The 115,343-nt window shown below is 37.0% G+C and carries 109 protein-coding genes, 2 pseudogenes and 1 other annotated feature (1 of these 112 only partly in view); of the genes and pseudogenes, 87 read left to right on the forward strand and 24 right to left on the reverse strand.

The features are described 5' to 3' along the window. Positions 1-175 precede the first annotated feature (175 nt). A complete protein-coding gene (locus CZ487_RS12475; protein ID WP_077210804.1) occupies positions 176-1,411 on the reverse strand; it encodes an IS110 family RNA-guided transposase in 1,236 nt (411 codons plus the stop codon). A gap of 613 nt (positions 1,412-2,024) precedes the next feature. Between CZ487_RS12475 and CZ487_RS12480 the strand changes: the two genes are divergently transcribed. The 15 genes from CZ487_RS12480 to CZ487_RS12550 all read left to right on the forward strand — a co-directional run bounded on the left by CZ487_RS12480 (position 2,025) and on the right by CZ487_RS12550 (position 15,140). Next, entirely contained in the window at positions 2,025-2,942 is a 918-nt protein-coding gene (locus CZ487_RS12480; protein WP_077212467.1) for a VOC family protein, read from the forward strand. 377 nt (positions 2,943-3,319) lie between these two features. Beyond that, positions 3,320-3,826: an SRPBCC family protein gene (locus tag CZ487_RS12485; protein ID WP_077212468.1), complete on the forward strand. Its 507-nt coding sequence runs from the start codon at positions 3,320-3,322 to the stop codon at positions 3,824-3,826. Positions 3,827-4,067: 241 nt separating this feature from the next. Next, positions 4,068-6,332: an excinuclease ABC subunit UvrA gene (locus tag CZ487_RS12490; RefSeq protein WP_077212469.1), complete on the forward strand. Its 2,265-nt coding sequence runs from the start codon at positions 4,068-4,070 to the stop codon at positions 6,330-6,332. 38 nt (positions 6,333-6,370) lie between these two features. Next, positions 6,371-6,964, forward strand: coding sequence for a YdeI/OmpD-associated family protein (locus CZ487_RS12495; RefSeq protein ID WP_077212470.1), 594 nt, complete (start codon positions 6,371-6,373; stop codon positions 6,962-6,964). A gap of 124 nt (positions 6,965-7,088) precedes the next feature. After that, the gene (locus CZ487_RS12500; protein ID WP_077212471.1) at positions 7,089-7,301 is read left to right on the forward strand and encodes a hypothetical protein; all 213 of its coding nucleotides are present in this window, start codon (positions 7,089-7,091) and stop codon (positions 7,299-7,301) included. A 396-nt stretch (positions 7,302-7,697) separates the two neighbouring features. After that, a complete protein-coding gene (locus CZ487_RS12505) occupies positions 7,698-8,015 on the forward strand; it encodes a PadR family transcriptional regulator (RefSeq protein ID WP_077212472.1) in 318 nt (105 codons plus the stop codon). Next, on the forward strand, positions 8,002-8,571 hold the full coding sequence (locus CZ487_RS12510; protein WP_077212473.1) for a DUF2812 domain-containing protein: 570 nt from the start codon (positions 8,002-8,004) through the stop codon (positions 8,569-8,571). Before CZ487_RS12505 ends, CZ487_RS12510 begins: the two co-directional genes overlap by 14 nt. 171 nt (positions 8,572-8,742) lie before the next feature. Further along, positions 8,743-9,459 (forward strand): sulfite exporter TauE/SafE family protein, encoded by a 717-nt coding sequence (locus CZ487_RS12515; protein WP_077212474.1) that lies wholly within the window; start codon positions 8,743-8,745, stop codon positions 9,457-9,459. A gap of 169 nt (positions 9,460-9,628) precedes the next feature. Then, on the forward strand, positions 9,629-10,291 hold the full coding sequence (locus tag CZ487_RS12520) for a phosphatase PAP2 family protein (protein ID WP_077212475.1): 663 nt from the start codon (positions 9,629-9,631) through the stop codon (positions 10,289-10,291). 227 nt (positions 10,292-10,518) lie between these two features. Further along, positions 10,519-10,770: a hypothetical protein gene (locus CZ487_RS12525; protein WP_077212476.1), complete on the forward strand. Its 252-nt coding sequence runs from the start codon at positions 10,519-10,521 to the stop codon at positions 10,768-10,770. Positions 10,771-10,954: 184 nt separating this feature from the next. Continuing rightward, positions 10,955-11,197, forward strand: coding sequence for a hypothetical protein (locus tag CZ487_RS12530; protein WP_237562875.1), 243 nt, complete (start codon positions 10,955-10,957; stop codon positions 11,195-11,197). Between the two features lie 480 nt (positions 11,198-11,677). Continuing rightward, positions 11,678-12,559 (forward strand): DNA/RNA non-specific endonuclease, encoded by an 882-nt coding sequence (locus CZ487_RS12535; protein ID WP_077212478.1) that lies wholly within the window; start codon positions 11,678-11,680, stop codon positions 12,557-12,559. A gap of 614 nt (positions 12,560-13,173) precedes the next feature. Continuing rightward, positions 13,174-13,620: an OsmC family protein gene (locus CZ487_RS12540; protein WP_077212479.1), complete on the forward strand. Its 447-nt coding sequence runs from the start codon at positions 13,174-13,176 to the stop codon at positions 13,618-13,620. 571 nt (positions 13,621-14,191) lie between these two features. Then, on the forward strand, positions 14,192-14,764 hold the full coding sequence (locus CZ487_RS12545; RefSeq protein ID WP_077212480.1) for a DUF6155 family protein: 573 nt from the start codon (positions 14,192-14,194) through the stop codon (positions 14,762-14,764). An 85-nt stretch (positions 14,765-14,849) separates the two neighbouring features. Next, positions 14,850-15,140 (forward strand): RNA polymerase alpha subunit C-terminal domain-containing protein, encoded by a 291-nt coding sequence (locus CZ487_RS12550; RefSeq protein WP_077212481.1) that lies wholly within the window; start codon positions 14,850-14,852, stop codon positions 15,138-15,140. A 78-nt stretch (positions 15,141-15,218) separates the two neighbouring features. On the opposite strand, the gene CZ487_RS12555 is transcribed toward CZ487_RS12550, so the two are convergent. Continuing rightward, the gene (locus CZ487_RS12555) at positions 15,219-15,782 is read right to left on the reverse strand and encodes a CBO0543 family protein (RefSeq protein WP_077212482.1); all 564 of its coding nucleotides are present in this window, start codon (positions 15,780-15,782) and stop codon (positions 15,219-15,221) included. A gap of 271 nt (positions 15,783-16,053) precedes the next feature. Here CZ487_RS12555 and CZ487_RS12560 point away from each other — a divergent pair, with 271 nt between their 5' ends. Continuing rightward, positions 16,054-16,521, forward strand: coding sequence for a peptide ABC transporter substrate-binding protein (locus CZ487_RS12560; RefSeq protein WP_077212483.1), 468 nt, complete (start codon positions 16,054-16,056; stop codon positions 16,519-16,521). Between the two features lie 137 nt (positions 16,522-16,658). Continuing rightward, the gene (locus CZ487_RS12565) at positions 16,659-17,006 is read left to right on the forward strand and encodes a hypothetical protein (RefSeq protein WP_077212484.1); all 348 of its coding nucleotides are present in this window, start codon (positions 16,659-16,661) and stop codon (positions 17,004-17,006) included. Between the two features lie 253 nt (positions 17,007-17,259). Here the strand turns inward: CZ487_RS12565 and pdxR are convergent, their stop codons facing one another. After that, positions 17,260-18,738 (reverse strand): MocR-like pyridoxine biosynthesis transcription factor PdxR, encoded by a 1,479-nt coding sequence (gene pdxR, locus CZ487_RS12570; RefSeq protein WP_077212485.1) that lies wholly within the window; start codon positions 18,736-18,738, stop codon positions 17,260-17,262. Between the two features lie 110 nt (positions 18,739-18,848). Here pdxR and CZ487_RS12575 point away from each other — a divergent pair, with 110 nt between their 5' ends. From CZ487_RS12575 to CZ487_RS12595, 5 genes are all read left to right on the forward strand, one after another. After that, the gene (locus CZ487_RS12575; protein WP_077212486.1) at positions 18,849-19,628 is read left to right on the forward strand and encodes a PhzF family phenazine biosynthesis protein; all 780 of its coding nucleotides are present in this window, start codon (positions 18,849-18,851) and stop codon (positions 19,626-19,628) included. A gap of 150 nt (positions 19,629-19,778) precedes the next feature. Further along, positions 19,779-20,414: a LysE family translocator gene (locus tag CZ487_RS12580; protein WP_077212487.1), complete on the forward strand. Its 636-nt coding sequence runs from the start codon at positions 19,779-19,781 to the stop codon at positions 20,412-20,414. A gap of 395 nt (positions 20,415-20,809) precedes the next feature. After that, positions 20,810-21,808: a zinc-dependent alcohol dehydrogenase family protein gene (locus tag CZ487_RS12585; protein ID WP_077212488.1), complete on the forward strand. Its 999-nt coding sequence runs from the start codon at positions 20,810-20,812 to the stop codon at positions 21,806-21,808. 239 nt (positions 21,809-22,047) lie between these two features. After that, complete coding sequence (locus CZ487_RS12590; RefSeq protein WP_077212489.1) at positions 22,048-22,605, forward strand: DUF5412 family protein; 558 nt, start codon at positions 22,048-22,050, stop codon at positions 22,603-22,605. Positions 22,606-22,724: 119 nt separating this feature from the next. Next, positions 22,725-23,180 carry an SRPBCC family protein gene (locus CZ487_RS12595; protein ID WP_077212490.1) on the forward strand — a complete coding sequence of 152 codons (456 nt, stop codon included), beginning with the start codon at positions 22,725-22,727 and terminating at the stop codon, positions 23,178-23,180. A 299-nt stretch (positions 23,181-23,479) separates the two neighbouring features. On the opposite strand, the gene CZ487_RS28015 is transcribed toward CZ487_RS12595, so the two are convergent. Beyond that, positions 23,480-23,725 carry a hypothetical protein gene (locus tag CZ487_RS28015; protein ID WP_419865749.1) on the reverse strand — a complete coding sequence of 82 codons (246 nt, stop codon included), beginning with the start codon at positions 23,723-23,725 and terminating at the stop codon, positions 23,480-23,482. Between the two features lie 349 nt (positions 23,726-24,074). Here CZ487_RS28015 and CZ487_RS12605 point away from each other — a divergent pair, with 349 nt between their 5' ends. Next, positions 24,075-25,052, forward strand: a complete 978-nt coding sequence (locus CZ487_RS12605; protein WP_077212492.1) for a 2-hydroxyacid dehydrogenase — start codon at positions 24,075-24,077, stop codon at positions 25,050-25,052. Between the two features lie 143 nt (positions 25,053-25,195). Here the strand turns inward: CZ487_RS12605 and CZ487_RS12610 are convergent, their stop codons facing one another. Both CZ487_RS12610 and CZ487_RS12615 read right to left on the reverse strand, forming a co-directional pair. Beyond that, entirely contained in the window at positions 25,196-26,728 is a 1,533-nt protein-coding gene (locus CZ487_RS12610) for a glycine betaine uptake BCCT transporter (protein ID WP_077212493.1), read from the reverse strand. 49 nt (positions 26,729-26,777) lie between these two features. Next, positions 26,778-27,446 (reverse strand): hypothetical protein, encoded by a 669-nt coding sequence (locus CZ487_RS12615; RefSeq protein WP_077212494.1) that lies wholly within the window; start codon positions 27,444-27,446, stop codon positions 26,778-26,780. A 551-nt stretch (positions 27,447-27,997) separates the two neighbouring features. On the opposite strand from CZ487_RS12615, the gene CZ487_RS28020 reads away from it, so the two are divergent. From CZ487_RS28020 to CZ487_RS12630, 3 genes are all read left to right on the forward strand, one after another. Beyond that, positions 27,998-28,228, forward strand: coding sequence for a hypothetical protein (locus CZ487_RS28020; RefSeq protein WP_419865750.1), 231 nt, complete (start codon positions 27,998-28,000; stop codon positions 28,226-28,228). Then, positions 28,116-28,355 (forward strand): hypothetical protein, encoded by a 240-nt coding sequence (locus CZ487_RS27515; protein WP_419865751.1) that lies wholly within the window; start codon positions 28,116-28,118, stop codon positions 28,353-28,355. The genes CZ487_RS28020 and CZ487_RS27515 overlap by 113 nt, the downstream gene beginning before the upstream one ends. Positions 28,356-28,573: 218 nt before the next feature. After that, on the forward strand, positions 28,574-28,918 hold the full coding sequence (locus CZ487_RS12630) for an MmcQ/YjbR family DNA-binding protein (protein WP_077212495.1): 345 nt from the start codon (positions 28,574-28,576) through the stop codon (positions 28,916-28,918). Between the two features lie 299 nt (positions 28,919-29,217). On the opposite strand, the gene CZ487_RS12635 is transcribed toward CZ487_RS12630, so the two are convergent. Both CZ487_RS12635 and CZ487_RS12640 read right to left on the reverse strand, forming a co-directional pair. Continuing rightward, positions 29,218-30,060: an aldo/keto reductase gene (locus CZ487_RS12635; protein ID WP_077212496.1), complete on the reverse strand. Its 843-nt coding sequence runs from the start codon at positions 30,058-30,060 to the stop codon at positions 29,218-29,220. 92 nt (positions 30,061-30,152) lie between these two features. After that, on the reverse strand, positions 30,153-31,361 hold the full coding sequence (locus CZ487_RS12640; protein ID WP_077212497.1) for an MFS transporter: 1,209 nt from the start codon (positions 31,359-31,361) through the stop codon (positions 30,153-30,155). A 214-nt stretch (positions 31,362-31,575) separates the two neighbouring features. Between CZ487_RS12640 and CZ487_RS12645 the strand changes: the two genes are divergently transcribed. Both CZ487_RS12645 and CZ487_RS12650 read left to right on the forward strand, forming a co-directional pair. Continuing rightward, a complete protein-coding gene (locus CZ487_RS12645; RefSeq protein ID WP_077212498.1) occupies positions 31,576-31,965 on the forward strand; it encodes a winged helix-turn-helix transcriptional regulator in 390 nt (129 codons plus the stop codon). 37 nt (positions 31,966-32,002) lie between these two features. After that, the gene (locus CZ487_RS12650) at positions 32,003-32,323 is read left to right on the forward strand and encodes a DUF3221 domain-containing protein (protein WP_077212499.1); all 321 of its coding nucleotides are present in this window, start codon (positions 32,003-32,005) and stop codon (positions 32,321-32,323) included. On the opposite strand, the gene CZ487_RS12655 is transcribed toward CZ487_RS12650, so the two are convergent. Together CZ487_RS12655 and CZ487_RS12660 are read right to left on the reverse strand one after the other, a co-directional pair. Next, positions 32,252-33,103: a hypothetical protein gene (locus tag CZ487_RS12655; RefSeq protein ID WP_237562876.1), complete on the reverse strand. Its 852-nt coding sequence runs from the start codon at positions 33,101-33,103 to the stop codon at positions 32,252-32,254. The two genes, CZ487_RS12650 and CZ487_RS12655, sit on opposite strands and share 72 nt — an antisense overlap. Positions 33,104-33,284: 181 nt before the next feature. Then, positions 33,285-33,884 (reverse strand): MSMEG_1061 family FMN-dependent PPOX-type flavoprotein, encoded by a 600-nt coding sequence (locus tag CZ487_RS12660; protein ID WP_077212501.1) that lies wholly within the window; start codon positions 33,882-33,884, stop codon positions 33,285-33,287. A gap of 214 nt (positions 33,885-34,098) precedes the next feature. Here CZ487_RS12660 and CZ487_RS27160 point away from each other — a divergent pair, with 214 nt between their 5' ends. From CZ487_RS27160 to CZ487_RS12705, 6 genes and pseudogenes are all read left to right on the forward strand, one after another. Then, the gene (locus CZ487_RS27160) at positions 34,099-34,341 is read left to right on the forward strand and encodes a hypothetical protein (RefSeq protein WP_077212502.1); all 243 of its coding nucleotides are present in this window, start codon (positions 34,099-34,101) and stop codon (positions 34,339-34,341) included. Between the two features lie 67 nt (positions 34,342-34,408). Beyond that, positions 34,409-35,623, forward strand: a complete 1,215-nt coding sequence (locus tag CZ487_RS12670) for an MFS transporter (protein WP_077212503.1) — start codon at positions 34,409-34,411, stop codon at positions 35,621-35,623. A 276-nt stretch (positions 35,624-35,899) separates the two neighbouring features. Continuing rightward, the gene (locus CZ487_RS12680; RefSeq protein ID WP_077212505.1) at positions 35,900-36,784 is read left to right on the forward strand and encodes a PhzF family phenazine biosynthesis protein; all 885 of its coding nucleotides are present in this window, start codon (positions 35,900-35,902) and stop codon (positions 36,782-36,784) included. A 191-nt stretch (positions 36,785-36,975) separates the two neighbouring features. Beyond that, positions 36,976-37,848 carry an AraC family transcriptional regulator gene (locus CZ487_RS12685; RefSeq protein WP_077212506.1) on the forward strand — a complete coding sequence of 291 codons (873 nt, stop codon included), beginning with the start codon at positions 36,976-36,978 and terminating at the stop codon, positions 37,846-37,848. 1,108 nt (positions 37,849-38,956) lie between these two features. Continuing rightward, positions 38,957-39,256 (forward strand): annotated as a pseudogene (locus CZ487_RS12700) (GyrI-like domain-containing protein); the annotation flags it as partial. Beyond that, a complete protein-coding gene (locus tag CZ487_RS12705; RefSeq protein ID WP_077212508.1) occupies positions 39,253-39,873 on the forward strand; it encodes an NAD(P)-dependent oxidoreductase in 621 nt (206 codons plus the stop codon). The pseudogene CZ487_RS12700 and the gene CZ487_RS12705, both read left to right, overlap by 4 nt. Before the next feature lie 182 nt (positions 39,874-40,055). Here the strand turns inward: CZ487_RS12705 and CZ487_RS12710 are convergent, their stop codons facing one another. Beyond that, on the reverse strand, positions 40,056-41,291 hold the full coding sequence (locus tag CZ487_RS12710; RefSeq protein ID WP_077212509.1) for an MFS transporter: 1,236 nt from the start codon (positions 41,289-41,291) through the stop codon (positions 40,056-40,058). 297 nt (positions 41,292-41,588) lie between these two features. Here CZ487_RS12710 and CZ487_RS12715 point away from each other — a divergent pair, with 297 nt between their 5' ends. Beyond that, positions 41,589-42,128, forward strand: coding sequence for a DinB family protein (locus tag CZ487_RS12715; RefSeq protein ID WP_077212510.1), 540 nt, complete (start codon positions 41,589-41,591; stop codon positions 42,126-42,128). A 412-nt stretch (positions 42,129-42,540) separates the two neighbouring features. Here CZ487_RS12715 and CZ487_RS12720 read toward each other — a convergent pair whose 3' ends face one another. Both CZ487_RS12720 and CZ487_RS12725 read right to left on the reverse strand, forming a co-directional pair. Next, positions 42,541-42,981: a cell wall hydrolase gene (locus CZ487_RS12720; RefSeq protein ID WP_077212511.1), complete on the reverse strand. Its 441-nt coding sequence runs from the start codon at positions 42,979-42,981 to the stop codon at positions 42,541-42,543. A gap of 501 nt (positions 42,982-43,482) precedes the next feature. After that, positions 43,483-44,142 (reverse strand): transglycosylase domain-containing protein, encoded by a 660-nt coding sequence (locus CZ487_RS12725; protein ID WP_077212512.1) that lies wholly within the window; start codon positions 44,140-44,142, stop codon positions 43,483-43,485. 793 nt (positions 44,143-44,935) lie between these two features. Here CZ487_RS12725 and CZ487_RS12735 point away from each other — a divergent pair. The 9 genes from CZ487_RS12735 to CZ487_RS12775 all read left to right on the forward strand — a co-directional run bounded on the left by CZ487_RS12735 (position 44,936) and on the right by CZ487_RS12775 (position 54,152). Next, a complete protein-coding gene (locus CZ487_RS12735; protein ID WP_077212514.1) occupies positions 44,936-45,538 on the forward strand; it encodes a nucleotidyltransferase family protein in 603 nt (200 codons plus the stop codon). A 20-nt stretch (positions 45,539-45,558) separates the two neighbouring features. Next, complete coding sequence (locus CZ487_RS12740) at positions 45,559-47,721, forward strand: xanthine dehydrogenase family protein molybdopterin-binding subunit (protein ID WP_077212515.1); 2,163 nt, start codon at positions 45,559-45,561, stop codon at positions 47,719-47,721. Next, a complete protein-coding gene (locus CZ487_RS12745; RefSeq protein WP_077212516.1) occupies positions 47,714-48,181 on the forward strand; it encodes a (2Fe-2S)-binding protein in 468 nt (155 codons plus the stop codon). Before CZ487_RS12740 ends, CZ487_RS12745 begins: the two co-directional genes overlap by 8 nt. Then, complete coding sequence (locus tag CZ487_RS12750; RefSeq protein ID WP_077212517.1) at positions 48,175-49,059, forward strand: FAD binding domain-containing protein; 885 nt, start codon at positions 48,175-48,177, stop codon at positions 49,057-49,059. The genes CZ487_RS12745 and CZ487_RS12750 overlap by 7 nt, the downstream gene beginning before the upstream one ends. A gap of 44 nt (positions 49,060-49,103) precedes the next feature. Next, a complete protein-coding gene (locus CZ487_RS12755) occupies positions 49,104-49,910 on the forward strand; it encodes an XdhC family protein (protein WP_237562877.1) in 807 nt (268 codons plus the stop codon). Between the two features lies 1 nt (position 49,911). Further along, complete coding sequence (locus tag CZ487_RS12760; RefSeq protein WP_077212519.1) at positions 49,912-50,244, forward strand: XdhC family protein; 333 nt, start codon at positions 49,912-49,914, stop codon at positions 50,242-50,244. Between the two features lie 35 nt (positions 50,245-50,279). Continuing rightward, positions 50,280-50,750 carry a nucleoside deaminase gene (locus tag CZ487_RS12765; RefSeq protein WP_077215301.1) on the forward strand — a complete coding sequence of 157 codons (471 nt, stop codon included), beginning with the start codon at positions 50,280-50,282 and terminating at the stop codon, positions 50,748-50,750. Positions 50,751-51,363: 613 nt separating this feature from the next. Then, the gene (locus CZ487_RS12770; protein ID WP_077212520.1) at positions 51,364-52,638 is read left to right on the forward strand and encodes an ABC transporter substrate-binding protein; all 1,275 of its coding nucleotides are present in this window, start codon (positions 51,364-51,366) and stop codon (positions 52,636-52,638) included. A 209-nt stretch (positions 52,639-52,847) separates the two neighbouring features. Further along, positions 52,848-54,152 carry a GHKL domain-containing protein gene (locus CZ487_RS12775; RefSeq protein ID WP_077212521.1) on the forward strand — a complete coding sequence of 435 codons (1,305 nt, stop codon included), beginning with the start codon at positions 52,848-52,850 and terminating at the stop codon, positions 54,150-54,152. 125 nt (positions 54,153-54,277) lie between these two features. On the opposite strand, the gene CZ487_RS12780 is transcribed toward CZ487_RS12775, so the two are convergent. The 5 genes from CZ487_RS12780 to CZ487_RS12800 form a co-directional block, all read right to left on the reverse strand. Then, positions 54,278-55,075, reverse strand: coding sequence for a glycosyltransferase family 2 protein (locus CZ487_RS12780; protein WP_077212522.1), 798 nt, complete (start codon positions 55,073-55,075; stop codon positions 54,278-54,280). Between the two features lie 112 nt (positions 55,076-55,187). Continuing rightward, entirely contained in the window at positions 55,188-56,558 is a 1,371-nt protein-coding gene (locus CZ487_RS12785) for a UDP-N-acetylmuramoyl-tripeptide--D-alanyl-D-alanine ligase (RefSeq protein ID WP_077212523.1), read from the reverse strand. 138 nt (positions 56,559-56,696) lie between these two features. Further along, positions 56,697-57,671, reverse strand: a complete 975-nt coding sequence (locus CZ487_RS12790; protein WP_077212524.1) for a hypothetical protein — start codon at positions 57,669-57,671, stop codon at positions 56,697-56,699. A 221-nt stretch (positions 57,672-57,892) separates the two neighbouring features. Beyond that, complete coding sequence (locus tag CZ487_RS12795) at positions 57,893-58,981, reverse strand: YheC/YheD family protein (protein WP_077212525.1); 1,089 nt, start codon at positions 58,979-58,981, stop codon at positions 57,893-57,895. Between the two features lie 372 nt (positions 58,982-59,353). Further along, positions 59,354-60,139, reverse strand: coding sequence for a metal-dependent hydrolase (locus CZ487_RS12800; protein ID WP_077212526.1), 786 nt, complete (start codon positions 60,137-60,139; stop codon positions 59,354-59,356). A 327-nt stretch (positions 60,140-60,466) separates the two neighbouring features. Here CZ487_RS12800 and CZ487_RS12805 point away from each other — a divergent pair, with 327 nt between their 5' ends. The 6 genes and pseudogenes from CZ487_RS12805 to tyrS all read left to right on the forward strand — a co-directional run bounded on the left by CZ487_RS12805 (position 60,467) and on the right by tyrS (position 65,905). Then, positions 60,467-61,060, forward strand: a complete 594-nt coding sequence (locus CZ487_RS12805; RefSeq protein WP_077212527.1) for a YdcF family protein — start codon at positions 60,467-60,469, stop codon at positions 61,058-61,060. Between the two features lie 153 nt (positions 61,061-61,213). Beyond that, positions 61,214-62,272 carry an NHL repeat-containing protein gene (locus tag CZ487_RS12810; protein ID WP_077212528.1) on the forward strand — a complete coding sequence of 353 codons (1,059 nt, stop codon included), beginning with the start codon at positions 61,214-61,216 and terminating at the stop codon, positions 62,270-62,272. Between the two features lie 276 nt (positions 62,273-62,548). After that, positions 62,549-62,683: pseudogene (locus CZ487_RS27520) on the forward strand (MBL fold metallo-hydrolase); the annotation flags it as partial. 155 nt (positions 62,684-62,838) lie between these two features. Beyond that, a complete protein-coding gene (locus CZ487_RS12820; RefSeq protein ID WP_077212529.1) occupies positions 62,839-63,291 on the forward strand; it encodes a DUF6843 domain-containing protein in 453 nt (150 codons plus the stop codon). A 170-nt stretch (positions 63,292-63,461) separates the two neighbouring features. After that, positions 63,462-63,938, forward strand: coding sequence for a hypothetical protein (locus CZ487_RS12825; protein ID WP_077212530.1), 477 nt, complete (start codon positions 63,462-63,464; stop codon positions 63,936-63,938). 411 nt (positions 63,939-64,349) lie between these two features. After that, positions 64,350-64,605: a binding site (T-box leader), on the forward strand. Between the two features lie 85 nt (positions 64,606-64,690). Beyond that, complete coding sequence (tyrS, locus tag CZ487_RS12830) at positions 64,691-65,905, forward strand: tyrosine--tRNA ligase (RefSeq protein ID WP_077212531.1); 1,215 nt, start codon at positions 64,691-64,693, stop codon at positions 65,903-65,905. 89 nt (positions 65,906-65,994) lie between these two features. On the opposite strand, the gene CZ487_RS12835 is transcribed toward tyrS, so the two are convergent. Then, a complete protein-coding gene (locus CZ487_RS12835) occupies positions 65,995-67,035 on the reverse strand; it encodes a glycoside hydrolase domain-containing protein (protein WP_077212532.1) in 1,041 nt (346 codons plus the stop codon). A gap of 349 nt (positions 67,036-67,384) precedes the next feature. On the opposite strand from CZ487_RS12835, the gene CZ487_RS26630 reads away from it, so the two are divergent. The 6 genes from CZ487_RS26630 to CZ487_RS12860 all read left to right on the forward strand — a co-directional run bounded on the left by CZ487_RS26630 (position 67,385) and on the right by CZ487_RS12860 (position 74,130). Beyond that, the gene (locus CZ487_RS26630) at positions 67,385-67,543 is read left to right on the forward strand and encodes a hypothetical protein (protein ID WP_154676033.1); all 159 of its coding nucleotides are present in this window, start codon (positions 67,385-67,387) and stop codon (positions 67,541-67,543) included. 396 nt (positions 67,544-67,939) lie between these two features. Next, positions 67,940-69,478, forward strand: a complete 1,539-nt coding sequence (locus tag CZ487_RS12840) for a spore germination protein (protein WP_084783251.1) — start codon at positions 67,940-67,942, stop codon at positions 69,476-69,478. 15 nt (positions 69,479-69,493) lie between these two features. Beyond that, positions 69,494-70,582 (forward strand): GerAB/ArcD/ProY family transporter, encoded by a 1,089-nt coding sequence (locus CZ487_RS12845; RefSeq protein ID WP_077212533.1) that lies wholly within the window; start codon positions 69,494-69,496, stop codon positions 70,580-70,582. Beyond that, positions 70,579-71,841 (forward strand): Ger(x)C family spore germination protein, encoded by a 1,263-nt coding sequence (locus CZ487_RS12850; RefSeq protein ID WP_077212534.1) that lies wholly within the window; start codon positions 70,579-70,581, stop codon positions 71,839-71,841. The genes CZ487_RS12845 and CZ487_RS12850 overlap by 4 nt, the downstream gene beginning before the upstream one ends. A gap of 497 nt (positions 71,842-72,338) precedes the next feature. Continuing rightward, positions 72,339-73,604, forward strand: a complete 1,266-nt coding sequence (locus CZ487_RS12855) for a LysM peptidoglycan-binding domain-containing protein (protein WP_077212535.1) — start codon at positions 72,339-72,341, stop codon at positions 73,602-73,604. Positions 73,605-73,698: 94 nt separating this feature from the next. Beyond that, on the forward strand, positions 73,699-74,130 hold the full coding sequence (locus tag CZ487_RS12860) for a GNAT family N-acetyltransferase (RefSeq protein ID WP_077212536.1): 432 nt from the start codon (positions 73,699-73,701) through the stop codon (positions 74,128-74,130). Positions 74,131-74,298: 168 nt separating this feature from the next. Here the strand turns inward: CZ487_RS12860 and CZ487_RS12865 are convergent, their stop codons facing one another. Further along, positions 74,299-74,457: a sporulation histidine kinase inhibitor Sda gene (locus tag CZ487_RS12865; protein ID WP_084783252.1), complete on the reverse strand. Its 159-nt coding sequence runs from the start codon at positions 74,455-74,457 to the stop codon at positions 74,299-74,301. A 341-nt stretch (positions 74,458-74,798) separates the two neighbouring features. Here CZ487_RS12865 and nagZ point away from each other — a divergent pair, with 341 nt between their 5' ends. The 3 genes from nagZ to CZ487_RS12880 all read left to right on the forward strand — a co-directional run bounded on the left by nagZ (position 74,799) and on the right by CZ487_RS12880 (position 78,433). Continuing rightward, on the forward strand, positions 74,799-76,058 hold the full coding sequence (gene nagZ, locus CZ487_RS12870; RefSeq protein ID WP_077212537.1) for a beta-N-acetylhexosaminidase: 1,260 nt from the start codon (positions 74,799-74,801) through the stop codon (positions 76,056-76,058). 220 nt (positions 76,059-76,278) lie between these two features. Next, positions 76,279-76,848 (forward strand): RNA polymerase sigma factor, encoded by a 570-nt coding sequence (locus CZ487_RS12875; RefSeq protein WP_077212538.1) that lies wholly within the window; start codon positions 76,279-76,281, stop codon positions 76,846-76,848. Beyond that, on the forward strand, positions 76,826-78,433 hold the full coding sequence (locus CZ487_RS12880; protein WP_077212539.1) for a DUF4179 domain-containing protein: 1,608 nt from the start codon (positions 76,826-76,828) through the stop codon (positions 78,431-78,433). Before CZ487_RS12875 ends, CZ487_RS12880 begins: the two co-directional genes overlap by 23 nt. A 239-nt stretch (positions 78,434-78,672) precedes the next feature. Here CZ487_RS12880 and CZ487_RS12885 read toward each other — a convergent pair whose 3' ends face one another. Further along, positions 78,673-79,626: a DMT family transporter gene (locus CZ487_RS12885; protein WP_077212540.1), complete on the reverse strand. Its 954-nt coding sequence runs from the start codon at positions 79,624-79,626 to the stop codon at positions 78,673-78,675. A gap of 105 nt (positions 79,627-79,731) precedes the next feature. Between CZ487_RS12885 and CZ487_RS12890 the strand changes: the two genes are divergently transcribed. Further along, a complete protein-coding gene (locus tag CZ487_RS12890; protein WP_077212541.1) occupies positions 79,732-80,622 on the forward strand; it encodes an AraC family transcriptional regulator in 891 nt (296 codons plus the stop codon). 286 nt (positions 80,623-80,908) lie between these two features. After that, the gene (locus tag CZ487_RS12895; RefSeq protein WP_077212542.1) at positions 80,909-81,334 is read left to right on the forward strand and encodes a DUF5392 family protein; all 426 of its coding nucleotides are present in this window, start codon (positions 80,909-80,911) and stop codon (positions 81,332-81,334) included. A gap of 856 nt (positions 81,335-82,190) precedes the next feature. Here CZ487_RS12895 and CZ487_RS12900 read toward each other — a convergent pair. After that, positions 82,191-82,832 (reverse strand): PepSY domain-containing protein, encoded by a 642-nt coding sequence (locus CZ487_RS12900; protein ID WP_077212543.1) that lies wholly within the window; start codon positions 82,830-82,832, stop codon positions 82,191-82,193. A 292-nt stretch (positions 82,833-83,124) separates the two neighbouring features. On the opposite strand from CZ487_RS12900, the gene CZ487_RS12905 reads away from it, so the two are divergent. From CZ487_RS12905 to CZ487_RS12930, 6 genes are all read left to right on the forward strand, one after another. Continuing rightward, a complete protein-coding gene (locus CZ487_RS12905) occupies positions 83,125-84,051 on the forward strand; it encodes a TRM11 family SAM-dependent methyltransferase (RefSeq protein WP_084783401.1) in 927 nt (308 codons plus the stop codon). Positions 84,052-84,195: 144 nt separating this feature from the next. Then, on the forward strand, positions 84,196-84,987 hold the full coding sequence (locus tag CZ487_RS12910) for a hypothetical protein (protein WP_237562878.1): 792 nt from the start codon (positions 84,196-84,198) through the stop codon (positions 84,985-84,987). Positions 84,988-85,000: 13 nt separating this feature from the next. Then, positions 85,001-85,387, forward strand: coding sequence for a hypothetical protein (locus tag CZ487_RS12915; RefSeq protein ID WP_077212546.1), 387 nt, complete (start codon positions 85,001-85,003; stop codon positions 85,385-85,387). Between the two features lie 467 nt (positions 85,388-85,854). Beyond that, a complete protein-coding gene (gene hcp / locus CZ487_RS12920; protein WP_202617882.1) occupies positions 85,855-87,507 on the forward strand; it encodes a hydroxylamine reductase in 1,653 nt (550 codons plus the stop codon). Between the two features lie 153 nt (positions 87,508-87,660). Then, a complete protein-coding gene (locus CZ487_RS12925; protein WP_077212548.1) occupies positions 87,661-88,368 on the forward strand; it encodes a M48 family metallopeptidase in 708 nt (235 codons plus the stop codon). 408 nt (positions 88,369-88,776) lie between these two features. Next, complete coding sequence (locus CZ487_RS12930) at positions 88,777-90,009, forward strand: TerD family protein (RefSeq protein ID WP_077212549.1); 1,233 nt, start codon at positions 88,777-88,779, stop codon at positions 90,007-90,009. A gap of 213 nt (positions 90,010-90,222) precedes the next feature. On the opposite strand, the gene CZ487_RS12935 is transcribed toward CZ487_RS12930, so the two are convergent. Then, complete coding sequence (locus tag CZ487_RS12935; RefSeq protein ID WP_077212550.1) at positions 90,223-91,230, reverse strand: zinc-binding dehydrogenase; 1,008 nt, start codon at positions 91,228-91,230, stop codon at positions 90,223-90,225. A gap of 193 nt (positions 91,231-91,423) precedes the next feature. Between CZ487_RS12935 and CZ487_RS12940 the strand changes: the two genes are divergently transcribed. The 6 genes from CZ487_RS12940 (at position 91,424) to CZ487_RS12965 (ending at position 95,431) form a co-directional block, all read left to right on the forward strand. Further along, positions 91,424-92,044, forward strand: a complete 621-nt coding sequence (locus CZ487_RS12940) for a hypothetical protein (protein ID WP_077212551.1) — start codon at positions 91,424-91,426, stop codon at positions 92,042-92,044. A 537-nt stretch (positions 92,045-92,581) separates the two neighbouring features. Next, positions 92,582-92,728: an FbpB family small basic protein gene (locus CZ487_RS12945; RefSeq protein WP_139339636.1), complete on the forward strand. Its 147-nt coding sequence runs from the start codon at positions 92,582-92,584 to the stop codon at positions 92,726-92,728. 16 nt (positions 92,729-92,744) lie between these two features. Then, positions 92,745-93,134, forward strand: a complete 390-nt coding sequence (locus CZ487_RS12950) for a sporulation protein (RefSeq protein WP_077212553.1) — start codon at positions 92,745-92,747, stop codon at positions 93,132-93,134. Positions 93,135-93,184: 50 nt separating this feature from the next. Next, positions 93,185-93,955 (forward strand): TerC family protein, encoded by a 771-nt coding sequence (locus CZ487_RS12955; protein WP_077212554.1) that lies wholly within the window; start codon positions 93,185-93,187, stop codon positions 93,953-93,955. Positions 93,956-94,112: 157 nt separating this feature from the next. Continuing rightward, the gene (locus CZ487_RS12960) at positions 94,113-94,490 is read left to right on the forward strand and encodes a cupredoxin domain-containing protein (protein ID WP_077212555.1); all 378 of its coding nucleotides are present in this window, start codon (positions 94,113-94,115) and stop codon (positions 94,488-94,490) included. A 188-nt stretch (positions 94,491-94,678) separates the two neighbouring features. After that, positions 94,679-95,431, forward strand: a complete 753-nt coding sequence (locus tag CZ487_RS12965; RefSeq protein WP_077212556.1) for an SDR family NAD(P)-dependent oxidoreductase — start codon at positions 94,679-94,681, stop codon at positions 95,429-95,431. A gap of 95 nt (positions 95,432-95,526) precedes the next feature. On the opposite strand, the gene CZ487_RS12970 is transcribed toward CZ487_RS12965, so the two are convergent. Beyond that, positions 95,527-96,150: a nitroreductase family protein gene (locus tag CZ487_RS12970; protein ID WP_237562879.1), complete on the reverse strand. Its 624-nt coding sequence runs from the start codon at positions 96,148-96,150 to the stop codon at positions 95,527-95,529. A 213-nt stretch (positions 96,151-96,363) separates the two neighbouring features. On the opposite strand from CZ487_RS12970, the gene CZ487_RS12975 reads away from it, so the two are divergent. From CZ487_RS12975 to CZ487_RS13045, 14 genes are all read left to right on the forward strand, one after another. Further along, positions 96,364-96,981, forward strand: coding sequence for a DsbA family oxidoreductase (locus CZ487_RS12975; RefSeq protein WP_084783254.1), 618 nt, complete (start codon positions 96,364-96,366; stop codon positions 96,979-96,981). 421 nt (positions 96,982-97,402) lie between these two features. After that, entirely contained in the window at positions 97,403-97,840 is a 438-nt protein-coding gene (locus CZ487_RS12980; protein ID WP_077212557.1) for a hypothetical protein, read from the forward strand. Positions 97,841-98,460: 620 nt separating this feature from the next. Then, on the forward strand, positions 98,461-99,819 hold the full coding sequence (gene bioA / locus CZ487_RS12985; RefSeq protein ID WP_077212558.1) for an adenosylmethionine--8-amino-7-oxononanoate transaminase: 1,359 nt from the start codon (positions 98,461-98,463) through the stop codon (positions 99,817-99,819). Positions 99,820-99,838: 19 nt separating this feature from the next. Next, positions 99,839-100,981: an 8-amino-7-oxononanoate synthase gene (bioF, locus tag CZ487_RS12990; RefSeq protein WP_419865752.1), complete on the forward strand. Its 1,143-nt coding sequence runs from the start codon at positions 99,839-99,841 to the stop codon at positions 100,979-100,981. Continuing rightward, positions 100,978-101,679, forward strand: a complete 702-nt coding sequence (gene bioD / locus CZ487_RS12995) for a dethiobiotin synthase (RefSeq protein ID WP_077212560.1) — start codon at positions 100,978-100,980, stop codon at positions 101,677-101,679. The genes bioF and bioD overlap by 4 nt, the downstream gene beginning before the upstream one ends. Next, complete coding sequence (bioB, locus tag CZ487_RS13000; protein WP_077212561.1) at positions 101,676-102,674, forward strand: biotin synthase BioB; 999 nt, start codon at positions 101,676-101,678, stop codon at positions 102,672-102,674. Before bioD ends, bioB begins: the two co-directional genes overlap by 4 nt. Before the next feature lie 331 nt (positions 102,675-103,005). Next, positions 103,006-103,806, forward strand: a complete 801-nt coding sequence (locus CZ487_RS13005) for an SDR family NAD(P)-dependent oxidoreductase (RefSeq protein WP_077212562.1) — start codon at positions 103,006-103,008, stop codon at positions 103,804-103,806. Positions 103,807-103,818: 12 nt separating this feature from the next. Then, positions 103,819-104,820: a zinc-dependent alcohol dehydrogenase gene (locus CZ487_RS13010; protein ID WP_077212563.1), complete on the forward strand. Its 1,002-nt coding sequence runs from the start codon at positions 103,819-103,821 to the stop codon at positions 104,818-104,820. Between the two features lie 52 nt (positions 104,821-104,872). Next, a complete protein-coding gene (locus tag CZ487_RS13015) occupies positions 104,873-106,612 on the forward strand; it encodes a thiamine pyrophosphate-binding protein (protein ID WP_077212564.1) in 1,740 nt (579 codons plus the stop codon). Between the two features lie 1,987 nt (positions 106,613-108,599). Next, positions 108,600-108,980 (forward strand): VOC family protein, encoded by a 381-nt coding sequence (locus CZ487_RS13025; protein ID WP_077212566.1) that lies wholly within the window; start codon positions 108,600-108,602, stop codon positions 108,978-108,980. A 262-nt stretch (positions 108,981-109,242) separates the two neighbouring features. After that, a complete protein-coding gene (locus tag CZ487_RS13030; protein ID WP_077212567.1) occupies positions 109,243-111,021 on the forward strand; it encodes an ABC transporter ATP-binding protein in 1,779 nt (592 codons plus the stop codon). A 203-nt stretch (positions 111,022-111,224) separates the two neighbouring features. Beyond that, the gene (locus CZ487_RS13035; RefSeq protein ID WP_077212568.1) at positions 111,225-112,703 is read left to right on the forward strand and encodes a PAS domain-containing sensor histidine kinase; all 1,479 of its coding nucleotides are present in this window, start codon (positions 111,225-111,227) and stop codon (positions 112,701-112,703) included. Positions 112,704-112,963: 260 nt separating this feature from the next. Next, positions 112,964-114,451 (forward strand): PAS domain-containing sensor histidine kinase, encoded by a 1,488-nt coding sequence (locus CZ487_RS13040; protein WP_077212569.1) that lies wholly within the window; start codon positions 112,964-112,966, stop codon positions 114,449-114,451. Positions 114,452-114,502: 51 nt separating this feature from the next. Continuing rightward, a protein-coding gene (locus CZ487_RS13045) for a PAS domain S-box protein (protein WP_077212570.1) crosses the window boundary here: on the forward strand, positions 114,503-115,343 show its 5' portion. Its footprint extends 602 nt past the window's final position; 841 of the gene's 1,443 nt are visible here — the first part of the coding sequence; the start codon lies at positions 114,503-114,505; the stop codon falls past the right edge of the window.

Raw genomic sequence — 115,343 nt, forward strand, 5'->3', positions numbered from 1 at the left:
AAGCCCAGTGGTAATATGTCAAGCACTAAAATTCAATGAATTGGAAATTAATATTGTCTTTCATTGAAAAGTGTTTAAAAAAGAGTATACCTAATAAACCTCACACTATTTTCAATTTTTTACCAATACTTTCAAGTGTGAAGCTGGGTGTTTGAAAGGGTGTGAATGAGAAGTTTTAATCTCTCCTTTCGGGTGGTGTGTACAACTGATTGGTGCGTAGTAGCGAAAACACCAATCGTACCAGTTTTCTTGCGGTTAAGACGAGAGCGCGTTTGTGTTTATGTTTTGGAACTTCATCGTACTTCTTTGTGTAAAAAGCTTTATATTCAGAGTCGTACTTTCGGATCTTATCGGCAGCTTGAATAAGGTAGTAACGCAGGTATTTATTACCTGTCCTCATTCTAGCCGTTTCCTGGGATTCGAATTCGCCTGATTGGTTCTGGTTCCATACCAAACCTGCATATTTCGCTAAGGCATGATGATCTTTAAATCGCTTTATATCGCTAATTTCAGCTATCAACCCTGCCGCATAAACGTCTCCAATTCCTTTTACAGACGTTAGGGTTTGCGGTATGCCTTTCATTAACTTGGCAATTTCTTTATCCAGACGCTTTACCTGTGACTCGATATGTTGAATGGTACTTAAAGTAACAGACATCGAAATATTTACGGGGTCCTGCATAGCCTTATTCAGCCGGTAAGATGATCTAGCCAACTTTTGAAGGTATTTTGCGATTTCCTCTGGCTTTTCAAATCGGTTTTTTCCTTTATCTTGCAGGAACTCGACGAGTTCCTCGAGGCTCATTTCAGCGATCGTTTCGGGCTCTAGTTCCTCCATGACAGCCATACTCGTAGCTCCGAATTTATCTGAAAATGGATTATCCTGTCTCAGTCCACTGAACTTTAAAAAGAGCTGGTTAAGGAAATACGTTTTATTTCGGGCAATCTCCCGCATAAAATGAAACCTTGTTCGCGTTAAGCGCTGAAGAGCTTCATATTGTATGGCATCTTTCATTTGGGCTGGCAGTCGGCCAAAGCGCAAGTGGTCAGCGATGACCCAGGCATCTATGCGATCGTTTTTTACAAGAGAATCATACCCTTTTTTGAAACGAGCGACTTTTCTCGCATTTAGTACGTAGATAGAGGCTTGAAACTTAGGTTCATAGCCTTTCATTTGGTCTTGTAGATAATGGGCAAGGTGCCAACTGTAAAGATCAGTGGCTTCCATCCCAATCTTCAATTGGTTGGCCTGACTTTTTTCCGCAGTTTCTAGCATTCGTTTGATCAGGGTTTCGGCCCCGGTTTGATCATTAGAAACAGAAAAGTCGGCGAGTGTGGACCCGTCCTCCTTCATGAAATGGACATGATGGGACTTCAAGCTTACATCTACACCAACAAGCATTTGTGACATACCAATCACCTCCAGTATGTAAGTTAATCAAGAACGTTCAGACCTGGGTGCCCACGGGAATCATCGATGTCTTCCTCGTCATCAGCACTCAAAGAAAAGAAGTCCATCATGAGCGCTACACTCACTTCTTTTACGGCGGCGCAACCAGTGGTTAGACCTTCAATAATGAACCATGGGTAGCAGGCTTATGAAGCAGTACACCAAAGTGTCCGCAAGGGGGAGAAGCAATATCCTGATACGATCCTGTCGGTTCCATTGTCCCATGAGCAGGTCTATGAACGCTATAAAAAAATGACGGAGTAAAACGCTGGAGCTTCCTCCATTCTCCGCCATTTCTCGATATTCAGTTAAAGGCATTTCAAAGAAGCAGTAGGGAAACTATCCCCCTGCGAAATAAGAACAACACATTAATCTATTATTGATAGTTTGAACTTTACCTCGGCTTCCCCATCAGGTGGGTGAAACAAGGGTAAAACTAAAATATTTAAGATGGGGAAGCCGAAAGGCTAACCTTGATAACCTATAGGAATCTAGAGTGAATTTTAGAGGATCCGGATCAACTGGAAATTCTTCTAGAAAGAGCTCTTACTAGTACTATACGAGGGGGATAACCATGACAAAGTCAAATCAAAAAATCGTTCCACATTTGTGGTATGACAAAGAGGCGAATGAAGCTGCAGCGTTTTATGCTTCCTTATTTCCAGATTCAACAATTATGAGTAATACGGAGCTTAAAGAAACACCATCAGGAGACGCGAATTTAGTTACTTTTGAATTATGGCAGCAGAAATTTATGGCAATCAATGCTGGACCTTATTTTAAATTCAATCCATCAGTATCTTTCATGATAAATTTTGACCCATCTCGAGTAGAAGATGCGAGTGAAAAAATAAATGATGTTTGGAGGAAATTGTCTGAAGGAGGCACAGTGTTAATGCCGCTTTATACATATCCATTCAGTGAGAGGTATGGTTGGATTCAAGATAAGTATGGTTTATCGTGGCAGTTGATCCTTACCAATCCAGAAGGAGAAGAGCGACCTGAAATAATGCCGTCACTGATGTTTGTCGGTGATAAATGTGGAAAGGCAGAAGAGGCGATAAATTTTTATTTATCTGTATTTAAAAATGCAAAGCAGGGCCATCTTGCCCGCTATCCTAAAGGATTAGAACCTGACAAAGAAGGAACAATCATGTTTTCTGATTTTTACATAGAGAATCAATGGTTTACTGCAATGGACAGTGCGCAAGATCATCATTTTAATTTTAACGAGGCAATCTCATTCATGGTATATTGCGACACACAAGAAGAAATTGATTATTACTGGGATAAGTTGTCGGCAGTTCCTGAGTCTGAGCAATGCGGATGGCTAAAAGATAAGTATGGGGTGTCTTGGCAGATTGTACCAAGAGAAATGGAAGAGATGATGACGAACAGTACAGCAGAACAGATTGCGCTTGTTAATGAGGCAACCCTTAAAATGAAGAAACTTGATCTTGGCATGTTACAGAAAGCATACAAAGGAACTTAAAAAGGTATTCAGTTTAATATTCTAAAGGATAATCCTTAAAAAGTATCAAATTTTTATTTATCTTTTATCAGATTAATATGTGAAGTAATGGAATTAAAGTAAAAGATGCTTGATTCTAATAAGATTTAAGCAATGAACTTTAACAAAGGGGCGTATTTCTAAAGTAGAAATTGCGCTCTTTCTTTATGACACGGTTAAAACCAGTTAATTATGCCAGTACAAGTAAATGCGCAAAATGGAAAGTAGCTTTCCTTGTAAGTTTATTACTTTGTGATATTTTTCTATATTGGATATACTGATTTCTGAAAAGACCACTTTCGTTTTATTAGAAACGTTGTTTCAAGTAATGAAAAGAATCGTTGAAAAGGATGGTTCACATGACAAAAACATCAATAACAACCCTTATTATGAAACGCATATTTGAAGTTTCAGCAGAAAAAGTGTTTGACGCATGGGCTAATGAAGAAATGATTAAAAAATGGATGTTCACCATGGAGCATACAAATAAAGTGGCAAAGAGTGATCCTCGTGTCGGCGGAACATGGGAAATTGTGGATCATCGAGATGGGAAAGATTACCGAGCTATTGGAGAATACAAAGTGGTAGAGCCACCAACGAAACTCGTTTTTACATTCCAAATGCCGCAATTTAATGATAGTGATTTAGCAGATGTTATTACTGTGGAGATTCATCCGCTAGAATCAAGCTGTGAAATGACCTTCACACAAGAAATTAATGTGATCCATGAAGAAGGCTGGTCCATAGTAGATATTGAAAAAGCACATGAAGATTGGAAAAAAGAGACCGAACAAGGATGGTATTATATGTTTTTAGGTTTGAAGGAATTGGTGGAAACAGGAAAAATTACATATCCATCATTTTAATATAAGTCAATGGTAGGCTTACTAAAATGGGTAAACCCTTTCTTATGTAAAGAATGTCCAAGAACGGGAGTATTCTTGCTCAAGGGTAAATGATGTAAACCATTCTGGAAAGATTCCTAAAGCCCAGAAAAGAAAGTTGAGAATGTAGGAAAAGGATGCAAGACTAGTACATAAGAGCCTGATTGGCAATGAAAACTCAGGACACTTTTTATTCAATAAAACCAGAAAGGAGGACCCAAAAATGGCAGACGGGAAGGACGAGATTATTTTAAGAGGCCTAAAAGAAAACAACTTAAAAAATATTGATTTAAACTTACCGAAGGGAAAAATCATTGTATTTACGGGGCTTTCAGGGTCTGGGAAGAGCTCAGTTGTTTTTGATACTTTGGCAACAGAAAGTAGAAGGCAGATGACGTTGAATTATCCACTTTATGTCCGAAATCATATGCCGAGGTATGAAAGACCTCAAGCGGATCTTATGCAAAACTTAAGCCCGGTGGTCGTAGTGGAACAAAGGCAGATCGGTGGTAATTCTCGATCGACCGTTGGCACCTATATGGATATCCATCCATTGATTAGGCTTTTGTTTTCAAGAATCGGGAAGCCGTCGATTGGTTCAGCGACTGATTTTTCGAATCAAAGTTCCTTTGGCAGATGTCCAACCTGCAGTGGATTTGGGGAGGTCATCGCGCCCGACCTTAACAAACTAGTTGATTTCAACCTGTCACTGCGGGAATATGCGGTGAAATTCAAGCCTTTATCCCCGTCTGGCTGGCAAGGAAGATGGATGATGGAAGGCGGATTATTCGATCCGGACCTGCCTATAGAAGACTACCCCGAAGATAAACTCCACTTGTTATTGTATGGTCCCCCGGAAGGTGAAAAAGTCTATGCACCGTTTCATACAAAAAATGGGCCGCAACCCCATGAGTGGGATGGCTTATTACCGAGATTTACCCGCCTTTATATCAATCGAGATGTCTCAAAGCTAAAAGAAGTATCCCAAGATGACGTCTTAGCCGTCACAACCCATTCTCTATGTCCAACCTGTCAAGGCTCCGGTCTCAACCCAAAGATATTGGAATGTAAGATAGATGGCCACAATATTGCAGACTATGATGCAATGGAGCTTACAGAACTACTGGAACAACTAACAAACATGAAAGAACCAATGGGAACATCGATTGCCAGTCAAGCCATCCCGCTTATCCAGCAACTTGTGCAAATGGGATTAGGTTATTTGAGCCTTTCTAGAAAGATGGGCACCCTTTCCGGCGGTGAAGCACAGCGGGTAAAAATCGCTCGCCATTTAGGAAGCAGCTTAAACAATTTGACCTACATTTTTGACGAACCTAGTGCTGGTCTTCATCCAGAAGAAGTGGATCTGTTAATAGCGATGCTAAAAAGTATTAAAGCCGCGCATAATACGGTCATTGTGATCGAACATGATTTATCCGTCATCAAAGCAGGTGACGAAATCATTGAGATGGGACCGGGAGCTGGTACCAGCGGGGGAGAAGTAGTTTTTCAAGGAAAAGTAGATGGGCTGACAAACTCACTCGCCGCAACATCATTACATCATCAGTTCATCATCAACAAGAATCCGAGGAAAACAAAAGAATATTTTACGATAAATGAAGCGAGTCATAATAACTTGAAGAATATCAGCGTTACTATTCCCAAAAATGTCCTCGTTACAGTATGTGGTGTGTCGGGTTCAGGGAAAAGCTCGTTAATGACGGAAGCATTCCCTGAAAGTGTTCCAGAATGCATCATGGTCGGACAAGGCAGTATCGGGATTTCGAGCCGTTCGACACTTGCGACCTATATGGGGATTATGGATGATATTCGTTCCATTTTTTCGAAAGAAACAGGCCAGCCAATCGGTTTGTTCAGCTTTAATTCCTTAGGGGCCTGTCCTGTCTGCAATGGGAAAGGCGTCACCACGCCAGACGTCGCCTTTGCAGATCCTGTGACGATTACCTGTGAAGCATGTGAAGGAACGAGATATTCAGATGAAGCGCTAGTCTATCAATATCAGGGAAAAAATATAATAGAAGTTTTAAAATTAACCATTGATGAGGCTTTGGACTATTTTAAGCTGCCGAAGATATTAAAAAGAGTGCAGACGCTAGAAGACGCAGGATTAGGGTATCTATCGTTAGGACAGACGACAAGCTCGCTAAGTGGAGGAGAAGTCCAGCGTCTTAAGCTTGCCAGCCATCTGCAAAAAGAAGGTCAAATATACATACTTGACGAGCCATCCTTAGGACTACATCTAAAAGATAATGGAAAGCTATTAGAAGTCTTTCAAAAGCTAGTCAACAAAGGGAATTCGGTGATTCTCATCGAACATAATTTAGATTTTATCGCAGCGAGCGACTGGGTTATTGAATTGGGACCAGGAGGAGGAAAACACGGCGGGAACATCATCTTTGAAGGCACACCAGAGGAGATGTTACAGGCAGAGACATTGACGGCGAAATGGTTACGGGATGGGATTTGAAATGTGAATGATGTCAGTTGGAGAGAGGATGTGCATTGATGACAAATATGATACATGATCCAAAAGTGGATGAATTGATCAATAACGAGAAATCGTGGAAGGAAGAATTTGAGAGGTTGAGAAGAATCGCTCTTGAGTGTGGACTGAACGAAAGCTTGAAATGGAGATTGCCTTGTTACACGGACCAGAAAAAGAACATCGTGATCATTCAAGGATTCAAAGAATACTGTGCGCTTATGTTCTTCAAGGGTGCGTTGTTACAAGATCCTAACGGGGTTCTCGTGAGACCTGGTGAGAATTCACAATCACAGCGTCAGATTCGGTTTACCAATGTTCAAGAAATAGTTAAGATGGAAGCCATTTTGAAATCTTATATTCATAAAGCGGTTGAGGTTGAAAAAGCCGGCTTGGAAGTTCAGTTTAAAGAGACGGAAGAATACCCCATTCCTGAAGAATTGCAAGCGGAATTCGAAGAGAATCCAGCTTTGAAGACTGCTTTCGAAGCATTAACACCAGGACGACAAAGAGCCTATATTCTCTATTTTTCAAAAGCCAAACAATCCAAAACGCGAGAGTCAAGGATTGAAAAATATACGCAGAGTATTCTGGATGGAAAGGGTTTAAATGATTAAGCATTTGATTGTTCGTAGATCAGATGCTTTTTTTTAGGGGAATAACAGTGGTTTATATTTTTTGGCTATGTAGGTTAATAGCGAATATAACCGTTCTGCAGATATTAGAGGAATAATTGTAAAAGTGGATGAAGATAAAGCTCGACTGTTAATTAAAGGAAGTGGTTTTGGGCTGAATGATGTGGGCGAGGGAATTATTCAGTTAGATACAAAGTATTATTCATCTGCAAACTTCGAAGAAGAACAAAAAGTTGAAATATGGGTTGATAGTCAGGTGCAAATGTCAGAAGAGCATAACCTCCCGATTATTAGTGATGTTGCTAAAATTAAATTTTGATCCTAAAAAGAAGAATAATTTATGGTTGTGAAAAAACTAATATACATTTTAAGAATTATAAATAGAGGAAACCTTATTTTTAAAGGTTTCCTTTAATTATATAGAAATATCAACATTAAAATATAACAGAGCCTATTTTTTAAATAAATTTGATTGAGTTTCAATAAGACAGTCTTCCGTAATCGGGCCATTTACTTGAATAAGACTATATATATCATAAGTCGCTTTCCTTTACGTAAGGGAAAGCGACTTTTTAGATTGAGTTTTAACTTGTTATCAAGCTTTTTACTTTAAGTTCCTTTGACTGATTTGAAAATGTTGTTGACTATTCAGTTGAACTGTATTATCTTTTTATTAAGTTGAACTATATAGTCAAACTGAATAGAGGTTGAGAATATGAAACATAAATTATTGCCGTTGTCTGAAACCATGCATTATATTTTATTAGCTTTACGTGAGCCACTCCACGGCTATGCCGTAATGCAGAAAATTGAAAAAATAAGTAATGGTACTGTTATTTTAGCAGCTGGTACATTATACGGTGCGATTGAAAACTTGAATAAGCATGGTTGGATTGAACCTGTTGGAGAGTCAGGCCGGAGAAAAGTTTATATGATAACTGCGGAAGGAAACGCCATTTTGAAAATGGAACAAAAAAGATTATTGCATATTTTATCCCTGTATGAAGGAAGTGAATTGAATGAAGAAATTTAAGATGTTTTTTGATATTGAAAAAGAGGAGCAATGGCTGAATGAGCAATTACAAAAAGGCTATCGCTGTACAAATATTAGTGGATTAGGAATATACACTTTCGAAAAAACCGATAAGAAATATGTGATGCGACTAGATTATCAAGATTATTTATCAAAGAAAAAACTCAATGATTACAAAGGGATATATGAAGACTTCGGTTGGAATTATATCAAAGGCTTCTGGCTTGGTGGAATTCAATATTGGCAAAAAGAAGATGACGATCAAAATGAAATTTTCTCGGATCGCCAATCTAGGAGTAATTATTATAAAAGATTGATGGGTTATTCATCTGGTTTAGCTATAGTATTCTTGCTTTTCTCTTATATGATTTACAAAGATTCAGGTTTATATTTAGCTGAAGGTCTTTGGAGTATGAAAGGTGCATTATTTTGGAAAGCATTTTTATTTGAAACTCCATTTGCCCTTTTGAGGTTGCTTCCCACCCTTATGGCTCTTTTCTATGGTATCAGTTACTATAAAGCTTATCGTAAGTATTCAATGTTAAAAGAAAAATAATGCGAGGTTAATTACGAACTTTTTTTGATTCAAAGAAGTAATCGAGGATAATGTATCTACCACAGTCGGGCGCACTTCTTGAAGAGGTATTGTGCCTTTTTTAGTAATAGGACCATTTTGTTAAACTATATACACACTAAATTTTGCATATAAAGCTGGTGAGTTTTTTTGATGGAAGATTGGATCATACTTGTTTTAATTATATTAATAGCATCATTGCTACAAACAAGTACCGGTTATGGTTTCTCCATTATCGGTACCCCATTTTTATTGTTAATTTATCCTGCTCACACAGCAATTCAAGTTAATATTATACTTTCTATATGTTTGTCTGCTTTTATGATTTTTAAAATAAGAAAGGAAGTAGAAAAATCATTATTAATTAGATTGATTAAAGGCAGTATTGCGGGACTGTTTTTTGGTATTTTTATTTATCTCTTTTTAGATATTCATTTATTAAAAATGACTGTTGGTGCGCTTATTCTTATTTTAACGATACTTCTTATTTTAAAATTGACAATAAACCAAACGAGTAATAGGGATTTTCTAACTGGAGGAATATCCGGTTTATTAACTACAAGTATTGGTGTACCAGGTCCCCCTTTATTATTATATTTTTCTGGAGCGAGAATAGACAAAACAACCCTCCGTAGTACAACATTGGCTTATTATCTTTTTGTTTATTTTGCTAGTTTGGTTATGCAAATTTCGTTTGGAGGAACGAATAAAGAAACATGGATTTCCTCTCTTCTAGCTATACCGCCTTTATTTGCAGGGATTATACTAGGACAATTGTTTTTTAAGTGGATTAGTCAAAAAACGTTTCGAATTATCACATATGTAATTTTGATATTTACGGGGGTATATTTACTGGTAACCAGCCTTTAAGACTAAAAAAAGGATATTAAGCAAACGGGCGCATTTGCGGAAAGGATAAAAAAATAATCGATCTTCAGAATCGGACGCTTTCCTGAAATCAGGGAAGCGTCTTTTTTAATGAAAAAAGCTGGATTTTGGAAATATTAAAAGAGAAGATACGCAAGGTGGTGGATAATAATTGAATACTAAATACAACTATTTATTTATTTTAAGTCTCTTCAGTTTGGCCTTATTTGTTTTATTAGCTAAAACATATAATTCCGGTTTCGTGGAATACATGGATATTCAAGCGATAAATAGTATCCAAAGGCTTGAGCAAGCAAACATAACGATCGTAATGAAATTTTTTAGTTATATAGGCGATACAATACGAGTAATATTTATTTCCATCATTATGTTATTAATTCTATACAAAGTCTTCCATCAACGAGTAGAATTAATTCTCTTTATTATTGTGTTAATTGGTTCCACCACGTTTAACGTGCTGCTAAAAAATTTTTTCCAAAGAGAACGTCCTAATATTCTTAGGATGATTATAGAGGATGGGTACAGTTTTCCTAGCGGGCACACTATGGCAGCACTATCTTTGTATGGAATCATTAGTTTTTTGATGTGGAGGCATATTCCTAAACAAAGCGGTCGTATCCTTTTAATTTGCTTAAGTGCACTTTTTATTCTTGCCATCGGGATAAGTCGGATTTATTTAGGTGCTCACTATCCAAGTGATGTAGTAGGTGCTTATTTAATAAGTGGATTTTGGCTAATGTTTACAATTTGGGGATTTATAAATGTTAAAGAAAGAATCTTTAGAAAGGAAAGAGTTACTTTGAAAAGGGTCTAAAAGTGGGTTAACTTTAATGATGAAAGCGTGTGTTAAAATAAAGTAATCATTAAAATAAAAAGGGATGAGGGGTATGGGAGAATGCATTTTGGAAACCAAAGCATAAAATTAATTAGTCCTGCGGATTGTGAGAATGCGCCCAAGAAAAAGTTTCTTAAGGAATTCATAATGGCATTTGCTACAAATGATTTTCTTTTTGTATCTGAATATACTAGTGAGGATAATTATTGGAATGGAATGAAGTAAATGACATTTCGATTCAAGGTCATGTAGAAGCAAAAAAGATATTAGCAACTACTTCAAGAATATCTCAAATAGAAATACTAAATATCATTACACATGGTAAAACGGCATCAGTTAATGGTACTGTGAAATTTGAAGACGATAATATTTACTCTTTTTGTAACATGTACACTTTTGTAAGTGCAGGAAAAAACACAGTAAAAGAAATAACTTCATATGTAATCAAAATGGATTAGTGCTTTTTGTACTATCGGGTTGCAAGAGTTGAATGGAGCATTAACTAAACAGTTGCTCTTTCTTTAGTTTGTTTAGAAATAATACTGGTAAAATACCTTCCTGAGCTGACCACTTAGCTCAGCATATATTATTAGATTCGTTTCACTTTTTTCAGTTATAATGGTATTTTGAATTCGAGGTGGTATGATGACAAAATATTATATTGCAGTCACTTATGAAGTTTGTGAACACAATAATATTTATGAAGATATGAATGAATATCGTGTAGATTCTTCTGCTGATATTTATAAGCAAATAAAGGAATTTGCAAAAACGGATGTTGCTCCGTTAGTAAAGGTTTATGAATCAGATACAAGTGATTTTGAGGAGTTAAGACTGTACAAAGAATATCAATTTAAAGAATATGAGTGTGGTTGTAATCAATAATCCTTGTGGACGGGGGCTTTAGTCAGACAAGGAGTTGTTACGGCAGCATCTTTTATTGCAGAAACGACGCAGTTTAATTGAAGAAGATGATGTTGTAAAATAATTTTATTTTAAACACTATTATTCCGCTTTTTTCCAAACCCTTTACCAAAATACGCATATACACGCTAGGCACAATGATTTTAGCTTTTGGAAAGAAGCATTTTGCTAGATTGGTAAAAGCAGATGGAACAGTATCACTTGTAAAAGTATGGTTAACAACTGAAAGATGGGACACTCTCTTTTCTGACGAAATCGTTTCTGTACATATATTCTTCTCCTTAATATCGGTTATAGATAGTATTAACACTTTTATTTATACATAGATTTGAAGTCACGCTTTTTCTACAAACAGGCCATAGTGTGGAACAACACCTTTTAATCAAATGTCATTTAGGTTAATATATAGTGAGTTTGAAATTATTATAGGAGGGTCCTAAAATGAAAAAGCAAATGAACTATTTAATCTTACTTTTAATGACCATCCTTATGGTGGGTTGTACTAACGTAGAAGATGAGTCCATTATAGATGAAGAAACGATTAATACGGTTGTTGATGAACCAGTAGTAGAGGAAACACCAACCCGGTCAAATAATGAACTGTTCTCAGGATACAAACTTATTGAAGTTGATGGTGGTGATTTGTCTGGATATCGTGAACCTAACGTCGTCGTTGACATTGGTTATGGGGATCGTGAATATTGGGCATTTACGAATGAATATGGGCAGCTAGTACGTATCATTGCTGACGAAATCATTTTACAAGATGACGAAAACGAGCCTGTATTATCGTCTGGCAGATATTACTCTGATGAGGCAAAGGTTCCTGGTGTCGAAAGTGATGTTTTAGATGAAGGACATATCATTGCTGATTCTCTCGGAGGGGTATCGAATGCTTATAATATTACCCCGCAAGATAGTACGCTCAACCGACATGGTGACCAAGCTTATATAGAAGACGCGATCCGCAAGGCAGGCGGAGCTGCTAATTTTGAAGCAATTATCACATATCCCAACACGGAAACGCAGATTCCTTCAAGTTATCAGTATACTTATACTTTAATGGGTAAGGAGATTGTTGATACATTTGAAAATGTGAACCCTGATGAAGTAAACGAATCACTTGGTTTAACAGGCAGTGAGCCTTCCAATTCAACTAGTTCAAACACAAACGGTGATATTTCTAGTGTAGATACAAACGGTAATGGACAAGTTACGATTAAAGAAGCAAAAGAAGCAGGTTTCAGTATGCCAATAACAAGTGATCATTGGTTATACCCCTATATGCACGATGCTGATAAGGACGGTATGGTAGGTGAGTAAGGCCCTGGAAATTTGAGGATAGTGAGAGATGAAGATCGCTGCGGCGGTCTTTTTTCTTGTTGTATTAAAGGACCAGGTTGGTTAAATATTAAACGCCCAGAATTAGCTTCAAGGCATTTAGTGAAATTTAAATATTAACGTTATGAATTGATGTATCTGTTTCATTATCATTTTATATAAGCATAACAGAGTTCCTTACTTTATTACCGTTGATTTTGCTCATGGTTGATTATTGGAAGTACATGGAGGGAGATTGACAGGTGGATTTACTCGTCCCAATGCAATACAATTAGGATAAAAAAGGGGTGTGTCCTGAAGATCGTATACGATTGAGGGAGGAAAAAAGGATAACGAATAGGAAGCACAGGGAGATTAATAGCATCGTTGGCTATCTCAACTTCAGGGTGCAAGAATTTAGGAAATACATTCAAGGTTGGTTTTTTAAAGTATAGTAGCTTCTAAATATTTTTCCTCTTCTAATTATTATTTCTATATCTTAATCTACTTATTCCTCTATTTACCTTTTGACTATAAGCGAAAGAGAGGGGTATTTGAAGCATAGGATACGACCCTATGCTTCCTGAAGAACGATACAAATGTAAGGAGGAATGGAAATGGCAGAACATCATTTTCATTTAAAGACCCATTGGCCTGGGCTACGGAATGACGTAGGGAAAATTGAAGCAGAACATTTAGTGACAAAAATATCGATACCAAAAGAAATGGACGGTCCCGGTATTGGTACAAATCCTGACGAAATGCTCCTTGGGGCAGCATCGACATGTTACATTATTACATTAGCTGCGATGTTGGAACGTAGTCAGATAGAGAAAGATGGATTAACGATGGAATCAGAAGCAATTGTTGATGTGACAAATGGGATCTTTACATATAAAAAAATAATCCATCGACCAGAAATAGTATTGAAACAAAATGCTACCGACCGAGACAAAAAGATAGCACAAAAGCTTGCAGAAAAAGCGGAAAAATCTTGTATGATTAGCCGTGCAATTCAAGGCAATGTGGATATTCAATTAGAAGTAACGATTAAAACTGCTTAAGTGTACAATCAAATGAAAAGAAATAGGGTTAGTCTCCGACGAATGAAAATGTTAATAGAGCAGGGACTGACCCTAAATCCCATTATTTATAGGCTGGTCGCTTTTCGCCGTTCAGTCTATTTGTATCAATGGAGTTTGTTCTTTTAAGACTGTGAAGAGGTACAATTAAACTAACGATGCTCCTTTAACCTAAAAAGGAATTGTCGATGCGGCAGCTTCTATGTGTTATATGGTAAAAGAGTTTAATAGGATATTTAAATTTTTATTTTGGCAATCATTCCGAATGAGTGTAGGTGGTATATCGACTATTTATTCTTTGATATTGAATAAAAAAAAAATCTAATTCCTGACTAGCCTGTATGGTCTGATCATGATTGAATCCCAATGCCAAACCTAAGGCACTAAGTTTCAAACAGATGACGAGACCTGACCACCAGGATGATAAGGAATTAACGTATTAGTCAGGTGAGGAACTGACCTCGAATCTCTCCTCATTTATGATTGTCTATCTTGTTTTATCAGCTAGTCTATAAATATTGAACTAAATTAAGAAAGAACTGGGGTGTGAAGCATGGTACAGGTTAAGAACTCTGAAGGAGTTATTAAAATAAACGAACTAAAAAAAGAGTTAAGGGAAATGGATCAGAAACAATTGATTCAATTGATCGTAGATTTATATAAGGCGAATAAAGATGTAAAACAGTTTTTATCGACTAAATTTATTGGAGAAGAAGCGGTCGAAGTGCTGTTTGAACAAACGAAACAAAGAATAAAAAATGAATTTTTTCCTGATAGAGGAAATGGAAAACTTCGATTAGCAGAAGCGAAAAAAGCAATTACTGATTTTAAAAAGCTTGCGGATGATCGCATGAGAATCGTGGATTTAATGCTGTTTTATGTAGAAATGGGGACGGACTTCACTGACTCCTATGGGGCTATTGATGAGAAGTTTTATAACAGCATGGTATCCATGTTTGAGAAAGTAGTATCCGAGTGTGAGGACGATGAAACCTTATATAAAGTTTTTAAAGAGCGACTATACAACGTGGTCGAAGGGGGCGGTGGCATCGGTTGGGGATTTGGAGATGAGATAGCAGATTTATATTATCAACTTTATTATAGTTTTGAAGATGAGGAAGAATAGTCAGGATATCGATTCGGTCTGGGTTTGAGCCCTTTCAACAACGCGAAGGGTTCATCGGGGGGTGCCTGACACTAGGAGGGTAATATTGAAAGCAGAAAAAAGTTTAAGAGTTTGTGATAAAGGGCATAGGTATTACAAAAGTAGTGACTGTCTAAGTTGCCCTGCTTGTGATAAAGAGAATAAACCTGAAAGTGGCTTCCTATCTAAACTAAGTTCACCTGCCAGAAAAGCCTTAGTTCACGAAGGGATTGATACTTTGCAAAAACTCTCTAAATACACAGAAAAAGAAATTCTAAAAATCCATAGTATTGGACCAGCTTCCTTACCAATTATGAGAACTTCATTAGAAGAAGAGGGTTTATCATTTAAAGAATAATATTGTGTTTTCTTATAAATTCCAACAAAGATTGTGAAATTGACAAAAACTGTGCTATAAGGAAAGTAAGCAAGAATATTACTTACTTTCTTTAGGTTTTTTTATTTCTTCGAAAGATGTTCGCGTTGTTAACCAGTGAGCGATCAGGTAAATCATTATGTAAATTGGAACTGAGTAAAAATACCTCCATTTTATTGGGTTGTAAATGTCAGTGAAAACGATCAGAGGCTCTCCTATAAGAGCGGTTAAAAACCCAAAAGCAATGGCTTTTTTTATAAGTGAGTAATTTGGTTTAAATTGGATTAGGCTCATTATTACAACAGGCATTAAAGCAAGGTCGTAGGGTAAATATGCAGGTATAAAAGGAATTACTTCATATCGATATGACCACAAGCCAATTTGTACTCCTATTGAATCAAGGATAAGCGAAATAGCAATAACAAAAAATCCAGCAGTTAGTAACCTATATCTACTTTTTTTATTATGATATTTAATCCAAAATAGCCAAGCGAGAATTGAGATTATAACACCAAACCACCAGCGCCAAGAAAATAAAACTTCTTGATGCCATAGGTTTACTATTTGTTCAATTATATCTGTATGTTTTTTTGATAACTTGTCTATTGTTTCAATTGTGTTCATATCAATCACCGGTCTCTAGTTCATTAGTTAATGTAAATAGGATATGTAAAAAATGAAAAAATACACTTTTGGATAGAGTTTATTGCTAACGGGGCGTTTCTTAATCTTCTTCCCCAGTAATTCCATGTAAAAGCTTTTTAAGTTAAAGGATACGTTAATCCAAGAAGGATTAACGCTTTTTTTTTGAACTTGCTTAACTAAAGGCGCAGGTTAACGTAAAATGAAATGGATTTTTATGGTAAGTAGAGAGAAAAGCATAAAGAGGGACCTAATGAAAATGAGGAAAATTACCTTTCTGGTTATTATTTTATTTTTAACTGCCTGTGGTAATGGGGTTAACTCTAAAGACCATTTAGGAGAAGATTATAGGACTGCATTAGATTCAATCATGAATAGAAGCAGGGCATTACACAATGATATGAAGTTTATATCTATTGATATGAGCAATTTTAATGAATTGGATGAAGAAGATAAAGAAGAAATCATGAGTTTTTTCAAAGAAAAATATAAAGTTGATGTTATGGATGATGGTATCGAACAACTAAAGGAAATAGGTTTATATAATCGTAAAACGAATACTCTGGATGGAGTGCTTCTTGAAATTGAAAAAGTTGATTATAAATTTAACGATTCTATTTATTTAGAGGGTTCCAAATTTCATTCAGGATTAGGTGTTACTGTTCACTTTAAGGATGGGGATTGGAAGGTCAAAGAAACTAAATTACTTTGGATTAGTTAATCATATTGTGCAAGCGGGTGCAATAGCAGTACAGAACTGTCGCTTCTTCAACTATTGGAGCAAGATAGTTTAAGAATTAAACAGAAATATAAGTCTATACCGACAAGTGATATTTTAGGGGTGATTAAAAGTTTAATATGAGAAAAGCACTTACCACTTTATATTTATTTTTGTTTATTTTGATTATAGGATGTTCAAATAATAATGAATTTGAAGAACTTAACGCAAAAGAATTTAATACTGTAGTAGTTTCATTAAATGGGTCGCAAATTTATAAATCTAATAACAATGATGTAATAGAGGGTATTGTTAATGAAATAAACATAAACAGAAAAGAGTTTGCAACTGAAATGTCTTTTTCAAATGAACCAGAAGGAAAGATTAAATTCACTGGAGAGAATGAGGTCAAAGTATCTTTCTTTGAAGATACAGGTAGAAGTATTTATGGAAATTACTATATACATACAGAGTTTAAATTTGATTAACTTGTTGTACTAAAGGGTGCAAGAGCTAAAGAAAGGGACCGCTGCGGCGATCCTTTTTTTCTTGTTGTACTAATGAAGCAGGTTAGTGCAAGAATGGGGAGAGTTTAATTATACCTTGATAGTCGGGTGATCGGGGAGCAACTTATAATGTTGATATATAACGGTAAGAATTCTAATTATAAAAAACCCGATTTTACTTCAGGAATGAAGAATAATCGGGCTAAAATTTCACTATTCAGGTGAAAATCTTATATCAAAAATATGGTGTAGCGTCACTCATTTTTTTAGATGAAATTTCGGCATGAAGTATATTACATAAAGTTGTAATTCCTTGGGTTAATAGTTCCTCGTTCATATAAGAGTAACAGATTCGTAAATGATGATTTTCTTGCTCTACAGGGGAACATGCTGAACCTGGTAAGAATGTTAGTTGTTGTTTTTTCGCTTCTACTAGAAGGTGATTACTATCCATCCAAGATGGAAGACTGAGCCATAGATTTAATCCCCCCTCTGGGATCACCCACGATATTCCTTCAGGCGAATGGTGTGAAAGTAACTCAAGAACCAAATCGCGTCGAATCCTTAGAGCAGTTCTCAATTTTTTTAAATGATCCATCATTCTTTTGGAATTGATAAAGCGTATAATTGATTTTTGTGTAAGTAAAGGACTTCCTAAGTCAGTATTTGCTTTAGCAGCCAATAGACGGTTAAATATGGAGCCGGAAGCAACTAATATTCCAATCCTACAACCTGGAGCTAGTGTCTTGCTCAAACCTTTCAAATAAATCACATGACCGTTATGATCCATTTTTTTAATGGAAGCAGGTGGTTTCTTATTAAAGTAAATCTCATTACATGGGTCATCCTCAATAATAAGACACTGAATGCTTTGTGCTATATCGAGAAGCTGTCTACGACGTTTTGAAGTCATAACAGCACCAGTTGGATTATGAAAAGTAGGAATCGTATAAATAATTTTGGGTTTATGTTTGTCACATAAATTTTGGAGTATGTCTATTCGCATTCCATCCTTATCAACAGGTACGGAGAGTATTGTAGCTCCTCTCCCTCGAAAGACATCAATCGCCCCTGGATAAGTAGGAGTTTCCATCACTACCACATCTCCTGGTCCCACAAATGTACGAGCAATAAGATCAATACCTTGTTGTGAACCACTCGTAACTAATATGTTCTCAGGTGTAGTAGGGACTCCAAATCCTTTTAAATACTCATATATTGCCCTTCTAAGTTCTACATCCCCTTGAATTTCTCCATATTGAGATAAGATTCTTGGATTATCAGAAAGCATTTTATGAATCTCTTGCTCTAAAAATCGATTAGGAAGTAATCCGGGATCAATCATCGAGGAAGAAAGGTGAATTTTCTCAGGTACCATATGAAACCGGGCAAACTGAGACCTTGGTAAATAATCTTGAACAGACAGTTGCCAATTGTAAGAAAGTGATTCTTCTTTTCTTTCCTCTTCGGCTTTTATTTTCTCTTTTACAAACGTTCCTTTTCCTTGGATAGAAGTGATAAAACCCTCTTGTTCCAATTGCTGGTATGCCCTTACTGCTGTAACCAAACTTACTCCTAGCTGTTTCGATAGTTCACGTACTGATGGTAATTGTATCCCTTCTTGTAAAAGTCCTGAACGAATCCGATCAACAATTGATTGGTATATTTGCTTGGACAGTGGAACTTCACCATTTCGATGAATTTCGATTTGCATGGTTTAACTCCTTTAAGTGTTATATTACTGCATTGAGTGTTATATAGAGTTAGATATAAAATGCTAATATATCAATAATTACAGTATAACATATGGAGGGAATAAAAATTATGAAGTATTTTGTAGTCGATGCCTTTGCAGAAAGAGTTTTTGAAGGTAATCCAGCAGGGGTATGTATTATGGATGATTGGATTTCCGAAGAAACAATGCAAAAAATAGCTATTGAAAATAATTTATCTGAAACGGCATTTGCTGTAAAAGATGGGGAGGGATATCGTTTAAGGTGGTTTACACCAGGGGGAGAGATCGACCTTTGCGGGCATGCCACTTTAGCAACGGCTTTTGTAATTTCAAACTATTATGAAAACAATGCGGATAGAATCAAGTTTCAGACAATGAGCGGAGAGCTTGTAGTGGAAAGAAAAGATGAATTCTACGAATTGGACTTCCCTAGCAGAAATCCTGAAGAATTTTCACTAACAAAGGAAATGGTTGAGGCACTTGGAGTGAAACCTATTGAAACTTATTTAGGCAGAGATTTAATGTTTATCTTAGAAAATGAAGAAGCTGTTCAGAATGCATCTCCTGATTTTTCGAAAATGAAAAAATTACCTGATGGTTTAGGGGTGTTAATTACAGCCAAAAGTGAAGAGTATGATTTTGTTTCAAGATGTTTTTTCCCAAAGCTGAATGTAAATGAAGATCCTGTGTGTGGTTCTGCACATTGTAGTTTCATCCCTTTTTGGGCAGAACGTCTAGGTAAAGATGAAATGGTTGCAAGACAGCTTTCCAAGCGCGGTGGAAAATTATATTGCAAATTAGTTGGGGACAGAGTAACAATCGGCGGAACAGCAGTGTTATATTCCATTGCAGATTTAAATATCCGGTAATAGCCATGGGAATTTAAAATATATCGAAAAGAAAAGCAGCAAGGTAGAATGGGAGCTTTAAAAGCGGCTTTTTTGTCGCTTTTCCCCACACCATTCCAATGCCGATAAGTATTAAATATATTATAACACTAGGTCAAAGGTGGAGTTCATGTGCCAAATTATTATTTATTTGTTGTTGTATCCATAATTTTGATTGTTACGCCTGGTCCCGACTTTGCTTTAATTACAAAAAATACTATCCTGCATGAAAAAAGAGGAGGACATGCCACTACTTATGGAGTCATCACAGGACATATTTTACATGCAACAGCTTCGGTCCTCGGTATATCAGCCGTTATCGCTAAATCCATCGTGCTTTTTGAGATAGTAAAATATGCGGGAGCTGTTTATCTTCTATATATTGGGATTAAAGCATTACTTTCTAAACAAAAAAATGACTCGGAGAACCAAGATTATACCAATACTGTGGCGCAATATCAGAATTCGAAAAAAAAATCATGCTTTATTCAAGGATTGTTATCTACTACGTTTAATCCTAAAGCTATTATTTTCTATATTACTTTTCTTCCTCAAGTTATTGAACCGCATAATAATGTTTTATTGCAATCCTTTGTTTTTTCTGGAATTTTTATTCTGATTGCATTGTTTTGGCTTCTACTATGTGTCTCTATTCTTAACCACATTCGTTCATGGTTTCGAAAGCCTTCTGTGCAACTTATCTTAGAAAGATTAACGGGAATTACATTGATTTCTTTGGGAATAAAGCTGGCTTTTGAAAAGAGATAATTTAGAACTATCCTAACTACCTATTAAAAGGTGTTTTTTTTCACACCTTTAATATACAGTGCCAAAAACCTTCTGTTAATTGAGGTCTCTATCCGTTTGGATATATGTATCAGCATAAATGAAGATTAACTGTGATCTTAGTACGAATCATAAAAAATGATTAGTGCTTGGTATGGAGAAATATTGTGAAATATTTCACTTAAAGTAACGGGTGCAATAGTGAAAGAACATTAAGATTATCTTGAAATCGAGTCTTCTGTTAAAGGGCGCTTATCTATAATTAGGATCAGCGCTTATTTTCATATAAACCATTCAATTAATAATTAAAGCTGAAGGTCGATAATTTGAAGGTGATATAATTAAATAAATTACTTTGATTAAGGATAAGGAGACTAATGGTTTTGGATGCAAAAAGTATTAAATTCTACGAATTCGGTAGTCCTAAAGATGTGTTAAAAGTTGAATATAAAGCTATTGCACCACCAAAAGAAAATGAAGTTCTTGTACGTATGTTAGCTCGCCCAATAAATCCCTCAGACTTAATACCGATTAGAGGATCTTATGCTCACAGAATTTCTTTACCTAATATTCCGGGTTATGAAGGAGTAGGTATCGTAGAAGAAATAGGTCCTTTGGTTTCTAAAAATCTTATTGGTAAACGTGTATTACCTTTACGCGGGGAGGGTACGTGGCAAGATTACGTTAAAACATCAGAAGAATATGCCGTTTGCATACCTGATACTGTTGATGATTTTACAGCAGCACAGATGTATATAAATCCAATTACAGCATGGGTGGTTTGTACGGAAGTATTAAAATTAAACCCGAATGATGTTTTATTGGTTAACGCTTGCGGTTCTGCTATTGGGCATATTTTTGCTCAATTATCTAAGATTTTAGGTTTCCGATTGATTGCAGTGACAAGAAATAATAAATATACAGAAGATTTAGTTCATCTCGGCTCTTCTTATGTACTAGATACTTCTAAATTTCCACTCCACGAAACAGTTATGGAATTAACAAATGGAAAGGGTGCAGATGCTGCAATTGATTCCGTTGGGGGTTCATCTGGAAATGACTTGGCTTTTTGTGTTCACCCTAATGGAAACTTTTTAACTATTGGTCTTTTATCAGGGGTACAAGTAAACTGGGCCGATATTGTAAATAAAGCCAGAGTGAATGCAAGTATATTTCATTTGCGGAATTGGAATAAAAATGTTTCGGCAGATAAATGGCAAGAAACTTTTAGTGATTTAATAAGGCTAGTAGCTGATAAAAAATTACGTTTGATGATGGTAGATTCTCAGTATGACTTAGCGGATGTAAAAAAGGCTATTGATGTTATTGAATCTTCTAAAATAACTAAAGGGAAAGTTTTTCTAACAAGCTATTGAGTTCTTCTTCAAGTAATTCAGCAATCGGGTGCATTTCAAAAATAAGAAATGTGCTTTTTCTTCATGCAAAGGCCCACTTAATGGAATAAGCTTTCCAGGCAATACTTGATATTTATATTAATTTCGTATGAGATTGTGAAGTAATGCACTTAAAATATAGGAGCAGTAGAGTTGAATGAGATTATTGCAATATTTATCAGTTTTTGAGATGTTGTTATTGAACATCGAATGGGGGGATTATGATTTTAATTTTATTTGGACTGTTAATATCTTTTATTACCGTTATATTATGTTTGATTTTATGTGTAAGAATAATAATTTCTTTAATTAAAAAGAAACCTTTTCCTAAAAAATTACTGATTGCAACGTTGTCTGGGGTTATTCTGGTATCTTCAATCTATTTATATGAAACGTACTTTTTTACATTTAGTGATATTGATAGAGAATCTACTCAAAAAGGACCTGGACCTATAACATCACCTGCTGGAGAATATACGGCTAATGCATATTATGAACTATATGGCGGTGCAGCAGGTGGTGTTAATGTGAGGGTTGAAATTACAAACAACAATGAGAAAAATAAAGTGCAAACTGTTTATCATAGTGATGCAAAAAGTAATATCTCAATGGAATGGCTGGATGAGGAAACACTGTACATTCTAAATAATTCCGCAGATTATCCAAATTCAAATAGAAGCATCGAATTAGAAATCGGTAAAGAAATTTATCACGAAAATGGTTTGGCTTGTAAAAGTTTGTTAATGAAAGACGAATATGAGACATGCTACCAAAACTAATAAATTTTATTGCACTATAGGGGTTCGAGTGTTCAATAAGAGCATTCGCTTCTTGTGCTAATGAAGCAGAAGAGCAGAATGAGGTACATGAAAAAACGTTCTTGCAAAGGAGAATACAAATGCCTATTATCAAGCACAAGCAATTTATACAAGCATCTGTGATCGTATGCTTTGACCTTGCGAGAAACGTAGATATACATACTAAAACTACTGCTAAAACTAAGGAAAAAGCTGTGGGTGGGGTTACACAGGGGTTATTAGAAAAGGGCGATACTATTACTTGGGAAGCTACTCACTTTGGTATTAAACAAAGACTTACAGCAAAAGTAACACATATGGTAAAGCCTACGGTGTTTGTTGATATTATGGTAAAAGGAGCCTTTAGTTCTTTCACTCACACACATCAATTTGTAGAAGAACAAGGTGGAACTCTAATGATTGATACATTTGAGTATAAGGCACCGTTTGGTCCAGTTGGTATGATTGCTGACAAATTGTTTTTGGAAAAGTATATGACAGATTTTATAATTTCTCGTGCAAGAGAACTAAAAAAAATTGCAGAAAATGCAAAATAGATTCTTTGACTATTGGGTTGCAATAGTGAAAAAACATTACTTTTAAAATTATCTTGAAAGTGAGTCTTCTATTAAAGGGCGCTCTACTGCAACAAGGAAAGCGCCATTTTTTGCATACTAGGGCCATATTGTTGAGTAACTGATATGTCGTAGTAGACTTTAAATTACGCAATAAAATACTACTGCTTAAGACGAGTTTTTGAAGGTTTTCACTCAAACAAACAGCGAAGAATAGTTAAAAGTTATTTAAACCCATCCTACTTATAAAAGAATGGTTTTAAATAATGTTTAATAATTTCCTAATAATCAATCCTACTATTATTCCAGGAATAACAAACAAGATTGGGAGCCAAACTGGCCCAATTAACACCCCAAAAAGCGTTAATTTTTGGGATAAGATCAATCCTGTGGTAACAAAGTGTTGATTTGAGAACTTCGGAATCCAAAGTTGACGATTCTGAAAGGTTTTCTTCAGATAAAATGTGAGCCATAAACACCACGACTTTACTAGCTATTTGAGATCCTCTCGCCATATAATTCCGCACCTCTTGTACACCAGCAGTTTGTCCAAAACCTAGCAACAACGCTTTACCAATAGCATTTCCTGGAACATGAAACAGTGCTTTTTTTATTATAGGATCATTTAATGGAGTAAGAATTCCTTTTCAGTTTTTCTATTGTAGGAGCCAGTTTAGTTTGAGGTCATATATCCTAAATGTCAGATGTACAAATAAAAAATGCGTACCGTTTAAAATTACATGGTAAATTATTAATAGGAGTATTCCTGTTAGAAGGATTTTTTTAGACTTGAATAAAAAGAGCCATCGTGCATCGTGGCCTAATGCTCCCTGTGTAACAAGGAAGAATCCATAATCGAAGAGAGAGGAAACAACTATGAAACCAAAGGTAATTGTTTATAAAAAAGTGGACAAAAAGGTTTTGGATTATATTCAAAATACTTGTGAAGTTGTTTATTTTGAGAAACTAGATTCGCAGACTTATCCTATATTTCTTAAAGAACTGAAGGATGCTCAAGGTATATTGGGATCAGGCTTAAAAGTAGACAAAGAATTGCTAAATCAAGCCCCTCACTTAAAAATAGTGTGTAACACGTCTGTTGGTTACGACAATCTTAACATATCAGAATTGACTAAACAGGGAATCATGGCGACAAATACCCCAGATGTATTGAACGAGACAGTAGCCGATTCCATTTTTGGATTACTTCTGTCAACAGCCAGAAGGATGCCAGAATTAGATTGTTGGGTTAAGACAGGACAGTGGGAATCCAATCTCGAAGAAAAGTGGTTTGGGGTGGATGTCCATCATAAAAAATTAGGGATTATCGGTATGGGAGGAATCGGGACTGCTATTGCAAAAAGAGCTCATTTAGGCTTTGACATGGAGATTGTGTACCATAACCGGTCCCGGAACGAAGACGCAGAACAAAAGTATGGAGCTACGTACTGTTCCATGGAAGATTTGCTAAAACAGTCCGATTTTGTATGCCTAATGACACCACTGACACCAAAGACTGAAAAAATAATGGGAAAAAGAGAATTCGAACTTATGAAAGATACAGCGATTTTTATTAATGGTTCAAGGGGGAAAACCGTGGATGAGGACGCTTTAATTCACGCACTTCAAATGGGTGAAATTCTTGCGGCAGGACTTGATGTCTTTGTTCAAGAACCAATTAAGTTGGATAATCCATTGCTTTCTATGAAGAATGTTGTTACTTTGCCGCATATCGGCTCCGCTACCTATGAAACTCGTTTGAAAATGGCGACTCTAGCAGCAACTAATCTTGTTGCCGGATTACAGGGAGAAATTCCGGCTACCTTAATAAATAGGGAGGTAAAATCAAAGTAGATATTAACCAAGGTATTATTTAATAATAGAAGCATTCCTGTAATGAAAATATTTGAGGTTTGAACAAAAAAAAGCCCCCTAGAGCCTGCACCTTATGCTGGGCACACAGGAAAAACCGTCTGATGGAATCTCCACCAGACGGTTTAACGGTTTACTGTCCTTGCGTTTTCCCGTTCTATTCGTTTTCTTGTGTTTACCTCTTTCTTAAAGGATTTAATCAACGAGAACATCATAAAGATTAGGATGAACGCAAAAGGGAAGGCGGCGATAATTGATGCTGTTTGCAGGGCGGTCAATCCACCGGACCAAAGCAAAATCAATGCCGCTGCAGATACAATAATTCCCCATACAATTTTCGTGATGTTTGGAGGATTTAAACTTCCGTTTGTCGTTTGCATACCTAGAACAAAGGTGGCCGAGTCTGCCGAAGTAATAAAAAAGGTACTTATAAGTATAATCGCTAATATAGACGTAAAAGTGCTCAATGGAAATTGCGCCAATACAGCAAATAACGATACTTCGATACCTAGGGTGTTGATCAAGTGCCCGAGGTTTACATCCATGACCCGTTCTAAGTAGATGCCCGAGCCGCCAAAAATGGAAAACCATAATGCACAGAAAATGGTTGGAACAACTAAAACACCAATCATAAACTCACGTATTGTACGCCCCCTTGAAACACGGGCAATAAAAGTCCCTACAAATGGAGCCCAGGCAATCCACCAAGCCCAGTAAAAAAGTGTCCAGCCTTGCATCCATGTGCTGTGCTGCTGGTCAAATGGCGAGATGTTCAAACTCATCTCTGGAAGTCTTTGGATATAGCTTCCGAGGGTAGTTGTGAAATAATTAAGCAAGAAACCTGTGTTGCCAGCAAATAATAAAAATAGCATCAAAATCATTGCAACGATTACATTCGAATTACTTAGCCATTTTATTCCACGACCTAACCCGGATATAGATGACAGGATAAATAATACCGTAACAATAGCAATAATAATAAATTGAATATTAATGCTTATTGGAATGTCAGGAAATATAAAATGTAAACCGCCATTAATTTGGGCTGCACCAAGCCCTAATGACGTAGCGACACCAAATATCGTTGCAAAAACGGCAATAACGTCAATGAGCTTGCCTATCCACCCTTTGACCCTATCTCCTAATAGTGGATAAAATGTGGCACTAATTAATCCAGGTGCCCCTTTTCTAAATTTAAAATAAGCTAGGGCGAGGGCAATCACGGCATATATTCCCCAAGGATGAAGTCCCCAATGGAAGAAGGAATACCGCATGGCATTGTTTGCTGCCTGCGCTGTACCGGGATCTCCATAAGGCGGATTCATATAATCCTGTAGCGGTTCGGCTACACCATAGAAAACAATGCCAATACCCATGCCAGCGCTGAATAACATGGCAAACCAACTGATGAGACCATATTCGGGCTTTTCATCGTCCTTACCAAGTTTAATTTTGCCATATTTAGAGAAGATTAAGTAGATCGCGAAAATCAAGATGACACTTGCTACTATAAGATAAAACCAGCCAAAATTCCTTTGCAGAAATTTTTGGATATTGCCTGTTACACTTGCAAGGTTATCGGGAGCGAAGGCACCCCAAAGAATAAATAAAACGGCAATAATAACAGAAATCGTAAAAACAATCGTTACTTTTTTCATCAAATCCACCTTTCAAGCTCTTGCTGTTCATGACATGCCTCCTCCATGATCAGTCCACTAGAAGACTATATTGAAACTCCCAGATGTCACTATCGTTTAATTCATTCAAGGAGACTTCTAAATTGTTTCCCAAAAAGATCGTTTCGCCGTTAATGGCAACTACCATCGCCTCAATGGAATGATTGCCATCTCGCTTTTTATACACATCACCAATATTCGGCATTTCACCTTGGATACCATTTGCAGAACGATCAGAACCGTTGTCTGTTAAATCACCCTCTGCCATAGTTTTATCAAAATAATCAATAGGGTTACTGTCAGGATCACGGCCCGGGACCATCAATAAATATTCGATATGTTTGACCCCATTAGACTTAGTTGTGATCACACCTTTGGATTCAACAGACGATACAATTTCAATTTCGTTTAATGTATAGTGATCCATGTAATCGGGACTTGGATTCGTAATTAAAATATGGTCGCCTTCTTCAGCTTTCTTATCCTTGTGAAGTGTATAAGCCTTATGGTTGAAAATAAAGCTGTCTAGATGATTGGGTTTATATCTCTCAACTTTTGAGGCATTGGTTAAATGCTGTGATAAATCTTTCAACTTAATAAGATGGACGGACTGTTTGTATATAGGCTTCACAGAATACACCTTGTGCAACTCATTGTTAAAATAGACAAATTGTCCTTTTCTTACTTGATACAGTTTCATGTATAACTCTCCTTTCAAATGGATCAACTTTTATAAAGCTAAGTAAATTCATTAAATAATACCTGACCAAGGTTTAACTTTCCCCTAGAGTGATGTGAATATTAGCAGCTATAAAAAGTTTTCAGTATAGGATTTAAAACGTTTAAAATCGCCACTGTTCACCTATTCCTGATAGGGAACGTCAAAACGGTAAATGCAATGAATTTTAGTCCAACATTATCTCTCTTTACAGAAGAAGACAGAAAGAAAATCTATGATAAATTAAAACCAGATATGTATTAGAGAAGTGTATAAGTAAATTAGAACCCCACTCTTTCATGTGTGGGAGTATCAGGCCCATCCTTCTAAATATAATAATTTCAAATAATACTCATTAAAAAAGACATAAAAACCTCCCCTTTGTTAAATAGCATTCCAATTGTTGATCTCTATGTGGAGCTTAGGATCATAATAATCTAGTATATTGAAAACCCCATTATGGCAGGAAGCGGTCGCGCAGCAGAATTTGGAATTTTGTTCATAAAATCATAGAAATAGCACATAATGTTTACATTAAAAATTTATTATCATATATAGAGCCACATGTTTGGCGACTTTATTTCCATGATCAAATTATCCTTTCAAGAGATTCAATTGAAGATCATGAAGCTATTTTACAAGCATTTGAGAATGGAGACAAAGAGACTGCATTTACCGCAAACCTTAATTGCAGGAACTATCAACTTTGCATTAGGTGTATTTGCAATTATAGGATGGTTCTTCTTCGCTTGGGGTGTAAATGAATTTCTATTTTTTGGAGGATTAGTTTTAGGTATCGGTTTATTAGTTGTAGGTGAAGCCGTTTTGATTACAACCTTAATTTTGAAACGAAAGAAATGGATACAAATTTACAATGATACCTTGAATTAAAAGAACAGTGATACTTTACGAACGGGTGCTTGAGTGAAAGCAGGAGTTCCGGCAATGTAATGGGGAGGATTTGTAAAGATCATCGTCACCAATAGGCAAAATTGTTAATATAGATTTAGAATCTTTTTATGTGTAGAATAAACATTTTGTACCACCTAAAGTTGCAACTGGTTAATTTGATATGGTTTGCATACATCCGGTGTTGTAGGAGTGAAAATATGAAAACCAGAGAGGAAGCAATTAATTATTGTCTGAAATTGGAAAACACTTATGAAGACTATCCGTTTAGTGATAAGAATTGGACATTAATGCGACATAAAGAAAACAAGAAGGTCTTTGCCTGGATTTTCAAAAGAGATGATTATATTTGGATGAACCTTAAGTGTGAAAGCGACTGGTTGGATTTCTATCGTCAGAATTACCCTTCAATAGTTCCTGCCTTTCATCTTAATAAGGATCATTGGAATTCCCTTATTCTTGACTGTACTATTCCAGAGGAAATTATATACGACTTGATTAGACGAAGCTATAACTTAACCAAGCCAAAAACTAAAGTGAGTTAATCATCAACTTATATTGTTAAACGAAACAAGAAAAACCAACTATTTTAATTAAAGAAAGATTGTGAAAAAATTCATTTAAACTATAGGGGGTATTGGTCCAAGAAGGATTGAGGCCCTTTGAATTTCCTTATTTAAGGATAGTGGCAGGGTTTGTTTAATAAGGACTGTGTTTTTTAGTAAGTATAGCAATTCTTTTATGAGGTAAAAGAAATGGTAGAAGGAGATAGACAGACTCCTACTGGTAAAAATTAAGATGCTCTCACAAAGGAGGGCATCTTAATTTTATCTTAAACTTGGGATTAAAAATCAAAGTTGTCAGGGTCTGGTCCTACCCGATGATTTTGATTCAGACTATTAATACGCTCCATATCTGCTTCAGATAGGTTGAAGTCAAAAACACTTGAGTTTTCCATAATTCGATGTTCTTTAGTTGATTTTGGAATCGTGATAACTCCATTTTGTAAATCCCAACGTAATATTATTTGCGGTACTGTTTTGTTGTGTTTTTTAGCCATTTCTATTAAGATGGATTGATTTAATAGCTGCCCTTGCATTAAAGGTGACCAGGCTTCTAGTTGAATTCCATTATTTTTACAAAAAGTATGAACTTCTTTTTGTGTTAATCTTGGGTGGTATTCCACTTGATTGACCATTGGTTTTACTTTTGCATCTTTCATTAATTCCTCAAGATGATGGACTTGGAAATTACTAACCCCAATAGCTTTTATTTTGCCTTCTTTATAAAGGCTTTCTAGTGCTCTCCATGCCTCTTTGTATTTATTTTCCACAGGCCAATGAATAAGGTATAAATCTAAATAATCGAGGCCAAGTTTATTTAAGCTTGTTTCATAAGCTGCAATCGTAGATTCATAACCTAAATCGGAATTCCACACCTTAGAAGTGATAAAGAGTTCTTCTCTTGAGATACCGGCCTCTTTTACTCCTTCCTGAATCGCTTGTCCAACACTAGCTTCATTTCCATAAATGGCGGCTGTATCAATGCTGCGATAGCCATGTTTAATGGCATATTTGAGTGTCTTTACCAGTTCGGGACCTTCTTCTACCTTAAAAACTCCAATACCCATCCAAGGCATTTTGACACCATTATGCAATGTTGTTGTACTTTGTAAACTTTTATTCATCTATATTTCCTCCAATTTTAATTTTAAGAGTGAGAAATTAATATAAAAAAATTCTTCCACATCACCTCCTTATTTGCTTGAAAGAGAGCTTTTTAAATGACAAGTTCTTTTGTTTCTTGTCGCAGTTCTTTGCTTTCAAGTGATTGACTCCACCCTGTTAGAAGGACGGCTGCCAGAACCATGAGGGATCCGATCCATGTTGTATGGATGAGTCCAATTGAATCGGTAATAAGTCCGCCTAAGAAAGAACCGAGTGCAATTCCAGCGTTGAAAGCAGCGATATTAATGGCCGAAGCTACATCTACCGCAGCAGGGACATAACGCTCTGCTAATATGACTACATATACTTGTAATCCTGGCACGTTCATAAAAGCCATAAGTCCCATAAAGAAAATGGTCATTAAGCCAACTATTTTAAATGGAGCAGTAAAATACAAGATAAATAGGATAATTGCTTGGACAATAAACATATAAAATAATGCTTTAATCGGGTTTTGATTCGCAAGCTTTCCACCAACCATGTTTCCAATCGCAATGGCGATACCATATATAAGTAAAATCACTGCAACGATTCCTTCTTTAAACCCAGTGATATTCTGTAACAATGGGGATAAGTAAGTAAAGACAACGAATGTTCCACCATAACCCAATGCAGTAATGGTAAAGATAAGCAGTAAGCGACCATTTGTGATTAATTTGAACTGATCTTTAAGTGTAGTTGGATTTCCTTTTCGTAGATCTGATGGAACCAAGATGCTATTGGCAAATAGTGCAAGGATACCTACAGCTACAATAACGATAAAAGCAATTCTCCAGCCAAATTGGTTACCGATGAATGTTCCGAATGGTACCCCTGTTACAGTTGCTACTGTCAGCCCTGTAAACATAATTGATATCGCACTAGCTCTTCGACTTTCTGGCACTAGATCAGCCGCAATCGTAGAGCCGATAGACATGAAAATACCATGTGAAAAGGCGGAAATCACACGCGCTATAAGTAAAACGCCGATACTTGAAGCTGCTGCAGCGATACTATTTCCTATAATAAAAATCACCATAATCCAAAGCAGTAAAGATTTTCGTGACATCCTAGAAGTAATAGAAGTTAGGATAGGGGCTCCAAATGTTACTCCTAAAGCATATAAAGAAACGGTTAAACCGGCTGTTGTTACAGATATATTTAAATCCTTAGCAATTAATGGCAAGAGCCCAACACTGATGAATTCTGTGGTGCCTATGGCAAATGCACTTATTGCTAGTGCAAGTAATGCGAAAGTACTTCGCTTTTTATCTAGAGACATTCTTTTTTCCTCCTAAAATGATGGTGTTGTTGTTGGGTTATTAAGATCATTTAAAGTAAACGATAGAAACAATAATGAATACTGTTATATTCAACCCGCAAATGCTATTATGGGATAAAAGGATATTGAAGAGAAGTACGCACTTTAAAGTTATATAGATACTTAAAAGTTATATAGGTACTTTTTGGTGCCTATGTATTGGGAGGAACTTACAATGCAGCTTAAAAAATACAATATATCGGTAGAAGCCACTTTAGAGGTAATTGGGGGAAAGTGGAAATGCGTGATTTTATGTCATTTAACACATGGAAAGAAACGCACCAGTGAATTGAAACGCCTCATGCCAAACATTACGCAAAAAATGTTAACTCAACAATTACGTGAGCTAGAAGAAGATGGAGTCATTAATCGAATTGTTTATAATCAAGTTCCACCAAAAGTGGAGTATGAGTTTAGTGAGTATGGTTGGAGTTTGAAGGGGATATTGGATTCACTTTGTGCTTGGGGAGAAAAACATATTACCAAAGTTTATGGGAATAAATTTGATGTACTAGAAGAGAACGTACTAAATGAACACTTAACGGGTAGCGATAGTAAGTTATAATAACATTTTTTTCTGGATAAGTGAGGGAGTGTTTTTCTTGAGAAGGCTATCAGTAGCTTTAATGCTTATCGTCGGAATTTTATCAGGATGTGGGAACCCATTAAACAATATAACTTTCGAAGGGCATATTATTGAAAAACGAAATCAAAATGGATTCCAAATACTTGTTATGAAAAATATCCCAAAAGAGGATATAGAAAAAAAGTCAAGAGAAGAACTTATCAACCAAGCAAAAGATGACTTCTCTGCCACTTACTTTTTTGTCAAAGAGGGGAAATATAAAGAGTTAGAAGTGGGTCAAAAAGTTGTTGTCACAAAGGTCAGCCATCTCACTCGTACAGAAGCCTATGTCAAATAACTCTTCAAAGTAGAGCTCTTCAAACATCTTGTTCAAAATCCCATAGAAATAGGCAATCGGTTTACGGATGGAACTTGATTTTAGCTTGCTGATTAGTTGTTTAAAAGCATGAATCGAGATTGAGAGCACTTCTTCCTTATCCTGTTCATAATTATGGTGATAGGCAGCAATGCTTGTCATTCTCCAGTATTCTTCAATGATTTTAGCTTCTGGAAAGAAGCATTTTACTAGATTGGTAAAAGCAGATGGAACAGTATCACTTGTAAAAGTATGGTCTAGAACAGAAGATTGAGAATCCTTTTGTTCTGCAGGAATCGTTTCTGTACGTTTATTATTCTCTTTAATATTAGTTTTAGAAAGATTAATAGTTTTATTATGGTGGTTCAATTTATCCTCTTCAGGTGGTTCATTTTGAAGAAAGCGGTTGAACACATAAAGGTTGCTGGATTGTGAACCATTTTTTCTTTCTGTTTCGTGTACCGTTAAGATGCCGAACGCAATGGCTTTTTGGACCATTCTTTTAAAAGTAGAACGAGAGATGCCGTTGCCTTCATACTCCTCATGAATGGCTTTTAACAATGTGCCAATCTTGGCATTCGATACCCCAGGAATTTTCGCAGCAAAACGAACCAGCCGCTTTAAGCCGACTAGCTCTCCCTTCGTAAATTCATATTTATGTACCGCTAACCACATTTCCATATGGTTGTTGAACTCCTTCAGAGACTCAAACTGGGAAAAAGATTGAAACTGATCCATACTGCCTGATTTAATATTCATCATTCTGCACTCCCTTCATTCTCTATATAGGGAGAATGAGGGGAAAAGGACAGGGGGGCTTCAAAAAAAATTTTTAAAGGCCCATTCAGTTATTGTTAGATATCAACTTTATCTATTAAGAGCACATAACAGCAGTAGAATTGAATAAACTGGTCGAAACAGTTACATTTTAACCTAACAACCATTACGGTTTCTTTAGCTCTACACCGTTTATCTCTAAATGTGCTTTGAATATTTCAAGACCTGAAGGAATTGCTTCATTGTCTGGCCATGAATCAGAGTTCCAAATTTTTGATTTTTTCAGAGCTCGAGAACAATGGATAAAACATTGTTCTACATCAACACCAATTCCAAGTAAGGGAGGTTTTTTATTATGATTTATTGTATCCAAGATTTCTCTATTTCTAATAATTGTAGCTTTACCATTTATCCGTAGTACCTCATCTAGGCCTGGGATGATAAAAACTAGTCCTACATGGGGATTTGATAAGATATTGATTAATGAATCAACCCTTTTGTTACCTGGGCGATCAGGTATCACCAGCTGGGATTGGTTTAAGATTTTAATATCACTTGGTAGATCACCTTTTGGTGAAACATCACATTTTCCGTCAGCATTTGATGTAGACAGGAAAAATAGAGGTGACATTGAAATAAATCTTATACAGTACTCATCCATTATTGTAATTTCCTTTTTTATTACATGGTCATGGGGCATCCCGACTATTTCCCTAAGTTCTTCTTCGGTAGTAACTGCTTCACTAGTAAAATCTAATTTCTCCATTTGCAATTTCCTTTCTATAACAAACTGAAAAATTTATAACACTATTATGCAAATTATAATCATTAAATTGAGATTAATAATTTTTATCAATTATAAGTAGTTTAACTTATTACTATGGTGATTCCAATGTTTATTCTAATATTAGTGAGAATGATGGTATTGATCATTCTCACTAGATTGAATCCCTAGTAGTGGTTTTCTGAAAGTTGCTGCGTTGTCACCAATTTCATGTTTAAACATTTTATTAGTTGGTACATTCCGAATTCCAGCAAACGATTTAATTCAGTATACTTACGGATGTACGGCACTAATTGAAACATTTGCATTAGAACGTGCTAACGAAGCATATGATAAAATGATGGCTGTATCGACTAGATTTTTACATATCTACGAATCTAACGGGTACATGAATAGAAAGAAGAATAAGGTTGCTATGGCGGACCTTTTTAATAAGTAATATTATTATTTTTTATATTCGGGTATAGTTAGTTATAATAATATGTTATATCGAAAAGGGGGTTATGATGATTCGAGGGTCTTGGAAAGCGTTAGCATGGATTGGAATAGCTGAATTATGCGCCTTAAGCTTGTGGTTTAGTGCTTCGGTTATAGCTCCCGAACTCGTTCAAGTATGGAATCTTGGCTCCAACTCGGAAGCTTGGTTGTCTGCTTCTGTCCCCATTGGTTTTGTGATAGGTGCATTCGTTAGTTCCTATTTCGGGATAGCAGATCGTTTTAATCCTCGAAAAGTTCTTGCACTTTCAGCGTTTCTAGGGGCACTATTGAATTTCACACTTGTACTAGTAGATCATGCTTTTTTCGGTATCGCCCTTAGGATATTCACTGGTGTATCACTCGCGGGTGTATACCCGACCGCTGTAAAAATTTTATCTCAATGGTTTCCAAAAAATCGCGGGCTGGCTATTGGTATTTTAATAGCCGCATTAACTCTAGGGTCCTCTTTGCCGCATTTTATTGTGATGTTCTTTTCTTCTTTAAATTGGCAATTAGTGATTATTTGTAGTTCAATATTGGCACTACTGGCAGCTATCATTGTCAATTGGATATTAGAGGATTCTCCAGTAACAACTAAAAAAGTACCTTTCTCTTTTAAACTAATTAAAAAAGTAGTTTCGAATAAACCAGTTATGCTTGCGAACTATGGTTACTTTGGACATATGTGGGAATTGTATGCGATGTGGACGTGGATACCAATCTTTTTGACCGCTAGTTTTACAAGCTATTCTCCAGGGGTTTCTCCTTGGTTCATTGCATTATCCTCTTTTATTACCATCGGAATTGCTGGGGGAATTGGTTGTGTAGTAGGTGGATTAGTCTCAGATAAAATTGGAAGAGCTAACTTAACGATTATTTCTATGTTGATCAGTGCTATTTGTTGTATCTTGATTGGATTTACTTTTGGTCAATCTATTTGGTTAACGCTAATCCTTTCTATTATTTGGGGAATGTCTGTCATATCTGATTCTGCCCAGTTCTCTGCCGCGGTTTCAGAAGTTGCAGATGTTGAGTATGTAGGAACGGCCCTTACTTTTCAGATGTGCATTGGTTTTCTAATCACGATCTTTTCTATCAATCTAATACCCATTATTCAGAGTGTTGTTGGTTGGGAATGGGTATTTGCCTGTTTAGCAATTGGACCGGTTCTTGGTATCGCATCTATGGTCCAATATAAACGGCATGAAAAGAATAATGTCAAAGTACTATATTCAAAGAGTTGAGTTAGGTGAGGTATATCCTGGCCTTGAGGATAAAGCACAATTGTTTATCTCGGAATTTAAGTCTTCCACAATCGGGTGCATTCAGGGAATAAAGAATGCGCTTTTTACTTTTAATGGCCAAATGATTGAGAAGGTTAACCAGGACAATTGGATATTTATATAAATCTGGTATTGTAAAGGTTTGTAAAGTTTAATAAAAGTATATTTATTCCTTTAAATAAAAATGAAATAATTGGTCTATCGTTTAAAATAAGAAAACAATGGAGGAAGTGCCTTATGGAGAAAATTCATTATTCTATTGTCGATGTGTTTTCAGAAGGAAAATATACAGGGAATCCAATTGCAGTTTTTAAAAATGCCGGGAAAATTTCTGATCGTGAAATGCAAAAAATAGCTAAAGAAATAAATTATTCGGAAACAACTTTTATCTTGTCTGATTCAAAAAATGATGGTGGTTATGATGTCCGAATTTTTACACCTCTTGAAGAAGTTCCTTTTGCTGGTCATCCGACTTTAGGAACAGCATATATCATTCAAAACGAAGTATTAAAAGGATCATCAGAAAACCTTATTTTAAATTTCAAGGGGGGAAAGATACCCGTTTCATTTAATCATCAAGAAGAAGTTTTATGGATGAAACAAAATGAACCGACTTTCGGTAAAATTTTAGATTTTAATGAGGTTGCTGATGTTTTAAACATTGATAAAGAATACATCGATGATCGATTTCCTATTCAAGAAGTTTCAACTGGACTTGCAGTAATTATTGTACCTTTAAATTCCTTAGAGGCAGTTAAAAAGGTAACAATAAATAAAGAAAAATACTTTGAATTAATACAACATACGGAAGCAAAAGCAATAATGGTTTTTTGTCCGGAAGTATACCATTCGGAAAATGATTTAAATGTTCGAGACTTTGCAGATTATTATGGTATTCCTGAAGATGCAGCCACTGGCAGTGCTAATGGATGTTTAGCTTCTTATCTAGTTAAATACAAATATTTTAAAAAGAATAAAATTAACATTCGGGTAGAGCAAGGATATGAAATTCAAAGACCTTCTTTATTATTTTTAAAGGCAGATGAAGATAATAACGGGAAAATCAACGTTTATGTAGGAGGTAAAGTAGTAAAAATTGCTCAAGGGGAATGGCTTCTTTAGAATTTTCGCTCGTTTTGCCTTAGGGCCATATTGTTAAGGAAGCTACAAGAACAGGAATAGATTATTTGTGAATTATTTTTTTAAAATGAAACGGTGGCAGATACATAGTATGAACCCGACAAAATGGTGCATGGAATGTCGGACTGACACATTCAACTCCTGTTATTCTATTGATGAAAGGAGGTCATTTAATGGATTCGCTAAAAAGTATGAATGAATCAATGAGGTATATTGAGGATAACCTCACTAACGATATAGATTTCAAAGTGGTGGCAAGAATCGCTCAATGTTCAGAATATCATTTTAAAAGAATGTTTTCTTTTCTTGCAGGTGTAACATTATCAGAATACATTCGCCGTAGACGATTAAGCTTGGCGGCATTTGAACTTACAAATCGTAATTTAAGGATAATTGATATTGCGGTAAAATATGGATACAATTCACCAGACTCTTTTTCTAGGGCTTTTCAACATTTTCATGGTGTAACCCCATCAGAAGCAAGGAATAACGGACAGCAATTAAAAGCCTTTCCACCAATGACCTTCCAATTATCAATTAAGGGAGGAAATGAAATGAATTACACAATACAACAAAAAGAGGGATTTAGCATAGTTGGTATTATGAAAAGAGTTCCGATTATTTTTGAAGGGGAAAACCCAGAAATTTCAGCGATGTGGAAATCCTTGAATATGGAAAAAATAGAGCAATTAAAAAAACTCTCAAATGTTGCACCGGCAGGGATTATTCAAGCATCAACAAACTTTTCTGAAGGACGTATGGAAGAAAAAGGAGAGCTTGATCAGTATATAGGAGTGGCAACCACACAAAAGTGCCCTGAAAACTTTTCAGAATTAGAAGTTCCTGCCTTAACTTGGGCGATATTTGAATCAACCGGACCTTTCCCTGGTACACTACAGGAAACTTGGGGCAGGATTTATTCTGAGTGGTTTCTATCTTCCCATTACCAAGTAGCAGAAGGACCAGAAATCTTATCGATTAAAACTCAAGATTTAACTTCACCATCTGTGACAAGTGAAATTTGGATTCCGGTTTTAAAAAAGTAATAAAATTTTAGATACCTTATTCTGGTGCCTTTCCCCCACTGCATTAACGCTTTATCACAGTGGGGCGCAGGCACTATTTTACAGATTCCGCTGCTGGGATTAGGAGGGTCCGATCTATCGTTTAGGAGTACGGGTTAAGAACCCGTAGATAAATAGAGGGAAAAATTCCGCTTAATCAGTAAAATGGATTGAGCATAGGCACTAATAGATGGAGAATTTCCCTTTATTGATTCTAAAAAAGTGAAAATAGGCTATTTTTCTTTGGATAAGTGGAAAATCTCCCTTTATATCCCACGAAACGAGCGTCATTCTGATTTTTACGGGAAATTCTCCACTTATTTTACTTTCGTTTGTTACCCATTTAAAAGGAATTGCGATGAGGACCATTGCTTTGGATTTAATTCCTTCTATTATCCTAAAAAAGCCAAACAATCCAAAACGCTAGAGGCAAGGATTGAGTAGCCAGGAGAGAATATAATCTCCTTGCTCTAATTTTTAAGCAATTTTATTACTTTTACTTTATAATAAAGGAATGCTTAAAAGGAAATACAAGAGGTGGAAATGGATATGAAGATAACAGACGAAGCTCGTGATGAGTTTAAGAAAATGTTCAAAGAAAAGAATGCCAAAAACATTCGTATCTTTTTTGATGGTTTTGGCTGAGGACAGCCGAGGATTGGACTGGCTCTGGATGAGCCAGAAGCTGACGATATTATCGTTACTATAAATGATATAAAAGTAGCAATTGACCCTATTATTGAACCGAACACAGAAGATCTTATCCTTGATCGCAGTGGAAATGGTCATGGGATTTCAATGATCGGTAACACAGGAAGATGCTGTTAATAAAGACGTTAAGGGTGTTTAATTAAATAACAAGACTGTCGATCCATCTTTCAAATAGATGGATTTTTTTGTATTGAATTTGTATAAAGGCCTACAAGGAAATGATATGCTGTTATTGAATTAACGAACTGTCTATTTGAAGAAACATTCGGGTAGAGAAGGATATGAAACTGAAAGATCTTCTTTATTATTCTTAAAAGCAGATGATGATAATTTTATGTCGGAGGTAAAGTAGTAAAAGTTTGCTAAAGATGAATGGCTCAATATTGAGCCGCTAGGGATTATTCAAGCATCAACAAACTTTTCTGAAGGATGTATGGAAGAAAAAGGAGATCTTGATCAATATATAGGAGTGGCAACCACACAAAAGTGCCCTGAAAACTTTTCAGAATTAGAAGTTCCTACCTTAACTTGGGCGATATTTGAATCAACCGGACCTTTCCCTAGTACACTACATGAAACTTGGGGCAGGATTTATTCTGAATGGTTTCCATCTGAAAGACGAAATAATAGCATTAGTATTGTAATATTTGTATTCGTAAAGAGGAGGATATATTTTTGAATATTTTAATTTTAGGTGCAACTGGACGAGTTGGAAGTCAAATAGTAACTTATGCCCTTCATGATAGACATCATGTTACTGTATTAGTTCGCACTCCAGAGAAGATTCAAATAGATAATGAAAATTTAACCATTATTCAAGGGAATGTTTTAAGTAAAAATGATATAGTACGTGCAATGCATGGGATTGATGTAGTTATTAGTGCACTAAATACTGATGGTACAACCACTCTATCAGAAAGTATGCCGCTTATTTTCAAAGCAATGGAAGACGAAGGTATACAACGAATTATTACGATAGGAACTGCAGGGATCTTACAAAGTAGAACTAGTCCAACCGTACTCCGTTATCAGTCAAGTGAATCAAAACGTAAATCAACCCGTGCAGCAGAAGAACATCATAAAGTTTACGATATACTGAAACAATCAACACTCGATTGGACGATTGTATGTCCTACATATTTGCCAGATGGAGAAAGAGAAGGTCACTATCGAATTGAACGTAATTTTTTGCCAGAAGGTGGTATGAAAATATCAGTTCCTGATACAGCAGAATTTACTTATCGTCAGATAGAAAGTAAAGATTATATTCAATCACGTGTAGGTATCGCCTACTAATTTTGGCAAATAGATGATTTCAGGATGAAGTCTTTTTGTAGAACTATCTGGGCGCAGCTAAATAGAATAACGAAGAGCCGATCCATCTTTCATATAGGTGGATTTTTTTATTTTTTCATAGAAAATGACCGTTTAAAAACGGCCACTTCTTGCTAAATTAAACTGTGGATCACAGATCGAATCTATCTACGAATCCCTTGTGGATGACGATGGTCAATCATTTTTAATATTGGAGCAATTAATAGGATTGATCCTATAAGGAAGGCTCCGACAATATAAAAAGACATTTCAAGCCCTGCTTTCTCTACACATATCCCAAATAGAAGTGGTACAAAAACGGCCGCAAAACGATTGGACATCTCTCTCAGTCCAACAGCCAGCCCCTGAACTTCTGAGGAAACCGATTTCGAAAGAAGCGAGATTAATACAGGCAAAGTCATACCAAGAAAAAAACCTGAGATGACAACAAGAATAAATAAAGGCCAAAAGCCTTCAAAAAGAGGTGTAATGACTAACGGCATTAAATATAAAAATGCTATAACAAATAATAAATTTTTTTCATTAACAAATCGTGTAGCTATTTTTATAAAAAGAGGGGAGAATGAGCCAACCAATGAAAATAAAGAATAAAGAATCGTGATTTCCATAACAGATAAGGAAATATCCTCTAGATAAACAAGGTAAAATGATCCTCTCATACTAAATCCAGCTAACCTCAAAAACGTACCAAATACAACCATCAAAACGACGGGAATGGCTAAAAGGTGCAGTAATTTTTTAAACGTTCCTCCTTTCGATATGTCTCCTATATTTTCTGTTTGATCATCTTTATTACCTTTGGATTGTTCCTGCAAAAATAAGGAAGAAATGTATAAACAGAGCGCCCAAAAACAGATCAGTAAAAATCCTCCCCAAGGACCATATAATTCCCAACAATATCCTGTCAACAATGGCCCTGCAAAAGTTCCTATATTTACGGAGAAGCTAAAAATACCAACCGTGTTCGTATCATCGTAATCTTTTCTGATTTTGGCAATATGTGTTTGAGCAGCAATCCATATCATCGTCTGAACTTGGCCAACAATCAACTGAAGAACAATGATAACCCCAATAATTGGAATAAGGGGGTGTAAAAAGGTAAAAAGGATCATTAATAAAGCACAAATGCAAATAATCTTTCTTGACCCTACAAGATCGACCATTGAACCTGATTTGATTGCAAGGAGCAATGGTAGAATGGAGAAAGCACTGACTGCAAGTCCGATCATAAAAGGGGAAGCCCCTAGTGATAAAGCGTATAACGGAATAAGCAGAACCATCATTGTTTGCAGGCTTAAGCTGAAGAAACCAATGGAATAGATAGCAAGCTTTATAGTTTTTTCGGGTTTTGCTTGAATGATTTGCTGTGCTGTTTTCATGTTTTCCCTCCATTTATTTTCCGATAAATAAACTAGTAATCTATATTTACTTTTACAATATCATACATTCCGTTCGAAAAAAGACTAATTAGTAAGAATATTTTAAAAAATAGAGTAAATTGCTGATACATGGATCCTACAATCCCTCATTCCTATTTCGCTATTCATCTGCATACATATTTATCGTACGCCCTTAAATGATCAGATTAAAGATGAAGAAAACATAATTAGATGCTCTTTGCTGAAAAGATATCCGAACAAAAGTAATACTTAAAAACTATGAAAAGGAGTAATTGTATGCATTTTAATATGAAAGAAGCGATAGAGGTGCTTGAACGTACACCGCAAACGCTGGAGGTTTTTTTAACCGGCTTATCGGAAGGGTGGATGCACTGTAATGAAGGGGAGGGAACCTGGAGTGCTCTTGAAGTGGTGGAGCACCTCATTGAGGGAGAGAAAAATAATTGGATACCAAGGTTAGAATTTATTATTCAGGAAGGCTGCAATAAACCATTTCCGTCATTTGACCGATTTTCACACTTAAACGATAGCACTCAAAGATCAATTAACCAAGCGTTGCATGAATTTAAAGCAATAAGAGCACAAAATATAAGTAAACTTAAGTCTCATATCGAATCTGATATTCATCTGGAGATACAGGGCTTCCACCCTGCATTTGGGATAGTTAAGATAAGAGAGCTGATTTCCACGTGGGTAGTTCATGATCTAACACACATTGCTCAAATTGTAAGGGTAATGGCTGAGAGATACAGGGACGACGTGGGTCCTTGGATAGAATATTTAGGTATTTTGAAAAAGCAGGAGAGTAAGGATTAGGTGTTACAGGCAGCTAGATGATAAAAAGATGCTGATACCCGCATCTGGGATCAATCTTTTCGTTTAGGAGTTCAGGGTAAAAACCCGTTGTTATATATAGAGGGAAAAATTCCGCTTAATCAGTAAAATGGATTGAGCATAGGCACTAATAGATGGAGAATTTCCCTTTATTGATTCTAAAAAAGTGAAAATAGGCTATTTTTCTTTGGATAAGCGGAAAATCTGCCCTTATATCCAGCGAAACGAGCGTCATTATGATTTTAACCGGAAAATCTCCGCTTATTTTATTAACGTTAAGATTCTTGTGCCAGTCAACCGCTAGTGCATTAGCACATTGGGGGACAGGCACTATCTCTTATATCGAACTCAAACCAGCCAAACAACTGCATCATTAAAACTTTGGGGGTATTTGTTAATATCTATAAGCACTTTCGCATGTATTAGCCTGTGGTTCATAATAACAATGTTGTTTATATTGTCCTGCAAATGGTTGACCGTACCAAGTAGGAGGACATGGGGCATAAGGATTAAAGTACCAAAGGGAATACTTAGAGGGGTGTTGTCTCCAAAATTTCACAACTTTTCGTGCTAAATCTTTCTCTACGTCTCTTGCTGGACTATAAAATAAACTACCTTTTTGTACTGCTTCAAAAGAATAGTTTCCACCTTGAACATGAAAAATCACATCCCTTATGGTTCTTACATCCTTAAAATCTAAACAATCAACTACTGCTCGGTTTACAATGACATTCCCAACCATTAGCATCCCAAGTCGTCCTTCACCCACCGCTTCTGCCCTTATCATCCTTGCTATTAAATCAATATCCTTGCTGGTATATTTAACTCTTGCCACGACCATCACCTCTAAATAATTGTATGAAAGAACCTTTGAAAAATGTTAGCCTCTAATAATTTAATCTGATCGGGTATGTACCACTTTCACAAGGAAAAAATTCGTGTTAAATAAACCGATTAAATTTAGATCTGAGGAAGGTGAGTTAATTTGTGAAGGGTAAAATTCTAAGACTTGCTTTTTAATCGCAGCGACTGTTATATATAATGGTTCTACAAAGGTACACGAAATGGAAAGTTAGGGTTGCTAGTTGGGGTAAATCGAGCAAGATCTGATTTTCTTATTTTAAAGACGCAAACAAATGTTTTTCCAACAACGGAAGAGAAGATTGAGGCTGCCACAAAAGGGGTTACTTTTATCAAGTACAAGCAGGGAAGGGAAATGAATATACCCATTAGCGGGGGAAGTAATTAGTTAAATGAGAACTATACCCTGACGTTAATCTAAAAAAGGCATTGCGAGTATTCGCCATGCCAATAATATTTATGTGGTCTATTCCTTTTAATTATTATAATCTTTTAGTGCCTCGATTACTTCCTTTTGTCTTTCCTTAGCAAGATTATAATTTGTGCTTAAGTCATAAAGGCTGGGAGCTTGTGGTAAACCGGCTAAGAGTGTTGCTTCATCATAATTAAGTTCAGAGGGGCTTTTACCAAAAAAATTTTCACTCGCTTCTTTAATACCGTAGTTACCGTCCCCGTAATAGATAATATTGACATAAAGTTCAAGAATTTCATCTTTGTTATAGATCCTCTCAAGGTCAAATGCTACAAATAATTCTGCTGCTTTCCTAATGAAAGTCTGCTTACCACTAAAGTAAAGATTTTTGGCAACTTGTTGTGTTATTGTACTACCACCTTGTTTTAATTCATTCTCTTTCAAATTAATAAAAATTGCCCGACCGAGTGATATAACATCGAAGGCTCCATGATCATAAAATCGGTGATCTTCAATGGATATGATTGCATCCGTAAAAATGGGACTAATCTCTTCTAAAGGGACGTAATTTTCATTTTCTTTAATAAGTGCGACCTTTTCTTTGAGCGAAACCTCTGCAATGGCTTCTTTATATTTGAAATAACCAAATAATCCAATTACAAAAACGCAGCATACAATTACAACTAAACCCAATCTAATTAGACCTCTAATAAACTTCCGCATCGCCTTACCTCTTACATTTTGACATATATTTTTAGTATAACAAACGCAAGGAAGTCCATTAAAGGGTGGATTTTTGATCTGCCAGTCAAGTCCTTGTGAAGCTCATGTATGAAAGAAAATGAAGTAATTACATTTAATGGTGAGGTTGAAAATTATAAATTTCATACAAGTCCAGATAATGATATGTAAATTAAGATACTGGTGCCTCTCCCCGCTGCATTTAGATGATAAAAACATGCTGATTCCCGCGTCTGGGATCAATCTTATCGTTCAGTAGTTCAGGGTAAAAACCCGATCTGATTAATAGAGGGAAAAATTCCCCTTACTCAGTAAAATGGATTGAAAGTTGGCACAAATAGAAGGAGAAATTCCCTTTATTGATTCGAAAAAAGGGAAATTGGGCTATTTTTCCTTGGATAAGCGGAAAACTTCCCCTTATATCCCCCGAAACGAGCGTCATTCAGGTTTTAACGGGAAAATCTCCGCTTATTTTTCTTTTGTTACTTACTCATTTAAAAGAGATGAAAACCAATTGCTATCCAAAAAACCCCAGAGTAACCTCAAATAGAAGATTCTGGGGTCCCGTCCCCCACACCATTAATGCTCAAGCACATTGGTGCCTAGGCTCCATTTCTCCGATTCACTCCAAAATTTTCAGCAGAGAAGACAAGCAAATGATGCAAGTTATACGAAAAATTTAGAAGCATATAATGATCAATAAACATGGAAATTCCTGCCCACAATTACAGTAACTGCCACTAAAGGCATAGTGGTTACACCGGGAGGTCATCAGGTGGAGTCGACGGAAGCAATTATCTTAGCAGCCGGCTATTCAAGCAGGGCAAATGATTTTAAAATGACTTTAAAGATCGGGACGATGACCGTATTGGAGCACACCGTTTCTAAATTTGATGGAATATGTAAAAAGGTTATTATTGTAGGTGGATTTCAGTGGGAACATATAAGAGAAACCATCACAACGATACAGAAGAATAACAAATATGACATGGATATCGTAAGTGTATTTAATCCAAGATTTGACGAGGGGATGTTTAGCTCCATTCAACGGGGATGTAGAGAAGTGCAAGCATCTAGTTTCTTCATTACACCCGGAGATTGTCCGCTTGTCGAAAAGGAAACGATTCGAAATTTAGCAAGAGTAGAGGGGAATATTCTCATTCCAAGTTACCACATGAAAGGTGGTCATCCGATTAAATTAGCGGGTGAGATCAAGAACATAATACTTGGAGCAAATGCTGCTTGTAATCTACGAAATATTCTTCAAGGCTTTGAAAAGCATTACTTAAATACAGCAGATCCTGGTATCCTGATGGATCTGGATACTCCAGAAGATATAAAAAAAGGAATAGACTATTACAGTAAAAGAATGTCATAGACCAAAAGAGGTGTTGCGTAATGCTTAATAAAGATATAAGTACCTCTGTGAAGAAAAAAGAGCACGATGGGAAAGTATCAGGTCAACTCCCTTATATTAGCGATGTCAAATTAGATACTCTCCTGTATGGTGTGTTGTATCGATCACCTGTTGCCTACGGTAAAGTCCGATCCATCCAGCTGCCCCCATTGCCTGCAGGTTATGAAAAGATTGGAGCCGAACACATCCCTGGGAATAATTTTGTGAAAATTTTGAAAGAAGACCAACCCATTTTTGCGAATGAGTGGGTCAATTATATCGGTGAACCCATGTTCATGCTTGTTGGACCAGAGTTAGACATTCTTTATCAATTGTTAGAACAAGTAGAAGTGGATATCGAAGAGCATCAAGCGATTTTTACATTAAAGGAAGCGATAGAACAAAAGGATCAAGCGGGGATATTTGCCAGTCATGAATTTGGTGAAGATCTGGACGTGATCCAATCTATTGAAAAAAATGCACATCAAGTGATCGTAGAAGAGTACGAGACGGGATATCAAGAACATGTCTATTTGGAACCTCAAGGAATGCTTGGGATTTACAAACAAGATGAGATTCTTGTAGAAGGATCAATGCAGTGTCTTTATTATGTGAAAAATGCATTGGTTAGCGCATTGGCATGTGAGGATGATGAGGTAAGGGTGATCCAAAGTCCTACAGGCGGTGGCTTTGGCGGGAAAGAGGATTTCCCCTCCATGATGGCTTGTCATGTTGCCGTAGCTGCAAAGGTTGTTAAAAAACCGGTTATGCTCTTGTTTGACCGTGCTGAGGATATGGAAGTAACGACGAAGAGGCATCCAGCAAAATTTAAATATCGCACTGCATTAGACAAACAAGGAAATATACTTTGTATGAGTGTGGAGCTTTTTCTTGATAGCGGGGCAAATGCAGGCTTAAGTCCAGTCGTATTGCAAAGGGCACTATTAAATAGTGCAGGGGTATATAAAATTCCGCACTTTCATGCGAAAGGTTATGCGCTAAAAACCAATACAGTCCCTAATGGGGCTTTTCGAGGCTTTGGCGCACCGCAAAGCTTTGCCGCAATTGAAAGTCATATGGGACACATCAGCAAAAAGGCCAATCGAGATTCTATTGAATATAAACGAAACTATATGGTGAAACAAGGCGACCCAACTATTACAAACGGGAAATTCAAAGATCCCGTTCTGTTAGAAGACATGATCATGGATTTAATGAAAGTCACGGACTATGCAAAGAAAAAAGCGGAGTATCGTAGTTTTAACCAAAAAAGTAATCGCTATAAAAAAGGGATAGGAGCTTCCTTTTTCCTGCATGGATGTGGATTTACCGGAAGCGGCGAAAGAGATCATATCAAAGCGACTGTTAAACTAGCAAAAACAGAAAATGATGGAGTGCAGATCAAGATCTCAAATGCAGACATTGGTCAAGGTGTGCTGACAACCATGAGCAAAATTGTAGCCAAAGAGCTTGACTTGCCTTATGAAGACATATCCTTTCCATATCCCGATACGAAAGTAGTTCCTGACTCTGGTCCAACCGTTGCATCTAGAACCACGATGATTGTTGGAAAATTGCTAGAAAGGGCAGCAAAAAAACTGAAAGAACAATGGCAGTCGGGTGTTGCTCAAGAGGTCATCGAACATTATGTACATGAAGAAATGATTCCTTGGAATGAAGAAAAATTCTCTGGTGATGCTTATCCAGCTTATGCGTGGGGAATCAATTTTATTGAAGTGGAAGTGGATACCTTAACTGGGAACGTTAGAGTAGAAAAGGTTTACGGAAGTTTTGATATCGGAAAAGCGATTGATGAACGCATTGTAAAAGGGCAAATCGATGGCGGACTGGTTCAAGGAATTGCTTACGGTTTTATGGAAAAAATGACGTCTAAATCAGGCAGGATCCAACAAAAAAGCATTTCAGATTATGGACCCCCAACCGCTATGGATGTCGTTCATATTGAAAGCAAACTCTTTGATAATCCTTATGCTGGAGGACCTTATGGCGCGAAAGGTGTCGGTGAGTTGCCTTTAACTGGAGGAGCTCCTGCTGTGCAAGCAGCTATAGAGGATGCCTTGCAGATATCCTTTTATCAAATTCCTGTTACACCAGAATATATTATCGAAAGTTTGATGAAAAAGGCAGGGGAAGCGCTTGATTAAATTTAAACTTAATGGAAAAGAAGTTGAAACTAGTGCTCCGCCAACTCTAAGATTAATTGATTTATTACGAGACGAATTTGATTTAATTGGTACAAAGGAAGGCTGTGGCGATGGGGAATGCGGGGCTTGCAGTGTGATGGTGAATAATCTTGTGCAAAATAGCTGTCTTATTCCGATCGGTGCTATCGAATGTGCAGACATCCTTACCATTGATGGCTATAGCAAAACGGAACTATTTAAGATTTTAAGTGATTGCTATTCTGAGGCAGGCGCCGTGCAATGCGGCTTCTGTATACCGGGAATGGTCATGGCAAGTGCCGCATTATTATCTGAAAATCCAAATCCCACAGAAGAAGAAATACGAGAAGGAATCTCAGGAAATTTGTGTCGATGTACGGGCTATAACATGATTGTGGATGCCATTTCCTTAGCAGCGAAAAAGGGTGATGGCATATGGTAATGCATACAGTTTCATCTTATCGATTTGAGAGTCTAGAGGAAACGATTTCTCAACTAAGCAAAGAAGACTGTCAAATTATTGCCGGCGGCACGGATATCATGGTTCAGCATAAAAGCCCAAGAGGGGTACCCGCAAAGTTTGAAAAACCGATTGTTTTTATTGATCATTTAAAAGAATTAAAGAAGATTTATCAAAACAATCAAGATATTCATATCGGTGCTTGTTGTTCCTATAGCGAATTGCTAAAACACCCCCTCATACCGAAAATCCTAAAGGTAGCAATACAACAAATCGCAGCGCCAGCTATTCGAAATAGAGGAACGTTAGGCGGGAATATTTGTAACGCATCCCCTGCGGGAGATACTTTGCCTCTATTATATATCTATAACGCAAAAATAAAACTGAGATCGTCAAAGGGAGAAAGGCTAATAGAAATTAAGGATTTTATCCAAGGACCTAGAAAGGTGAAAATATCAAAGGATGAAATACTTACAGAAATCATATTACCAGAGGTGCAGGAAGAAGGCACTCATTTTGTTTTTGAAAAAGTAGCTAACAGAAGAGCAGATGCCATAGCGAAAATATCGTTTGCGGGTTCGCTGCGTTTAGATGAAGGCAGGATTATTGATGCAAGATTTGCATTTGGTGCTGTGGGGCCAACTGTCGTACGTTTTATGGATATTGAACAAACAATCGTGGGGGAAGCATTTCCTTTGGATAACATGGTGATTGATAGGGTCGTTGCTGGTTTTGATAGAAAAATAAACCCGATAGATGATCATCGTTCAACGGCTGTATATCGGAAAACAGTGGCACTAAATTTATTGCGTTATTTCTTGAAAAAAAGAGCATTTAAAGAAGGTCACCGCATCAACTAATGACCATCTTTTCTAAATTGGATTAAAGTGGTGAGGTAGTATAAATGATGAGCTCCGAAATGTTGCAAATGATGAAGAATAAGTTAAATCAGCAAAAAGTAACGGCTTTAGTGACAATTACCTTTCATCCGGAACCATCTTATCTTGGAAAGATGTTATTAGTTTGTGAGGATGGAAGTTCATACTATGAACAATCTGAAATGGAATTTTTTGAGATTAGTATAAAAGAATGGTGTCAACATCTTATTCAAAAGCGAAAATCGAAAACGATCACTATTCAGATTAATAACCTAGATGTAGAGTTTTTTGTCGAAGTAGTCCCTCCTCCGCCTCATCTTATCATTGCTGGGGCGGGTCATGTTGGAAAGGCGCTCGTTCAAATGTCTTCTATGCTGGGGTACTATATTACGATTGTAGATGATCGCCCTGAGTTTGCGAGACAGGATATCTTACCTTTGGCAAATGAAGTCATCTGTGAATCATATATAGAATTTTTCCAAAAATGCACCATTACCGCAAATACTTGGATCGTACTTCTAACAAGAGGTCATCAATTTGATGTGTTTAGTCTTCAAGAATTATTAAAGAGGACGGAAACTCCTGCGTATATTGGAATGATTGGAAGTAGAAGAAGAATTGCCGGTGTGTTTGAGGAGCTGAGAGAGGAGTTCCCAGACAATATCTTCGATCACATTTATACACCAGTAGGTTTGGACTTAGGAGCTGAGACACCATCAGAAATCGCCGTCAGTATTTTAGCAGAAATGTTAATGGTTAAAAACAACAAATCGGGACACTCACTGAGTACACAAATTCGCAGGTTAGCAAAATTAGGTTTTCGAGGTGGATAGATTGGATAATATCAAACTCATGGAGAAGGCTGTTTCATTACATGTAAGCGGTGAAACTGCAGCCCTTGCGACCATCATCTCCAAAAAAGGATCGATACCAAGGAATGTCGGCTCTAAAATGATTATTTTTCGAGATGGACAAATCATCGGTACGGTCGGTGGAGGGTGTGGGGAAGGAGAAGTCATTGAAAAAGCGTTTGATGTAATCGACACTGGAATTCCTAAAAAACATAAGGTAGACCTGACGAAAGGATTATTTTACGAAGATGGCGGGATTTGCGGCGGAATCTTTGAGGTTTTTATTGAACCATTAAAAAAAGTGCATCCACATTGAAAGGATTTGACGTGAGAATGGAGAGGTGATTGGTTTTGCAGGAAATAGACTTTATGAACAGGGCAATAAGTATTGCTCATGAAAATGTCGTGACAAATAATGGAGGACCGTTTGGAGCTATTGTTGTGAAAGATGGAAAGGTAATCGGCGTTGGCAGGAATGAAGTGACCCGAACATATGACCCAACGGCCCACGCAGAAGTTCAAGCTATACGAGAAGCATGTAAATTTTTAGGAAGTTTCCAACTTACAGATTGTGAGATCTATACAAGCTGTGAACCATGCCCTATGTGTATTGGAGCTATTTATTGGGCTCGACCAAAGGCGGTATATTATGCATGTACAAAATCAGAAGCAGCTAAAATTGGATTTGACGATCAGTTTATTTATGAACAACTAGACTTACCCATCGAAAAACGCAGTATAAAAATGAAACAAATTTGCCCAACTAATTATGACCACCCATTTGAAACATGGAAAAATTCGACGAGTAGGGTGGATTATTAACAAGTAAGTTTCCTGCAGAGCTTGGAAAAACACCAAGCGCTTTTTTTTGTGAAAAAACCGGCTTGGATAGGAATACATCATCCATGAAGAATTCCAAGCAAAATTGAATGAGAACCCATCCTTGAAAGCTGCACTCGAAGCTATACAAATTTGGATGGAAATGGATTTTGATCTCAATATAGTTCCATATTTACTAGTAATTTGAAAATTAGTAGGGATAAAATCAATTATAACTAGTTAGTTCCAAAAAATGTTAAAAGGAGCGTTAAAACTTTTATTTTAGATCCTATTATTCCGCTATTTTCCAAATTATTTAACAATTTGAAGCTAAGCATGGGGGAAGGAGCTTACGCTTCCTATAGTGTTTACAGCTGGAATCTCTCTTTTCTATCGAGAGCGTTTCTTTATGTTTATTACTCTCTTTAAGATGAGTTTAGAAAGAGTACACAAATAGTCTGAATATTTGTATAATTTTTAAATATATTTAACATATATTTAAAAAAATCAAGTTGTTTTATGGATGATATTTTCAAATGATAGCGTTTTCATTGAGCGAAAGAAAGCGGGTTTGGCAGTAAGAAAAATTTGATATAGAGGAAGAGGAGGAGTACAAATGAGAGGAAAAAAGCTTTTTTTATGGGGGATTTTCAGCTTATTTATGTTGTTTATGCTAACAGCCTGTTCAGGTGAAACAACCAGCAGTGAAGACTCATCAAGTGTAAGGGACGAAGAAGCTGGCAATGTTGCACAGGGTGTGACAGAGGATGAAATTTTGATAGGCCATATTGGTCCACAAACTGGTCCTGTTGCTATTTACGACATTGTACGGAAAGGGATTGACTCCTATTTCAAGTACGTCAATGAAAACGGAGGAGTGAATGGGCGCCAGTTGAAACTGATTGCTTATGATGATCAGTATCAACCAGCTAAAACCGTTCAGGTGGCAAAAAGATTGGTAGAGGAAGATCAAGTATTTGCTACAGTGGGGAATGTGTGTACTCCTTGTAACACTGCCATAAAGGATTATATTGTTGAACAAGGAATACCAATGGTATTTTTGGGGACTGGAGCGAATCAATTTTTTGATCCTGCACTACCAAACTATTTTGGGTCAGATATTTTAAACTATCGAATTGAAGCTCAAGTATTTCTCGATTTTGCCATAAACAAACTGGATGCCAAGACCATCGCCATTTCCTATCAAAATGATGATTATGGAAAAGAAGGCCTTGAGGCCGTTAGAGCAGCGATTAGCAACTATCCTGGGGTGGAAATTGTCGCTGAGGTGGCACACCTTGCTACAGACACCGAATTTAGTTCGCAGGCACAAAAATTACAGGAGGCAAATCCGGATGCGATCCTGCAATTCTCGACTCCGAATCCGGCAGCTAATATGAAAAAAGCGATGCATAAAATTGGATTAACGGAACCAGCGTTTATTGTTTCTTCAGTAGGGGCAAATGATAACAATCTATTTGAATTAGCTGGTAAAGACGTTTGGGAAGGAACCTATTCTGGTGCAACATTCCCGATGCCTGAAGTCGTCCCTGATGATGAAGAAATGCAGCTTTTTGTTGAACGCTTCTCAAACGATTATCCAAATGAACCTACAGCAGGATTTTCACAGGTTGGATGGGCTGCAGCACAAGTTTTAGTAGAAAATATTAAAAGAACTGGGGACGAACTCACTTGGGAGAACTTTATCGAGTCTTTCTATACATTTGATAATTGGGACGGTTCTCTTTATGCCGGGGTGTCCTTCTCAGAAAATAATCATTACGGTCTGACTTCCATGTTTATGACACAGGCGCAAAACGGCATTATCCAGCCGATTACAGACACGATTACATTTGATCCAGAAACAAGAGAGGTTCAATATAATGAATAATTAATCCATAAAACTGATAATGGTGCCTATCCTCCGCTACATTAATGCTTTAGCATATTGGGGGAAGGGCACCATTTCTATGACATGAAGTTCCCAAAAATATATTAGAATGATAATATATAATACTAGTAGTAATAAAAAAATCAGGTGAAGGCTCTTTTTTTATCGGCGCATAAAAAATAAAGCTTATCGACAAGGAAAAATGCCCTATGTTTAATAGAAAATTAAAACTCATATTTACAATATTCATTATTCTTTTATTATTTTTTATAAGTCTAAACATTTATATGTCCTATTCCAAAATTACTCGAACGGTAGAAGAGTCTATCGCCAATCGAAGCCTTCAAGCAGCAGAGTCTATCGCTTCTTCGATGGATGTAGAAGGATATAAAAAATTTTTGGCTAACCCTGTTAAAAGCCAGGAGTATTGGGAAATTAGAAAGTATTTAAATGATGCACGGGAAAAAATTGGCGCCCTTCACGTCTATACTTTAGTTGTAGATAATCCTGTAGTATCGAGGGGCATGATCATTGGAATGCCTGAAGAGATTGATGAATTCGCCATAGGAGAAGTTTGTACAGTTCCAGAGAAGCAAGTGAAAATGGCCTATGAGGGAAAAACATACGTTACTGGCGTAATTACAGATCTAAAATATGGGGATTATTTATCTGTCGGGGCACCGATTAAGGATCAAGAAGGCAATATTATTGGCTTTTTAGGAATTGATATTAGTGCAGATGTCCTTAACGATATTGGCCAAAAAATATTAAAGGATAGTGTTTGGCTATTAATTTTTAACGGTGTATTTGTCCTAATTGTAAGTATTTCATTTATTCTCATTCAGAGATGGTATCATCGAGAAGCAGCAAAAGAAATTAAGGATACTGAAAATATCTATCAGTCAGAGGTAACATCGTTAATATCTTCTGTTCAATCTTTAAGGCATGATTTTCTAAATCATATACAAGTTTTACATGGTCTTCTAAAAATAGGAAGTCATGAAATGGCTCTAGAATACGCAACTTCACTTTTTAAGGAAGCTCGTGCAATTGGGAAAATGGATTTTAACATTAAGAACCCTGGATTGTCAGTTTTATTGCAAACAAAGAAATTTTCAGCGCAAAATTATAATATTGACATTGAATTCAATGTAACGAATCATTCCTTTGAAGCAATCAAAACAGTAGATTTAATTAAGATTTTATCCAATTTAATCGATAATGCAATTGAAGCCGTTATAGAACTCCCGGAGGATGAACGGAAAATAGGCATAGAATGTAAGGCTGAATCAACTAAGTATTTGTTTAAGATTACTAATACAGGTCAGAAAATACTGGATAAAGAACTAATCTTTAAAAGAGGCTATTCGACTAAAAAAGAAGAGCAGGGAAAAATAAGGGGCCAGGGATTATATATTGTAAAGAATGTAATCCATTCATATGATGGGCAAATATTAATAGACTCAACTGAGAATAAAACAACGATTGTTGTAGTAATCCCTATCAAATCCTAAGTTTTTAATTGTAAATATAAATGGACGGTGAACCGTACCATAAGTGAAAAAGGCCTGCTGAAATATAAAGGAGTCTATCCACTAGTTTCGAATAAGCCCGAGCCTAGTGGAAAGCGTTTGTTAAGTTATTCTTTCTCGCAGGAAGATTTTAAAAAAACTTTTAACCATCTATTTGTATTCTTGAATTTAGGTATACAATTACATCTCCATTCGTTTTGTTTCTTTATCACTAAATCTCTTCGTAATTCATTGTATTTATGAATATTTTCTCTTTTCGTCAATCTTTCTCTGTTAAATCTTGATAAGTTATAGAGATGCTCATCTATCCAATGGAAATTAAAGTGCTCTATAAGCTTGAACATGATCTGTAAATCTTCCATATGGCGCCCATTGAATTTATCATTTACATCCCATCCATTTACATAACGGAGGCAGGAAGTTCGGTAAAACCTCGGATATACCGAATTTGCAGTAAGCAATATACATTTTTTATCACTGTAAAAGGATCTTGATCTTCTTAACTTCTTCCTATATTTAGATTTCCACGACAGATGATTACCGTAGCATAAAGCTGTGGAATGAGGTTCTTTTTCCATAGCTTTCAAGAGTGTCTCAATACATTTTTCCTCTAACCAATCATCACTGTCCAGTTGTAACAGAAATTCGGTTTTCACCAGCTGTAATGCTTTATTCAGTACATGACCAATGCCCATATTTTGAGGCATGCAAAAATAGCTGATTTGATCATATTGTTTATGATAAGATTCAATGATTTCTATAGTATGATCTGTTGAAGCATCATCAATGATAAGTAAATTCCAATTTTGATGAGTTTGCGCTAATACACTATCAATGGCCTTATGAATTAAATGGGCACGATTATATGTTGGAATTACAACAGTTACTTTATTTTCTTCGGGCAAGGTATCTAGCCTCCTTAGGAGTTACTCAGTATATCTCAACCAAAAGTGTAGTAATTGACCTACTTGGCTTTTTAAAATTAATTTTTTTATCTTAAAAGTTGGTTTTCCTTTTTTATTTAATGAAGAAGCTTCTTAAATAGGCATCTTCACCAGAAGTTTTTAGGAGTATAATAGAATCTTCTTCTACAATATTTGGAAGAAGCTCCATTAGTTCTGAACTGTCTTTACAAAAAAAGACTTTGTTCTCATTCATTCCTAAGTTTAGTGCTTTTCTGCCTATTTCTACAGCTTCATCACCGATTGACACAAGCACATCAATGCCTGCTTCTACGACTTTTTCGCCAATGCCAGCATGTAGTTTTCTGGTTGACTTACCTAGCAATGACATTCTGCTTATAACAGCAACCGTTTTTTTTCCATTAGAAATATTCTTAAGAACGTTCAGTGCTGCTTCCATAGAGGTTGGGTTTGAACTCCAAGTATCATCAATAATGGTACACCCTTTGATACTAGAGTAAACCTGCAAGTGCCTTTCCACATGTTGGAAATCCCTTAATCTGTCTCCTGCTTCTTTGATTGGAAAACCCATTGTGTAAACTGCAGCTATTGCCGCCAAGGCGTTTTGCACATTATGTTCTCCAAACCCGGGAACATAAAGGTGCTCCATTTGATTATCGAAATGAAGTGTAAATTCCATTCCATTACAGGTATATCGAACATTAGAAGCCCTGAAATGGGCTTTCTCATTAAATCCAAAATAAATAACATTTCCTTTAAATGCATGCAGATCTAACTTGTTTAGGTGCTCATTGTCTGCATTTAAAATGAGAGTTCCTGTTTGGGACATTCCCTTAATAATTTCAGTTTTTGCCTTAATATATGTTTCTACATTTTTACAGCCATTTAAATGATCAATTCCGATTGTTGTAATAACACTAATGTCAGGAACAAAATACTTGGAGCTTATCTTTAGATCTCTAGGACCGTAAACACCCATTTCAAATACAGCGGCCTGTGTATCCTGGTCAATTCCAAGTAAATAGGGGAGATTAGCGTCTAAAATATTGTGACTAAGATAAGTGGACTGGACTTTATACCGCTCCTTTAGAATATGCCTTATCATTTCTTTAGTCGTTGTTTTGCCGCAGGTTCCTGTTATTCCTATCACTGGAATATTAAAAAGGGAGCGATAGTAGTGAATAAAACTCCAATATGCTCTACGTACATTGGGGACTTTCACGACAGTGATATCTTGCTCAAGAGTCGTGAAATCGAATAACTTTTCTGAGACTAACACACAAGAACGGTAACTTTTAAACTGATTTAAGTTTAAGTTCTCTTTTGTGTTTAAGTGGAACAGTAAGGTACTATCTCGTAGCTCATATGGTTTCTTTACAACGTTCTCAACAAGGATGTTACTGGCTCCATAGACAACCTGTCCTTCTATATGTGTAAGGATATCTTTCAGAAATAAAGATTTCATAATATCAACCTTTTATTCATATTTTTTGTCAGATCCTACGAGTTTTATAATCTTCATCAGTTTAGTAAAGAAAGGGCCAATCTAGTTTGCTAGGATATGGCCCCTTTCAATAAAAATTTACCCTATGGCATCATGAAGCTATTTTCCAATTGGTTTTCCACCGACACCCCTAAATGCGAAAATGAATACATTTGGACCATCAATATCTTCACTTCCATCAGAGTTGGTTGGGAGTCCAAGAGAGTATACTTCTGCCCCTACCGATGATAGTGCAAGCAGTGCATCTGCCTTGGTAACTGCCCCTCCATAGAAGATGGTGAATGTTCTGGATTCACCAGGTGCGAGGGCTCCAAACTGAAAATCAAACAGTGCCCCTTGGTCACAAGGACCGTCTTCATAAAATGTTGTCCCCCCTGGTGTGAGAGGTTCTGGTATTGGACAAGTAAGGCTACCGCTAAAAGGTGGAGCAAGCGGATTCGCCGATGCAAAGCCATCGTTCGTAGCCTGTAATACATTAACGGCAGTACCAATGTTAATTTCAACCCATTCGCTGAATGTTGTAGGGGGGATGTCCCAGTCCATGACACGACGGTATAGGAGATTTCCAATTGGTGTACCGGTATTGGTAATCGTTACATCACATTGATACAGATTAGGTGAAGCTGAAGGGTGATAATCGTGAGTCACGTTCACTCGATTGCTAGCGGTTTCGTTCACAAGAGTTGTAAAGGTAGTTGCAGTAGAATCTGGTAAACTCCCGGTTCCACTGGTGTTAGCTGATACTATGGTCATATTATTAGGACCGCCATCGACTGAAACATTAGCGAAGAGAGAAAACTGTCCAGTAGCCATATCATTGTTGGCGACCCCCCATCCTTCACATAAACAGCCGGGTGCCGTGGCCTCACCATTCGTAGGAATAAAGCGCAAACCTACGTTTGTTGTCCCGTCCTGAAATGAAGGTTGAGTGACACCTGGAACGCCTGGAACGTTCAAATGTCCTTCCGGATTGATTCCCAATTGCACAAAACCTGCGGGTCCGTTGTCAATGATAGGATCTAAAGAACTGGATGATCTTGTAAGACTCTGGTTACAATTATTCATTGGATTCATTTTAATCCATCACTCCTTTTTATATTGTAGAGGCACTAAAGGTGCAACTCCATTAATAAGGTATGATGGCGGGGAGGATTGGAGTGGACAAATATATGAAAGTGAGTGCCCAAATTATAGATATATTATATAACGAAAATGAAGTATAGCATTTTTCAACGGACTTAGTAAAAGGGGGCTAATTTATCAAAAAAACATTTTTGATAAAATGGATCATGTCTTCAAGAATTAGTCATCTTTTCTAGAATATATCGAGCATACTCTAGTGGTTTTATCCATGAATCATCACGTATAGGTGAAGCAAAAGGAAATGGAAGAGGGTTCACTTCAAAAATCCATAGTTGCTCACTTTTATCTATACCTAGATCAATACCTAAATCTGCCATATGGTATCCCGATTGGTCAAATGTTTGACATATTTTATGACCAAGATTCGTTAAAGCATTTATCATTGCTGTTGTTTTGATTTCATCATTTAGAAAATGTAAACTTAAAAATTGCTTAATTTCAATTGGCAGATATTGTGTCCCCCGGCCAGCGGCAACATGACTGCCATTTAAGGCTATCCGTGCGAACAAAGACGAGACTGTCCATTCACCCTTGTTATTTTTATTCATATTCATCCGGATATCTGTTGGCTTTTCTTCTCCCCATCTTATTGTCTCTATACTTTGTTGTACGATATATGAGTTGGTTGCGAGCGTGGATTGGATTGATGACCAAAAACTATTAAATGACTGAAACTCATCAAGAATTATTTTGTGGCCCTTTTGATATATGACCTTGATGTTTTCCTCATTGATTAATTTAACTCGTACAATACCTTTACTACTGTGACCCTTAACGGGGTTAATTGGTTTTAAAAACACATCCTGATAAAGGGATAGGGATGTCTTAAGTTCTATTTCGGTACAAATTTTCTTTGTATCTGGAAGATGGGACATAAGAGTCTTGTTAGAAGCAAATAGGTTCCAAGCCTGCCATTTTTCAAATATAAAATTGTTGAAAATGATACACCCTACTGACTCTTCAATTTTCTTAAATAAATCTGGGTCTGCATAACTTTGCATATATAGGACTTTTGGTATTGGAAATGAGCCTTGGTAATGTTCTATTTTCCCTTCTTTCTTCTCGAAACAAGTGCCTTGTACTTTCTGTCTTTCTAAATTTAATTTTTCGATTCTAAAAGTTATAAGGGTAGCATCACAAGGATATCTTTTAAGTCTTTCTGCTACAATACGATGCAGATCACGTTTTACCTTCGATACACAGATTCCTATAACAGGAGTCTTCCCCTTGTTTGTGTACATAATCGATCACTCCTGGAAATCAAATTTCATGGCTGCTTAGTTATAGTCATTTATTAAAAATTGGATATAATTTAATATATATAATGTCTTAAAAAGAAAGATGATTGTATACTTGACTACAAATAATGATTATCGTTAATAAGGATGGTGCATAAGGCATCATCCTTATTATTTAACATTAAGTTGTTAATTTCTTAGATACATAAGCGAGGAAATATGGGTTTTCGGTCATAAACGATATCTTAAAAGCATAAAACCTCCTTTAGATACTCTGGTGAACCGTAAATAGGGTCGGTTTTTTCAAGAAATGATAATTTCATCCGAAAAGGAGAAAGAGGTACGATCAAATTAATGATACAGTACCTCTTCTTTTTAACATTTTTCGAAAGACTTTACCTCTCCGTAACCTAAGGTGATCACCTCGGTTTGTCGATAATCCTTTAACAATTCTTTCAACTCTTTGTCTTTATCAATCATATTTTCCACGACAGGGAAGGCTTTTAATAATTGATCTAGCCATTCGGGTGATGCTGCCGTTTCTTTTGTCGGGAAGGTATGAATCGGGATCACATATTTAACATTTAATAGATTTTGTACAGCATATGCTGCTTCTTTTGGTCCCATCGTAAAATGTCCTGATGAAGATAATATGGCTATTTCCGGACGATAGACGTCTTGAATCAATTTCATATCTAACATCAGTGCTGTATCGCCTGAATGGTAAAGGGTATAATCATTTTTAAAGTCAAAGATATAACCAGCTGCTTCACCAGCATATACTGGGGGGCCTTCTGTCTCGTTGTAGGAGGATGTATGTCTCGCCTGTACCATCGTGACAGTCACATCATCAAATAAAACGGAACCCCCTAGATTAATAGGAAGGACATTTTTGATACCCTGTTGAAGGAGCAGTAATGCTAATTCGTACTGAGCAACAATCATAACGTTTGGGTTGTGTTCAACCAGTTTAGCCAGTCCACTAGTATGATCGAAATGTCCATGTGTCAAAAATACACAATCAATGGAATGGTAGAAATCCTTCCTGTTTAAATGTTGAGGAAATCCAGGGTTCAAATCAAAAAAAGGATCGATGAGATATTTTTTCCCTTCATTGCTTTCGAACATATACATAGCATGACCTAAGCGTGTAATATTCATATAGTACCTCCTGCCCAATAAAAAAATCAAATTCATATCATTCTATTCTTACTTTTGATAAATAAGAACGGTTAGTCCAAAACCGCCAGTTGAAGTAACAAAAGGTGGATGTGGCCTAGGATTCATATAATCTGGAATGGTATTTGGTTAATAGGATTCTGTTCTTGCAAAAAATTGTGAATAAATATTAAGAAGGAGAATGAATGAATATAAAAGCGAACATTCAAGTAAGTTGCAGATTTGCGGAAGAAGGGTAATGGAATCTAGCAGACGAAAATATTAAATGTAATATTCTATTGAAACTTGATATCGTAAGGTGGGAATTCATTGAAAAAAATTTGGTTCAGGTTTGTCTTTCTGATAATATGTTTTATTTTTATTTTCATAGCTTATTCAGCCTTTAGTATTTGGTCTTTTGGTCAGAAAGTTCAATTAGTTAAGACTGATGCAGCTGTGGTACTTGGAGCTGCGGTTTGGAATGATGAACCATCACCGGTTTTACAGGAAAGAGTAAATCATGCTATTTGGCTTTATGAAAATGGGTATGTAAATAGAATAATATTTACTGGCGGTAAGGGGGATGGGGATAAGTTTGCAGAGTCAGAAGTTGCAAGGGACTACGCTGTTAAAAACAATGTCAACCCGGATGATATTTTGATTGAAACCAAGTCAAAAATCACCGAGGAGAACCTCAGATACGCATATGACATAGCAACTAAGGAAAACATTGAAACTTTTACCGTTGTAAGCGACCCGTTACATATGAAAAGAGCCATTTTAATGGCAAAAAATACTGGTATGGAAGCATATTCATCACCTACCCAAAGTTCTGCATATAAGACATGGAACAGTAAAATTCCGTTCTTCATTCGAGAGTTGTTTTTTTATACAGGTTATATTGTCAGTCTCCCCTTTAGGTAATCAACATTAGGTGTGACTACCTAAAGTAAAAATTGTGTTTTTTTATCAGAGGGTTTGTCCCGTACAAAAAGCTCACATACGAATAGAATAATTATAGATTTAATAATAATTTAAATCTAAAACACTATTAATAGAAGGGAGTTTTTAGCTAGATTGAAACGACATGACTATCTTTACATTGGAGACGGCTTCGACAACACGGTAAAGACATTTGATGCTGAATCGGGCAGGTTCCTTGGAAGATTTGTTCCATCAGGTGACAATGGTTTAAATGGTCCCCGAGGGCTTATCTTCGACCATAATGGCAATCTCCTTGTTACTAACCAAAACGTAGACCCTCCACCTCCTCCAGCACTTCAAAATGGAAGCATTTTAAAGTACGATGAACATACTGGTCAGTTTCAAGGATTTCTTGTCTCTCCCAATGACCCTAACGCCCCGTTCGCCCCGCGCGGAATCGTGCTTTCTAAACAAAATATTCTGTTTGTGGCAGACACTATTGTACAGAACGGACTGAATGGAGAAGTGCGGACATATGATGGCACCACTGGGGTGTTTCTAGGGAATCTTGAACACCCGCCTGCAGTAGAGTTTTTCCCTCGAAGTGTAGTAATTGGTCCAGATGGCTTGTTATATGTGTCCGTCCGCAATAACCCGAATACTGCAGAAGGCCAGCTTGGTGGACGGGTAGTGCGCTATAATCCGAATACCGGGGAATTCATTGATGTGTTCATTGAGGGCGATTCTATCCCCGATTTTAACCGTCCGGAAGGTTTGGTCTTCGGCCCTGATGGCAACCTCTATATCACTAGCTTCAGAAGGGACTCGAACGACACAGATAAAATTTTAATCTTCAATCGTAGGGGCAGACTTTTTGACATGATTGATCTCTATTCCGTCGGACAGCCCCGAGCTTTTGCGCAGGCAATCCTGTTTGGACCAAACGGTAAGCTGTTTGTCCCTATTACAGGACCGGGTCCGTTTGTTACAGAAGAACCTTTGGGACCTGATACAGGTTCTGTACGTCGCTACAACGTAAAGACCAAAACATTTGATGTGTTTGTGCGTCCTGCTCTTCAGGGAGGACCATTATCGGAGCCGTGGTATTTGACATTTGGTAAGACGGATCCCGCAACCCTAGCTTACGGGCATAATCAGAAAAAAAACAGCGACCATGATAACCACCATGATGATGATGAAAGCAGTGACTAGTATAGTAGTTAAAATTTGAATATGTAAGGAAAGACCGCTATTTGTGAGTAGATAGCGGTCTTTTTTGGACAAGCTGCATTGTTAAAGGTACAATTTGAATTCTATTTTTACATAATAACAATTTAATAGGAAAACTGCCGTTTCCATCCTCCATTAAATTCATTTACTATTGCCAAAGCAAATGAAAATCTTGCAGGAACTGAAAATACTAATTTACCATTGGTTATTATGGGTGATTTGAATGCTCCTACGAATAGCAGTACCTATAATTTATTCATGCATTATGGTGCTTAACGATTGGCAGATGACACAGGGCCCGAAGCCTTAGAGCGTTTACTCCGTGAATGGGAAAAACGACAGCTGCCAAAGGAGCAATTGAAGGTCTTATCAATAGGGGAAACGGTGCTGTAATGTTAATGTATCTCCAATAATTCTATCAACATCACCACCTTCTTTCGCTTGCTGATGCTTTAACAAGGCAGGAGGTCTACTGGGCAGCTCAGTTTAAGTAAATATGTTATATTTGTAGCGAATAAAAAGTGTGTTTCAGTACGGGGGTGGGATTGTTGAAAGCAAAAATTGGAATAGCAGTGGTTGTTCTAATTTTCTTAGGAGCAATGTATAATTTTATAGTCAATCCAGAAGGAGTAGACCAAACATATTTATTACCTTCGGGTTTTGAAGGTTGTGTAGTCATTAACTACAGTGTGGATGGTGCAAAACCATTAAAAATAGAAAACAATGAAATTGTTTATAAAGTTCCAAAGAGCGGAATTCTAAATACTTCTTCACCTTTTGATTTTGGATGGGTTAATGAAAAACATTCTGGGGCTTATCAATTACGTGCGTTTTATGTTAACGAAAAAGGAGAAATAATAGAAGAACTACCTCAAGAAAAAATTAGGTTTGGAGCGACCGGAGCTAGTCAGGAGGAAGGAAAACCAGAAAAACATTATTTCTATCAGATTTTTGGTGCAGAAGAAATCGAAAACAAAGGTTGTCCAGCACTTGGTTTATAGATATAACTTTTATTGCAACCGGGTGCAATAGTTAAAGATGATCGCTGCGGCGGTCTTTTTTTCTTGTTGTACAACGAGGCTGGTTTGTTGAAGATTATCTACATAGAAGTTACATGTTTGGATATTTTATCAATTGGGGAGTGTGTTTAATCAGAAGGGATGTTGTAACTATGTCTAAAAATATTCAAAGATATATAAATTTTGCAATGGTCATATTAGCGTGGATAACACTTCCTTTGATGGGATCTAATAACATAAAAAGGTTTTTCCCAGCTTCATTGCTTATTTTTCTTATAGAATTACTTACGACACTAATTGGGAAAAGACGAAAATGGTGGGTTTTTTATAATAAACCGAATTCCGTCTTAATTGGTGAATTTCCTTTTCTTGTCGGTCCATTTATGGCGAGCTCATTATGGATATTAAAATGGACGTATGGAAAACTTAAAATGTTTTTATTGATTAATGCAATTTTTGAAGCATTCTTTGCGTTTCTGTTTGCGAGGTTTGCAAAAAAAATAAAATATTGGCGATTAGTTCGATTTAATGGATCTCAATTTTTCATTTATTATTTTTTAAAGGCATTTTTACTTTATGGTTTTCAATATTACTTTGAAAATAAAAAAAACAATCTTAATCAAGAATAAATTTGATAACAAGTATACGGCAAAGGTTGAATATGGTTAATAATTGATTTCACTGGAAATTCTGATGGAGCTAACGGGGCGTTTATAAAGAAAAATTAATTGATGTTAGGTTTGAGAACATTCATCACCTACCCAAAGTTCTGCATAAAGGCATGGAACAGTAAAATTCTTTCCGTTCTTCATTCGGGAGTTGTTTTTCTTTACAGGTTATATTGCCAGCCTCCCTTTTAGGTAATTAATAGATCTTCAACAATCGTGGCTCATTCTCTAAGAAATGCGTCGCTTTTCATTTAAGATCCATTTTCTGGAATAGGAATCTACTATATTGACAAAGTTTAATAACGTAGATAAAATCAATAACATTAATATCTGCATAACGAAGATTTGTTTCAAACATTTCGGAGTATAAGAACAAAGGCTATGATAAGAAAGAGTAGCAATCATGTAGACAGACAGAAAGTTACCGGTTGATGAGAGGTGCATGTTGAACGATTGTGAATACATCTTGGAGCTGTGTACCGAACAGGATTTCCTTAGTAGGCTGCACCGGTTAAGCACCCGTAATCATGTGCTAAAGTATCGTCGTCAAATGACTGTACTTACGAAGATAAGCAATGTGAGTTGCTTATGAATTAAAGGTGGTAACACGAGATAAATCGTCCTTTTGGTTAATCCAAAAGGGCGTTTTTTATTATCCTTTGCTTCTTATAGAACTTGCAATATTAGAAATAATATTTCAAGGAGATGTTAGTATGTTAGTAAAACCTGAAGAACAATTAAAGATTATTATGAAGGGTGTTCAAGAAGTCGTAAACGAGGAAGAATTACTAGCTAAATTAGAGAAGTCATACCAGTTACAGAGTCCGCTTACGATTAAATTAGGGCTTGATCCTTCCGCACCTGATATTCACTTAGGTCATGCAGTTGTATTAAGAAAAATAAAGCAGATGCAAGATCTAGGTCATAAAGTTGTCATTATTATCGGTGATTTTACTGGCCGTATTGGGGATCCAACAGGAAAAGCAAAAGGACGGGCTGCTTTAAGTGACGAGCAGGTTAAAGCAAATGCAAAAACATACTTTGAGCAAATCTTTAAAGTTTTAGACTCAGAAAAAACAACGGTCCGCTTTAACAGTGAGTGGCTATCAAAATTAACATTCGAGGAAGTCATTAAATTAGCAGCAACAACATCAGTTGCAAGAATTCTAGAACGTGATGATTTCCAAAACAGATATAAAAATCAAGTACCAATCGGAATTCACGAATTTTTCTACCCACTCATGCAAGCGTATGATTCGGTAGAGGTACAAGCGGATATTGAATTAGGCGGTACAGATCAGACATTTAACATTCTAATGGGTCGTACTCTTCAAAAACATTGGGGATTAGAAAAGCAAATTGCGATTTTTATGCCATTGCTCGAAGGTCTTGATGGTGTAGAGAAAATGAGTAAAAGTCTTGGCAATTATATCGGAGTAAATGAAGCGGCAGAAGTCATGTTTAAGAAAGTGATGGAAGTACCCGATAGCCTAATTATTAAATACTTTGAGTTGGCAACGGATGAACATCCAGATGAAATACACAACATGAAACAGCTTCTTGAAAAAGGCGTTAATCCGAGGGATATTAAACTTCAATTGGCTAAAATCATTACAAGTTTATACTGGGGAGAAGAAGAAACGAAAAGAGCGGCTGCATATTTTGAAAGTGCTTTTAGTAAAAAAGAAATACCGGATGATATTCCTGAAATTTTAATAGAAATTGGTGCAGAAACAGTTGAAGCCGTCATTCCGCAGTTAATTGAAAATGGATTTGTAAAGAGTAAAAGTGAGTTTATCCGTTTAGTTAAACAAAATGGTGTACAGCTCAATAAAGAAAAAATCAAGGTAGATGATTTAGACCGTGTATTAATGAACCAAGACGTATTACAGATTGGTAAAAAGCGATTTATCCGTTTCATTAAATGATATAGAATTTTTGGGAGCGATAATAAGATATTCTAATATTATCGCACTTTTTTACTTACTGTACCAACAATGTGGTCCACCAGCCTTATTTACCACAAAACCTCTGTAATATCGGCATTAAAAAGATTCGTATCAATATTACACTCTTCGGCATCAATTCCATACTGCCATCCTCCGACCAGGGCGTTTTTTGGAGCATCCGGTTGGTATTCAGGAGCTTCGGACTCTGGTGTGATGCCAACGTTCGGGGCAGCTGTCCAAAGATACGTGTTCTCTAAAATTTCTTGATCAGCTGATGCCGCTTCATTAAAGGCATGATATAATGCTTGTTCAGTATCAAAAATCCCGTAGATACCTGAGGCATAATTCGATTGATTCATGACTTCAGACCATCCTCTGATAAACTCTGAATCTACTGGATAGGTCGGTTCAATATCGGCGAAGATGGCCACACCTTCAGGAATTCCTAGTTCCTCAGCTTTAGCGATGGCTTGCTGGGCTTCATTTTTTCCATTATCATAGCCGGTGGCGTCGGTAAAATGATTCCAAATGACAAGTACCTGGATATCATTGGAGTGAAGCATCTCAACTTCCTCGGACGTTAAGCCCACCGATACACCTTCCTTCTCTCCTAAATAACGGCCCCATATTTGGGGGTCCCCGAAGTTCTCCCTCACGCATGCAAGCAGTTCAGAGGTCGTGAGATTAGCAGAATCGACACCCCAGACGACTTCATCGCCGCCTGCAGTGCCGTCCTTGTTAGTGTTCCCTTGCTCTTGATCTTCCTGGTCTCCATTACTATTACCAGAGTTTGGATCATCTACATCGTTATCAATATTGTTATTCACATTAACATCCACGTTCACATTGATATTGTTGGTTATATTGTTTTCAATTTGATTGTTGTTGCTTCCGTTCAAATTATTCTTAATTGAATTATTGATATCTGCTTTATCTCCATTGACGTTATTTTCAACATTGTTTGTAACACCGCTATCGCCATTTTCCTCATGTACTCCATTTCCTGCGGCTGGCTCAGGTGGAGTTGAATTCATAACGGTGAAAGAGAAGATGGCAAATGTCGCGAAAAATGCTGCTACAATCCAGGGAATTATCCTGTCCTTATACATGTCATACCCTCCTTGTTTTAACACGACATTTTATGCAACAAAGAGTTGTTGTGCTTGTACTTAGAGGGCAGGTAATGTTTTCCAAACAAGTAGGGAATTATCGTTGTGTGGGAGTTCAATTCTTTTACGACAAGAATGTGTCGAACTATGACGAACGTTTCTTCTTTGAGTTGTAAACGTTTTCATATATAATAAATGTAGGCGGATGGCACGCGTGGCTGTCATGGTATATTGCGTAGGCGGGGCAAATACCGAATAGAATAGTAGGAAAAAGATAAATACATATTGAAAATAGTACAAGCTTGGAAAAATAAAAATCAACAAGGGAGTACACGAGGAGGAGTAAGAAATGGAACAGAGAACGCAGTCATTAACTGATTTTATCCAAAAAGAACAATTCGAGTTAACCAAATATATCGCTCATTTATTTGATCATTATAAAATTGGATTTAAGAAAGAGCACACACCGAAGAAAAGCTACCAACCTATGAACTTAGGGCAATCGTAATCAAGACCTTACCATTCTAGCTTAGAATGTTTAAGGTTTTTTTTTATGTAGAAGAATTGGTCCAAAGTAAATATGCATTGATTTGTACAAGGACTCGGATGAGGTATGGAAGCTCCAAAGTTTATTTAATTAATCATTATCTTGTTACGTAAAAGCAACCGACCTGGGTTGTTTTTTTTGCGATCGGGTCATTTATTGTTTAATGATTTCATTTTCATGATCAATAAACAATACTACAAAATTTAATTTTGTCTATGTAAATGATCTAATTAATTTCATAATAATTGGTTTTTTGTGAAAAATAATCTAGAAGCAAAAACTTTGTGAATACAGTTAAATTTTTATACTCATATTCAACCGGTAGAATATATCCTTTCTCCTAGGAGTTAACGAACCATGAGGAATTCATTTTTTAAAAAAAGTAAAATGTTTACACTAGAAATGAGTAAAGAATGTCTAGATGATCCTATTCTCCAAAAAGGGGAATTTTTCTCTGGAGATATTAGCCTGGATTCAACTATTATCAAACAAATTTATTCATATCCTACAAACATTGATTTTATGATAAGGGAATTAACTATTCATGCGATGGAGCAAAAGGCTGTTCTGTTCTACATTCCATCATTGGCCGATCCAAAGCTGATTGATGAAGGAATTATAAAACCATTAATTACAACGGGGAATGTCATTGAGGATGTACGTTCAGCTATCAGTGCAAGTGGTGTCTCAGAGGAAAGGGAAATAAATAACGCGATAAAAGAATTAAATACAGGAGACACCCTGTTATTGGTTGAAGGACAAGCACAAGGTTATCTTATTAGAACCTCAAAGGCAGCAGGGAGAAATGTAGAAAAGCCCCAAAACGAAACGACCTTGCTTGGACCGAAGGAATCCTTTGTTGAAAAAGCAGATGTAAACATTTCTCTGATTCGAAAGAAAATACACAGTGAAGACTTCACGGTAGAAAAGATGGTAATTGGGGAACGTTCAAAGAATGAAGTATATATTATCTACAATAGAGAATTAGCGGGTGTTGAAGTAGTAAGTGAAGTAAAGGCACGCATAGGGGCGATTACAAAAGATGCTGTACAAAATTTAAGCCTATTAGTACAGCATATAGAGGATCGGAAAAGGGGCTTGCTTCCTACGATACTGCAAACGGAGAGACCTGACCGTGCAGCCACTTTTATTGAAGATGGGTACGTGGTCATTGCCATGAATAACTCTCCGTTTGCGCTAGTTACACCAGCCACTTTTTGGTCCTTTTTTCATACTGGGGATGATCATTATTTACGTTTTGTTTATGGGAATTTTACTAGAATTCTGCGTATTTTAGCAATGTTTATAACATTATTCACTCCATCCATTTACATTGCGATCACGAATTATCATATGGAGATGCTTCCAACCGATTTATTACTAGCCATTGCAGGGGCGCGGGAAATGGTGCCGTTTCCTGCCATAATAGAATTACTATTACTAGAAACGGCTTTTGAACTGATTCGGGAAGCAGGAATACGTGTTCCTGTTCCAATTGGTCCGACTATCGGTATTGTTGGTGCGTTAATTTTAGGTCAAGCCGGGGTGGAAGCGAATGTTTTTAGTCCTATTGTGGTTATTGTTGTGGCATTATCAGGGTTATCCTCTTATGCAATCGGTGATGTCAATCTTAACTATTCGATAAGAATTGCAAGGTTTGGTTTTCTCGTAGCAGCAGGCTTATTTGGAATATTCGGGATGGTAAGCTGTTTTATCGTTTGTTTAGCTTATCTAACGACATTAAAAAGTTTCGGAGTACCTTATTTAGCGCCGCTAACACCAAAATACAAGTCATCAGACGATACGATTTTCCGAAAGATATTGTCAAACGAAAATTTAAGACCTGGATTTACAAAAACGAAGGATATAACAAAGGATGTCATTCGGAACAAGTGAAGATAGGTGATTTTTTTGAGGAAAGATGAAAAAGACAAAGTGGGATTTAGAGAGGTCCTTGCCATAATGGTGTTCACACTTGGCTTAAAGGGGACTGACATAAGTACGGTACTGTTATTAAGAGAGGGACTAAATGCTGCATGGATGATTATCATCGGCTCTTTTTTATTTATTATCCCATCACTACTTATATTAAGTAGCGTATTAAAAAAACATCAAACTAAAAATTTGCTGGAGATTACGCAACTAACAATGGGGAAACCTTTCGCCTTTCTGATTGCTTTGTCTCTGTTGTTTTTCACATTAATGAATACAGCAACAGATTCTAGGAGCTATATGACACAATTGATTTCTGTTAACTTTCCGAATACACCTTTGTTCATCTTGTACTTATGCTTTTTAGCACTTTGTATGTGGGTAGCCAAGAAGGGATGGGAAGCGATTGGCTCTATTGCATGGGCAGTCTTTCCATATCTAATGATAGCATTAGCGATGTTATATGTATTAATGTTTAAGGAAGCTGTCTTTTATCGGATTTTCCCCTTATTTGGTAATGGAAAGTGGGAAATTGTTAAAGCAAGTTTTAATTTCTCTTCATTATTTGCAGAACTGTTGGCCATGATGTACCCATTTGTAAAAAATCATAAAACCTATACAAGAAGCTTATACAGTTCTTTATTATTAACTGTCTCCCTTATGGCATTGATGTATTTATCATATATATGGATGTTTGACTACAGAAGTGTAGGGAAAATTACCTACCCCTTTAATGAAGCCATCCGGATCGTCTCACTAGGAAGAAATATTACCAATATAGAAACATTTTTTATCACACTTTGGCTCGTAGGTGTTTTTGTAAAGTTTGTCGTATACATCTATTTCGTTAGTAAGATTTTTGGGTTCTTATTTCATATAAGTGAGTTTGAACATACCATCATACCTATTTCTATCCTTATCCTTGTTATCGGCATGATACCAGAAAACAATGAAATCAGTCTTTTTGTTATTAGAACGAACACATTGGCCTATTTTAAATACTTATTTCTATTTTTACCTCCGATGCTTTGGGTAGCAACAAAAATAAGGGAGGTAAGGGCAGCATGAGAAGAAGGGCATTACCTTTTCTTCTATTTTCAATGGTTTTTCTCCTTACTGGTTGTTGGGATAAAAAGGAGGTAGAAGAGCGGTCTTATGTAGTCGCGATTGGTCTGGATCTTCCTAAAGGTGTTGATCTCGAAAAGGAGCAAGCTGTAGATGTCACCTTTCAATTTTCCAATCCCAAATTAAATGTTAAAGGAGCGAATCCGGCAGAGGGAGCAGAAATGGAGGATATTATCACATTAACAGCACCAGACTTCGTAACAGCGAGAAACATGGCTAATTCATTTGTCACAAGGGAAGTTTCCTTTAGTCATAATAAAGTATTAATTATATCCGAAGAGTTAGCAAAAACGGAGATCTTTTACCGAATGCTAAGTACCGCTTTTAAAGACAGAGAGATGCGAAGAGAAGCAAATATTATTGTCACTGAGGGAAAGGCTTCGGAATTCATTTCAAAAAATAAGCCTGAAATGATGGTAAGACCTCATCGATACTACCAATTTTTGATTGATCGTGCAACCGAGACGGGGATGGTTCCAGAATCGACAATTAACCGTTTTTTTGCCATAACAGATGGTGATGCGGATCTTTTTCTGGCTATGTACGGTTCTTACGATAAAAATAATAAGGAGACCGGCTTCCAAGATGAAGATCAATATATAGCAGGTCAAGTACCAAAGAGAGGAGGAAATCCCATACAACTAATTGGGTCAGCAGTATTTAAGGAAGGGAAAATGATCGGCACACTGACAGGTGAAGAAACAAGAATCACAAGATTTCTTGATAATACTGCAGAACTTAGGGATTTATTCTCAAGCTTTCAAGATCCATTGGACAAAAGATATAAGATAGCAGTGAGGCTGAAGCAAACAAAAAAATTAAAGGTGAAAATTAAAAAAAGGAACGGCCCTCCTAAAATAGAAATAACCTATCCGCTTGATGTGAAAGTCTTATCGGTTCCCAGCATGATTAATTATGCAGACAATCTAGAAAACCAAGAAAAACTAAAAACAGCACTAAAAAACAAATTAAAAGAGAATGCCGAGAATCTTATTGAAAAGACACAAAAGGAATTCAAAGGTGAGCCGTTTTATTGGTCCTTAAACGTTCGTCCTCTATTTGATACTGTTAAAGAATACGAAGAATGGGATTGGATGAATAAAAATTATCCTCTTGCTGATATTCATATAACGATGGATGTGAATATCGTCGGGTTCGGTAAGCAATTAAAAGAAAGTAATATCGAAAAGGTACGTGATTAACGGTGCAAATAGTCTTTTGGATGGTCATTTTGTTCGGTACTGGTTATAGTCTTTGGTACTCCTATTATTTAATGAAAGACAAGAACAAATTAGGCTCATTTGGCATGGCATTAGTTGGGTTACTAATAGGTGTTTTGTCTTTTATGATAAGATTAAAGTAACTTTATATTTGATTATTAATGAAGTTTTAGAAAAGAGAGCGATTGTCCAAAAGGGGCAGTCGCTTTCTGTGCTAAAGGACCAAAATAGCAACAAGGGAATAGGATCTTTTATCACTTAAAGAAGATAAAGTTCAACATGCATATGCAGAATATTTAGAGGAATTAAAGTGAACAGTTTTTTGAATTAACGGGTGCGTTTGTATAATAAGTCAAATAGGTGAAGAAGTACATTTTCTTTTAAGCAAAATTTCCTTTTCATTTTCTACGGAGTTCCTAAGTTTTTAGTACTATTTAATGGTTTCAAGACCATAAACTAGGAACAAGGGGTGAAAAGGAATGAGTGTTCATGTTGTCCAGTATGGGGAATCTTTGTGGCTCATTGCAAATCAATATCAGGTTCCGATTTCTGCTATTATTGAAGTGAATGGTTTGCCTTCTGCAAATGCCATTATACCTGGTCTTGCGCTTTACATTCCAGATGAAGGAAGGCTGCAGATAAGACCTTATTTGGTCAAAGCAGGAGATACGATTTGGCTTTTGTCAAATCGTTTTAATACCTCGGTGGAAGCTATCGTGCAGGCGAATCCCAGGAATGATCTGAATCAATTATATATTGGCCAAAGGCTCCTGATCCCAACACCGTTGAAGCCCGAGATCGAAACGCTGGGATTTATTATTCCGTATTCACCACAAGATAGCTTACCTTTTCTTCGCACTTTAGCTAATTCACTTACGTATGTGGCAGTAGTATCTTATTCATTTACCACAGAAGGGTATGCTTATTTGTTATTAGATGACACAGAGGTCGTTCAGGAAAGCAATCGGCTCGGTGTCACACCTCTTTTAATGATTCGTAATTTTACATCCGAGGGTTTTAATGCTGAATTAGCCGGGAACGTGTTTGCTAATCCAGTCTATCGGAGAAATTTAATAGATAGTTTAATACGGTTTGTGAATGAAAAAGAATATGGCGGAGTGTCATTGGATTTTGAATTTATTCCTCCTGCACGAAGAAGAGAGTTTACTATATTTTTAGACGAATTAAAAGCTGCTCTGGGTACGCGCATCCTGCATGTGAATGTCCATGCAAAAACAGAAGACCTGCCAACGAATCGGATTGTAGGAGCCTATGACTACCGTGCAATCGGAGAGATTGCAGATGTGGTAGCGGTTATGACAATAGATTATGGATACCCAGGCGGTCCGCCCGACCCGGTAGCACCGTTGTGGTGGATGTACCAGGTTGTCCGGTACGCAACGAGTTTAATTGATTCACGTAAGGTACAAATTGCTTTTCCATTGTATGGCTATGATTGGAGGGTAAGCGATAATACGACCACGGCCTTATCCGTTAATGGCGCACAAAACCAAGCAATCTCTGCTGGCACAGTGATTCAATATGACCAGGCAGCTGCCTCGCCATGGTATCGATACTGGAAGGGGATGGAAGAGCATATTGTTTGGTTTGAAGACATTAGGAGTTATCAGGGAAAATACAATTTAGTAGATGAATATCGATTGTTAGGTGTAACATACTGGCATACGAACCTGTCAGCACCGCAGAATTGGGCCTATTTAAATAATCATTTTACTGTTACGTAGAGCAACCGGATCAGGTTGTTTTTTTTCTGTAATCAGGAACTGTGCGTTCTTTGAATAGTGAATTATAAGTGTTATATTTTGAAAGGGTGATAACATGAATATTAGAAAAAACAAGAAAACAGAAGTAAATAAATTAGTACATATATGGTACGAAGGATCCTTAATAGCACACGACTTTATTGATAAGGATTATTGGAAATCACAGCGAAAGGAGATGGAAGAAAAATATATCCCATTGTCTGAAACCTATGTGGTAAGTAACGGAAATGATATTGTTGGCTTCATATCAATGGTAGATAACTATTTGGCTGCATTATTTATAGATGTGAAGCATCAAGGCAAAGGATATGGAAAAGCATTACTAAGTTTTATAAAAAGTCAAAGGGAAAATATTCAATTAAAAGTGTACAAGAAAAATGATCATGCGGTTAATTTTTATTTAGAAAATGGATTTGAAATAAAAGAGAAATTGTTAGATGAACAGACCCTCGAGGAAGAATTTTTAATGGTACGGAAAAAGAGCTAAATACCGTTTTGTTAGTTAGGTTATTATATAAATATACCAAACCTTTAAAGGACATACTCTTGTAGTGAGTAGCAGACGTAACTATATGGTAAAGAATCGACATTCATTAAACAAAAAAGACAGATATGAATCTGTCTTAAGCAACTAGCACATATTGGGATGGTTAAGCTATCCCATTTTTTGATAATAATTTTTCTCTTTAAGATGATGTTGTATACTTCTGCGCTTAATTTCGTCTAACAATAAATTTATAAAAGCATTGTCTAACTGGTGTTCTACTGCATTTCGATACGTAGATATTAATAATTCATCGGTTAATTTTTCCATTATAATAGCTAGCCCCTTTATTATAAAAATATTTTTTATGGTAGAAAATTAAACGCAAATATATTATCTGAATTTTTGTTCAAAAATTAAATAGATTCGACAAAATTTTTAAAAATAAATTTTCTATTCATTTGATCCCACGCTGTTCGAAATAATTTTTTAAATAGGGCTACTTTACTGTAACAAGGAACCAGCGCCTATTGCTATTTTTGGACCATTAAGTGGAAGTATCTGAAGACTCTTGTATGTTAAAATAATAGGATTCACTATTGAGAGTAAAGAGTAAGAGGTACATCATATCGAATCCGTACCACGTAATGTCTTTTCGGGGAGGGCTTACTATGAACAAGCGTATCACCATTTTAATCATCAGTGCTATCGCCGTACTTGGGATGGCTTTCTTTTTCATCCCATTTGATGATAATACAAAAGATAAACAAATAGACGAACAAACATCGTTGCATTTAAATGAAAAGATTCAGGATCCGGAATCAGGGGTGAACAACAAATTCAACTTGATTAGCGACACGAGGTTGAGCCTTGATGAAAAAATAGGACAAATGATTTTCAGCGGAGTCGATGGCACGGAGATGACCGATGAGACAAAAAGAATTATTCAGAAGTATCATGTTGGAGGTATTATTTTATTTGGAGATAACGTCAAAAGTATCACTCAAACTGTCAACTTTTTAAATGAGCTGAAAACTGCAAATGCGGACAACCCTTACCCATTGTTGCTGGGCGTTGATGAAGAAGGTGGAAGGGTGACAAGAATGCCTGATGAAGCAAAAAGCTTACCTTCGAGTCGTTCGATTGGTGAGTTGAACGATTCTAGTCTGTCATTTGAGATCGGTTCAATACTCGGTGAACAGATGAAAGCACTCGGTTTCAATTTGGATTTCGCGCCTGTCCTAGACGTTAACAGCAATCCGGATAATCCTGTTATCGGGGATCGTTCATTTGGTAACAATCCGGAAGTCGTTACAGAGTTGGGGATCCAGACAATGAAAGGAATCCAGAATGAAGGGATTATTTCAGTTATAAAACATTTTCCTGGACACGGGGATACGAGCGAGGATTCCCATTTGGAACTTCCGAAGGTCGATAAAAGCTACGATGAGTTGTCAAAACTAGAACTTGTTCCATTCAAGAAAGCTATTTCGGAGAATGCCGATGTTAGCATGGTTGCACATATTTTGCTTCCAAAAATTGATGAAAAATATCCTGCATCCATGTCAGAAAAGATAATCACGGGTATTTTACGGGAGGATTATGATTTTGATGGTGTTGTGATTACCGACGACTTGACGATGGGGGCAATTACGGATCATTATAATGTCGCTGATGCTGCAGTACAGACAGTGAAAGCGGGTGGAGATATATTACTTGTTGCACATGATCCAAACCTGATTGCCACTGTTTTTGAAAAATTGAAAGCAGCAGTTGAAGCTGGAGAAATAAGCGAGAACAGGATAGACGAGAGTGTCGAACGCATCACAAATTTGAAAGCAAAATACCAGCTTTCAGATGAAAAGACGCCAGCACCCGATTTCCAATATATCAATGAGAAAGTGGAAGCGATCATGCAAAAAATATCCTAGTGGAAGAAACTTTCTATAATTGCAGGCAGTAGAACGAGGAGTTGTCATTGTGGCAGCTCCTATTGTTATGGAACTTAAAAACAAAATTTCTTAGGAGTTAATGCGTACTCTATTTGTATTTTCGATTTTTTTTTTTTGAAAGTGTGAAATGATTTGTAAGTTAAACCCGTTATACTTGTTGAAAGAGTTAATTAGTGAGCGGGTAGGAGGTTAATAAGAAATGGAAGAAGAAAGGCAATGGATAGAGGAAGTGCTGTCGGGCAATAAACAAGCCTACGCACAAATTATTAACAAATATAAAAATCCATTATATGCAACGATTTTAAGAATGACAGGAAACCAGCAGGATGCAGTTGATTTAGTTCAGGAATCCTTTATCAAAATTTATCGTCAGCTTGAAAAGTTTGATGGAAAAGGCTCTTTTTCAAGTTGGATGTATCGAGTAGCCATCAATCACTGTATGGATGAATTCAGAAAGAAGCGTTTTAAAATGGAACAGGTTGAAGTAAAAGAAAACGATGTAAAGGATTTCCATCATCCCGAAGTGATCTTTTTAAAGAAAGAGAAAAATAGACAACTAGAAAAACTAATTGGCAGCCTTCCAGAAGATGAACGAATGATACTTCTCCTCCGATATGTGAATGAGCAAAGTTACAACGAAATCAGTGAATTCATGAATCTTTCTGTAGCAACCGTAAGAAATAAACTTCATCGTGCGAAGAAAAAATTAAGAGAAACGATCAATGAGGAAAAAGGGGGATATTTTCATGAAATGTCCAACGAAGGATAGACTGGAACAATGGTTTGATGGGTTTGAACAAGTCGATGAACTCATTCAAACACATGTAGAAACTTGTCAAGAATGTCAGCAAGTCATCAAGATGTACGCAGAAGAACAAGAATTGATTAAGGAGACGCTCAACATCCCAACATTACCTGATGATTTTACCATTGGAGTGTTAAATCAACTTGAGCCATATGAACAAAAGAAAAGGAAGAAGAAATGGAAAATGGTGCTGCTTCCAGCCGCTGCTTGTGTACTTGCTGTGGGATTAACAACCACTTTGAATCCTAGTTTTGCAGAATGGATTGGTGGATTTTTTACTACTGAACAAGTTGATGAAGGGTTAAGAATGGCTTCTGAATCAGGATTAACAAAGCGTATCGACCAAGAAGTAACGGATCAAGGAATAACCTTTAAAGTAGAGGATGTATTAGCAGACACTTCAAGGGTTGCGTTATCTTATCAAGTTGTAAAGGAAAATGGTAAAATACTTAATCCTCTATTAGAAAATAGAGATGGGAGAAATGTGATTTCAGCTTATGATCAAGATGGAAATGAGATTGATGGGTTTGGAATGAGTTGGTGGGCTGATGCGGATTACGGGTTGATCGAATTTTCCTTACGGGGGCTTGAATCAATTGATTCACTTACGATTAAGTTTGAGTTAACAGAATTAAATGGAAAGACAGGAAACTGGCAATTAGATATCCCGATTGATTTAAAAGAAATGAAGGAAATGACAACGAAGGTCGTTTTAGAAAATCAGAATACGAGTGATCACGGGGTAGGGATTCACTTAAAAGAAGTTCAATTTGCCCCATCTTCAAATGAAATTATGTATGATACGTATTTCACAGCTGAAGAAAAAGAGAAAGTGGAAGCACAAATTCAGGAGTTAGAAAATACGATTGGGAACAGAAATATTTTTACTTTTGCAAACTATGGAACAGCTATTCAGTATCATATTGAAAATAAGGAAGGAAAGACTTTGTATCGTCATAATATCTTCCAAGATCAAGGCCATCCAAGTGATTCTGGAATTATGCAAGGAACTGGTGAAGATACGGAGGAGCTTGGTTACATGAAATGGAATGAATCATTTATTCCTCAAAAAGAGGAAGAACAGCTTACTTTTGTTCTTGATGGGGTGATAAAAACGGTCCCATCGGATTTTTCAATAAAGGTTAACCCGAAAGAATTAAAAAGGCATCCTCTATCAATTGAATATGAAGGGAATTTTATCACCATTAAAAAGGTGGATATGCAGACGGACTTTTCGTTTCAAAAGAAATTTCCTCCAGTTGAAACACAACAAGTTTTAACCATTGAGATGGAGGGTGGGAAGGAAGTTCCGTCATCAGACCTGGTATCGTGGGCAATCGTTGATGATAAGGGAGAGACATATGAAGCTTTTCACAGCGGGTCCATTCTTGATGAGAAAGATGAAAATGGCCGTTATAAGACAAATACGAAGCTTACCATATATGGAATGAAAGAGATACCTAAGGAACTCACTTTACATTTGGTATCTGTGACGCGCTATGAAGAAGTAGATAAAGAATGGAAAGTCCCGTTATATAAAGAGTCTTAAGATTGGGTTGCTGCGGCAGCCCTTTTCCTGGAGTACGGATATGATTGGAAGATAAGTGTTGTTACAATCACGGCTTTATCCGTTAATGGTGCGCAAAACCAGGCAATCCTGGCTCAGACAGTGATTCAATTTGATCATGTGGATTATTTCCTTACATAACAGATTTAGAAGATTGAATATTTATGAGGATTACTTAACCAAGCAAATAGCATGAAAAAAGCTTTCAGAATTAGCTGGAATTAGCTAATTCTGAAAGACTTTTTGTTTTTTAGAGGTTTCTTAGTCTTTGAAGAAGACTTTTTGTTTAAAGATAGTAATAATATCATCCCAATGATACAGGCTGTACCAACATATTGGAAATATCCAAAAGGTTCTTTTAACCAAGTGACTGTTGTTAGAACAGCTGCTAGTGGTTCTAAACTACCTAAAAGGCTTGTTTCTTTAGGTGAAAGACTTTGTAAACTTTTTATATAAAACCAGAATGCAATCATTGTACCGAATATGATCACGAATACTAAATAAAAAATAGCTTCTGCGGTTAAGCTTGTAAAGTCCATTTGCCATGGTGGATGAATAAAACTTAATGCAAGACCGCCGATCATCATAGCCCAGCCAACAATGACAAGAGAATCATATTGCTTAAGAAGAGGAACTGCATACAAAGTGTAAAATGCTAACGCTACTCCAGACAATACACCCCAAACGATTGCAGTTGCCGGTACAGATAGGCTGGAGAGTGAACCGTTTGTTAATAAGAAAAAGCAACCACCTAAAGCAAGCGAAACAGTTATAAAATCTTGTCGTGTTAGTGTTGTTTGCTTACGTAAGACCAAGTAAATGATAATCATTACAGGTGCTAAGTATTGTAATAGTGTAGCAACAGCAGCATTCCCATATTTAATAGATGCCATATATGTGTATTGAACCGCAAGCATTCCAAGTAAGCCGAATATAAACAGTTGAACAGCTGTCCTTTTATTTTTCCAGACATCAAAAACTTGAGAACGGTTTTTCCAAAAATATTGAACTGTTAAGAGTAAAAAACCAGCTATGAGCAATCGTGTCGTTACAAGCCAATTTACGTCGATGGCGTATTGTTGAAAAAGCTTCTGTGCAACTGTACCACCAACACCCCAAAATATCGCTCCCGTTATGACGAGAAATAACCCTGTTCTTCTAGTAGGTCTATTCATGATCACTCACCACTTTAAATATAATAATAGTGTTATAATAAGTGAAAAATCGTCCTAATAATACTGAAATTGGATGGAAAAATATAAATATATTGAGGTGGTTATGTGCAGATAAAGAACTTCAGGGTTAATCAAAGTTTAAAAGAGCTAACCCAGCATCGTACAGTTGAGCTGCCGATTGCCTGTTATGAAACAACGATTAAGCAAAATATACATGGATATATCCCACTCCATTGGCATGAGGAAATTCAATTTGTTTTCATTGTAAAAGGGGAGGCTATTTTTCAAATAAATGAAGAGAGGATAGTGGTACGAGAAGACGACGGGCTATTTATAAATAGTGGCTGCCTGCATATGGCGGAAGAAAAGAAACAATCGGACTGTGTCTATATTTGTTTAAATGTATCCCCTCACTTCGTTCTGTCACAAGAACTCCTCACAACCTATGTAACTCCTTATATCCAAGCAACTAATTTACCATACGTTTTTGTAGATGCAAGTGAGCTTTGGGGAAAAACGGTAGTAGAGGCTATTTTAAAAATCAAACAGTTGATGGACGAAAAACCGCAGTACTTTGAAATTGATATAAGCATGCAACTAATGGGCATCTGGAAAAATTTAATTTTTAATGGTTTTCAACCAGAATACGTCCAAACGGAACTGTTAAAGAGTCAGCGAATGAAACAAATGTTAAATTGGATACATTCCCATTATGCGGAAAAAATCATGTTAGAGGATATTGCAAGAGCGGGCGGGTTGAGTCGATCTGAATGCTGTCGATACTTCAAACGAATATTAAAAACTACACCATTAAATTATGTTATGGATTATCGAATTCAAAAAAGCTTAGTATTATTGCAACAAGCAGAGTCTAATGTTACTGAAGTTGCCTATAGTGTAGGCTTTAATAGTACAAGCTATTTTATCGAGAAATTTAGAAAGTCAATGAACATGACACCATTTGCATACAAAAAATATAAAATGAATGATGACTAATTATATTATGTTGGCAAAATCAAGCTCTGACTGCTAATAGAAGTCAGAAGGGCGCAAAGATACCAACAACAAATAAAGGAGTGAAACATAGTTTAGCTGTAACTATGTTCACTCCTTTATTTTATCTGTTTCTTACAAGTCTATTTTTATTCAAAAAGTGACAGCGTGTCATCTTATAATTGACAAATGACACAGTGTCACGTATTATTAAAATATAAAAAGTGACACTATGTCATAATTGTGTGGCAAAGGCTTATAAAATTAAAAACCAGTAGGAGGGTTTCTTTTGATACATTTCATGAACGACATGCCGAATACTGCAAAAAGAGAATTAGAAAAACTAGAAGAAATCATATCTCCATTTATGAAAAAAGCTTCTAAATATGCATTATTTTCGTTTCCTTTAGTCACTTTCTCTGTGATTAATCTGTTTCTATTATTATTTGCTGCATCAGATCAGCAATACTCGGCGACAACCATTGTCATCTTTGCAGTTATTGGTGCAATTGGGTTGGCGTTATCAAAAGAGTCGAAGCTAAAGCAAAGAGAGATTCAAAAGATGAGTTCAGAATACATCATTGAGAGAATTAAGAAGAGTGAATTAGCGTCAGACCATCTAAAAAAAGAGTATATTAACCTTGTAAAGGAACAGCCTCTATTGGCCATGCAGCACTTCATCACATTTTTGAAGAAAGAAGATCAAGCAAATTAAGAAGAAGCATTACTCAATAAGTGAAGAACTTTTTGGGATTATAAAGTCTTATGTATAAAGAGCACTGGGATATAAAATCCCAGTGTAGAAATAATAAGATCAATGGCTTACCAACCAAATCTTATCTTATGTCTAATTATATAGAAGAACTATTACAATCTAATGTTAACCAACTTAATAAAAATAACAGTTTCATATCATATCTATATAATTTTGTAAAAAAGCGTGAATAATTTTCCAATATTACAAAAAATTCTTTGCTAAGGATTTTTTATCTTTTAAAATCCTTACCTACTTATATTCGCACTTTCTCGACGAGATACATTAGAAACGAGCTGGCGATAAGTGATAAAAACCAAATATCGTCGTAAAGGAGATGAGAACCGAAACAAACGAAACAAGAGAAGGAAACGGTCTTCATCATGGGGATGAGAACCGAAACAATAGAAGCAAGAGAAGGAAACGGTCTTCATCAAAGGGATGAGAACCGAAACAAACGAAACAAGAGAAGGAAACGGTCTTCATCAAGGGGATGAGAACCGAAACAAACGAAACAAGAGAAGGAAACGGTCTTCATCAAGGGGATGAGAACCGAAACAACCGAAGGAAGAGAAGGAAACGGTCCTCATCAAGGGGATGAGAACCGAAAAAAACGAAACACGAAAAGGAAACGGTCTTCATTATGGGGATGAGAACGATTCTTCAATGGACGCCATTGTTGAATTCTACAAACCTAAATTTTCCTAGTGGTACAAAGAGGTAGAGGGCTAATTTCTAAATAGAGCGCTTTTATGAACAAACAAAAGCCTAATTTCTCTCTTACAATACTGAGAAATTAGGCTGTTTTTATTTTGGTTTAACCATCCATCTCTACTTCTAGGATTTCTTCGGTTGTGGCGTTGATTTTGATTTCTATATCGGAGTTATTGTTGTCATATTCAATCGTAAACGTTTGTTTTCCATCGTCAGCTTCCAATGACCAGCCTGTTGGAGATAGTCCTTCTACTTCGGCTTTTGTAGCAGCGATTTCAATGGCTTTTGCTGGGTCAATAATGGTTGAAAAATCTAATGTTTCATCAGGATCTCTTTCTATTTCAACTTCATTTTCCTTAATTTCTTTTGTAGTGGCATCAATTTCTGTTTCATATTCTTTTGATGAATCAAAACCGTCAATATCATAATGTAATCGACCCGAGTCGGTATCTAAGTCAACAGATTCTATTTCCGCGTCAGGATGAGCTTCTTTAAAAATGTTTACGGCCTCTGCCAGTGAGACAGTTGGATTTGTTATATCAACAGTTTTGGAATTGTTTGTTGTATCCGATTTGCTAGAATCTTGAGCAGCATTTTCATTCGTTGTACTTGTATCGTCTGTATTAATGGCATTATTCGTAGTACTTGGTTGATTTGTACTTTTCACATTTTCTTCTGTTGTATCGGTACCACATGCTGTTAATAAAAGCAGAGTACATCCTGTTATCATTAATTTTTTTAACATATTAAATCTCTCCTCATCTATTGTTTGGAATTGACTTCCTGTTCTTTAATCATGCTACTCTTTGATCATAAAGATTAAACATTAGAAAATGATGAGAAATAGATTAGATTTACATAACTTTGATTGATGAAGTATGGCGAGGGAGGTTATCGTGTTCCTAAAACTCAATTTTTGGCATAGCGCTTTGAGTTTGCCATGTTTCCTTACCTAGCCCAATATGCTCAATTGTGATAGGGTGATAGTATCTCAAATAAAGGATGTTAATAGATTGAATCATAAAAATAAAGAACAAATGCCTTATATATACACTTTTTCCTACCGTAAGGGTGAAGAAGAATCCTTATGTACCTTAGAAATGCGATCCCTTTTTAGAAAAGTCTCTGAAACTAGTATCTTGGAGAGTGAGATCAAAGTCGATCCAAGCCGAAGCCCTTTTATCAAAGAAAGGGTAGAAGTAGTCTGTGAATCAACGCATTTGGAAGAGATTTTCATGCAAATTGAGGCTTTACCATTAATGGGAGAAACCTTTAAGGTTATTTTTGTTAAAAATCCTGATCTGGAAAAAGTGGAGTTTGCGGAAAGACGTAAGATTGAACGAGAAGTTGGATTACGTATTCCAGGTGAAGCCGAACTGGTAAAACCTGAGAAAATGTTTGGCATTATGTTTGTAAATGGACGCTGGGTATTTGGTCCATACGTAAAGAATGAAGCGATATGGCACCAACACCAGCAGAAGCCAAATGGTTATTCAACCGCGCTCAGTACGCGTGTAGCGAGGGCGGTTGTTAATATTGCCGTACCGAACCCATCTGGCATTAAGGCGATAGATCCATGCTGCGGAATTGGAACGGTCCTTGTTGAAGCATTATCGATGGGAATTGACATCGATGGAAGTGATATTAATCCACTGATCCTCCAAGGAACGAGGGAGAATATTGCCCATTTTGGATTCCAAGGGGAAGTAGTAAAAAGAGATGTAAGAAACGTGGAAAAAAATTATGACGTAGCCATCATTGATTTGCCGTACAATTTATGTTCTGTGATCTCACCAGAAGAACAGCTTGAAATGCTCCAAAGTGCGCGCCGATTTGCGAAAAAGCTCGTCGTTGTAACCGTTGAACCCATCGATCCCATCATAGAGAAAGCTGGATTTGACATTGTTGACCGTGGAGTTGCTACAAAGTCCAGGTTTGTACGAGAGGTTATTGTTTGTGAATAACGAATGCGATGGCTATTTTTAAATAACGTAGCGGTGGAAATTTTTCCCCTCATGACTGGAGTTTAAGTATTTAAAATAAAGGATTTCAGTCATAAGCTGACGAATAACATGATAAAGTTATTCTTTTTTTAGAACGGTGGTGTAATGATGGAACGATTTACAATCCCTCCAGACGAAAAAACGATTGTCAGTACATCGAGCAAAGGTGATCAATCAAAATGGCTAGTCGGGGATAAATGGATTAAGGAGAATACGTTTGGCTACGAAAATATGGCTGAATATGTCGCTTCTCTAATACTAGAAAGCTCAACCCTTCCAAAAAACTCCTATGTTTCTTATACACCCTGCTTAATCGAAAAGCCTGATGGAACGGTTACAGAAGGCTGCTACTCAGATGATTTTCGCGGTTCCTTACAGGAAGTGACGCTTGAACGGTTATTTGAAGCGAATTTTGAAACAACCGATGAAATCGTAAATCATCCTCGTTATTCAACAGAAGAGAAGTTCCAGACCCTAATAGAAAAAATATATACACTCATAGGATTAGATGTTTCTTGTGAACTAGCCCAGATGTTAGCTTTTGATGCGTTGATACTAAATGAGGACCGGCATACCAATAATATTTTGTTCCTATTGGATCCTAAAACGGAACACTGGCAGCTAGCTCCGTTGTTTGATCATGGCTTAAGTTTGCTGTCAGATTTGAAGGATTACCCAATAAGTAAGCCTTTAAATATTATAAAAAGACAAGTAAAAGCAAAGCCATTTAGTGTGTCATTTGAGAAGCAATTAGCTTTGTATCAAGGACCGCCGTTTATCAAGCGTTCCTTACTCCTTGATAAATTAGACACAGCACCTTATGATTTAGGCAGAGCAAAGGATGTAGCGATTTTTCAATTAAATGAAGATTCACTGCAGCGACTCATGATTGATTAAGGGGGTGCCAAAGTTGATCGATTATATGAAATTTGATGTCATGTTCTTTGATGAGGTCATTGCGAGTGTTGATTTAAAGCCGAAGGAGGGTGATAGTCCCTACGTGATTAATTATATCAAAGGCTTTAACAAACAATTTTCCCCTAATCCAGAAGGTTATATTACGAAAGAGGAATTAGAAAGATGGCTGAAGTGGCGGGTGTTTCCCCCAACAAGGGTCAACGCGGATGAATTACTTGCATCTCTTGGTCTAACCAGCTATAACCGTTGGGCGATTGTGCGAAAAACACATGGGGTCATGGCGGATGATGAAATATGGCTGCGTTTTAAAGGAGAAAACTTGAAACATCGGGATATCACGTTGCGTAGTTACCTTTATTATCCTGATCAAGCACTGTAACACATAAGGGATAGCGATTGGGAATTCTATTCCTGGCGCTGCCCTTTTTTAAAAAAGTCCATTACCTTTTGGTACTGCTTCAAAATAGTTCCCACCTTTATGCCCCTTACATCCCTACAATCAGCTGCTGCTCGATTGCTCAATCATAAATCCTCAGTTTTCCATCATCAACAACAACGTCTGACATTATCATCCTAAGCTATTAAATTAATGTCATTTCCTGTATTTACGCGCTGATCTCTTCTAAAGCTAGGCACTTGGATTAAGTATATCTTTGATTTTCTCCACTTCTAATTTTGACAATCAAGTGAACCATTCCGTTTCTGTGAGCTACATCACATCTATATCGATTGATGGTTGTTACTATTTATTTAGTTAATAAATTCACAAACCTATTAATCAGTTATTGATTCGAAAAATTAAGGACAACCAAGAAGGTTTAGAATGTAGGAGGAAGTAAAATGAGTATGTTTTGTTTTCAATGTCAAGAAACAGCAAATGGAACTGGATGCACAGTAGCCGGAATTTGTGGGAAAAAAGATGATTTAGCAAATATGCAGGATTTATTGGTTTATGTAGTAAAGGGAATTGCGATTGCTCTTACAGAAGCTAGAGAACTAGGAATTAAGAACAGCAAAGCTGATGAGTTTATCGTTAATAGTCTATTTATGACAATCACAAATGCAAATTGGGATAAAAATGATTTTTATAATAAAGTTAGACAAGGTTTGGAAATTCGTGAAGAGATAAAATCATCGATTCAAAATAATGGCTCTGAATTATGTAATAGCAGTGATTATGTTAATTGGCATGGTGAGTCCAATTTTGATTTCGAAACGAAAGCAGCTTCACAAGAGGTAAGCGTTCTTGCGACAAAAGATGAAGATATTCGTTCATTAAGAGAACTAATCACGTATGGATTAAAGGGAATGGCTGCGTACCTTAAACACGCATCACATTTAAGCTATAAAGATGACACTCTTTATGCATTTATGCAAAAGACATTGACGCAAATAACAGATGATAATGCTACAATGCAAGAATTAATTGACCTTTCAATGGAAGTTGGAAAATATGGTGTTCACGCGATGGAATTATTAGATACTGCAAACACTTCCACATATGGCCATCCGGAGGTTACGAAAGTAAACATCGGTGTTCGTCAAAATCCTGGAATTTTAATTAGTGGACATGACCTTAAAGATATCGAACAATTATTAAAGCAAACTGAGGGCACGGGTGTTGATGTGTATACACATAGTGAAATGCTTTCTGCCAATTATTATCCAGCATTTAAAAAATATGATCACTTTGTTGGAAACTACGGAAATGCTTGGTGGGAACAAAAACGTGAATTTGAAAGCTTTAATGGTCCGATTCTTATGACAACCAACTGTATTGTGCCACCAAAAGCTTCTTACAAAGATAGAATGTACACCACTGGCGCGACAGGAGTAGAAGGTGTCACTTATATTGAAGAGCAAGAGGATGGAACAAAAGATTTCTCTGTGATTATTGAACATGCGAAACAATGTGAGCCTCCTATTGAAATTGAAAAAGGAGAGATTGTTGGAGGATTTGCACATAATCAAGTAGCTCAAGTTGCCGATCAGGTAGTGGATGCAGTGAAAAATGGAGATATTAAGCGATTCTTTGTTATGGCAGGATGCGATGGACGCCATAAGAGTAGAACTTATTATAAAGAATTTGCAGAAGAACTTCCGAAGGATACGATCATCCTAACAGCAGGTTGTGCTAAATATCGATACAATAAGCTTGAGTTGGGTGATATCAATGGTATTCCGAGGGTGCTTGATGCTGGTCAATGTAATGATTCATATTCACTTGTCATGACAGCATTAAGATTAAAAGATGCTTTCGGTTTGGAAAGTGTTAACGATCTTCCGTTGTCTTATAATATCGCTTGGTATGAGCAAAAGGCAGTCATCGTATTCTTATCACTACTTTACCTAGGTGTGAAAAACATTCATGTTGGGCCTACATTACCAGCATTCCTATCACCAAATGTAACAAACTTCTTAGTAGAAAACTTTGGTGTAGGAGGCATTACGGATACAAAAGAAGATATCGATATGTTCATGGGTGCAGTTTTGAACTAAAAATATATAGAGCACACCTCGTTTTCTTAGAAATAAGAAAGCGGGGTGTTTTTTTTCTATCAAAATGTGTGCCCCACACACGCTGGACACATAGCTTAAATTAGGATAGATTGAAATAATAGCACTAGCACACAGATACAGGGGATAATGAATATGATACATACGTACTTAGGGAAGACAATCCGGTATGAGGTAAAGTATAAAAACCGAACTTCTATCGGAATTTCGATAGATTCCTATGGGAATATTGAAGTCCAAGCTCCGAAAAGGACATCTGATGAAAGAGTGATTCAGGTATTAGAGGCTAATTGGGATCTTATTTTGCAAAAGACAGAAGAAATGATGGATAGATTAGATGGTCCGCAGGAAAAGGTTTACGAAAATGATGAGAGTTTTCTATATTTGGGTCGTCACTACCCAATAAAAATCTACCAAGATAAGAATAGAGCGCAAGATCATGTTGCGTTTGTTGGTGAAAATCTTCATATATACGTGAAACAGCTTGATGATGAAAAAATGAAACAAGCTTTAAAACGATTTTACTATCAGCAGTGTAAGGCATTAGTCGAGACGAGCATCGCTTCTTTTCAACCTAACTTTAAAACAAAACCACGCTCAATCAAAATTACTGATAATAAACGCACATGGGGAACCTGTGATGCAAAGCATCATTTAACCTTTAATTGGAGGCTGGCTATGGCACCAAAAGAGGTAATCGACTATGTTGTCGTTCACGAAATGTGTCATATGGTACATCTGAATCACGACCGCTCTTTCTGGCGCCTTGTTGGAAAAATAATGCCTGACTACAAGGAAAAAGAAAAATGGCTGGCTTTATCGAACTGGAAAATGACTGTATAGGTGTGCACGAGAGATGATTTCCCTATGTAAAATAAAGGGAGAAATTCCACTTAAATAGGGAAATAGCCATATTTCCCTAAAAATAAGGGGAGAAATTCCAGTTATTTGAGCCAAAATCTTTGGATTTTGTCTCATTTAGACTAGTTAACGGGAAATTCTCCGCTTATATCTGCTTCTTAAGCCTCCTCCCTGTCCGTTAAGGGGAAATTCTCCTCTTATGAATTGTTCGAATACCTGATGTGCAGTCCATTTTTCTTTAAAAAGGGTAAACGGTGCCGTGATCAGATTTATTCATCTCAGAAAATTGTAATAAAAGCTTCAGACGATGATAACCAATCGTTCATTTTTTGCAGTTTCAAAAAACCATAGATGAACATAATAAAAAGAATAAGCCTAGGAGTGGTAATAATGAATGATTTTCTTCAAGTGGGTGCAAATACAGTGTTAAGTTCACCAAAAGGTACTGTCACTGTTAGCTACGAAATGTCTAATGCTATCGATATTTCCTTAACAGCTTTCCTTTTAACTGCTTCAGACAAGGTACAGGGAGATAGCGGGATCATCTTTTATAATCAACCAGAGAGTGCTTCTGGTGCGGCTACTCTTTTACCGGAAGAAATAACAGGGAATACAAAAATACATAAAATCAATTTTGACATGAGTAGAGTGCCTGAAGGTATTACGAAAATAGCGATAACTCTAACAGAGGATAATAGCAGGGGTTTTTCAAATGTAAAGAATTTAAAGGCCGAGATCTCTACCGATCATAGTACTTTCCAATTAACCCCATCGAGTTTCACAAATGAAAATGGAATTGTAGTATTAGAATTATATTTAAGGAATGGTCAGACGAAGGCAAAATCAATTTGGCGCGGGTTTGAATCTGGGCTTGAGGGGCTATGTAAAAATTACGGTGTTGAGGTTGAAGCTGATGAGCAATCACCTAACACTATTCAAAAACAAACCCAAAATAAACCCGAGCCTCTAAATGTTCCTGAAGATCAATCTAGCCAAAACACAATGTCAACGATAAGCCTTGAAAAGGTAAAGGGGAAGGTAAGTCTCGACAAAGGGCAAAAACCAGTGATCATTGATAAAACACCAGAAATTACTGCCACGGTTTCTTGGAAGACTGGGACCGATTATGATATCTATGCTTTAGTTTATACAAAGGATGGCAGGCAGGTAGATGTAGCGATGTTTGGGGCGAATGGAACACCTCCCCTCAGGAGTTATGGCAACGGAGCAGTAGAACATATGGGGGATGTCAGAAGAGATAACCGGTCCACAAAGACAGAAGTCATTAAATTAAGATTAAATGATGATATTCTCGCAGTGGTTCCTGTGGTATATTCTGCTCAGTCAAATGGAACAGGTTCATTCTACAGATACAAAGTGTCTATGAGTATCGATAATCAAAGTGGAACATCCGTTACCATCTTCGCCAAGAATGCGAATAATAATGACAGAATCTATTCCTGTGTACCCGGTATCCTTCATAATACCCCAGATGGAGTTATGATAAGTCCATTGGAGCTTTATAGTAAACCAGACTCGGAGCGTAGACCTAAACTTAGAATGGGGTCTTCAAATATGGTGGAAGTTATTATGGATGAAGGACCAATAAATGATTATAAGTAGACGACAATAAAATAGAAGATTATAACCCTATCTGATACATAAGGTAAAAGTAGGAGGGTTCCTTTCTGTGTTTTTGAAGTTTGACAAACGAGACACAAGTCTTATCAGACCAAAAAGAAAGGACATTACCTATAATGAGTAAAGTCCTTTCTTTTACTAAGCACTAGATTTTGTATTATTCATGAGCATAATCATCTCTTTAAGTTTACTTTGTTATCTTTCTAGATTCGCGCGTGGCCGGGTATAAATTCGTCCTGTTATTTTACCTTCTATAAATTGTTGTAATGCCAGATCAAGTTCTTCAAATGGAACTTCTGTTAATGTAAGGGGGAGTTTGCCTTCAGATAGTAGTTCATAAATTTGATCTAATTCTTCTTTAGTAGATCCTAAAGAACCTTTTAGTTCAACACGTTTTGTCACTAATGCCGCTGTATTAATCGTGGCTTTATTTTTACCCATCCCTACTTGCACGACGCGTCCTCCGTCCACAACAGCTTTTATCGCTTCTGCCGTTGTCGTACCGAAACCAGCAAAATCAATGATCACATTAGGTTTTAAGTGTTTTAATTCCCGAACCTCTGTGAAACAAGCTTTTGCACCATTTTGTATAGCTGTATCAAAGGTACTTTCATTAATATCGACTCCATATACAGTTGCTCCAGCCATTGCCGCGATTATAAGTCCATTCATCCCAAGGCCGCCAAGACCAATAATCCCCACTACATCGCCAATACGAATATCTGCTGTGTCTCTAACTGCATGGTAAGCGGTAGCAATGGCATCAACAGCGACTGCAGCTTCCTCAAATGAGACATTATCTGGAATATGTACTAGTCTTTCGGCACGAACTAAAGCTTTCTCTGCATATCCGCCATCTACATATAAGCCAGGGGCACTTCCAGCATTTGGTCCTTCATGAGACCCAAGGCCTTTTTTAGTTTCACCAGGAATACGAAAAAGTCCCACGCCAACACGGTCACCAACGTTAAAGCCCGAAACTCCTTCACCGATATCCGTTATGGTACCAGCGACCTCATGTCCAAGAACAATCGGAATTTTAGAAATCCAGCCTTGTCCTGTACCATCCACAATCCCTACGTCTGAGTGACACATACCTGCTGCCTCTACATTAATGACGACCCATCCTGGCTTTACTTCAGGTTCAGGTATATTTACTAGTTCAATCGTATTAGGTTGTCCAGTGTAATGCCATGCTTTCATGTAACACACCCCTTTTTGAAAATTCAGATTTTTATTTTAAAACAACTATATGAAAGTTATTCAGAATTGTCAAATAATTTAATAGTGAGTCATTTCTCAAGGGAAATATATCTATGATAATATTTTGATAGATACTGTTAAAATGAAACTATGAGCTTCGTGCGGAATAGGAACTTAAAAGGAGAGTGAAATTGTGAACGATAAAGAGATAATAGCTGCCTTTGAACAGGCAGAGATCAATTTGCTCGTTGAACTGCGAATGGGAAATGGTTTCCATGAAAAGGAATATGATAAGTTAGTTGAGGCACTTACCGTTTGTGCGAATGAATGGGAGAGTCGTGCAAGTATACCGGGCGAAGTCGTTCATACTTTAGTTGGACTATATGATGAGTTGTACAACTTTTCATTAATATATGATGATGAAGAATCAGCCCGTATAAAAAAAGCAGCACATACTACCAAAAAGCTTATACAAAGATGTACGAAAGAAAAGGGAGAAACAGAACCTGAAAAAGCGGAAGTGATTGCTGGGTTGATTGAGAAAATCAACGAGGACGGAAACTTTTTTAAAAAACTTCAAAATGGCAAAGGAATGGATGAACAACAATTTGAAAGAATCTATCATGAATTAAAGGATATGATCGACGAGGTGTATTCGTGGGAAGAAATTCCAAAGGTTATGGTAAATATTTTGATTGATCTTCGTGAATTAGATTTGTTTGTCGGTCAATATCGAGATGAGTACAAACAACAGGAAGAGGCAAATAAAATTTATGATGCGTACGAACGTATATTTAGTTTGATTTTTGGTTGAACGATAGGACGGTTCTCGGAATATGACGTTTCGAGAATATATTTGATTGAACGAGAATAAGCCGGTTGTTTTCGCGAAAAAAAACAATTTATCGCGAATATCTAGCAATGAACGAGAATATCCAGCTCACGAACGAGAATAAATAAACCTCAATTAAAACCGATCCAGATTTGTAAAATTAAGAAATTGGATACGATGCATTTTGAGAGGATTTGAAGTGATCTATGCTTTTTATCATCAGGCATCTGTATCAATTTTTTTTATAAATAGATATTCATTGACAAAAGCATAAAGAATAGTGTAAATTTTAACTATACATTTGAATAGTTCTCCTAAAGGGGAGTAGCTTTTACAGCAAAGTCGTCATTACGGAGATGCATATCTCTCGGCTTTGTTGGCAGCATAATTGTTGTTAGCAAGACCTTTACCAAAAAACGGTAAAGGTCTTTTTGTTTTCTTCAGGGAAAAAGCCTTTACCGGCATACGGTAAAGGCTTTTTTGTTTTTTGAACAAGAAATTGTACTAAAAAAAGAGAGGATGAGAGATTTGAGGAAAAAGCATAACCTTGTAGAGTTGGTCAAAAGCAATAAAGAGGATCTGTTAAACGATAAAAAACAGCTGGAAAAGTTAGAACAACGCCTAGAAGAAAGACGCTCGCTAGGGTCAAAAAAAGTTAATAAATAAAGGGGGAATAAAAATAATGCTATTAAGAAAGTATATGTCACTCATAGGGATAGGATCTGCAAAAGTGGACCTTATACTCGAAAAAGACGTATATCGTGCTGGTGATGCAGTAGAAGGATATTTTGTCATAACGGGAGGGACCATTTCACAACAGTTAAAACGAATTGACTGTGATCTAGTTATGGAGGAATTGAAAACAGATAAAAGAGAAGTAATGGATTCTGTCACAATCCTAACAAAGCAATCTATACAGTCAGGGGCAGAAACTCGGATAGACTTTAATTTTCATATCCCAAAGACTGCTAGTCTATCAACAAATTCGCTACAATACCACTTTCACACGATTCTTAACTTTGATAAAGGTGTACAAAGCGTAGATCACGATGTCATTCGAATTGTTAAGTAGAAAATTAACTTTATAGAAAATATTGGGTAACTTAAAAGGAGGACGATGTTATGGAGTTTTCACTGATATTAGAATATGGCTGGGTTTTATTATTATTAGTTGGTCTTGAGGGGCTGCTTGCTGCTGATAATGCACTTGTGTTAGCCATTATGGTTAAGCATCTACCTGAAAAAGAAAGAAGAAAGGCCTTGTTCTACGGGCTTGCTGGAGCATTTGTCTTCAGGTTTCTTTCCTTATTTATCATTTCTTTCTTAATAGATGTATGGCAAATACAAGCAATTGGTGCCCTTTATCTGTTATTTATTGCAATCAATCATATTGTCAGAAAGCTGATTAGTAAAGGACATGTGGAGGAGTCTGAAAAAAAGAAAAAGAAGGAATCTGGTTTTTGGGTTACCGTATTGAAAGTGGAATTAGCCGATATCGCTTTTGCGATAGACTCTATTCTTGCAGCTTTTGCATTGGCGATGACATTATCACCAACACCTCTTCCGAACATTGGAGGTATGGATGGCGGTAAATTCCTTGTTATCTTTATTGGAGGATTATTAGGAGTCATTCTTATGCGTTTTGCCGCTGATATCTTTGTAAGGTTGTTACATAAAAAACCAGGTTTGGAAATTGCGGCTTTTGCTATAGTCGGATGGGTTGGGGTAAAGCTCGCTGTCTTAACATTAGGGCATGAAGCAATCGGAATTATTCCTCATGAATTTGCCCACTCCACAACATGGAAGGTGATCTTTTACGTTGTATTAATTGTAATTGCTACAGCTGGCTGGTTCCTATCTAAGGAAAAAGAAGTACAGGAAAACGCCGCTTAACATTTTGAGAATAAGTTTTAATCGAAGGTACCATAATCTATGGTACCTTTTTGCCTATTGGGGGACAACTATGATTTTGGCCACGTAACATCTCAACTTAAAGTGATAATACTATATAAATTGGAAAAACTACTCCTTAGGAAGGGAGGGATTGAAAATGTCTGTAAAAAAATGTTTAACACGAATAGTCGCTTTGTTTGCAATGTTTGTGGTTATGACAAATTCAGGTTCACTCGGTGTATTTGCGGAAGTAAAACCTTTGGAGACGACTAAAGCGATTGAAATCGAATTGAACGATAATTACTTTAATCCGAAAGAAATCACAATTCCCAATGGAAAAACGACAATGTTAATATTGAAGAACAAAGGTAGAAAAGAACACACCTTCACAGTGGAAGAGCTGAAAATTGATGAGGAAGTCCAGCCTGGAAAAGAAAAAACCATTTCCGTGAAACCTCAAAAATCCGGTACATATGAACTGATCTGTCGGTACCATCTTCAGGAAGGCATGGTTGGAAAAGTAATAGTCGAATAAGAAGCAGGGCTAATTGAGCCTTGCTTTTTTTATGGGTCAACGGTAGTAGTGTTATTAAATATTAATAAAGGTTGTGAAATTCTGAGCAATTTATTGGAAATTGCTCATTATTTTCAGTAAATTATAAGGTGTAAAGCATATTAATTATAATTTTGATTGAATGAATACATAGATTGGAGGTCATCTTTATGAAGCCATTACATAATAAAGTGGCAATTGTAACCGGAAGCAGCAGAGGGATTGGTGCAGCAACGGCTGTTTTACTAGCGAAAGCTGGAGCCGATGTTGTGATTAATTATCAAAGCTCTGAAAAAGAGGCTTTAGCTGTTCTTACAGAGGTAGAAACAACTGGACAAAAAGGGAAGGTTGTACAAGCTGATGTCAGAACAACAGAAGGCGTAAAGACTCTTGTTGATGAGACGATTCGTGAGTTTGGGAAGGTTGATATTCTCATAAATAATGCAAGTATTAACTTTGCATTCAAACCATTTACGGAAATGAGCTGGGAGGAATTTTCCTATAAGTTAAATAACGAGATGAGTTCAGCTTTTCATTTATGCCAAGAGGTCGTTCCCCATATGGAGAAACAAGGAGGAGGAAAAATTGTATTAATATCTAGTTCTCTATCTCGAACTCCTTCACATGGATTCATTGCTCATGGCACAGCCAAAGCAGCTCTTGCAACATTTGCTAAATACTTAGCACAAGAACTAGGACCGAAAAATATTGTAACCAATGTTATTTCTCCTGGTTTGGTCATAACAGATGCAACAAAGGATCAAGCTCCAGAAACGCAAGAGATGCTTAGAAACTTAACACCATTGCAGCGTCTAGCAGAGCCTGAGGATATTGCAGGGGCCATTTTAAGTCTGGTAGCTAACTGGAATGGGCATATAAATGGTGCTTATATTCCTGTTAACGGTGGAATTGATATGAGCTAATGTGGAAACAAGAAATATGAAACAGTAAGAAATCTTTTAACTAACTTAATGATTCAAGGAGCAGTCTCAAAATAAGAGGCTGCTCCTTGAATTTTTTAATGAAACGTTACGATCTTTTCTAGGCTAAAACGATGATGCTCATAGCCTTCTTGATCAGCAATGCCAAATGGAACCATGGATGCAAATTTCACGTGTTCTTTTAAGCCTAGTATTTCTTTGACTTTTTCTTGATCAAAACCAAGCATTGGGACACTTGCATAGCCAAGACCTTGAATCGTTACTAAAAGAACTCCAAGAGCAATATTTGTTTGGGTTAATCCCCATTGTCCTCTTTCTTCCACACTCATTCCTCCAAAAAATGAGGAAAGGTTGGCTACCTCTTCTTGTTGTCGATCTGGTGACAAACCAGGGTGGACCGTTTCAGGTAAGTTTTCAATGACGTCTTCCATATCACTAATCACCATTACAACAGCAGGGGCAGATGTTACTTGCTGTTGTCCATAGGCAGCTTCTTTCAGTTTTTCTTTAACCGTTGTATCGGTGACAACATGAAATCGCCATGGTTGAAGATTCCAAGCACTTGGAGATAAGCGGACAAGTTCAAAAATTTTATTGAGATCTTCCTGCGGTATTGGTTCTTGTTTAAACTTTCTTATACTGTGCCGAGATTCTATAGCCTCTGGTACGGAAAGAATGTTTTGCATGGTTTGAGTTGCCAAACTACCCTCTCCTTTGAACTTCATTTTGTAGAGAATTCTACGGATTTAGTATTCGCATTGAATCATTTCTGGATAGGTGTAAATTATTTGAAATAGTAGGGAGCAGATTCTGGTATCTTTCTTGAACTTTTTTAGTGGAAATTGCATTTAGAGTTATTGGGAATACTAAAGCGTACGGAAGCATGAAAATATAAGTAAAACAGGGGCGGAAAAATGACAATCAAAATTAAAATTTATTCTGATTATGTTTGACCATTTTGCTTTATAGCGGAGGCTCCGCTAGAAGAGGCAATTAAGGGAAAGGATGTTGAAGTAGAATGGATGCCCTTTGAATTGCGCCCTTATCCCACGGAAACGTTAAAACCAGAAGGAGATTATCTCCAAACAACTTGGAGAAATTCCGTTTATCCAATGGCTGACCATTTTGGTGTGAAAATCACTTTACCAAGTGTTTCACCCCAGCCGTATACACATTTAGCATTTGAAGGGTATCAATATGCGAAGGAACTAGGGAAAGGAAATGAATACAATCATCGTATGATGAAGGCTTTTTTTCAAGAAGAACAGGATATAGGTGATATAGAGGTCTTAACAAAGTTAGCAGGAGAGTTGGGACTTGATCAACAGGAATTCCGAAAGGTGCAAGAATCGAGGAAGTACAGAGATGCACATCAAAAGGCCCTTCAGCATGCGTATACTGAAGCGAATATCCAGGCTGTTCCAACCTTTATTATTGGGGAAACTGAGGTTAGAGGTATGCGTTCAAAAGGTGAATTAGCAGAAATAATAGATAAGGAATTATCGAAAGGACAAGAAGGAAAAAGCCTTTGAATATGTAATTGGGTTTCTTTCTAATTTAGGAATCACTGGTTATGGTTCGGGGCTATCATCAACCATGCGTAGAGATATAAGTGCAATGTAAGCAAATTTTATAACCAAAATTGGCGCATTTGTGGAAGATGGGATGAATTTAATGATTGAAAGAGAATGGTTAGAACAACCTCCAAAGGTAGGGGACCGAGAGAAGTGATCTTCTAAAAGGATATTACTTGTGAGATATGTAATTGTAATGAGCCTACTTGCATCATAAACATGGTGCTGTTTTACCTTTCAATATATGGGACAAAAGCTTGACACGTTAAATGAAATGATCATGAATGGACGGACTGCGACGAGCAGTCCTTTTTACATTAAATTTTGTTATAATTGCTAAGAGAAAATTTGCTAAACAGTAAAGGAGATTATTAGTTAAATGGAGAATAAAATACAACCGCAGCAGCTTGGTTTGGTGTCAGATTTAATGAAGGCTATCGACAATGATGATGTTGAATTATTTTTAGAAACCCTATGTAGAGAGGACCGTTCTTACATATATGGCGCTTTTAAAGCGTTGCAAAGCAATGGGTATGAGGAGTTAACGCTGGAGAATTGGGAAAAAGAGAGTTTTAGAAAAATCAAAGAGAAATTTAAAGACAATAAAGGTGATTATGGGGTTGTACCACAGGTAAGATATCATGATAAATTAACAGGTGACATTTTCTTGCAAAAAGCTTCAAAGGATGGCAGTCCTAACATAGAAGAGACAGAGATAAAGTATATTACCTTACCTGTCATCTTACAAACAAGCTTAACCGAAGATGATGAAATTGTTGGTGAGTGGAAATTATCTTTATTTGTGAGTGAAGCTTAAGTTGGTCAATTTAATGCTAGTACTAGCATTATCTTCACGCTTACCAGCATTAAATCGCGTCTAACCAGCATTATATTAACTCTTACCAGCATTAAATGTATATTTAATACTAGTACTAGTATTATTTAATACCCCTTGCAGGTATATCGCTACAAAAAGTCACAGGAAAAATACTTCCTCTTCAATGTATGATTGACTCAAATCGAAAAAGGAGGGCTCATTTTTGATTGAGTTCTCTTTTACTGTGCACTTATTGCAAGCTTGAACCCCAATCACCCGAAAAGTCCTCAATTAGAAAACGATATTCGCAAATTTACGGAAGGGTATCGCGCAAATACCATCTTGCACTCGAAACAAAATCATTTTAGTTTAGACCAATTTAGTCAAACCAACGATTCTCCATGTGTAAATGAAGGGCGTGGGGGCGCGGTTGGAATAGATAAGCTTTCTTCACCAAGGGGAATCATGACAGGCACCATCTAGAAATTAGATGGTGCCTGCTATTTTTTATATTGACAAAATATACAGAAATATTTTAATGTTTTATATGTAAACCAAATTAATAAATAGGTTAACATTTAAACCTACATAAGCCTTATTCATCAATCGGGGGGAGAAAAATGCAGTCGAGTTTAATTGAGAAAAGTAAAAAGTATCTTTGGTTACCGTTTACACAAATGAAAGATTATGATGAGAATCCAATCATTATTGAGAGCGGTAACGGTATAAAAGTGAAGGATATCGAGGGGAAAGAGTATTACGATGGATACTCTGCCCTATGGTTGAATGTTCATGGTCACCGAAAAAAAGAATTGGATGACGCCATAAAGGCCCAGCTTGATAAAATTGCTCATTCTACTTTGCTGGGGATGTCCAATGTTCCCGCAACTGAGCTTGCAGAAAAACTGATTGAAATAAGTCCCGAGAAACTAACGCGAGTTTTTTATTCAGACAGTGGAGCAGAGGCGATGGAAATTGCTCTTAAAATGGCCTATCAATACTGGATGAATATAGGCAGAACCGAAAAGAAGAAATTTATTGCCATGCAAAATGGCTACCACGGCGATACGATTGGGGCGGTTAGTATAGGGTCCATCGATCTCTATCATCAAGTATATGGTCCATTAATGTTTGAGAGTTTTAAAGCACCGATCCCAGATGTCTATCATTCAAAAAGTGGAGATCCTGTTCAGTGCAGAGAGGAATGCTTGGCTATTCTTGAAAAGTTGTTAGAGGAACATCACCATGAAATCGCAGCTCTAACGATCGAATCGATGGTACAAGGTGCTGGTGGAATGATTGTGATGCCAGAAGGATTTTTATCAGGGGTAAGGAAGCTTTGTACAAAATACGAGGTTCTGATGATTGTCGATGAGGTCGCTACTGGTTTTGGACGAACAGGTAGGATGTTTGCCTGTGAATATGAAGAGGTTCAGCCTGATTTAATGGCAGTTGGAAAATGTATTACCGGCGGCTATTTACCGATTGCAGCTACTTTAGCAACAGAAGATCTTTATCAAGCCTTTTATGATGATTTTGATCAGCGAAAAACGTTATTCCATGGCCACTCCTATACTGGTAATCAGCTAGGTTGTGCGGTTGCAGTTGAAAACCTAAGATTGTTTGAAAAGGAAAATATCGTCGAAGAAGTAGCGAAAAAAGCGGAATATCTTTCTTCTCTTTTTGAAGAATTAAAAACTCTTCCACATGTTGGGGATATCAGGCAGCTAGGGTTTATGTGTGGAATTGAACTGGTTTCATCCAAGGAAACGAAGGAGCCTTTCCCTTTTACAGAACGTGTCGGATATCGGACAACCTTAAAGATGCGGGAGTTCGGGATGCTGACAAGGCCGCTTGGAGATGTTCTTGTCTTTATGCCACCGCATGTGAGTACAAGAGCTGAGCTTAAAGCCATGGTTGAGATTATGAAAAAAGCGATCATCGAGGTTACAGACGAGGTGATGAAGGTTGGTTCTTGATCAATATGTCAGCGATCGGATGAATAAAACAAGAGATGTTGGTTTGTATCGGGAGCTGCGAACGATGAACACACCGCCGGGTCCTGAAATGTGGATCGATGGGCGTAAAATGCTTGTCTTTTCCTCAAATAATTACTTAGGGCTGGCAAATGAGGAACGATTGGTTCATTCAGCTGAAAAGGTTCTTCGTGAGTTTGGGGTTGGCAGCAGCGGATCGAGGTTAATCACCGGTCACACCGACTGGCACCATCGTCTCGAAGTAAAGATTGCCAGCTTTAAGGAAACAGAGGCAGCACTTCTCTTTTCCAGCGGCTATCTAGCAAATGTTGGGGTCCTTTCTTCTTTACCTGAAAAAGGGGATGTCATTTTAAGTGATCGCTTAAACCATGCGAGTATTATTGACGGATGCCGGCTGTCTCAAGCGGATACGGTGGTTTATCAGCATATTGACATGGAGGATCTTGAAAAAAAATTAATGGCATCATCTTCTTATCGGCGGAGATTCATTGTGACAGATGGCGTTTTTAGCATGGATGGAACGATTGTCCCGCTTGATGTACTGATGTCATTGGCAAAAAAGTATGATGCGTGCGTCATTATAGATGATGCTCACGCGACAGGTGTTCTAGGGGAAAATGGAAAGGGGACATCTGAATATTTCGGTGTCCAGCCTGATATCGTGATTGGAACATTAAGCAAAGCGATTGGAACAGAAGGGGGATTTGTTGCCGGATCGAATGAGCTGATTGAATTCCTTCTAAATCATGCGAGAACCTTTATTTTTCAAACGGCCATGCCGCCTGCGATCTGTGCTGCTTCTTGTACGGCTTTTGAGATCATCGAAGAAGGAAATATAAAGCAGAAGGTATTACTATCAAATGTGAAAAAAATTCAAACAAGTTTACGAGAAATGGGCTATACCGTCATTGGAGATTGTACACCGATTATACCGGTGATGATTGGGGGGTCTCATGAAGCCGTTCTTTTTGCAGAAAAGCTCCAGGAAAATGGAATCTTTGCCCCAGCGATTCGCCCGCCGACCGTACCGGATGGAGAGAGCCGTATTCGTCTGACAGTAACTTCTGACCATCAACCAGAACATATTGATTACTTACTAGAATGCTTTTATTCCATTGGAAAAGAGTTGAACATTATTTTATGAACGGATTCTTTGTAACAGGAACAGATACAGATGTAGGAAAAACAGTGATCTCCAGTGGACTTGCAGGCGTATTAAAAGAAATGGTGATCGATGTCGGGGTGTTTAAGCCGATGCTAAGCGGTATTCCTCGTGAGGATGCTGCTAGTGATACCAGCTTATTAAAGGAACTCTCGCAAACTTCTTTGACACATGAGGAAATTACCCCTTTTGAATTCAAAGAACCGCTAGCTCCTTATATGGCAGCAAAGCTTGAGGGTAAGCAGGTCAGGTTGGAAGAGATCAAAGATCATTGGGAAAAGATACGGGGAAAACACGAATTTTTTATTGTTGAAGGAGCTGGCGGAATTTCCGTTCCATTAGGAGAAGAGTATCTGGTCAGTGACGTAATCAAGGCCTTGGAGCTTCCAATCGTGATCGTCGCCCGACCAAATCTAGGAACCTTTAATCATACGTATCTAACGATTCAATACGCAAAAAGCATGGGGCTGGCGATTGCTGGTATTGTGATTAATGGTCAAAGTGAGGAACCCGACATTGCCGAGATGACAAACTCGGAGTTGATGGGAAAGTGGTGTGGTGTCCCCATTTTAGGAGTTACCCCAAAGCTTGAGGTAGTGACGAAGGAAAGCGTTAAAAACATGGTGAAAGAACATATCGATATTACTTTATTATTAAATCAATTGGAGGTAGTAAGATGAACAAGTGGATGGATCTCGCTGATAAGGTGTTAGAGGGAAGGGGAATTTCCAATGAGGAGGCACTCTCCATCTTGGATTGTCCAGATGATGATGTACTATTGCTGATGCATGCTTCTTTTAAAATAAGAAAGCGTTATTACGGGAAAAAAGTAAAGCTAAATATGATTATGAATGCGAAATCCGGGCTTTGTCCAGAAAATTGCGGATACTGCTCGCAATCATCTATTTCATCAGCACCGGTTAACACTTATAGAATGGTAGATAAAGATACCCTGCTAGCGGGAGCCAAACGGGCATATGATTTAAATGTCGGTACTTATTGTATTGTTGCAAGCGGCAGAGGACCTTCCAATAAAGAGGTTGATCATGTGGTTGAAGCGGTCAAAGAAATAAAAGATACCTATGGATTAAAAGTATGTGCCTGTCTGGGCATATTGAAGCCGGAGCAGGCTTCCCGCCTAAAAGAAGCCGGGGTGGATCGTTACAATCATAATATTAATACATCAGCTAACAATCATGCCAATATCACCACCTCTCATACGTATGATGACCGCGTAAATACAGTGGAGATGGTGAAAGAATCTGGTATGTCCCCATGCTCGGGGGTAATTGTAGGGATGAGAGAAACAAGGCAGGATGTAGTGGATATGGCGAATAGCTTAAAGGCGATTGATGCTGATTCGATCCCGATCAATTATTTACATGCGATTGACGGAACTCCGCTAGAAGGGGTAAAGGAATTAAACCCATTATATTGTCTAAAAGTCCTCGCATTATTCCGTTTTATCAATCCAACAAAAGAAATTCGGATCTCCGGGGGCCGGGAAGTGAATCTTCGTTCTCTTCAGCCAATGGGGCTATATGCAGCTAATTCCGTCTTTGTTGGTGATTACTTAACAACAGCAGGACAAGAAGAAACGGATGATTATAAAATGCTGCGCGATCTCGGATTTGAAGTAGAAACCGTGGATGAAATGAATTCGAGCTTAGTATAAAAAATGCATTTATGAATAAAAAAGGGCCAAAATACGCAAGTAGGGCATAAAAGCTTGTGTGTTTGAGGCTCTTTTTTAATAGATGTATTAGTTTTAAGATAAATAGGCAATCATAATTGGAATTGGAGGAAATCAAAAGATTGTTTTGAAACTTTAGATAGAATTCTGACTGAATGGGTAACTTTTCATTGCTTAATGAAAGGGGTAAACTTTGAATTTTATTCATAATATTCTGACAACGAACTGACAAAAAGTGTATAATTAAATAAATTTAGAATATCAATTAGTGAATTCATTTCATTTTTTAATGGAAAAGGGGGATGTGGTACGGATGAAGAAACTTCAAGGAAAAGTTGCGCTCGTTACTGGTGCAGCTAGAGGGTTAGGAAGAGAATACGCTCTTAGACTGGCCTCCTTAGGAGCAGATGTAGCAATCATCGATATCGACCTGAAATCTTATCGCCATTTTGATAGAGAAAAGATTGGTGAACAATATGACAGTGTAGTAGATGAAATTAAGGACCTTGGCGTAAATTCGCTTGGGGTAGAGGCAGATATATCAAATGAAGAGGAAGTCAATAACGCTATCAATAAAATAAGAGAAAACTTAGGTGAAATTGATATTTTAGTAGCGAATGCAGGTGGCGGCTCGGGATCTATGAGGGGGAATGCTGCATCATCTATGGATGCAGAACACTTAAAGCTGGTCATGGAAAGAAACTTATATGGGACAATCTATAGTGTTAAAGCTGTAGCAGAACATATGAAACAGAAAAAATATGGAAAAATCGTCACTGTGACTTCTGTGGCTGGCATTAAAGCCAATGTGACTGGCACTTATTCACATTATGGTGCTGCAAAAGCCGCGATCATTAATTATACAAAAAATTTAGCTCAAGATCTGGGTCCGTATAATATTACCGTGAATGCGATTGCACCGGGTTATATCGGGACTGGAAGATTAATGGAACAATTTGAAAAAGCGGGCGTACATACATATGCTGAACAAACTGCCTTGAAACGTCTGGGCACACCAGAAGATTGCGCAAATGTGATTGAATTTTTAACAACGGATTTATCTGATTATGTAACAGGGACTGTGATTGATGTGACTGGAGGACTAGTTCATTAAGGTGGTGGAAGAATGAAGGCATTAGTAAAGACGGAAGTAAAAGATGAATTTAGAATAGAAAACAGGGATATTCCCAACATCAGTGCAGATGAACTATTGATAAAAGTAGAGTATTGCGGAATCTGTGGAAGTGATCTTCATGCCGCCAGCCATGCGAAAGGATATGAATTTGTACCGAAACCGATCATTCTCGGTCATGAATTTTCCGGCATTGTTGCTAAGGTAGGATCAGAAGAAAATAAATCACTACTAAATCAAAGAGTTATCATTATGCCAGGAGTTTTTTGTGATGAATGTGAGCAATGCAGAAATGGAAGAGAAAATATTTGTTCAAACATCACTGGAATCGGATTGCGGACAGATGGGGGAATGGCGGAATATGCAAAAGTGAAAGCTCAGCAAGTGTTGCTGAAACCTGATGAGTTACCTTCTGATATTGCAGCTTTAACGGAACCGCTTTCCGTTGCTATCCATGCCGTTGGACGAATTGGTGATGAAATGCTCGGAAAAAAAGTATTGGTCCAAGGCTGCGGGATTATCGGTATGTTTACCGCCATTGCAGCAAAAAACAGAGGTGCTGACGTAACGATTTCTGGACTTCAAAGAGATTGGGAACATAGACTAAGTCTTGCTGAAAAGTTTGATATAAATACCGAAATTTTTGAAAACGTTGATGTTCGTGATAACAGATTTGACTATATCTACGAATGTTCAGGATCTTCCATTGCGGCAGAAAATGCGATTAAAAGGTTAAAAAAAGGTGGAATGATGGTAGTAGTAGCACTTTATGAACAAAAAGTGGAACTGCCAATGAACGTGATCGTCAGAAGTGAAATAAATGTTTTATCAAGTTACGGATCTACTAGAAAAGACTTTCATAGCGCCATCGATGTATTAACAACTAACAAGGAACAGATGAGAAAGCTTTTTCGTATCTATTCCTTAAATGATGGTCACGCGGCTTTTAGAGATGCTAAAAGTCAAAAGGTATTAAAACCTATATTAAAGCCCTAGTTTCGCTATTGTTTTTTGAAAATTCAATCTACTATATAAAGGAGTGGTTTGATTGGCTCTAAAGTCAACGATTAACGAAAAAATGAAGACGATGGCTGCTGTCGTAAAAGTTCTTGAGGAAATAGAAACGGAATACGTCTTTGGTATTCCGGGAGGCTATATGGGTGGATTATATGATGCCATGTTAGAATCCTCCGTGAAGCCCATTCTTGTCAGACACGAACAAGTTGCCAGTATTATGGCAGAAACATATGGGAGATTGACAGGAAAGCCTGGTGTATTTACCGCACAAGGTGCATGGACCATTACGAACGGCATGATGGGACCAATTGAAGCGATTCAAGGGAGTTCACCGATGTTGATTTTAACAGATATGACCGATAATGCACCTTATTCACACCATGGATCATATCAAGCGGGAACAGGGGAATACGGCGGCTATGATGTGAAAAAAGTGATGGAAGCAGCTACCAAATATTCTACTGTAGTTCATCATCCAGCGCAGGCTGTACAAAGTGTGCAACTGGCCATCAAACATGCCACAGAAGGAAATCAAGGGCCTGCAGCCGTCGTTTTTCATAGTTCTGCAATCAATGGAAAAGTTGACCCTGAAGGATCACCAAGCATTTATCATACAAAGAAATATCTTGTCAATCAAAATAATACGCAGGATAAACAGCTATTAATCGATGCATTAAACAAACTCGTTCATGCGAAAAACCCATTCATTATTGCGGGGAATGGAGTAAAAGTGGCTAATGCTTATGAAGAACTTCAGCAGCTCGCTGAATTAATAGGAGCCCCGGTAGGTACAACCGCAAGTGGAAAAAGTGCTATTAAAGAAACTCATCAGAATGCAGTCGGCGTTATTGGAAACTGGGGACTTCAAGTTAGTAATAAATTATTATCGGAATCTGATGTGATATTAGTGATCGGTTCAAAATTAGCACCGACCGATACTTGTAATCATGCTAAAAAGTTGATAGACCCAGAACGACAAACCTTGATTCAAATTGATATTGAACCTAAGCATACTAGTTGGACTTTCCCAATTGACCATCCAATCGTGGGCGATGCCAAACAGATTTTGACAGATATGATACAGCTGCTAAATGGAGAAGTACAGGCTGATCAGGAAACTGTCAGAGAACGAGTAAATCAGATTGTAAAGTTAAAAAATGAACTGAATTATATGTATGCGGAAGAAATGGAGTCAAATGATACGCCAATCAAACCGCAGAGATTATTGAAAGAAATTAATGATTATATTGATGAAAATACCATGATTACGTTAGATGCGGGGGAAAACAGAGTATTTACCGTTCATTACTTTCAGTCAAAATCTCCCGGCAGTATCATTCTGCCAGCCTCGGCTGGAGGAATGGGCTATGCAATTCCTTCTGCGTTAGCTGCTAAACTAGTATATCCTAACAAGAAAGTAATCGCCATCGCAGGTGATGGAGGCTTTGCGATGACCATGAATGGTTTAATGACTGCGGTTCAATATAGTATTCCAATCGTTACAATCATCATGAATAATTCCGTATTAGGATGGGTGAAGAATGCCCAGAAAGACCGTATAATCGCTTCAGAATATGAAGATACCAATTTTGCAGAAATTGCAAAAGCCATGGGCTGCTTAGGTTTTAAGGTTGAGGATCCAAATGATTTGCAGTCAACACTGGACGAAGCTTTTGCATCCGGCAAACCAGTTGTCATTGACGTTAGAACAACCGATAAGGAAAGTTATAAAAAGGTCATGTTTAATTTAGCAACTTCTTTGGAGGATTAAGATAATAGCAATTGCTTTTAGGATACTTTCAAAAGAGGTATGGCTTTGCAGTTTGCATATTGAAGTAACGGGGCAATCCTTCAAATAAGAGGGATCGCCTTTTTTTGTTGGTGGCTAGGGCAGGAATGTTCTAAAGAATTTTTTCCAATAAAGGGAAGGTAATGATGTTGAAGAAACGAAAACCGAAAGAGGATTAGCGAAGGCAGTAAATGGTCTTCATAGAAGAGATGAAAACCAAAAGAGGTTCAGCCGGAAGCGGCAAATGGTCTTCATAAAAGGAATGAGAACCGAAAGAGGATCAGCGGAAACAGTAAATGGTCTTCATAGGAGGAATGAAAACCAAAAGAGGATTAGCGGAAACAGTAAATGGTCTTCATAGAAGGAATGAGAACCGAAAGAGGATTAGCGGAACCAGTAAATGGTCTTCATAGAAGGAATGAAAACCGAAAGAGGATCAGCGGAAGGGGCAAATGGTCTTCATAGAAGGAATGAGAACCGAAAGTGGATTAGCGGAAACAGTAAATGGTCTTCATAGAAGGAATGAGAACCCAAAGAGGATTAGGGGAAGCTGCAAATGGTCTTCATAGAAGGAATGAGAACCGAAAGAGGATCAGCGGAAGGAGCAAATGGTCTTCATAGAAGGAATGAAAACCAAAAGAGGATTAGCGGAAGCAGTAAATGGTCTTCATAAAAGGAATGAGAACCGAAAGAGGATCAGCGGAACCAGTAAATGGTCTTCATAGAAGAGGTGAAAACCCGATAGGATACTTTTAACAGAGATATTCCTTTACAGTTTGCATAGTGAAGTAACCGGGCAATCCTTCAAATAAGAGGGATTGCCTTTTTTGTTGGTGTCTAGGGTCTGCTTAATACAGGAAGGGATTCTAGTTGTTTTTTGTCGAAGTCAAGAAGTTAACGTGTTAAGAAAAAACGAAGGTGGTAAAATATGAAAAAACATATTTTAGAGATTATCGTAAGTTTGTTTTTAAGTTTAATTATTCTAGGTATTGGTTTATATATAATTGAACCGGACATCATTGCATTTTTTATGTTTACCTTTTTTATGTTCATACTATCGATTATTTTTTGTATTATCTTTGAGAGAAAACCGCTAATTAGACGTACTTTTAAGATTTTAAGTATTTCAGGATTAATTAGTTCAGTTTATCTATCGACCATATTTTATATAATCGCCTCCCGGATTGAATCAGGCATTTAATGAAGATATGTACTAAAATGATCTTTTCCCTGCTAGTGAATTTGTTAGATTTTCCTGTGTATAAAAATAAACGGAGAAATTCCCGCTAAATAGGGTAATATCCATATTTCCTAAAAAATAGAGGGAGTTTTTCCCGTTATATGATTCAAATCCTTGTATTTTGTCTTATTTAGAGAATTTAAGGGGAATATCTCCCCTAATCTCAGCTTCTTTAGCCTACTCTCTATACTATAGGCGGAAATTCTCCCCTTATTCAATTCTCCGATTCACAATGCGAATCACTATATTTTTTCATAAGTTATTTAAAAAGTTTTGTCCCCTTCAAAAGAGAACCCGTTAATCTAGAAGGATTAACGCTTATTTTTGTTGAAATTATTGTAACTATGTTAGGTGCTTGAATAAAGGGGTCGACGTTTTGAAGAATACAAAATTAAGGGTTGGGATGGATTATACCCAATGTAATTTGTTACCTAATGTTTGCAACCTTTTCAATTTTCATTGCTTTAAATGTAGAAGGTTTACAAGAAATAAATGAATTAGGTATTTGGGTATTCTTAATGGGAATCCTTTTCTTAGTTTCCATTTTGGGTAGTTATCGAATTTGGTCATGGATCAAAGAAGGGAAAATGTAACAATAAAGGGTACCTATGTAAAAACTTACTTCACCGAACCGGAGCAGGTCAATTGATGGAGGATTTTTTACTTCCAATAAAGAATATTATGAATTTAAAAAGTAACAAAGTTTTCTTATAAGGGAGTGAAAGGAATATGTTTAGTAAAGTCGGTCAAATTATGTTGTATGTTAATAACCAAGATGAGGCAGTGAAATTCTGGACAGAGAAATTAGGTTTTACTGTAGTAGCTGAAGAGAACAATAATCAGGGATTGAGGTGGATTGAAATTGCTCCAAAAAAAGGTGCAGAAACCAGCCTCATACTGCACGATAAGGATTTCGTTTCTAAAATGTCTCCTGGATTAAATCTCGATACTCCTTCTTTAATGTTTTTCACGGAGAATCTCGAACAATTACACAATGACTTATTGAATAAAAAAATTACAGTCGGAGAGATTGTAAATATGCCATCCGGTAAGGTGTTTAATTTTGCTGATAATGAAGAGAACTATTTTGCTGTAATGGAACGAAAGTAGAGCCGTCCACCTTATTAGTAATGGAAATGCAACAAAATTTATTGCCTGTCCCGTGTGAAGTGCAGCGTCACATGGGACAGGCATATTTTTATTCCCTTAAGGCAATATTCCCCCTCCATAACAGTTAGTTCCGAAAAGAATGTGAGTTTTAGCGATAAGTATTTGCGGACTTCTTGCGGAAATACTGCGCTCTGAAGCAACGTTAAAAAAGGTAAGTTAAATATAGAAAAGTTGGAATTAACGTTATGAGAGGGGTTATCAAATGTTTAACAAACAGTTTCTACCTTATGTAAAAAAGGAAGCAAGGTTGTATTTCTGGGGGTTCATCGGGAGCGTGTTTCGCTTTTTGATTCCGCTGTCTGTTCCTTTGATCCTAAAATATATATTTGATGTTTTACTTCAAAGCGGCACGTATACAAACTCTGAAAAAGCTGAAAAGCTCATACTAATTGCGATCGGTATGGTACTTATTTTCTTATTCATTCGCTATCCCATGGAGTATGTACGGCAATATTGTATCCACACCGCTAATAACCATATCCTCAAGAAACTTCGTCAGAATATTTTTGATAAAATTCATTCGCTGGATGCCAAATACTTTACAGATCATAAAAGTGGTGAGATAGGCACTCGTTTTTTTGATGATGTCGAGAAGGTCAAAGGGTATTTAACAGCAGTCTATGGAAATATTGTGATTGAAATGATGGTACTGGGAACAGTGGTTACCATTATGCTTGTTCTTAACCCAACACTTGCGATGATTTCTATTTTACTGATTGTTATTCAGTTTTTACTTGCACACTACTTTTCAAAAAGCTTTAAGACATCGACAAAGAATATGATGAATGAGCGTTCCAGCTTAAATGGATTTATTTTTGAAAAAATTCAAGGTGCTCTGCTTGCTAAATTATTTTTATCCGAGAAACGTGACAAACAGGAATTGGATCAACGTCTGGCAAAGTATGAAGGGCTAACGGATAAACATGCAAAAATTAATGCTATTTCTTTGGCCACCGTAAATGTGTTGATTGATTTTACCCCACTTATCATTGCTCTTATTGCCAGTTGGTTTGTTATCGATGGCAGCCTAACGGTTGGCAGTCTCATAGCTTTCTTTGCTTATGTTGAAAAAATGCGAAGTCCTGTTGCGGCGCTTGTTCAAGCGTTACCTGTGATCACAGAGGGACGTGTGGCCCTTGGAAGGATCTTTGACTTTTTCAATCTCTCTCAGGACATCAAAGAAAAAGAAAAGCCGACTGAATTAAATACGTTTTGTAAATCCATAACCTTTAATAATGTTTCATTTTCCTATCATTCTTCGAAACAAGTATTGAAAAATGTGAATTTTACTATGGATAAAGGGAAAACGTATGCATTTGTTGGGGAAAGTGGTGGAGGGAAAAGTACGATTTTACAGCTTCTCATGAGAATGTACGATGCTGATTCGGGTGAAGTGAACATCGATGGAAGGAATATTAAGGATTATTCCATTTCAAGTTTACGAAAGCAAATGGGGATTGTGACACAGGATCACTTTTTATATAGCACATCAATCAAAGATAATATTAAAATGGCGAAACCAAATGCAACAGATGAAGAAATTGAATTAGCGGCAAAGAAAGCATATGCACACGATTTTATCACGAAGCTTCCAGATGGATATGATACAGAAATTGGGGAAAGAGGAATCAAGCTTTCTGGCGGGCAAAAGCAAAGAATTGCCCTTGCTCGGGTGTTTCTAAAAGATTCTTCCATCTTTATATTAGACGAGGCAACAAGTGCGCTTGATAATGAAAGTGAAGAGCTCGTTCAACAATCGATTCATCAGATTGGAAAGGATAAAACGGTGATCATGATCGCCCATAGACTTTCAACCATTGTCCACGCTGATACGATTTTTGTATTAAAGGATGGAAAAATCGTTGAACAAGGAAATCATTATCATCTTCTTCAATTAAATGGAACCTATAAAGAGTTAATGGCAAAACAAAATCTAACACATGCCAATAATGAAAATGTACGAAACATTCAAGCGGTCTAGCTAAAAAACTTGAGTCCATTCTCGAGAGAGGATGGGCTCAATGCTATATTCAGTGCGATATTATACATAGTTGATCTACCTCTTTTTCTTAACCCATTCTTGACGAAAAATAATTGAAAAAGAATGAAATATTCATCTATCCTCTTTTCCTTCTATCTTGTAAAATGGAATATATAGGTAAAATTTAAGCGGGTGATGAATACTTGGAGAACAAGAGCTTTATAAACTGGGAGTTCGAAACGATCACGCAACACACACAAGATATTCTTGTCATTGTTGACAAAAGCCAAATCGTACAGTTTGTCACACCTTCATTAGAAATGATATTAGGCTATCGACCCGATGAATTTGTAGGACAGAATGCATTTGAACCGGTTTTTCCTGAAGACCGCGATAGACTGATCACTTCGCACCAAGAAGTCGTTGCCCATAAGGAACCGAGGGTAGATGAATATCGAGTGCTGCATAAGAATGGTGAAATAAAATACCTTGAATCAAGAGTCATGCCTGTTCCAAAAGATCCAGACGATCTGGTAGTCGTCTCAATAAGAGATATTACCTTACGCAAAGTGATGGAGTCTGAGCTTGAAATGCGGAAGAATCGCTATCAGCTCTTACAAAATCATTTAAAATATTATTCACAAGATTTATCCATGGTCTTAAAGGTATCTGATTTAAAGAGCAGGCTGATTCAAGAATTAAACACTGTCCTTCCAGACGCTGAACCTTCCATCGTCATCTATCATCATGAAACGAAAAGGTTTGAAGGGGATTGTCCTAATGGATTACTTAACTATTTGCCAGAATTGATGATTGGAAAGCCTCAGTATGATCACAATTTGTTACATATTTTAATAGGGGAACGCAAGGGAAGAGCTCACATTCTCTCCATTAACGAATCATCACTCAAAGAATCCATGGATTCCATCTGGTTTGATACGCTCATTTTCTATACGGTGATGGTGTTTGAAAGTCTAAACGTGATTGAAAATTTAATGAATCAGTTGGAAAATGCCCTTCAAAAAAACGAGAGACCACAATGGATGTTACGATTATTGTTTAATTTGTCTGAGAAGCAAAGGATGGAATTATCAAGTGATTTACATGATACGGTGCTGGAAGAACAAATGCTTCTTTATCGAAATCTTGAAGGTATTTTAGAAGAACATCATTTTGAGGGAGAAGCAAAATATCAACTTCAAGGTATGGTAAAAGGATTATTGGAATCTATCCACCAAATTAGAATGACTTGCCATGAGCTCCGACCGCCACTGTTAAGGGAAGTGGGTCTATTACATTCGTTAGAACAATTATTTGAATACATGCAGCTAACGTCATCTTTTAAAATTAGATTTACAATGGAACACACGGACGATCTTGTTTTAAATGAGGAAGAAACAATCGGGATTTACCGTATTATCCAGGAGTTACTTAACAATGCAGTGAAACACTCAGAAGCTAGCAATCTGCACTTTCATATTAATAGAGTTGGAAATCTGTTTCATTTGCATTATAGCGATGATGGCAAAGGTTTCAAAGCTGAAAAATTGACACCTACATTCAAAAGTATAGGACTTACAGGTATGAGAGAACGGGTTAAGAGCCTTGGCGGTAAAATAGAATTCGAATCTGAGCCAGGAAAAGGGGTCTGTGTTAGGTTGGAAATACCGACTAGTCTCTAAAGTTCGACCCATATGATCGTTGAACCATAAGCCTCCAAAAGGGGTTTATTTTTTTGGCTTGACATAATCTCTTGAAAGTATTGCCAAAAAATCCGGGATCCCCAAGAAGCTTTTTAGATTCGATGAAACTGTCTTTTAAAAAAGATTTCCCGGCCCCCTTTATCAATAAAAATGCACCCATCACGCAACATTTTTTCGGTTCAAAGCTTACCAAAATCAGGTAAACTAAGGACAGATAGATAAAGGTCAGGTGGTGTTTTATGAAAGACAAAGACCAATTTTTTCAAACCGTTCTTAACCATACAAGTGATGTACTTATGATCTGTGATCGAAATCGTCATGTGGTATACATTACCCCCAATGCATATGAGCTATCGGGTTATGGACCTGAAGAATGGAAGAATAGAGATACCTTTTTCTTTCTGCATCCCGAGGATAAGGAATACATGCTCAAAAGGCATCAAAACCTTCTTACCTCAAAACAAAAAAGTTCTTCAGAGTATCGAACCATTAAAAAAAATGGAGAAATCATGTATTGTGAGTGTAAAACAACCCCGCTGCCAGATACAGAGAATTACCTTCAGGTTGTGTCAATGCGGGATATTACGGAACGCAAGAAGATGGAGATGGATCTTGAATACCACAAGAGTCGTCATGAAGTCTTGCAAAATAGCCTGAAGAATTTTTCGAATGATCTGACTTCGGTTATGAAATTAGCTGACCTTGAAGATCGCATGCTGCAAGAGATCGAAGCGATTCTCCCAGGTTCAAATCCTATTATTCTGACTGCTTTTCCCAATCAAGCTACAGACTTAGATGATGGATATATCGTGACGAGTTCTACCAAGATGTTCATAAAAATAGGGGATCAAGGGGAGCATCCCTATATCCTTTCACTGCAAGCAAGTGCTGTACGTGAATCCATGGAGACCATATGGCTGGAAACCCTCGTTCATTATGCCATGATGCTTTTTGAGAATCTAAGCATCATCGGAAATCTTATGCACCAGGTAGAGAAAGCGGCACATAGAAAAGAAACACCACAGTGGATGCTGCGGATGATGTTTCAAATACAGGAGCAACAAAGATTGACGTTATCAAGTGACCTGCATGACACAGTATTACAGGATCAAATTGATTTATATCGAAGACTTGCAACTCTTTTACAAGGAAATGAAATGGAAAAAGAAGCTAAATCAAAGCTTATGAAGGTTGAACAGGGGCTGCTCGATATCATTCATGAGATAAGGATGACTTGCAATCATTTACGCCCTCCTCTTTTACGAGAGCTGGGACTTGAGAAGTCTTTGGTAATTATGTTTGAAAATATCCAGCTCTCTTCCACCTATAAAATTAATTTTACAGCAGAGGGACTTACAGCACTTTCGCTAAATGAGGAAGAAACGATTGGAATCTATCGAATCGTGCAGGAATTCCTCCATCATGCCGAAGAGGTTTCTAGAGCTGCTGTCGTTGCCTTTGATTTTCATTATAGTAATGACATATTGAAAATGGTCTATCAGGATGATGGTGTTGGGATTGTTATAATCGATGATGACGGTTCCGCTAATATGAGATTAACAAGCGTTAGCCAGAGAGCACAAAGTCTTGGAGGTGAGATTGAAATGACTTCAAACCCCAGCGGAGGCTTTCATGCCGTTTTGACACTTCCTCTTAACCGTATCGCAGCCAACCTGCATCCACACAAAAATGGCGACCACACGCAAGATTATTTCGGTTCGAGATAGCCATCATTAAGCTAAACTAATAGTAGGAAGACAAAAATAGGCGGTGTTTTTATGAATTACGACCAACAATTCTTCGAAACCATTTTGAATCACAGTAGTGATATGCTCTTAATTGTTGATCAAAATCGTCATATTATCTACTGTACTCCTAGTGTATATGAAATTACAGGGTATAGCCCGGATGAATTAAAAGATGTGGGCGTATTTATCATTGTACATCCCGAAGATCGAGAATTTATGGAGCATAGACATAAACACTTACTTGATTCTGGAAAAAATAATTCAACGGAATATCGCATGGTTAAAAAAAATGGGGAAATCCGGTATTTCGAGTGTAAGACAACACCGCTTCCTGGTACTGAACAATATCTCCAGGTTGTCTCGGCAAGAGATATTACGGAACGCAAGGAAATGGAGATGGATCTTGAATATCATAAGAATCGCCATGAAGTCTTACAAAATAGTTTAAAAAACTTTTCAAATGATCTTACTGCGGTGATGAAGCTGACCGATCTTGAAGATAGGATGATGAAAGAGTTAGTGACCATTCTGCCAGACTGCAATCCTAAGATTCTTACATCTCTCCCTAGGAGTGACATAAATCTTTCCGACGGCAAAATGGTAAGAGTCTGTAACTATATTTTCATCAAACTAGGTGACCGAAAGCAGCGTCCCTATATCCTATCACTTGAAGCGAATGCGGTTCGAGAATCAATGGAATCCACTTGGATTGAAACGTTGGTCCATTATTCTGCCATGGTGTTTGAAAGCTTAAACATGATTGAACATTTAATGGAGCAGCTAAAAACAGCCTCAACAAGGAATGAAACACCGCAATGGGTGCTTCGCATGATGTTTAACCTTCAGGAACAGCAGCGAATGACGTTATCAA

This window comes from Robertmurraya dakarensis (assembly GCF_900156875.1).
Classification (GTDB): Bacteria; Bacillota; Bacilli; order Bacillales; family Cytobacillaceae; genus Robertmurraya; species Robertmurraya dakarensis.

Excerpts from the sequence above, each read along its gene's own strand:
- CZ487_RS12475 (WP_077210804.1), bottom strand. The coding sequence starts at position 1,411 with ATGTCACAAATGCTTGTTGGTGTAGATGTAAGCTTGAAGTCCCATCAT.
- CZ487_RS12480 (WP_077212467.1), top strand. The coding sequence starts at position 2,025 with ATGACAAAGTCAAATCAAAAAATCGTTCCACATTTGTGGTATGACAAA.
- CZ487_RS12485 (WP_077212468.1), top strand. The coding sequence starts at position 3,320 with ATGACAAAAACATCAATAACAACCCTTATTATGAAACGCATATTTGAA.
- CZ487_RS12490 (WP_077212469.1), top strand. The coding sequence starts at position 4,068 with ATGGCAGACGGGAAGGACGAGATTATTTTAAGAGGCCTAAAAGAAAAC.
- CZ487_RS12495 (WP_077212470.1), top strand. The coding sequence starts at position 6,371 with ATGACAAATATGATACATGATCCAAAAGTGGATGAATTGATCAATAAC.
- CZ487_RS12505 (WP_077212472.1), top strand. The coding sequence starts at position 7,698 with ATGAAACATAAATTATTGCCGTTGTCTGAAACCATGCATTATATTTTA.
- CZ487_RS12510 (WP_077212473.1), top strand. The coding sequence starts at position 8,002 with ATGAAGAAATTTAAGATGTTTTTTGATATTGAAAAAGAGGAGCAATGG.
- CZ487_RS12515 (WP_077212474.1), top strand. The coding sequence starts at position 8,743 with ATGGAAGATTGGATCATACTTGTTTTAATTATATTAATAGCATCATTG.
- CZ487_RS12530 (WP_237562875.1), top strand. The coding sequence starts at position 10,955 with ATGATGACAAAATATTATATTGCAGTCACTTATGAAGTTTGTGAACAC.
- CZ487_RS12535 (WP_077212478.1), top strand. The coding sequence starts at position 11,678 with ATGAAAAAGCAAATGAACTATTTAATCTTACTTTTAATGACCATCCTT.
- CZ487_RS12540 (WP_077212479.1), top strand. The coding sequence starts at position 13,174 with ATGGCAGAACATCATTTTCATTTAAAGACCCATTGGCCTGGGCTACGG.
- CZ487_RS12545 (WP_077212480.1), top strand. The coding sequence starts at position 14,192 with ATGGTACAGGTTAAGAACTCTGAAGGAGTTATTAAAATAAACGAACTA.
- CZ487_RS12555 (WP_077212482.1), bottom strand. The coding sequence starts at position 15,782 with ATGAACACAATTGAAACAATAGACAAGTTATCAAAAAAACATACAGAT.
- CZ487_RS12560 (WP_077212483.1), top strand. The coding sequence starts at position 16,054 with ATGAAAATGAGGAAAATTACCTTTCTGGTTATTATTTTATTTTTAACT.
- CZ487_RS12565 (WP_077212484.1), top strand. The coding sequence starts at position 16,659 with ATGAGAAAAGCACTTACCACTTTATATTTATTTTTGTTTATTTTGATT.
- pdxR (WP_077212485.1), bottom strand. The coding sequence starts at position 18,738 with ATGCAAATCGAAATTCATCGAAATGGTGAAGTTCCACTGTCCAAGCAA.
- CZ487_RS12575 (WP_077212486.1), top strand. The coding sequence starts at position 18,849 with ATGAAGTATTTTGTAGTCGATGCCTTTGCAGAAAGAGTTTTTGAAGGT.
- CZ487_RS12585 (WP_077212488.1), top strand. The coding sequence starts at position 20,810 with ATGGTTTTGGATGCAAAAAGTATTAAATTCTACGAATTCGGTAGTCCT.
- CZ487_RS12590 (WP_077212489.1), top strand. The coding sequence starts at position 22,048 with ATGATTTTAATTTTATTTGGACTGTTAATATCTTTTATTACCGTTATA.
- CZ487_RS12595 (WP_077212490.1), top strand. The coding sequence starts at position 22,725 with ATGCCTATTATCAAGCACAAGCAATTTATACAAGCATCTGTGATCGTA.
- CZ487_RS12605 (WP_077212492.1), top strand. The coding sequence starts at position 24,075 with ATGAAACCAAAGGTAATTGTTTATAAAAAAGTGGACAAAAAGGTTTTG.
- CZ487_RS12610 (WP_077212493.1), bottom strand. The coding sequence starts at position 26,728 with ATGAAAAAAGTAACGATTGTTTTTACGATTTCTGTTATTATTGCCGTT.
- CZ487_RS12615 (WP_077212494.1), bottom strand. The coding sequence starts at position 27,446 with ATGAAACTGTATCAAGTAAGAAAAGGACAATTTGTCTATTTTAACAAT.
- CZ487_RS27515 (WP_419865751.1), top strand. The coding sequence starts at position 28,116 with ATGGAGACAAAGAGACTGCATTTACCGCAAACCTTAATTGCAGGAACT.
- CZ487_RS12630 (WP_077212495.1), top strand. The coding sequence starts at position 28,574 with ATGAAAACCAGAGAGGAAGCAATTAATTATTGTCTGAAATTGGAAAAC.
- CZ487_RS12635 (WP_077212496.1), bottom strand. The coding sequence starts at position 30,060 with ATGAATAAAAGTTTACAAAGTACAACAACATTGCATAATGGTGTCAAA.
- CZ487_RS12640 (WP_077212497.1), bottom strand. The coding sequence starts at position 31,361 with ATGTCTCTAGATAAAAAGCGAAGTACTTTCGCATTACTTGCACTAGCA.
- CZ487_RS12645 (WP_077212498.1), top strand. The coding sequence starts at position 31,576 with ATGCAGCTTAAAAAATACAATATATCGGTAGAAGCCACTTTAGAGGTA.
- CZ487_RS12655 (WP_237562876.1), bottom strand. The coding sequence starts at position 33,103 with ATGATGAATATTAAATCAGGCAGTATGGATCAGTTTCAATCTTTTTCC.
- CZ487_RS12660 (WP_077212501.1), bottom strand. The coding sequence starts at position 33,884 with ATGGAGAAATTAGATTTTACTAGTGAAGCAGTTACTACCGAAGAAGAA.
- CZ487_RS12670 (WP_077212503.1), top strand. The coding sequence starts at position 34,409 with ATGATTCGAGGGTCTTGGAAAGCGTTAGCATGGATTGGAATAGCTGAA.
- CZ487_RS12680 (WP_077212505.1), top strand. The coding sequence starts at position 35,900 with ATGGAGAAAATTCATTATTCTATTGTCGATGTGTTTTCAGAAGGAAAA.
- CZ487_RS12685 (WP_077212506.1), top strand. The coding sequence starts at position 36,976 with ATGGATTCGCTAAAAAGTATGAATGAATCAATGAGGTATATTGAGGAT.
- CZ487_RS12710 (WP_077212509.1), bottom strand. The coding sequence starts at position 41,291 with ATGAAAACAGCACAGCAAATCATTCAAGCAAAACCCGAAAAAACTATA.
- CZ487_RS12715 (WP_077212510.1), top strand. The coding sequence starts at position 41,589 with ATGCATTTTAATATGAAAGAAGCGATAGAGGTGCTTGAACGTACACCG.
- CZ487_RS12725 (WP_077212512.1), bottom strand. The coding sequence starts at position 44,142 with ATGCGGAAGTTTATTAGAGGTCTAATTAGATTGGGTTTAGTTGTAATT.
- CZ487_RS12740 (WP_077212515.1), top strand. The coding sequence starts at position 45,559 with ATGCTTAATAAAGATATAAGTACCTCTGTGAAGAAAAAAGAGCACGAT.
- CZ487_RS12750 (WP_077212517.1), top strand. The coding sequence starts at position 48,175 with ATGGTAATGCATACAGTTTCATCTTATCGATTTGAGAGTCTAGAGGAA.
- CZ487_RS12755 (WP_237562877.1), top strand. The coding sequence starts at position 49,104 with ATGATGAGCTCCGAAATGTTGCAAATGATGAAGAATAAGTTAAATCAG.
- CZ487_RS12770 (WP_077212520.1), top strand. The coding sequence starts at position 51,364 with ATGAGAGGAAAAAAGCTTTTTTTATGGGGGATTTTCAGCTTATTTATG.
- CZ487_RS12775 (WP_077212521.1), top strand. The coding sequence starts at position 52,848 with ATGTTTAATAGAAAATTAAAACTCATATTTACAATATTCATTATTCTT.
- CZ487_RS12785 (WP_077212523.1), bottom strand. The coding sequence starts at position 56,558 with ATGAAATCTTTATTTCTGAAAGATATCCTTACACATATAGAAGGACAG.
- CZ487_RS12790 (WP_077212524.1), bottom strand. The coding sequence starts at position 57,671 with ATGAATCCAATGAATAATTGTAACCAGAGTCTTACAAGATCATCCAGT.
- CZ487_RS12795 (WP_077212525.1), bottom strand. The coding sequence starts at position 58,981 with ATGTACACAAACAAGGGGAAGACTCCTGTTATAGGAATCTGTGTATCG.
- CZ487_RS12800 (WP_077212526.1), bottom strand. The coding sequence starts at position 60,139 with ATGAATATTACACGCTTAGGTCATGCTATGTATATGTTCGAAAGCAAT.
- CZ487_RS12825 (WP_077212530.1), top strand. The coding sequence starts at position 63,462 with ATGTCTAAAAATATTCAAAGATATATAAATTTTGCAATGGTCATATTA.
- tyrS (WP_077212531.1), top strand. The coding sequence starts at position 64,691 with ATGTTAGTAAAACCTGAAGAACAATTAAAGATTATTATGAAGGGTGTT.
- CZ487_RS12835 (WP_077212532.1), bottom strand. The coding sequence starts at position 67,035 with ATGTATAAGGACAGGATAATTCCCTGGATTGTAGCAGCATTTTTCGCG.
- CZ487_RS26630 (WP_154676033.1), top strand. The coding sequence starts at position 67,385 with ATGGAACAGAGAACGCAGTCATTAACTGATTTTATCCAAAAAGAACAA.
- CZ487_RS12840 (WP_084783251.1), top strand. The coding sequence starts at position 67,940 with ATGAGGAATTCATTTTTTAAAAAAAGTAAAATGTTTACACTAGAAATG.
- CZ487_RS12850 (WP_077212534.1), top strand. The coding sequence starts at position 70,579 with ATGAGAAGAAGGGCATTACCTTTTCTTCTATTTTCAATGGTTTTTCTC.
- CZ487_RS12855 (WP_077212535.1), top strand. The coding sequence starts at position 72,339 with ATGAGTGTTCATGTTGTCCAGTATGGGGAATCTTTGTGGCTCATTGCA.
- CZ487_RS12860 (WP_077212536.1), top strand. The coding sequence starts at position 73,699 with ATGAATATTAGAAAAAACAAGAAAACAGAAGTAAATAAATTAGTACAT.
- CZ487_RS12865 (WP_084783252.1), bottom strand. The coding sequence starts at position 74,457 with ATGGAAAAATTAACCGATGAATTATTAATATCTACGTATCGAAATGCA.
- nagZ (WP_077212537.1), top strand. The coding sequence starts at position 74,799 with ATGAACAAGCGTATCACCATTTTAATCATCAGTGCTATCGCCGTACTT.
- CZ487_RS12875 (WP_077212538.1), top strand. The coding sequence starts at position 76,279 with ATGGAAGAAGAAAGGCAATGGATAGAGGAAGTGCTGTCGGGCAATAAA.
- CZ487_RS12880 (WP_077212539.1), top strand. The coding sequence starts at position 76,826 with ATGAAATGTCCAACGAAGGATAGACTGGAACAATGGTTTGATGGGTTT.
- CZ487_RS12885 (WP_077212540.1), bottom strand. The coding sequence starts at position 79,626 with ATGAATAGACCTACTAGAAGAACAGGGTTATTTCTCGTCATAACGGGA.
- CZ487_RS12900 (WP_077212543.1), bottom strand. The coding sequence starts at position 82,832 with ATGTTAAAAAAATTAATGATAACAGGATGTACTCTGCTTTTATTAACA.
- CZ487_RS12905 (WP_084783401.1), top strand. The coding sequence starts at position 83,125 with ATGCCTTATATATACACTTTTTCCTACCGTAAGGGTGAAGAAGAATCC.
- CZ487_RS12910 (WP_237562878.1), top strand. The coding sequence starts at position 84,196 with ATGATGGAACGATTTACAATCCCTCCAGACGAAAAAACGATTGTCAGT.
- hcp (WP_202617882.1), top strand. The coding sequence starts at position 85,855 with ATGTTTTGTTTTCAATGTCAAGAAACAGCAAATGGAACTGGATGCACA.
- CZ487_RS12925 (WP_077212548.1), top strand. The coding sequence starts at position 87,661 with ATGATACATACGTACTTAGGGAAGACAATCCGGTATGAGGTAAAGTAT.
- CZ487_RS12930 (WP_077212549.1), top strand. The coding sequence starts at position 88,777 with ATGAATGATTTTCTTCAAGTGGGTGCAAATACAGTGTTAAGTTCACCA.
- CZ487_RS12935 (WP_077212550.1), bottom strand. The coding sequence starts at position 91,230 with ATGAAAGCATGGCATTACACTGGACAACCTAATACGATTGAACTAGTA.
- CZ487_RS12945 (WP_139339636.1), top strand. The coding sequence starts at position 92,582 with ATGAGAGATTTGAGGAAAAAGCATAACCTTGTAGAGTTGGTCAAAAGC.
- CZ487_RS12950 (WP_077212553.1), top strand. The coding sequence starts at position 92,745 with ATGCTATTAAGAAAGTATATGTCACTCATAGGGATAGGATCTGCAAAA.
- CZ487_RS12955 (WP_077212554.1), top strand. The coding sequence starts at position 93,185 with ATGGAGTTTTCACTGATATTAGAATATGGCTGGGTTTTATTATTATTA.
- CZ487_RS12960 (WP_077212555.1), top strand. The coding sequence starts at position 94,113 with ATGTCTGTAAAAAAATGTTTAACACGAATAGTCGCTTTGTTTGCAATG.
- CZ487_RS12965 (WP_077212556.1), top strand. The coding sequence starts at position 94,679 with ATGAAGCCATTACATAATAAAGTGGCAATTGTAACCGGAAGCAGCAGA.
- CZ487_RS12980 (WP_077212557.1), top strand. The coding sequence starts at position 97,403 with ATGGAGAATAAAATACAACCGCAGCAGCTTGGTTTGGTGTCAGATTTA.
- bioA (WP_077212558.1), top strand. The coding sequence starts at position 98,461 with ATGCAGTCGAGTTTAATTGAGAAAAGTAAAAAGTATCTTTGGTTACCG.
- bioF (WP_419865752.1), top strand. The coding sequence starts at position 99,839 with ATGAATAAAACAAGAGATGTTGGTTTGTATCGGGAGCTGCGAACGATG.
- bioD (WP_077212560.1), top strand. The coding sequence starts at position 100,978 with ATGAACGGATTCTTTGTAACAGGAACAGATACAGATGTAGGAAAAACA.
- bioB (WP_077212561.1), top strand. The coding sequence starts at position 101,676 with ATGAACAAGTGGATGGATCTCGCTGATAAGGTGTTAGAGGGAAGGGGA.
- CZ487_RS13005 (WP_077212562.1), top strand. The coding sequence starts at position 103,006 with ATGAAGAAACTTCAAGGAAAAGTTGCGCTCGTTACTGGTGCAGCTAGA.
- CZ487_RS13010 (WP_077212563.1), top strand. The coding sequence starts at position 103,819 with ATGAAGGCATTAGTAAAGACGGAAGTAAAAGATGAATTTAGAATAGAA.
- CZ487_RS13025 (WP_077212566.1), top strand. The coding sequence starts at position 108,600 with ATGTTTAGTAAAGTCGGTCAAATTATGTTGTATGTTAATAACCAAGAT.
- CZ487_RS13030 (WP_077212567.1), top strand. The coding sequence starts at position 109,243 with ATGTTTAACAAACAGTTTCTACCTTATGTAAAAAAGGAAGCAAGGTTG.
- CZ487_RS13040 (WP_077212569.1), top strand. The coding sequence starts at position 112,964 with ATGAAAGACAAAGACCAATTTTTTCAAACCGTTCTTAACCATACAAGT.